This window comes from Rhodococcus sp. 21391 (genome assembly GCF_016772255.1).
GTDB lineage: Bacteria > Actinomycetota > Actinomycetes > Mycobacteriales > Mycobacteriaceae > Rhodococcus_F > Rhodococcus_F opacus.
The window spans coordinates 6371003-6486345 of the sequence record NZ_CP063781.1; the positions used below are offsets into that span (position 1 = coordinate 6371003).

The window sequence follows — 115343 nt, forward strand, 5'->3', positions numbered from 1 at the left end:
GTCGTGGACCGGCGGCGGCACCACGGTGTCCGTCAAACGCAGCGAGATCGCGTCCGGCTACGCCTGCCCGCACGTCCACCCCGCCGGGACCGTCGACTTCTACACCCCCGCCGACGCCGAGTACGCCGTCACCCGATTCCTGTCTCGGGAGTCGGGCGCGCCGGTGAACAGGGCCGACACCGAGACCGCCTACCCGCTGATCTGCCCCGGCTTCAGCCCCTGGGACCCGTCCGGCACGGGCACCGGCGGCAGGCCACCGCTCCAACTCGACCCCGACGTCCTCGCCGGGACGACGGCGTTCGCCGCCGACGCGATGACAGCCACGCCGGTCCGCGGCGACTACCTGGAAGTGTCCGTACCCGTCACCGACGTGTCCGGTGTGACGAACACCAGGCAGCTCACGCTGTCCATCGGCCCCGACGGCTACTGCCTGGGCGAAGTGACCTGACCGCACGTGAGTGGCATGGTGTGCTGGAGCGCGCATTGCCACTCACCTGGGGGGAACGCCTACTCTGGAACAGTCGCTCAGCTCCCAGGAGGCATACCAGTGCAGGTCACCAGCGTCGGACACGCCGGATTCCACATCCAGACCGAGGCAGGCTCGATCCTGTGCGACCCCTGGGTGAACCCCGCGTACTTCGGGTCCTGGTTCCCGTTCCCGGACAACACCCAGCTCGACTGGGACGCCCTGGGCAACTGCGACTACTTGTACGTGTCGCACCTGCACAAGGATCATTTCGACCCGGAGAACCTGAGCAAGCACGTCAACAAGGACGCGACGGTGCTGCTCCCCGACTACCCGGTGCCGGACCTCAAGCGTGAACTCGAGGCGCTGGGCTTCCACAAGTTCTTCGAGACCGAGGATTCGGTCAAGCACAAGGTCACCGGCCCCAAGGGTGGCCTCGACGTCATGATCATCGCGCTGCGCGCCCCTGCGGACGGTCCGATCGGCGACTCGGGTCTCGTGGTGTCCGACGGCGAGACCACGTGTTTCAACATGAACGACGCACGACCCGTCGACATGGACGTCCTGCACGACGAGTTCGGCAAGATCGACATCCATCTGCTGCAGTACTCGGGCGCCATCTGGTACCCGATGGTCTACGACATCCCCACCAAGACGAAGGCCAACTTCGGCAAGCAGAAGCGTCAGCGCGGCATGGACCGCTGCCGCAGCTACATCGAGCAGGTCGCGGCCACATGGGTGGTGCCGTCCGCCGGACCGCCGGTGTTCCTCGACGACGCCCTGCGCTACCTGAACGACGACCGGGGTGACGAGGGCAACATCTTCCCCGACCAGATCACGTTCCTCGAGCAGATGCGGATCCACGGCAACGACGGCGGCATCCTGATGATCCCGGGGTCCACCGCGGATCTGAAGGGCGGCGAGCTGACGCTCACGCACCCGATCCCGGACGCCGAGGTCGACAAGATCTTCTCCGACAAGGCCGCCTACATCGAGGACATGGCGAAGCGCATGGCGCCGGTCCTCGCCGCCGAGAAGGCCACGTGGGCCCCCGCCGAGGGCGAGCCGCTGCTGGAGGCGCTCAAGGCGAAGTTCGAGCCGATCATGAAGCAGTCCGACCTGATCTGCGACGGCATCGGCTACCCCGTCGGCCTGGTGATGGGCGACGAGACCGTCGTCCTCGACTTCCCTCAGCGCACCGTCCGTCCGCGCGGCGAGAAGGACGGCAAATACCGCTACGGCTTCCGCATCGCCCCCGAACTGGTGCGCACGGTGCTGCGCGACGACGAGCCCGACTGGGTGAACACCATCTTCCTGTCCACCCGCTTCGAGGCGTGGCGCGTCGGCGGATACAACGAATTCCTTTACACGTTCTTCAAGTGCCTCACCGACGAGCGCATCGCGTACGCCGACGGCTGGTTCGCCGAGGCCCACGACGACTCGGCGTCGATCGAACTCGGCGGGTACGAGATCCAGCGTCGCTGCCCGCACCTGAAGGCCGACCTGTCGAAGTTCGGCGTCGTCGACGGCACCAACCTCACCTGCAACCTGCACGGCTGGCAGTGGGACCTCGAGTCGGGCCGCTGCAAGACGTCCAAGGGTCACGAATTGCGGTCCACGAAGCTCTGATCCCGGCGGGCGAATGTACCCTTCGGCGCATCTGAGGCGTCGAAGGGTACGTTCACCCGGCAGTGGGGGCGTCGGCGCGGACCGGCGGCAGCCACCGACGCACCAGGACCGCCGACAGCAGCACGGGAACGGCCAGCGCCGCGACGAGCGTCGTGACCGACAGCAACAGGGACCCGACGGCGACGCCCGCGTAGATCAGCACCGCGGCCACCTCACCGAACAGTCCCGCCACCGACGTGACCGTGGCGCGCGCGGGACCGGTGATCGCATCCTGCACCCGCGCTTCCGACACGATCATCGCGTTGCCGAGGATGCCGTAGCCGACGCCGAGTGCGAGGAATCCGGGGACACCGCCGAGCAGCGCTCCCCCGCCGAGCAGGATCGCGGCAACGGCGACGGCCCGCCCCAACGTGACGGCACGCATCGACGCCGTGCGTCCGGCGAGGGCTGTGCCGACCACCTGACCGCTCACCGTGATCGCGACGAGCAGCGGTACGGACGCCGTCGCTGTGCCACCGTCGCGGGCGAGGAGCCCGAAGTACTCGTCGAAAGCCCGGAACGCGATCAGCACCGCCGAGAGCAGCACTCCGCGCCGGACCACCGCCTCCCGCGTCACCTCGCCGAGGCCGGCCCGCAGCATCGCGGCGTACCGGGCCGCGAGTCCCCGGCGTTCGTCCGCGACGTCGAGGGTCTCGTCGGCCTCCTCGACCTTGGGTGCCGCGGGCAGCAGCAGGGCGAAGCCCCCCGTGGACCACGGTCGCACCGACGCTGACCCATCCGACCAGCGGATATCCGCCGAGGACGTAGAGCGGCGCCGCCGTCAGGGTCGCGAGAAGGTTGCACACCATGGCGCCGGAGTTGGCGTAGCCGAGCAACCTCGCGAAGTCACCGGCGGCGCCTCGCGCCACGAGTTCGTCGTACAGCAACGCCTCGAACGTGCCCGACTGGATGGCGCCGCTGATGCCCCACAACACGAATCCGGCCGCGAATCCCGCGTACGACGGCACGAGGATCCACACGCTGAATCCGGCCGTGTACAGCACGGACGCGAACACCAGGAGGCCACGTCGAGACACGGTGTCGGCCCATGCGCCGGACGGCACCTCGGCGACGAAGGACACGACCGACCAGATGACGAACAGGGACGAGATCTGACCGACGCTCAGTCCGTGGTCGGCGAACAGCAGGTCGTACAGACCGTAGAGCGGGATGAGGTCGCGCGTGGACACGTAGCCGACCACGCGGACGGCGAGAGAACGCTGCGAACTGGGTCAAGGCTGGGCGGCGGGATATCTCACGCGCCCAGTTTCGCACTCCGCGCCGGGGGTGTCACCCCGTTTTCGACTATCCGACGGTCGGCGGCTGATCGACGAGCTGGGCCATGTAGAGCTGGTCGCCCATCTTGTCCATCAGTTCGATCTGCGTCTCCAGATAGTCGATGTGATCCTCTTCTTCCTTGAGGATCGTCTCGAGCAGTTTCGCCGACGTGGCATCGCCCTTGTCGCGACACATCTGGATTCCCGGACGCAGGCGCTCGACGACCTCGACTTCGATGGAGAGGTCGGAATGGAACTGCTCGCGCAGGTCCTGCCCGATGCGCAGCGGCAGCAGCTTCTGATAGTTCGGAAGCGCCTCGAGGAACAGGATCCGGTCGGTGAGGATCTCGGCGTGATTCATCTCCTCGATGGACTCCGCCCGAGTCTTGTCCGCCAGTTTGGTGAAGCCCCAATTGGCTTGCATCTTGGAGTGCAGAAAGTACTGGTTGATCGCAGTCAGCTCACTGGTCAACTGTTCGTTGAGAAGAGCAATTACTTCGTCGTCGCCGCGCATGACTTCTCCGTTCGCCCCGATTGAGGCGAACGTACCACCGGCAATATCCCGCGATGTAGAGAATCGCGGGATTCAGTTGTGCTGCGGTTTCGTCACGCGGCCACGCTGTCGGCGGCCGACCGCTCCAGAATCTCCTTCAACCGATCGACGCAGGTTCCGCATCCCCATCCGGCGCCGCAACGCTCACCGATGGCATCCGCACTGTCAGCTCCGGCAGCACAGTGCTCATGCACTTCGTCTTCCGTCACTGCCTTGCAGATGCACACGAACATGTGGAGCTCCTTACCAACTCGATTAGGTAAGGGTTACATCATTTCGGCGTTCGCGCAAGGGTAGCCTTCCCAAAAGCCCTGCGCCTGCGTTCATGGCTTCAGGACATCCGTCCCGACGAACGGCACGAGCGCCTCGGGCACCCGCACCGTGCCGTCGGACTGCTGGTGGTTCTCCAGGATGGCGACGATCCACCGGGTGGTGGCGAGGGTGCCGTTGAGGGTCGCGGCCGTCTGCGGCTTCCCGTTCTCGTCGCGGTACCGGACACCGAGACGACGCGCCTGGAACGTCGTGCAGTTGGACGTCGAGGTGAGCTCGCGATATGCCTGCTGCGTGGGCACCCAGGCCTCGCAGTCGAACTTGCGGGCGGCCGACGACCCCAGGTCGCCGCCGGCCACGTCGATCACGCGGTAGGGCACGTCGATGGCGGCGAGCATGTCGCGCTCCCACCCGAGCAGGCGCTGGTGCTCCGCGTCGGCGTCCTCGGGCTTGCAGTAGGTGAACATCTCCACCTTGTCGAACTGGTGGACCCGGATGATGCCGCGGGTGTCCTTGCCGTAGCTGCCGGCCTCGCGGCGGAAGCACGTCGACCAGCCGGCGTACCGCTTGGGGCCGTCGGCGAGGTCGAGGATCTCGCCCGAGTGGTACCCGGCCAACGGGACCTCGGACGTGCCGACGAGGTACAGGTCGTCGTCGGCGAGGTGGTAGATCTCGTCCGCGTGGGCGCCGAGGAACCCGGTTCCCGCCATGATCTCCGGTCGCACCAGCACCGGCGGGATCATCATCTGGAAGCCGTTGGCCATCGCCTTCTGCGCGGCCAGCTGCAGCATTCCCAGCTGCAGCATCGCGCCGAAGCCGGTGAGGAAGTAGAAGCGGGCACCGGAGACCTTCGCGCCGCGCTCCATGTCGATCAGCCCCAGCGACTCACCCAGCTCGAGGTGGTCCTTGGGTTCGAAGTCGAACGTGGGAATCTCGCCGACCGTCTCGAGGGTGACGAAGTCGTCCTCGCCGCCCGCGGGGGCGCCTTCCTGGACGACGTTGGAGATCGCCCGGTGCGCGGCGTCGAGCGCGGCCTGCGCCTCGTGCTGCTCGGCCTCGGCCTGCTTGACCTTGGCCGCGAGTTCCTTGGAGCCCTCGAGCAACGCCGGACGCTCCTCCGGGGACGCCTGCCCGACCTTCTTGCCGAACGCTTTCTGCTCGGCACGCAGATTGTCGCCGGCGAGAACGGCGGCGCGCCGGGACGCGTCGGCCTCGAGCAATGCGTCGACCAGGGCGGGATCTTCGCCACGGGTGCGCTGCGACTCGCGGACGGCGTCGGGGTTCTCGCGGAGGAACTTCAGGTCAATCACGGCTTCAAACCCTACCGGGCGCCGCGGAGCGGCTCACTCCGGTTTCGGTTCCAGCAGGCTCAGAAGGTCCTTGCGGCCGAACATGCGGGCGGCGTCGACGGCGGTCGGGTGGCCGGCCGTGGCGTCGGCACCACCGGCGACGAGGGTCCGAACCACGGCGTCCTCACCCTTGAACAGCGCCCCTGCCAGCGGGGACTGTCCCTTGTCATTGAGCCGGTCGACGTCGGCGCCGCGGTCGATCAGGACCTGAACGGCCACGGCGTGACCGTGGTAGGCGGCCAGCATCACCAGAGTGTCGCCGTTCTGATTGGCCAGGTTCACCGGGACGCCCGCATCGAGGTACGTGGCCAAGGACACGGCGTCGCCGGATCGTGCCGTGTCGAACACACGCCCGGCGAGCTCTTGCAGTTCAGGATCCACCGGCTCGGCGGAGTGCTGAGGATCGTCACTCATGGTCGTCGAAGTTACGCCAGGTTCCAGCCGATTGCGGGAGTTGTTCTGCTTCCACGAGCGGAACAGGCATTATGGAAATCGATGTCCTCAGATCAGTCGAACGGCGCCGACCCCCAGCCGAAGAATGCCGGGCAACCGGAGAAGGCTCCCCGCAGCATGTCCGCGACCACGACGCGTCGCGCGCTCGCGGCCGTCGCGGCAGGTGCCGTGGTGGCGGCGATCGCCACGTTCGCGATCGCCGGCGGTTTCAACCGCAGCGAGAACCTCCCCGCGCACTCCGCCGGCTCCGGACCGCAGGCGACGAGTTCGGTGGACGGCGACGCGTTCGCTTCGGCGGTGGCAGGCGACTGCCTCGACTGGACGCCGTCGAACGATCCGCAGGAAGACCGGAAGGACGTCGCGAAGGTCGACTGCTCGGAGGAACACCGGTTCGAGGTGGCGGCGCCGCTGGACCTCAGCGTGTATCCGGGTGCCGAGTTCGGTCCGGGTTCGCGTTACCCGGGTGCGCTGCGGTTCGCCGCGCTGCGCGACGAACACTGTGTGCCCGCCGTCGACTCCTACCTCGGCGCGAAGTTCGATCCGTACGGCAAGTTCAGCGTGGGTCTCATGTTCCCCAGCGATTCCGGTTGGGCGGCGGGCGAGCGCACTCTGCGGTGCGGCCTTCAATTCTCCAGCACCGCAGGGACGTTGCTGCCGTTCACCGGCAAGGTGGCCGAGCAGGACCAATCCAACATCTGGGATCCGGGCACCTGCATCGGCATCAACCAGAACGTGCCCACCGATCCCGTCGACTGCGCGCAACCCCACGCCTTCGAAGTGATCTCCGTCGTCGACCTGGCCACCCAGTTCCCTTCCTCGATGCCGGCCGTCGAAGACCAGGACAAGTATCTCGAAGGCGTGTGCACGCAGGCCGCCAACGAGTACCTCGGTTCCGCCGACGCGCTGCGCAACAAGACGCTCACGCTGTTCTGGGACAACCTGGAACTCGACAGTTGGCTCGCGGGCAGCAGGCGGGTGAACTGCTCGGTGGGCAAGGAGACCGACGCCGGCGGCTTCTCGACCATCACCGGTTCGGCGAAGGGCGAGATCCTCATCAACGGCGCGGCGCCCGTGCCGCCGCCGCCGGTTCCGGAGGGTAGGTCGATTCCGACACCGCTTCCCGGCGCAGCGCCGGTCCCCGGGAACTGATGTGGCGGTGAGCATGACGCCCGACCGATTCGAGGAATTGGTGGGTGACGCACTCGATCTGATCCCACCCCAGCTCGCGTCCGCGATCGACAACGTCGTCGTCCTCGTCGACGACCGCAACGACGAGGACCCGCATCTTCTGGGCCTCTACCACGGGATCGCGCTGACGGAACGGGACAGCCATTACGGCGGATCGCTGCCCGATACGATTACCGTCTACCGCGACGCCCTCCTCGAAATTTGCAGTTCGGAGGAGGAAGTCGTCCACGAGGTGGCCGTCACCGTGATACACGAGGTTGCGCACTACTTCGGGATAGAAGAAGATCGCTTGCACGAGCTCGGCTGGGGATGAACGGTTTTCCCGAGAAGAAATTTCTCGGGTCGGGGGGAACCGAAGAGCGCGTTGCAGCGTCCAAGTGTGTAGGGACAGCTGCACATGCAGTTCGTTTGCCGGGGGGCAACTGCCTTCCGCCTGCCTAGGTCAAGAAGGAGTTCGACGCCATGCCAGCTCTGCACGTCGCACCTGAAGCTCTTGTCGCCGCCGCCGTGGAACTCGACGCGCTCGCCGCGCGTCTCGAGACCGCGGTCGCTCTCAACTCCGGGGCCATCCGCGTGCTTCCCTCCGGGAGCGAAGAGGTCTCGCTGCACGCGGCTGGTTACTTCAATACCGTCGCCAACACGTTCACTCCCGCTGTCGCCCAGGGCATTCTCGAGATGCGCGAGACCGCGAACACACTCCGCACCCAGGCCGCGCTGTATGTCGCCGAGGACCTCGCGCTCGGCGCGTCGCTCGCTGCGGGCATGTGACGGCCGGCGCCTCGAGACCACCAGGAGATCAGATATGACCATGGGACTGACAGGTGTCATCTGGTTGCCCCGAGGGGCAACCGTCAACTCGACCACCCTCGCCGCCGGCGCGGGTCCGGTGCCGCTCAGCGTGGCGAGCGCGGCGTGGACGGCGCTGTCCACGAGCTTCGTCGACGCCAACCTCACACTCGTCCGCGTGATGGCCGAACTCGCGGCCGGCTGGCAGGGAGTGTCCGCGGTCGCGGCGCTCGCCAAGATCACGCCGTTCACGGTGTGGACCGCCGAATGTGCCGAACTCGCCGCGGACACCGCAGCGAAGGCCGGGCTCGAAGCGGGCGCCTACACCACCGCCGCACTCATCATGCCCAGCATCCCCGAGATCGTCGCAGTGAAAACCGCGAAGGCCACCGCGTACACGACGGGTGGGGCGCTCAACGGCACCGCCGCGGCCGCCGAAGCCGCGGACCGCGCGATGGACATTCGCGCCGGGCTCGTGATGGAGGGATACGAGGCCGCGTCGAACATCCTGGCACTCAAACGCACGTACAGGCGGCCCCCTCGTATCGTCACGAAGGCCGATTCGAAGGAGGTCGGGACCTTCGACGAAATCCCGTCCGACGGTGAATTCGATCCGACGCGTGCCGCCGCTGCCGCACTGATGGCCGCCGGCCAGAACCCGGCCGTCACCACGGCCGCGTCGCAGGTCGGGAGCATCGCGGGCACCACCGTCTCGACCGCCACGTCGGCGGCGAGCAACATCGGTGGCGCGGCATTGTCCGCGGTCACCGGTGGCAGCGTCACCCCGATGGTGGGCGGTGCGCCGATGATGTCCGGCGGCGCGTACGGCGGCGGCTCTGCCTCGACCAGCGCGGCGGCAGCCCGCACCTCGGTCGGTGCGATCGGTGCGGGCACCGCAGGCGGGGCGACCCTGCCCGAGGGCTGGGGCAAGACGGACGGCGGCCAGGGCGCACGGCCCGGCGCACCGGCAACCGCACCCGGCGGGGTGATCGGAGACATTCGCGCCGACGTGAACCCGGCTGCGGCGGCGCGCGGCGCCACCGGCAGCGGACCGATGACGGTCGGACGTGGAGCGGGCGCAGCCGGGGTGGGTTCGCAGGACGAGGACGAACGGGAGACCCCCGACTACCTGAAGAACTTCGAGCACTTCTCCGACGGACGCACCGTCATTCCGTCGGTGATCGGCGCGAACCCCGACCACCGGGAGTCCGGACGGTGATCGACCTGGGCACCCAGCCGGGCGTACCGACCCTCCCGGCGGTGACCCTGAGCCTCGACGAAATGGATTATCTCGTCGACACGCTCGCACTCGACGTGCTGCCGGTGGTGCTCGACGCCACCCCGCGGTACGACACATACGACGCCAGGGACGCAGCGTTCCGCGGCGCCGTCGACACCCTCGCCGCCCGGGACCTGCTCCCGGGCGGTGGGGTTCACCCCGAACTCGCCGACCGCCTACGGGTTCTCGCCCGGCCTCTGTGGGAGATCGCCCTTCGCTGGTACGTCGACGGCAGCATCTCGAGACTGTGCATCTCCCAGGGCGATGCCCTCTCGGTGCTGGCCCTGCGCGCCGACGACACGTACGTCGTCCAGGATGCGGGCGCCGACATCTTCGCCCCCGTGATCGGAGCGCTGGGGGCCGCAGAGCCGATGAACGTCGGCGTCGTCAACGCACCCACGGTCCAGCTCGGCGAAGCCTTCGATCAGGGCGGGGACGGCAAGACGTTCGCCGCCGCCCTCACCGCACTCGGGGTGAGCGCGGTCGACGCGACCGTCCTCGGCAACGCGATGGCCGGTTGCACCACCTACGCCGAGATCGTCGGAATCGTCTACGGCGACGGACGATACGACCCCGTGGGCGGGCCTGTCACAGTCTTCGACACGTCGGCGGGACGCATCGTCGGCACGTCCAGTGTCTCCGCGCACGGGGTGGGGTGGTCGTCGCTCAGTCCCGGCACCCCGCAGCGCCTGCGGCAGGCGCTGGAGTCGCTGGCCGACCGGCTCCGCTGACCTACACCGGTTGCCGCTTCCACCAGGCGCCGGTCTCGCGGCGCTCCTTCCAGGTTGTGAATTCGTACCGGTACATCCGCGCACGCACGTGTTTCGGCGGCTCCTCCGGGAACGGGTTGTACTGCAACAACTTCAGCGTGTCCCGATCGTTGCGCAGCAGCCTCTCGACGAAACCCCGGAACCACGGTTCGGCGTAGCCGGGCGAGATCGCCGTGAACCAGAACAACCAATCGAGCCGCAGGTGATACGGCGCGAACTGGCGCGGTCGCCGGTTGACGTCACCCGGCTTTCCCTTGAAGCCGTACTCCTTCCACACGGAGTGCACACTGGCATGCGCGTCCGACGTGCCCTCCACGATCACCTCGTAACGCACCCGGGTGATGCTGCCGAACGCGCCGTACGTGTTGACGAAGTGCCACTTGTTGAACGACGCATTCATGCGCTGGCCGTGGGAGATCATGTTGCGAATCGGCCAGTAGCTCAACACGACGACGAGTGCCGTCACCGCGATCACCAGCACGACGAAGGGCATCGGCGCCGAGTCGCCGGCGGCCGGGACGTCGAACGGCAGCACCTTCTCGTACACGTCGTCCGGGATGACGGACAGTCCCAGCACGATGGTCGTCCAGTTCAGCCACGAGAAGTTACCGCTCGCCACCAGCCACAGTTGGGTGACGATCATGATCGTCGCGGCGACGGCGGCGACCGGTTGCGGCGCGAACAGCCCGAACGGCACCACCAGCTGAGCGAAGTGGTTGCCGAGCACCTCCACCTTGTGCAGCGGCTTCGGCAGCCGGTGGAAGTACCAGCTGAACGGTCCGGGCATCGGCTGGGTTTCGTGGTGGTAGTACAGGCAGGTGAGGTCCTTCCAGCATCGGTCGCCGCGCATCTTGATCAACCCGGCCCCGAATTCGAGGCGGAACAGCAACCACCTCAGCACGAGCAGCACGAGTATCGGCGGACCGACCGAGGCGTTGCCCAGGAAGATCGCGAGGAAACCGGCCTCGAGCAGCAACGACTCCCAGCCGAAGCTGTACCAGATCTGGGAGACGTTGACGATCGAGAGGTACAGCACCCACAGGGCGAACCACACGAGCATGCACGCTGCGAGCGGGACGACCTGCGTCAGACCGAGCAGCGCGGCGAGAGATAGTGCGGCGCCGGTCCAGCAGACCGCCTCGAAGAATCGGTCCGAGTAGTGGAAATGGAAGATGCTCGGTGAACGTCCGAACGTGACGGCGCGGAGAAAGTTCGGGACGGGCAGCATACCGTTGCTGCCGACGAGCGGCCTGAACTGGTTTCTCGCGGCCACGAACGCGACGAGATAGATCGCGGCGAGCCCCTCGGTGACGAGCAGCCGACCGAGCGAATAGTCATCACCAACGAACCAATCCACCGCCGTCACTCCTCGAGGACGGTTTCCTCCATCGTCGCGCAACCCCACAGTGCGCGCAACGACGTCACCCCATCGGGTCGTCCGCGCCGGGGATCACCCGGTGCTCGAACGGTGGCTCGACGGTTCCCCAGCGCACGCACTCCCAGCCGCCGCCCGCGAGCGGTGTCAGCTCCACCGACTGGGTGTTGGCCAGATGATTGTTGGCGGCGAACAGCCCGGGCACCCCGGCGAGTTGCGCCGCCACGAGCCGGATGGCGGCGCCGTGGCTGACCAGCACGACGTCACCCGATTCCGCCGGGTCGTCGAGGTATTGCTCACGCAGGGCGTCCACGGCCGGCACATACCGTTCGAGGATGTCGTGGGCGGATTCCCCGCCGGGAACCCGGGCGTCCAACTCGCCGGTGTGCCACAGGTGGAACGTCTTCATGAACAGCTTGTGCGACTCCTCGTCGCTGCGGTCCTCGAGTTCACCGGCCTGGGCCTCGTGCAGGCCTTCCCTCACCTGGACGGCGATGCCCGACGCGAGTTCGACGAAGCGCGCCGTCTGCCGGGCGCGCAGTGCCTGCGAGGACACGAGGGCGGCCGTCGCCTTGGCGGCGAGGTCGGTGCCCAGTCGTTCGGCCTGGGAGAGCCCTTCGGGTGTCAGCCGGGCACCGGGCAGCCGGGTGTCGAGCCTGCGCTCGACGTTAGCCTCGGTCTGCCCGTGCCGGACCAGGATCAGCTTGCCGCTCACGATTCCCTCTCTCCCTGACGGATTCGTTCGATCCAGTCCGCTGCGTCTCCGTCGGACGGCGGCGGCGGGCCGCTGGGGTTCGCCGCGGGCCAGGACCCGAGGAACCGCACGTGCGACTTGCGGTGCAGCGCACGGAACGCCTCGGCGACGAGCGGGTCGTCGATGTGCCCGATGCAGTCGACGAAGAAGCGGTACAAGCCGGGGGTGGTGCGGACCGGGCGCGATTCGATCCGGATGAGATCGATTCCGCGGGTCGCGAACTCGGAGAGCACATCGACGAGGGAGCCGGGGGTGTTGTGGGGTTCGAGCACGGCCGAGGTGCGGTCACCGCCGGTGCGGGCGGGCACCCGGGTCGGGGCGGTGACGAGAACGAACCTGGTGCGGGCGCTCTTCTCGTCCGCCACCCCGTCGGCCAGGCTGCGCAGCCCGAGCCGTTCGCCCGCGAGCGCGGTGGACACGGCGGCGTCGGCGAGGCCGTTCGCCACGTCCTCGGCGGCGCCTGCGTTGGAGGACGCCGTCTGGAGTTCGGCGCCTGGGCAGTTCTCCTCCAGCCAGATTCGCACCTGACCGGCCGCCACCGGGTACGCCCGCACGGTGCGCACCTGATCGAGCCGCTCGATGCCTGCCCCGCCGAGGATCGTGAACGCCACGTCGAGCTCGGTCTCGGCCACGATCTGCAAGCGGTCGCCCAGCGCGAGCGAGTCGAGGGTGGGCACCACGGCCCCCTCGACCGAGCTCTCGATGGGAACGACAGCACCGTCGACGACGCCGTCGCGCACCTTGGCCAGGCTGGCGGGCGGACTCGTCGCAGCTACCCGCTCGACCGGGCCGTCGAAGGCACCCGCGGCCTCGAGCTGGGCGAGCGCCATCTCCGTGAAGGTTCCCGAGGGTCCGAAATACGCGATCTTTGGCACGCCTACGAGATTACGCACCGAGCCTTGACGGACCGGCGCATTGACGGTGAATGTTTACCGCAGACCCGCGTCCGCCAGCTCACGGGCCACGAGTGCCGGGTCGTGCACCTCGACCCCCAGCAGGACCTCGCGGACGGCCTCCGCGGCCTCGGGGATCAGCGAGGTGAGTCTCGTCGGATCCGGTGCCGCGAGCGCCGCCCGCACGTCGTCGCCGCGAAGGGACGCGACCGTCCCGGACAGCAGCGCGAGCACCTCCGCCGTGTCCCGGGCCCTCGCCACGTACCCGACGTCCGCGTGCGCGAGGACGGCCAGGAAGTCGGCGACCTCGCCGATGGCGTGCCCGTTCGCGAGGCCCGGGATGCGGCCGGCGTCCGCGAGTTGCTGCGCCGACTCGGCCAGACCGAGGTCGTCGCTGCCGTCGACCGTGACGAACACCGCGAGCGGAGACGGCAGCCGGAGCGCGACCGCGTCGCCGAGCTGGTCCGCGGGGCAGTCGAGGTGGAAGCGGACCGCCTCGTAGGAGGCCTGCTCGCTGGTGCGGAGAACGGCGGGATCGACGTCGAGACCCACGATGACGCGGCCGGCGTCGGTCCCGACGGCGTCGAGCAGTGCGGACGCCGGGACCACCCGCGGTCCGAGTGCGCCGCCGACGGCCGGGCCCGTGTCCCGGGATCCGCTGAGAAGTTCCGCGAGCAACGACTGCGGTCCGCGGGATCGCGGGACACCGAGGGTGAGAGGTATTGCCACCTCCCCACCGTAATGCCCACCTCGTGGACCGGAATCGTCTCGGGGTCTTGCCATCGCCGACTCGGCCACATTAGGTTAGGGTTACCTCAGTATCGCGGAACCTGAAGGAGGCTCCATGCCCGTCACGACCACCGGTCCGTCCACCGCCGAGCGTGTGCGTAGCTCGTGCGCACGGACCCAGGACGCGGTACTCGCCGTCGAAGGCAGCGCACCGACCGTCACGTCGGTACACCACCTGCGGTCCAGCGGCGACGTCGTCGTCGCGGTACCCACCGAATCGGCGGCCGCCACGTTGTCCTGGCTCGCCGGTGGCGGCGGAATCCCCGCCGTGCTGGAGCTGACCGACAACTCACCGCTCGCGCTGCGTGAGCCCGTGCGGTCGCTCGTCTGGCTGCGCGGCAACCTCCACGCCCTCTGCGAGGCACACACCCGGACGCTGGCCGACGAGGTGGCGTCCGAATATCCGCACCCCGGACTTCTCGACGTCGGGCACGATGCGACGCTGCTGCAGCTCCGCCTCGAATCGGCGGTGGTCGCCGATTCCAGTGGCGCCGAACCCGTCGCCCTCGACGACCTGCTCGCCGCCCGGCCCGACCCGTTCTGGGAAATGGAGACCGCCTGGCTCCAGCATCTCGACGAGGACCACCGCGACCTCATCGACATGCTGTCCCGCAAACTGCCGCCCCACATGCGACGCGGACGTGTCCGCCCCCTGGGCATCGACCGGTACGGGCTGCGACTGCGCGTCGAGAACGACCACGGCGATCGCGACATCTGGATGCCGTTCTCGGCGCCGGTCGACGACGCCGTCGCGCTGAGCAGGGCGATCCGGCTGCTGGTCGGATGCCCGTTCGTGAACGGACTCCGCGCGCGCGGCTGATCGGCATTCCGGTTCGGCGCACGCTAGCGTGTGCCGCGTGATCTCGCGTGCAACGCTCGCCTCCTGGATACGGCCTGCCCCACCCGAACCGGCGGCTCCGCCGGCCACCGGGAGCGAGCGGCGGGCCCTGTGGATCGAGATCACGATCGTCCTGCTCGTCACGTTCGGGACGAGCGGACTGTCGGGACTGCTGTCACTGTCCGAATCGCTCCTGACCCCCGGAAACCTCGCCGATCAGGCCGTCGCCCTCAATGTCTCCCGCGCGGAGAACCAGATCATCGACGTCGCCCGGCAATTGCTCGGCGTCGTGAAACTTCTCGCGTGGGCTGCGCTGGGTCTGTACCTCCTGTGGCGCAGCGGCCTCGGCCCGCGCGACGTCGGGCTCGGCCGATTCCGCTGGCGTCCCGACGCGACGCAGGGTGTCGGGCTCGCCGCGCTGATCGGTCTGCCCGGGCTCGGCTTCTACCTGCTGGCCCGCGCGGTCGGCGCCAACCTCACCGTCGTGCCCAGCACCATCGGGGATCACTGGTGGCGGCTGCCTGCTCTGATCCTGTGGGCGATCGCGAACTCCGGCGCGGAGGAAGTGCTCGTCGTCACATATCTGATCACCCGGCTGCGGCAACTCGGGTGGGGCGAGAATTCGTCGCTGCTCGCGTCGGCGGTGCTCCGCGGGACATACCACCTCTACCAGGGTTTCGGGGGCGGACTGGGCAACGTCGCCATGGGTCTGGTGTTCGGCCGGTACTGGCAGAAGACTGGACGGTTGTGGCCTCTCGTGATCGCCCACGCCACCATCGATTCGATCGCGTTCGTCGGCTACGCCGCCCTGCGCGGGCACGTCGGCTGGATTCCGTAATCCGGCCGGACCAGTAAAGTCGTGCGGGTGACCGGCGACGCCCCCTATCCTCCGCTGCCGCCCCGTCCGCCCCGGCGGACGCAGGGCGGGCAGCAGGTGCCGCCGCCCCCGAACCGCCGAATGCCACCACCTGACCAGCGAGTTCCTCCGCAGACGCGGCGGGTGCCACCGCAGGGTCCCCCGCAACAGGGACCTCCTGCGCCCCGCCCGCGACATCCTGCTCCCCGGCAGGGTCCCCCCGCGCCGCCGCCGGAGGGCACCCAGGTGATCCGCCGCGACGGACGCGGCGCCCCGCCGCCTCAGCAGGCGTGGTCGCAGGCCCCCGAACCGCAGTTGTCCCGGTCGGCGCCGCCGCAGGGACCGCGCGGCTACGCGCCCACCCAGACGCCGCAGCCCTACCGTGACGCGCCGCCACCGCCGCCTCGGGTGCCCGACCGGCGTCCCCCTCGCACGCCACCACCCCCGCCGCTCGCACCGCCGCGGACCCCGGAGCCCCCGGGGCAGCGACGCCCCAAGCGCAAGCGGAACTGGGGCCGGCGCATCGGCATCCTGTTCCTGGTGCTGGTCCTGGCGCTCGCGGGCATGACGTACTACCTCGACAGTTCGCTGAACCGGATCGACGCGCTGGCCGACTACCCCGGCCGGATCGACGACACCCCCGGCACGAACTGGCTGCTCGTCGGATCGGACAGCCGCACCGGGCTGACCCCCGAGCAGGAACAGCAGCTGTCGACCGGCGGCAACAGCGGCCCCGACCGCACCGACACCATCATCGTGGTGCACGTCCCCAGCGGCGGCGGCCCGGCGACGATGGTGAGCATTCCGCGCGACTCGTACGTGTCGATCCCCGGCTACGGCGAGGACAAGATCAACGCATCGTTCGCGTTCGGTGGTCCGCAACTGCTGACCCAGACGGTCGAGGAGGCCTCCGGTCTGCACATCGACCACTACGCCGAGATCGGGTTCGGTGGTTTCGCCGGCATCGTCGACGCGATCGGCGGCGTCGACATGTGCCTGGACACCGCCATCGACGATCCGCTCGCGGGGATCAACCTCGCGCCCGGCTGCCAAGAACTGACGGGGGCGCAGGCCCTCGGCTTCGTCCGCAGCCGTGCGACCGCGCTCGCCGACATCGACCGGATGAACCATCAGCGGATGTTCATGGCGGCGTTGATGTCGAAGGCCACCAGTCCCGCGACGTGGCTCAACCCGTTCCGCGTCTGGCCGCTCGTCACCGACACCGCCGCATCGCTGCGTGTCGACGAGAGCGACCACATCTGGCACCTCGCCGCACTCGCCTGGGCGGTGCGCGGCGACATGATCACCACCACCGTCCCCGTGGGCGGTTTCGAGGACGTCGACGGCGCCGGGAACGTGCTGCTCTGGGATCACGACCGGGCGTCGCAGTTCTTCGATGCGCTGGCGAACGACCGTCAGGTCCCGGCCGAACTGGTCACCACCGGACCGTGACCGACGCCCGTAAACTGACACCCATGTCTCAATCGGCGACGAAGACCCCCACCGAGTTCCACGCCCTCCTGCTGCAGCAGATCCGCAACGAGTTCACCGCATCCCAGCAGTACATCGCGGTAGCCGTCTATTTCGACTCGCACGATCTCCCGCAACTGGCTCGCCGGTTCTATTCGCAGGCCGCCGAGGAGCGTGGCCACGCGCTAATGATGATCCAGTACCTGATCGACAACAACCTCCACGTGACCGTCCCCGGCATCGACGACGTAGTCACCGATTTCGATTCGGTACGCGCCCCCGTCGCCTTGGCGGTGGAACGGGAACGCGTCGTCACGGAACAGATCACCAAGCTCGCCCGAACGGCCCGCGATACCGGCGACTACCTCGGCGAGCGGTTCATCCAGTGGTTCCTGGAGGAACAGGTCGAGGAGGTCGCGAGCATGCACACCCTGCTCACGATCGTCGAACGCGCCGGCGACAACCTGTTCGACATCGAGGATTTCATCGCCCGCGAGATGAGCGGGAACTCGCCGGTCCGGCCGGGTGCGCCGAAGAGGGCGGGCGGCGGGGTCTGACCCTTCCGGGTCAGCAGCGGGTGGGCGCCGGTTCGCCGCGGAACCGCGCGGCCACGTATTCGTACGCGTCCGGAAAGCCCACCACTGCCGTCGTCATGTGCTCGGATATCTCGTACGGGACGAACGTCAGTCTGGCGCCGGCAGCGCAATAGCGGTGCGCGGTCTCGGCAACCGAATCGAACGGTGTCAGCCCGTCGAGGGTGCCGTGCCATAGGTAGAGCGGCGCGGTCGGGACACCCTCGAAGTACCGCAGACTGTTGTCGCGCAACACCTGGTGCGCGCCCGAACTCGCCATGAGGCTGGTCGACGCGGCCAGCTGCCCGGCGCTGCGGAAGGCGCCGTGGAACAGGAGGAACCGGCGGCATTCGTTCGACATCCACTCGCGCAGCCACAGTCCGGTCGCGTTCAGCTGCGACGAAATCGGTAGCTGTTCCGGGTATTCGCGTTCCAAGCCGATCGCGGCAGCGAACGCGAGCCCGAACCCCGGGTGCGGATTGAATCCCAGGCCCTGGGCCATTTGCTCGAGGTCCGCGGGAATCCCGCCCGCCACCACCGCGTCGAGTTTCAGCTCCGGCGCATAACTCGGGGCCAGCGCCGCGGCCCACGCGCTGGCCATTCCCCCACCCGAATACCCGGCCAGCGCTACGGGGCTGTGCGACAACCCCAGTTCGGCCACCCGCTGCACCGCCCGGACACTGTCGAGGGTGATCATGCCGCCGAGTTTCGCGGCACCGTAGGCGCCGGTCGGGCCGAGATGGTCGGGCACCGAGACCGCCCAGCCGCGTTGCAGACCCAGATACAGGCCCGGCGACTCCTGCAGTTCCAGGTTGAACAACGACCGCGACGGAGCACATTTGGTTCCGAGCGAATTCACGATGGCCTGATACGACACGAGCGGAGGATTCGCGACACCGCGGGGAAGCAGAACCGTGGTGACGGCCAGGATCGGATGTCCCGTCGAATTCGTCGACCGGAACGCGATCTGCCACCCGTCCGAGTTCGCGTACATCCAGGTGTCGATCCGGCGCGTCCGCACGACGTCGCCGGGACGAAGGACCCCGAGGTCGGGCGGAGCGAGATAGAAGGGGTCGGGATCCGGCCACGGATACAGCGGTTCGGCCTGCGCCGGGGCCGGAATCGCCGCCCCCAGGAAAAGGGCACCGAGAATCAACGCTAGCCACGCACCGGATCGTCTCAACATGTGCCTGCCCCTCCGCACCGTCGGAACGCTATGAATTTTATACACGGGCGAGGCCCCGCCGACGTGGTTTGCCGCGTTCCCGTCGAGGATCCGCCGCCAGCTCAGGTTAGGAAAATGACATCGGAATGGTGCCGAAATTAGGTTGACTTTAGTTTGGGCAAGCTTTCCAAAATTAGGTCCAACTTGGATGACACCCGCTCTGACCAGCGATATTATCCATTTCATGACTTCCACTGACGCGCACAAGACGAAATTCCACGCTCTGCTCCACGATCAGATTCGCAACGAATTCAACGCGTCACACCAGTACATCGCGACTGCCATCTATTTCGACAATGCGGACCTGCCGCAGTTGGCCAAGCACTTTTACAAGCAGGCCGTCGAAGAGCGCAACCACGCCATGATGATCGTCCAGTACTTCCTCGACCGCGACATCTCCGTGGAACTGTCGGGTGTCGACGCGGCGAAGGGCCAGTTCGAGAACGCTCGCGAGCCGATCGCCCTCGCCCTGACGCAGGAGCAGACGGTCACCGAGCAGATCGTGCAATTGGCGAGCACCGCCCGCGAAGAGGGCGACTACCTCGGCGAGCAGTTCATGCAGTGGTTCCTCAAGGAGCAGGTCGAGGAGGTCGCCACCATGACGACGCTGCTGACCATCGCTGACCGCGCGGGCAGCAACCTGTTCGACCTGGAGGAGTTCGTCGCACGCGAGATGAGCGGCCCCGCAGACACGTCCGGGGCACCGCACGCAGCGGGCGGTTCCATCTAGGCGGCTCCGCCGCCCGTGCGCCTTTCTGGTTGTGGTTGCAACCAGAAAGGCGCACGAGCCCGAAGGGCCTAACGCAACGTGACCTGACGGCCACGCAGTCCGTCGCGGGCGCGTCGCTCCTCGGTGGTGAGCGGCGCGTCGACGGCGAGGGCTTCGGCCAGTCGCTGACCGAGTTCGACGGTCGCGGCGGCCCACTCGTTCGCGTGCTTTTCGCGGTCCAGGTCGAACACCGGGACCAGCAGACCATGCGTCCGGAACGACCCGGCGTAGCGCGAGCCCTCACCGAGGTGCAGGCCGCCGGTCGCGTGCACGCGCGCCAGGGCCAGCATCAGATCGTCCTCGTTCTCCGGGCGCACCCAGCGGATGTGCGCCTTCTCGCCCGCATCCACCCACCACGCCGCGACGACGCCTTCGGCCTCGACTCGCGCGGACGGCATGATCGCCGCATTCGCGTGCTGCACGGTGGTCGCGACCTCGGGGGCCGGCTCCACGCCTTCGGGGATCCACCAGTTGAAATCCTGGTGCACGGTGATGTCGAGCTGTGCGTCCGCGTCGATCACGTCGGCCAGTGCCGGGGTCTCGGATCCAGGGTTGGCGGAGGTCAGCGATTCGCCGGCTGCGGCGTCACGGACCCAGGCGACGGACGCGGCCAGATCGGCGCCGAGATCCGCGGAATGCGCCTGGACCTGCACACCGACGAACCCGGTGGCACTGTCTCCCTCGTCGCGCACCAGCGCCGCGACGGCACCGGGCAGCACGGTCGCAAGCGTCACCGGACGGGACGAATCCTTGACGGGCAGCGGGGCGGTCGCCGACGGGACGAACTCGCGCAGCGCCACCAGATCGCATTCGGCGGCGAGGCCTTCGAACGGCCGGGTCACGGCCGCTGCGGCGCTCTCCCGTTCCGCCTGCCGCTGCGCGAGCTTCTCGGCGCGGGCACTACCGGGCTTCGGACCACTGTTTCTCTTGCTCTTCTTTGCCACGACGCCAAAACCTACACGCCGACGCCGGTCCGGTCAGGACGCCAGCCACTTCTTGGTGCGGCCGGGGTGGTTGGTGGCCACCCAGCTGACCCCGAGTTCGCGGCACAGTTCGACGTCGCTGCGGTTGTCGACGGTCCAGCAGTACGTCGCCCGTCCCGCCGCGGCGGCCTTGTCGACCATGTCCGGGTGTTCGTGCAGCGTCTTCACCGACGGACCGACCGCGGTGGCGCCGACGGTGGTCGCGGCTCCCCCACCGAGGTACCGGGCGGATTCTCCGAGCAGCACGGTCGGGAGCATCGGCGCCGACCGGCGGATCCGCCACACCGCTCCGGCGGAGAACGACATCACGACCGCGCGGGAGTGGTCGGCGGACGGCGGTGCGGCGATGCCGAAGCGTTGCAGTTCGGCGAGCACCTTGCTCTCGACCAGGCCACCGAACCGCACGGGATGCTTGGTTTCGATGAAGAGTTTCACCGGGCGCGCCGACCAGTCCAGGGTGAGCGCGATCAGCGCGCTCAGCTCGAGGAGTTCGGCGGGCTCGTCTTCCGTGCCGTAATTGAACTCCGCCAGCTCCTCGAGGGTCATCTCGCTGACGACGCCGGCTCCGGTGGATGTCCGGTCGACGGTGCGGTCGTGGACGCACACGAGGTGGCCGTCCCGGGTGAGCCGCACGTCGCATTCGAGCCCCTCCGCGCCCTCTTCCAGCGCCAGCTCGTACGCGGCGAGTGTGTGTTCCGGCATGGCCGCGGATGCGCCGCGGTGCGCCACCACCAGGGGGCCGCGCCGGTCGGGGCTCACGGCGCGACGGCTTCCCGGTCGCCGGCCGCGGACGTCTTCTCCGCGGGCTTCTCGGCAGCCTTCTCCGCGTCCGTCTGCGGCGGCGGACCGGTGGCGATCACCCAGCGGGTGACGGGTTCCTTCGCCCCCTTCAGTGTCCGGCCCTCGAGCCGCCGGAGCACCATCAGTGCGAGTACGGCGGTCGCGGAGGCGACCAGCGCCGTGAAGGCGGCCAGCAGGACACCGTCCGCCATGGCCTGCAGACCCGGCCTGGAGCGCCAGAACCAGTTGAAGACGACGAGCACGGCCCCGAAGACCCATAGGCTCCACCAGGCACGGACGAGCAGGACCGCGCGGGGGTCGCGGCGGATCACCTCGAGCAGGTACACACCCGGCATCACCAGATTCAGGCCCGGCACCGCGCAACCGACGATCACCTCGGTGGGGGTGCGCGGGTCGGACGTCTTGGCCCGGGCGAACGTGCGGCGCCGCATCCGCAGCAACCAGCACACTCCGCCGATCCCCGACAGCAGTGCGAGAAGCATTCCGCCGGCCTGGCCGAGGAACACCGCGATGTCGGACACGGCGAGCAGGGTGGGATCGATCAGCCGGGTCCGGTTGCGGAGGAGGACGGCGTATCGGCCCAGTTCGGCGATCACGGCGAACGCGTACAGACCGGCGGTGAGGGTGAGGAAGGAGGCCGTCTTGCCGGCGAGCAGTTCCGGCCAGTCGCGGCGCGCGGAGGGTGATTCGACGTGATCGTGGAGTCCCCAGCGGGGGATCTCGGTGTAGTGCGGGGTGGGGCCGGCCGTCGGCGCCTCGGCCGCGAGACCGCTGCGCCGCAGCGGGGATCGCGCGATCCAGCGGAACCCCCGGCTCGCGGGTGGTTGGTGCTGGTCGGTGCGGACGGGGGCGAGCAGCACACCGTGGCAACGCGGGCACCACTGCGCCGGGGAGCCGAGGACCGGCCACCGAGCCGCGCATCGCGCGCACACCTGAACGACGACGCTCATGCCCTCCGCACCCACTTCACATTGCCGATTCTGTCACGACCCGCGAATGCGGGCAGCCCACGACCGAATCGTCCTTTTTGGGGAGAATGTGTGAGCTGCACCACGAGAAATGCCGAGTTATCCACAGTTTCCACAGGTTCATACACAGTTATGGACAGTGTGAGTAATGCTCATACACAGGTCAGAGCGCATGCTAATCCGCGATTGTTGACAGCTTCGGATGAACGGTCCACAACGGTGGATGAACTTGACATCGCAGCTCGGTGAACAATCGGACTCGGTGACCGACGGCTCGGCCCGGAATTACCCCTCCAGTTCGGATCGCCCGCGAAGCGACCCGAGAACTCCGGACCGGCCGTCGTCTCCCCCACCTGTGCCGGGCGAAAATGTCCCGACACTGGATCTGACGCAGCCCGGCGCGGTTTGGTTCCACCCGATCTGTAATCTCGGAAAACGATGACGGACGACGTCGGATCGCGGTGGCACCTCGGGCCCGCCCGTGTCCTCCAGGTGGCGGCCGCCCTCGTCGTGGTGCAACTGCTCATGCGGACGTGGGTGGCCGCCCGCAGCGACTTCTACTGGGACGATCTGATCCTCGCCGGACGCGGCGGAAGCCTCCCGCTGCTCTCCGCCGACCTGCTGCTCTACGACCACGACGGTCATCTCATGCCCGGGGCCTTCCTGGTGGCGGGTATCGCGACGCGGGTGGCGCCGTATCAGTGGATCCTGCCGATGCTGACGATGATCGCGTTGCAGGCGGTCGCGTCGTATGCGGTCTTCCGGTTACTTCGCACGATCCTCGGTCCACGACCCGTCCTGCTCGTTCCGCTGGCGATCTACCTGTTCTCTCCGCTGACCGTCCCGGCGTTCGCCTGGTGGGCGGCGGCACTCAACGCACTGCCCCTGCAGATCGCGCTGGCCTGGGTGGCGCGCGACGCCCTCGAACTGTGCCGCACCGGGCGGCGGCGGTACGCGGTGTCGGGCACGCTCGTGCTGATCGCGTCGCTGCTGTTCTTCGAGAAGTCCGTCGTGGTCCCGTTCGCGGCGTTCGCGACCGTGGCTGTGCTCGCGCACGTCGGCGAGCGGGAGCGGCCGGTGCGGTCGACGCTGCGGCGAGGCGCGGCCCTCTGGCTCCCGTCGGCGGCGGTGCTCGCGGTGTGGGCGGCGTTCTACTTCTCCACCGTCGCCTCACAGTGGGAATGGGCGGGTGCGTCGCGCGCGTTCGAACTGTTCCACCACGGCACGTCGCTCGGACTGCTGCCCACGTTCGTGGGTGGGCCGTGGACGTGGGATCGGTGGATTCCGAGTCCCCCGTGGGCCTCCCCGTCGACGGCGCTGGAGGTGGTCGGCTGGGTGGTCCTCGTCGCGGCGGTCGTCGCGACGGTCCGGTTGAAGCGCCGCATCGGCTGGGTGTGGGTCCTCACGGCCGCGTATTTCCTGCTGTCGGTGACCGCGATGGTCGTCACCCGTTGGGGCGCGGACACCACCTACGAACTCGCGCAGACGCTGCGCTACTACACGGACACCGCGGTGATCCTCGCGATCGCCGTCGCGGTGATCGCCCGTGCACCCCGCCGAAGCGCCGACCCGGTCCGGGTGCGGCCGCTGGTGGCCGTCGCCGCCGTGGTCGCGTTCGTCGCGAGCAGCCTGTGGTCGACGTACACGTTCACCCGCAGTTGGGAGGAGAACCCGACCACCGCGTACCTCGCGACCGCGCGTGCGTCGCTCGCCGAACGGGATGACGCGCCGATCCTCCAGCAGCCTGCGTCCATCTGGGTGCTGTTGCCGGTGGCGTACCCGAACAACCTGGTGAGCCGGGTCTTCGCCCCGCTGCGCGACCGCCCCGAGTTCTCCGACAGCACCCCCGACCTCCGGATGATCGACGACGCGGGTTCGGTGGTCGACGCCCAGGTCACGTGGGTGCGCGCGATCGATCCCGGACCGGTTCCGGACTGCGGGCACCTGGTCGACCAGCGCAGTTTCGTCCCGCTTCCCCTGGACGGACCGCTGACCGGCTGGGAGTGGACTGCGCAGCTGAATTACATGGCCACCGCGGACGGTGAGATCGCCGTCGCCATGGAGGTCGGCAGCCCGGTGCGGGTGCCGGTGCACCGCGGCCCGAATTCGGTGTTCGTGCGACTCACCGGCGGCGGGCAGAGCGTGCGGGTGAGCACCCTGACCCCGGACCTGTCGCTGTGTATCGGCGCGGGCCCGGTCGGGGTCGTCGTGCCGAAGTAGTTACCGCCCGTACCGCGACCAGGCGACGCGGGCACCGGCCGCGCCGACGATCGCGGCGGCCACGTCGTCCCAGCTGGCAGCGGGCAGCCCGAGCTTCGCGAAGAGGGAGCGGCGCGGCCCGGTCATCTCGAGGGTGGCGTCGGGGAACCGCTTCTCCACCACCTCGCGCAGTGTTCCGATCCCGTCCACGATGCCGAGTTCGACGGCGCGGCGTCCCAGCCAGACGTCGCCGTTGAACAGCTCGGCCCCGTCCGCCTTCAGCTTGTCCCCCCGGCGGCCGACCACCCAGTCGCGGAACTCGTCGTGGATGCCTTCCTGGATCTGTTCGAGCCACTGCACGTCCTCGGACTTCTCGGCGAAGAACGGGTCGAGGCGGGCCTTCGCCTCGCCGGCCGAGTGCAGCCGCCGTTCGATGCCCAGCCGGTCGATCAGTTCGGAGAACCCGAAGCCCGCCGAGATGACACCGACGGAGCCGACCACCGACGTGGCGGTCGCGTAGATCTCGTCGGCCGCGCAGGCCAGCCAGTAGCCGCCGGACGCGACGACGTCCTCGCAGAACGCGAGCACGGGCAGTTCGTGTTCGGTGGCGAGCTGACGGATGCGGGCGGCGATGTATTCGCTCTGCGTCGGCGACCCGCCGGGGCTGTTGATCAACAGCGCCACCGCTTTGGCACCGTGCGTGGTGAACGCGCGTCGCAACGGTTCCTCGACGGATTCCGCGCTCAGCGCCCGCCCGAACCCCGCTCCCCCGGACGCGATCATCCCCTGCAGTCGCACCACCGGCACCACGCCGGCGCCGGAGCCTCCGAACGCGTCGGGCAGCTTGTCGGCCAGCGGTTTCGGCAGGTTCAGTGGGATCTTGGCCATGAAATCAGCGTACCGATCACGGATCGGGCAGAGTGGTTCACATGGAGTTGCGAATCTTTACCGAACCCCAGCAGGGTGCCACCTACGACGATCTTCTGGCGGTGGCGCAGGCCGCCGAACGTTTCGGCTACGGCGCGTTCTTCCGGTCGGATCACTACCTCGCCATGAACACCGAGGGTCTTCCCGGACCGACCGATGCGTGGATCACGCTGGCGGGTCTCGCCCGCGAGACGTCCACGATCCGTCTCGGCACCCTCGTCACGTCCGCGACGTTCCGCTATCCCGGACCGCTGGCGATCTCGGTGGCGCAGGTCGATCAGATGAGCGGTGGCCGCGTCGACCTCGGCATCGGCGCCGGCTGGTACGAGGAGGAGCACCAGGCGTACGGCATTCCGTTCCCGCCGTTGAAGGAGCGGTTCGAGCGGCTCGAGGAGTCCCTCGCCGTGATCACGGGGCTGTGGCGCACTCCGCTCGGTGAGACGTTCTCCTACGACGGGACGCACGTGACGGTCAAGGATTCGCCCGCACTTCCGAAGCCGCGGCAGCCGCAGGGTCCGCCCGTCCTGATCGGCGGCACCGGCAAGAGGAAGACTCCCGCGCTGGCCGCGAAGTACGCGGACGAGTTCAACGTCCCGTTCCAGTCCGTCGACGAGACGCGGGACGTGATCGAACGGGTCCGGCTCGCGTGCAAGGCGATCGATCGCGACCCCACCGAGTTGGTGTACTCCAACGCGCTCGTCCTGTGCTGCGGGCGTACCGAGGAGGAGATCGCGAAACGCGCCACGAGCATTGGACGCGAGGTGAGCGAGCTGCGGGAGAACGGACTCGCCGGGTCGCCCGCCGAGCTCGTCGACAAGATCGGCCGCTATGCCGAGGCGGGGTCGCAGCGGATCTACCTGCAGACCCTCGATCTGAGCGACCTCGACCACCTGGAACTGGTCGCCAGTGAGGTCGTTCCGCAACTGAGCTAGGCAAGCTCGAGTTCGGCGGCCACGACGACCGGAAGATCGAGGGGCAGCGCGGCCACCCCGATCGCCGTCCGGGCGTGGCCGCCGATGTCCGGGCCGAACACGTCGAGCACCACCTCGGAGAACCCGTTGAGCACCGCGGTGGTCTGCTCGTAGCCCGGCTCGGCGTTGACGAATCCCGTGACGGTGAGCCACGCATCGATGCGGTTGAGATCGCCCACGGCACGACGGACCCCCGCCAGGACCGCGAGGGCGGTGAGCCGGGCGGAGTGCGTGGCGTCGGCGGCCGACACGTCGGCGGGAACGGACCCGAACGGTCCGGCGGGTGTGCCGTCTTCGGCAAGCGGCCCGTGACCGACCACCAGCGCTCTGCGGCCGTGCACGCGTACCCAGCTGAACGGCAACTCCACACCCGGTGGCAGCTGGACGGCGCGGGGCAGCACCAGCCCCAGATCACGTAGTCGGGACTCCGCGCCCATCACTCCTCCGTTCGACGACGTCATTCGGCGTGCTCAGCAACATTCCGTTCCCTTTCCACCGGTGGAATGCTCGAAGTACGACCGGAACGGCCGTGAATGGTGGGTTCGCCGCCGAGAACGAGGAAGCTGCGCGGCGGAGCCTGGAAGTGTTCGCGAGATGGACGCCGGCGGAAGGGGCGACCTTCCATCATTTCCTCGGTCGCCTGGACGGAACCGGGGGATTCGCCCTCGTCGAGGCGGACGACCCGAACGACGTCTTGGACGGCCCGTCGAAATTCGGACCTTTCTTCGAGTGCCTACCCTGTCGCCGACATCGCCGTCACCACGCAGGCTGCGCAGCAGGCGGTCGAGTTCAGGGGCTCGATCAGCTGAGCAGGCTCAGTGCCGGGTGGTCGAATCCAGGAACTGGCGGAGGTCGCGGTCCCACTGCGCGTCGCGCGCGCGGTTCAGCGAGGCCCGGCAGATGAGGAAGCCGGACAGCGCGATCATCATCACCGCGAACCAGGTGAACAGCCCGGCGATCACGCCGGCCACTCGTGCCGCGGACGGCGACATCGGTTCGGTGGTGAGGTTGCCGTCGGCGTTGACCCAGATGTCTTCCTTCGTTCCTGAAGGCGTCGCGGGGTCGACGGTGATGTCGGCGTGGCGGGTTTCGTTACCCCACGTCCACTTGGCGGGGGCGGTGTCGACGCCCGACGGTGCGACGTCGGAGGTGACGGACACGCCGGTGGAGTCGGCGAGCGTGGTGGCGGAGACGGTGCGGTAGTCCGCGACCTGCTTCTCCGCCAGCGTCAGCTGACTGTCGATGGTCCGGGCACCCACGAGGATGGCCAGGGGCAGCATCGCGAACGCGAGCACCACGACCGCGAGGGTGAGCATGTTCTCGATCCGGTCCGAGCGCCGGAGTAGCGGGTTGTGTCGCTGACGGGCCGACCGCTGACGCAGCCCCCGTGCTGGAGAGTTGTTCCACATTCCGGATCCGGTCCTCTCGCCGACAATTCCCTACCATCCAGGGTCGTACGCAAGGCAAACAAGATCAAGTCGATCCGGTGTGTCCTTGGGCACTGTGCCGTAATACACTCATCTGCTCCCCGCCATCTCACGATGCTGCTTGGGGCTCACTCCGCGCACGCGTTTGAACGCCGCACTCAGCGCGAATCCGCTCCCGTACCCGACGCGCTGGGCCACGGACGAGACCGTGGCGTCGGGTTCGCGGAGCAGATCCGCGGCCAGGGACAGCCGCCAGCCGGCGAGGAAAGTCATGGGCGGTTCGCCGACGAGGTCCGTGAACCGTCGCGCGAGGGCAGCCCGCGACAGGCCGGTTTCCGCGGCGAGCGACTCCACGGTCCACTGGCGGGAGGGGTTGTTCTGCAGGATGCGCATTGCCTTGCCGACCACCGGGTCGCTCTGCGCCCGCACCCACGACGGCGCCTCGGCCGCCGGCCGCGCGAACCAGGCGCGCAGCACCGCGATCAGCAGCAGGTCGAGCAAACGGTCGAGCACCGCTTCCTGTCCGGGTTCGTCCCGCACCACTTCGTCGTGCATGAGGGTGACCAGCCGCGAGTCCCAGTCGGCGCGGCGCTGCACGACGAGTTCCGGGAGCGCGGTCAGCAGTCGCATGCTGATCTCGCCCGGGGTCTGGTACGTCCCGGTCAGCATCACCGTGCGGCCGTCCGCACTGTTTCCCCAGGTGCGCACCCCGAGGTCCATCGCCTCGGCGAGCGGTTCCCCGCGGAGCGTCGTGCAGCTCTGGTCGGGGTTGATGATCACGTGCGGCGGGGTGTCCGGATGGTCGGCGACGACGTAGCGCTCGGGTCCGCGGACGATCGCGACGTCACCCTCGGTGAGCTGCACCGGCTCGCCGGTGTGCGGGAGGATCCATGCTTCACCCCGGCCCATCGCGACGAGGCTGAGCGGCGCGTGGTCGTCGATCTGCAGCGACCACGGCGGTTCCATGATCGAGCGGAGCACGAACGCGCCTGCGGCACGGGGACCACTGATGAGACCGGCGAGGGGATCCACACATCCAGCGTAGACGCTCGCGTATGGATCAGCGCGTTTCAACCATGGAAAGTCTCGACGTCGCCGTCTTGACTGAAAGACATGACAACGACACCGCACACACTCGTCCTCACCGGCACCGGCAAGGTCGGCAGCCGCGTCCTCACCCGGCTCGCCGCCGCGGACGTACCCGCTCGGGGCGGCTCCCGCTCCGGCCGTCCCCCGTTCGACTGGGAGAACAGGGACACGTGGCGGCCGGCGCTGGACGGAATCACCTCGGTGTACATCGCCTACTACCCGGATCTCGCGGTGCCGGGAGCGGCGGAGGTCGTCGAGGAGTTCGCGGGCCTGGCCGTCGCGAACGGCGCCCGGCGACTCGTCCTGCTCTCCGGTCGCGGCGAAACCGAGGCCGAGCGCAGCGAACTCGCGATCCGCAAGGCGGGAGCGGAGTGGACGATCCTCCGGTCCAGTTGGTTCAGCCAGAATTTCAGCGAGAGCTTCATGCTCGACTCACTGCTCGCGGGCGACCTCGCACTGCCCGTCGATGAGCGCGTGCTCGAACCCTTCGTCGACGCCGACGATCTCGCCGATATTGCCGTCGCCGCACTGACCGGGGAGGGCCACGCCGGCGAACTCTATGAACTGACCGGACCGCGGTTGTTGTCGTTCGGTGACGCCGTCGCCGAGATCGCGGAGGCAACGGGTCGCGAAATCCGGTACACACCAGTCACTTCGGAAGAGTATTCGACGGCCCTCGCCGGGCAGGGGGTACCGTCCGACGCGATCGGCCTGCTCACCTACGTGTTCGACGAAGTGCTGGACGGGCGCAACGCATCACTCACCGACGGGGTGGAACGCGCTCTGGGGCGCGCGCCCCGCGACTTCACCGACTATGTCCGCGCCGCAGCAGCGGCCGGTGTCTGGAGGGTCTGACCATGGAGCGTTATCTGACGATCATCACGGCGGTGGGCGCCGGCGTGGTGGGCGGCGTGATGTTCGCGTTCTCCACGTTCATCATGACCGGACTCGGTCGGCTGGAGCCGGCCCAGGGCATCGCGGCGATGCAGGCGATCAACCGCGAGGCGCCGAACTTCTGGTTCATGACCGCGTTGTTCGGCACCGCACTGACATCGATCGTGCTCGCGGTCGTCAGCGTGGTGCGGCACGACGGTTCGGCCGTCTACGCGGTAATCGCCTGCGTGCTGTATCTCGTGGGAATCGCCCTGACGGTCGTCTTCCACGTGCCGCACAACAACGCGCTGGACGCGATCGATCCCACCGCGGCCGACTCGGCGGCGTACTGGCGCGACTACGTGTCGGGATGGACCGGGTGGAACCACGTGCGCACCGTCAGCGCCATCGCGGCGTCCGCGGTGCTCACGTGGTCCGCGACCCGCGGTTGAGACCGGGGGCTACGAGGGCGGCAGGATGTCGGTCTGCGCCGGCACCTCGTGCTGCTTCAGCAGCCCGACCGGGCAGCTGACGCCGGTGGCGTGCACGGGGCAGTAACCGCCGGGGTTCTTCGCGAGGTACTGCTGGTGGTAGTCCTCGGCGTAGTAGAACTGCGTGAGCGGGGCGATCTCCGTGGTGATCGCCCCGTATCCGGCTTCGGCGAGCCTCTTCTCGAACGCCTCACCGGTGGCCTCGGCGATCTCCACCTGCTGTTCGTCGATCGTGTAGATGGCCGAACGGTACTGCGTTCCCTGGTCGTTGCCCTGACGCATGCCCTGCGTGGGGTCGTGGTTCTCCCAGAACTCCTTGAGGATCTCGGCGTACGAGATCACCTTCGGATCGAAGACCACGAGCACGACCTCGGTGTGTCCGGTGCGACCGGAGCACGTCTCCTCGTAGGTGGGGTTGGGCGTGTAGCCGCCGGCGTATCCCACCGCGGTGGTGTAGACGCCGTCGAGTTGCCAGAACTCCTTCTCCGCGCCCCAGAAACATCCCATGCCCAGCACCGCCGTTTGCATGCCCTCGGGGAACGGGGGTTGCAGGGGGTGACCGTTGACGAAGTGCGTCGCCGGAACGGGAATCGGCTGACTGCGACCGGGGAGGGCATCCTCGGCGGTGACCATCACGGATTTAGCGGCTGCTCGACCCAGAAGCTCGTCGTACCAAGACATGATTCGATGCTACGCGCGGTGCCGGAGTGGTCTCCTGGGCGAGCGCCGAGTGCGCCCGCATCCGCTCGACGCGCGCGGTCACCCACCCCGTGGCGGGGACCTCCACCCACCGGTACAGCGCCTCCGACACCAGCGCCGTCACCACGAGGAATGCGATCACCGCCCCGGTCTCGCCGAACGAGCCGACCGTGTGCTCGTACACGCGGTAGAGGATCAGCGTGTGGACGAGGTAGATCGCGTAACTGCGCGTCGCGGTCCAGCGCACGACGGCCCAGTGCGCCGCGGGACCGTCGTATCGGCCCACCAGCACGACGCACGCGGTGACGACGGCGAACGTCCAGAGGTAGTGATCGCCCGCCCAGTACACGCGGAAGTCGGTGGCGAGGCGGATGACCTCGACCTGGGCCAGACCGGCGACGACGACCCACCGGCAGTCCGCGAGCCGCGCCCAGCCGAGGTAGATGATCTGCCCGAGGAACACGGCGGGCAGCGTCGCGGCGATCTTGGACAGCATCGGGACCGTGTACGGCTGCGGCGCGTACAGGTTGTAGAGCAGGATCAGCGCGCAGAGCGCGGCACCGGCCATCGGCATCGCGATGGGCAGGGTGCGCAGAACGGGGCGCGCGGCCACGCAGGCGAAGTAGAAGAAGATCTGCACGGCGAGGGTCCACGTGACCCCGAGAACCGCCACCTCGGGTTTGAGGAAGAAACCGCCGAGCACGAAACTCAGGGCGGCGTCGACATTCGACACCCCGTCCTGGCCGCTGAACATGCCGTTGATGCCGAGGCGGACCAGCACGATCGCGGCGAGAACGGCCACCCAGAATGCGGGCAGGATTCGTCCGAGCCGGTTGACCAGAAATTGTCCGGGCTCGTGACGAATGGCCGAACGGGTGATCAACACCCCGGTCAGCATCATGAAGACGGCGACCCCGAGAAAGGACAGATGCTGGTTGAGACCGCCCCGCTCGATGAGGATTTGGTAGACGACGTCGATGAACCACCATCCGGTTCCGAGGTCGTCGATCAGATAGAACGAAATGTGCGAGTAGATCACGGCCAGAACTGCGAAAAATCGGAGCAGGTTCGCGCCCGTGAGCTCCACACGCGGCGCGGCCGCATGCGAATCTGCAACTATCAGCGAAGGCATCGCGTCAGCTTAAGGTTCCGTTCACCGCTCGGACGAATTCTCACGACATCCAGTGTCACCGCGACAGCCTTTTTTCGGGTGCCCGAACTTTCCTGTGCGGGAATTGCCCCCGGGAGACCCGGTGTTGCGGAGGGTGTACCAATGAGATTGGGTATATACCCGAGAACGGTTTAGAGAAGGCGGGTGTGTGACGCGTGATCACACGAAGTCTGCACCCGGAAGAATCAGGGCTCGCACGCCCACAAAGAAGGGACCCTCGTGTCTGAATACACGCTGCCGGAACTCCCCTACGACTACGCAGCTCTCGAGCCGCACATCTCCGGCAAGATCATGGAACTGCACCACGACAAGCACCACGCGACCTACGTGAAGGCCGCCAACACCGCCCTCGAGAAGATGGCCGAGGCCCGTGAGGACGGCACGATCGCCGACAAGGCGCTCCTTCTCTCCCGCAACCTCGCCTTCAACCTCGGTGGCCACACCAACCACTCCATCTTCTGGAAGAACCTGTCCCCGAACGGCGGCGACAAGCCCACCGGCGACCTGGCTGCCGCCATCGACGACCAGTTCGGGTCCTTCGACAAGTTCCAGGCCCACTTCACCGGTGTCGCTACCACCATCCAGGGCTCCGGATGGGCTCTGCTCGGCTACGACACCATCGGCCAGCGCCTGGTGATCGAGCAGATGACGGACCAGCACGGCAACATCACCGCCGCGATCATTCCCGTCGTCATGCTCGACATGTGGGAGCACGCCTTCTACCTCGACTACCAGAACGTGAAGCCGGACTACGTCAAGGCTTGGTGGAACATCGTGAACTGGGCGGACGCACAGGAGCGCTTCGACCGTGCCCGCACCCAGGGTGCCGGCCTCATCGGCTAGTCACACTCCTCGTTCCCGAGCGCACAGAACGCCGTCCTCGGCGCTTCTGTGCGCTCGTGCTCGTTTCGGGTCCGGAATTCCTTCCGAGCAGGCCGAGCGTCCAATAGGCTTCGGAAGTGACCGAGTTCAGCAATCCCGCCCGGGACGACACCGTCGTCCACGCCTTCCGTGACGACGCGCTCGGCGACCTCGACGCCACCGGCCTCGCGGCACGGATCGCCGCCGGGGAGGTGTCGGTCCGCGAGGTAACAGAGGCGGCGATCGCGCGCGCCGAGTCGGTCGGACCCGCCCTGAACGCCCTGGCGTTCGCCGACTTCGACCGTGCTCTGACGGAGGCGGACCGCCCGCACGAGGGTGTCTTCGCGGGAGTGCCGACCGTCGTCAAGGACAACGTCGACGTCGCCGGCCTGCCCACGCAGCACGGCAGCGTCGCCTTCGCCGCGCAGCCCGCCCGGGTCGACAGCGACTTCGTCACGCAGTACCTGTCCACAGGTGTTCTCTCGCTGGGGAAGAGCCGGCTCCCCGAGTTCGGGTTCAGCGCGTCCACCGAGTTCATGGACGCCGAGGCCGTGCACAATCCGTGGAATCTTGCGTTCTCGCCGGGCGCATCCTCGGGTGGTTCGGCCGCACTCGTCGCTTCGGGTGTCGTGCCGATCGCGCACGCCAACGACGGTGGCGGATCCATCCGCATACCCGCGGCCGCGTGTGGGCTCGTCGGCCTGAAACCGTCCCGCGGGCGGACGGTCCCCGACGCCATGGACAAGACGCTGCCGATCCGGATCATCGCGCAGGGCGCCGTCACCCGCTCGGTGCGGGACACCGCACGGTGGATGACGGCCGCCGAACGCTACTACCGTAATCCGGCACTGCCACCCATCCGGTTGGTCGAGGGGCCGAGCAGCACCCGGCTGAAGGTCGGGGTGGTGGTCGACTCGGTCACCGTGTCCCGCACGGACGACGAGACCCGCAAGTCGGTCCACGCGACCGCTGATCTGCTGGCGGACCTCGGGCATCACGTCGAGGAGTGCCCGATGCCGGTGAACTCCTCGTTCGTCGAGGACTTCTGCATCTACTGGGGGTTCCTGTCGTTCGTCATCTCCAGCAACGGCAAGCGGATGCTCGGACCGGACTTCGACCGCGACGCCACGGACAATCTGACGCGCGGACTCGCCGCGATGTACCGCAAGAACATCGCGAAGACTCCCCGGGTGCTCTACCGGTTGCGGCGCACGTACCGTGAATACGCGCAGATCTTCCAGAAGTACGACGTGATCCTGTCGCCCACCCTGGCCCACACGACGCCGGAGCTCGGATATCTTTCGCCGACACAGAGTTTCGAGGAGTTGTTCGACAAGCTGATCGCCTACACGGCGTTCACGCCGTTGAACAACGCGTCGGGCGGACCGGCCATCTCGCTGCCGATGCACGAGACGTCTCGCGGCCTGCCGCTGGCGTCGCACTTCTCCGCCGACCACGGCGACGAGCGGACTCTGCTCGAGCTGGCGTTCGAGCTCGAGCAGGCCACGCCGTGGCGTCGTATCCAGGACGCCCGCTGACGGTCAGGCCCTGCGCCGCAAGCCCATCCACACGATGGCGCCCGCCAGCAGCACGGTCGTGATCCCGAACCCGACGGCGAGGTGCTCGGCGGTGAGGATCGGCGACGACGCGGACAGTGTGCGGGTCACTGCGACCGGTTCGGCGAGCACCGTCGCCAACTGGTTCTGCTGAGCCGCCGTGCGCACCGGCATCGCCGCGACACCGTTGTTGAGGTCGGTGGACAGCTGCCCGGACAACGTCTTCAGCTTTGCGAACCCGTCGACGATCTGCGAGGTGGCGCCTTCGAGCATCTCCGGTGCCTGATCGGCGATCGGGACGATGCCGTCGTTCAGTTGCTGCGCCCCGCTGCTCAGCTGATTGCTGGCCTCGGTCAACTGACCCATCGCGACACGGACGAGTTCGCCCAGATCCGTGTCGGGGCCGACGCCTCCGCCCAGCAGACCGGGCACCGAACCCAGCTGCGAGGAGAAGAGACCGAGGTCGGCACTGACCTGACGGAGCGACGAGACCACGTCCGATTCAACGGGAGTGGCGTCGAGAACGCGGATCGCCTCGTCGATTCTGGTACGCATCCGGGTGGCGCTGTCGTTCGCCTCGCCCAGCGTCAGTCCCAGCGCGCTCAACCGGTCCGCGAGATCGTTGGCCGTCCCCGACGTCTGGTCGACCACGCCCGCCACCTGGTCGGCGACGCCCAGCAGCTGCACCGAGCCGGAACGCGCCGTCTCGAGATACGGGAGCAGAGTGTCGGCGCCCTCCGTGAGCTGTTGCGCCGCATCGTCCGCCGCGGCCGTCCCGGCTGCGAGGAACCCGGCCGTCATTCCCGCCTGCTGGAACCGCGTCCGTGACGAGGACATGTCCGCCAGCAGATCCGTGATGCCGTCCGCGCCGATCTGGGAGGACACCACTCCGGAGAGTTCCTCGGACGCACCGGTGTCGGAACCTGCGACGTCGAGGTCGAGGGTCGCCTGCCGCGGCTTCGCGCCCCACACCGAGGACACCGCCTCGCTGAAGTCCTCGGGCACGGTCACCGTGGCGAACCAGTCGCCGCCCGCCGCCGCGTCCGCGTCGACCACCTGCCAGTCGAAGGCCTCGTTCGCCTCGAGCTTGTCGATCAGGGTGTCGCTCGCACGCACCGGTTTTCCGTCCACGGTCGCGCCGGCGTCGGTGTTGACGATCGCCACGGTCCGGCTGTCTGCCGCGCTGTCACCGAGGAACAGGTAACCGAGTCCCGACGCGGACGCCAGCACCAAGCCGGCCAGGGCGGCCGCGGCGACGCGCCGCGAAGTGAGGACCTTTCGCGTCGACTCGGTTCGGGCGTGATTCGCGGAGTTCCGTGCGCGCTCAGAGGTCATTCCGGTGAGGATAGGTGGCATTCGTAGCGGCAGATTGTGACGATTCTGAGGATTCTCTGAGACCTCTACCCGGCGACGATCACCTCGTTCGCGGCAAGCGCGTCCGCGCGGGCCTGCAACCGCGCACGCAGGATCTCGACTCCCGATGTGAGTTTCTCGGCGCCGAGCCCGTCGGACAGCGGTACGGCCCGTGCGATCTCGTCGAGGATCTCGACCGCCCGGCCACTGCCGAACAGTTGCCGGTAGAGATCGCGGTACGCGTCCTCGTAGACGCTCGTAAACGCCTCCGAGGCCAGGAACCGCTCCTTCAGCGCGTTCCCGCCACCTCCGCCGGGCATGCCACCACCGGGCCCGGCGGCGCCTGGATCTGCACCGCCCGGCCTGGCTCCGCCGCCCATCCCGATCGAGTCGTGCGGGCCCGCATCACTGTTGCCGCTCAGCGCGAGGTTGAGATCCCAGGACACGACGGAGATCTTCTTCGTCTCGAGGTCGTACCAGAGGTAGTAGTTCTTGCCCGGGCCCGCCATGTCGTCGCTGTTGACCAGCAGATTCTGGGTCGCGACGTACCGGGCGAAGGATTCGACGTCCACCCGGTCGGCGAGTTCGGCGTCGAACTGCTCGTCGGACGCACCGTCCAGCCATTTCAGTAGCGAGATGATCGGCTGCAGATCCTGCGAGCCTTCCGCGTTGATCTGGTCGAACTGCTCCGCGTAGGTGGTCTGGTCGTCGCCCTGATACGTGAAACTCGAGTTGGCGTCGGCCTTGTAGAGGACGCCGTCGCTGTCGAACAACGAGTTCGCATACCCCTCGTCCGGGTGCTCGAGAACGAGCCGGGTCTGCGTCGGCGACCCGTTCACGGAGTACGTGGTGTAGGCATATCGCTGGGTGGGCTGGCCGGATTCGGCGGTCGACGACAGTGACACCGCCTCGTTCAGCACTGGCGAACCCGGCCGGACCGACAGCTGTGTCATCCCCTGGTACGCCCGCCCCGCCACGTACTTGTCGAAGTTGATCAGCAGCGGCAGCGACGCCGGGTCCTCGGCCGACAGCGTGACCATGCCGCCCGGCCCGCCTTCGCCCCTGCCCTCCGGCATCGCCGTTCCCACCGGAGGTTCCATCCCTTCCGGGATACCGCGTTTCCCGCCACCGGGACCGCCGATGCCGCGGAGCCCCATCAGGGTCGAGTTGCCCTTCAGCCGCACCCCGACGTCCGTGACGAGGGTGCCGTCGATCGTGATGTCGGCGGTGATCCACTTCTTCTCGCCCTCGTCCCGGTAGGCGGCGATCATGTCGTCGTAATCGGACTGCGAGAACTCGATGCTCACGTCGTGTGCCGTCCCCGCGTCGAAGAAATCGACCGACCCGGCGACGTTCTCGGTGATGCGGGAGGCGATCACCGTCGTGTCACCGGTGATGTACGGACGCACCCGGGCCTGACCGAACACGCCGACCGTCACCGCCACGAACGCGAGGAAGGCGGCGAGGATCTTCCAGTGCCGGCGGACCGGGATCGGCAGCCGGTGAACGAGTCTGCGGCGCATCAGATGTCGGTTTGGTCGTAACCGGTGAGAACGGTGACCCGCTGGCCGGTGTTGACCCCACTGAGCGCCGAGATGAGTTCCGCCGGTTTCCGGCCCGACTTCAGCTGCGCCGTGTAGTACAGCTCGGTGAGCGCACCCGACCGCACCGACTCCGTGCTCACCAACTCGAACTCCTTCGTGTAGTCGATCAGCACGTCCTCCACGAGGGCGGTGTAGCCCGACTCGGGCGGAACCTGCACCTTCACCACCTGCCGCTGCACGTCCAGCTTGAACATGTTGAACCGGCTCATCAGGACGAGCACGAGGCAGATCGCGACGGTGGCGGCGACGGCCAGCACGTAGAACCGGGTGCCCGTCGTCATGCCGATGGCCATCACCAGGAAGATGAACCCGACGTCGCGAGTTTCCTTGATCGCGTTGCGGAATCGCACCACCGACAGCGCGCCGACGAGCGCGAACGCGCGGGCGATGTTGGAACCCACCACCAGCATGATCAGGGTGATCACCATGCCGACCATCACGAGGGTCTGGACGTAGGACTGGCTGTAGGAGACGTTCTTGTGCGTCAGGCGATAGACGTATCCGATGATCGCCGACAACACGAACGACAACGCGAGCGAGACGACGATGTCGAACGTCGAGAACGTTCCACTGAGATCCTGGAGATCGAAATTCATGACAGGGTTCCTGTTTTCGCGAGGGTGCGGCCACGGTCGGCCGGGGCCGGGAAGAGCTCGTCGGGGATGTGCATGCGGGATCGGGGCGCAAGCCCGAAGGCCTCCACGCTCTGGCAGTACTTCGAAACCCGGACCACCGACATATCCAGTCGCGCAGTGAGATCGGTGACCCAGTAGGGCACCCGCTCGTTGGCCTTGATCTCGACGATGCACAGGTGCGGCGGAATGATGAAGCGGTTCTCGGCGGGCGCCGCGAAGTGGAAGTCGCGGTCGCGACCGTGCACCCGATGGTCGATCGTGACGCGCAGGCCCACATCGGCCCCCGTACCGATGAACGCTTCACGCAGGTACCCGGTGGTGACGGTCGGACATAGGTCGAGGTTGCCGACGAGCGTCGTCACCTCGTTCACGAACGGCCCGGCCGAGACGTCGTGGTCGATCGGCTGTCTTGCGTCGCACAACCGCATCGCATGCGAGTACGGCAGCTGGATCCGGCGTTTCTGGGTGACCCGATTGACGCGCTGCTTGATCTCCACGTAGACGGGGGTCACCCCGGTGGCCTCCGCGGGAGGCCCGTACAGCCGCACCCGCAGTTTGCGGCGAAACTTCAGGCCCTCGATCTTCTCCCAGTAGAAGCGCAGATTCTGGGTGTCGTAGTACAGGCTGGTCACAGGGTATCCGCCCACCGGCGAGAATTCGTCGGACGCCATGTGCCCCGAGAGCGCTTCGCGAAGGCGTGGAACGTCCGACTCGTGGGCGAGGTACTTGATCTCGTATCTGTTGAACGCGTGCAGCGCGCTGGCGGTCTTCAGGTATCCGGACGCTTCCGGTTCGGGCGCGGACGATCCCATACTTTCAGCCTTTCGTCGGTGGGCTCTCCCACCTCAGCCGCCGCACCTCGAGTAAACCTGCAGTAAAGCTGGCAGTTTTCTGTACGGCGGACCGTCAGATGCCGTTCATCCGCACCGACACCTGTGTTCACCTGCGGCAGTTAGCACTCCCCTGCTCTTGTGTGCCAGGCACTGTCGGGCGCATTCTTCAAGTACCCAACGAGGTGTGCAGAACCAGTCGTGTTCGCAGCGTGTCATCACACCGAGGAGGCAGAGATGAACAGGGACGGCTACATCGGCATCTCGCCCTTCCAGGCCGCGGGTACCTTGCGGGGATTCGTCATTTCCGGGCGCTGGCCCGACACCACCAAGGAATGGGCCCAATTGCTCGCGCTCGCCGTGCGGGTGGCGTGTGTTCCGGGGCTACTCCACACCACGACCGTCTTCGGCGCGCACGAGGACCTGCCCGAGGAGCCCGAGCCCGAGACCGTCGGCCTCGTGGTGGCCGAGGGCACAGTTCTCGGGGAGTTCGCGCTCGCTCCCGGTCGCTTTGCGGATCATCAGCCGCCGGCGCTGATGATGCTGCACCCGCCGTCCGAGACGACCCCGTCGCTGCCGGAGTGCGTGGGCGCCGCGTCGGGCTGCGTCCTGCTCCCCGGTCTCCCCCACCTGGGGTTGGAACACCGGGCGGCGTGGGTGGAGGCGGAGGCGGACGGGACGGTGACGTCCATGGTCAGCCGGGTGGGCATCGACCCGATCAGCGATCCCGACACTGCCGTTTTGGCCATGCTGCTGGCCTCGTGAGGGTACCCGAAGTTTCTGCGGTCGGTGTACCAAACTTATTGCCGCCTTTGCCTTTTCGAATAAGTCACGCTAGCGTTACGGACATCGAAGGGGAGTAGCCCCCAATCGCCTGTGTCGACATACTGGCTCGTTGCTTCACCGCACCGGACCCGGCCTGGCGAACCGCCGCCGGATCACCCGGCGCCGGTGGGCGAGACCTTCGGCCGGACAGACGTACCCGCGTCTGCCAGGCCGGAGGAATCCACCCGTCATCCTCCGACCGACCACTGGAGGAGGATGCCCGTGCTGACCGCCGCACTGCTGAGCTTCGGCGTGATCTTCGTCGCCGAACTGGGAGACAAATCCCAGCTGATGGCGATGACGTTCGCCCTGCGCTACCGCTGGTGGGTCGTGATCGCCGGCATCACCGTCGCGACCACCGTGGTCCATCTGGTGTCCGTCGCCGTCGGCCACTACCTCGGTGTCGCGCTCCCGACTGCGGCGATCAGCATCGTCGGTGGTGTGGCCTTCCTGATCTTCGGTGCGTGGACGCTGCGCGGCGACGATCTCAGCGACGACGAGCAACTCAAGGCGGGCCGAGCTACCCGCTCGGCGTTCCTGGCCGTCACGTCCGCCTTCTTCCTCGCCGAACTCGGCGACAAGACCATGCTCGCCACCATCACGCTCGCCACCGACCACGACACCATCGGGGTGTGGATCGGCTCAACCGTCGGCATGGTCGCGGCCGACGCCCTGGCCATCGTCGTCGGCGCCGTGCTGGGTAAGCATCTGCCCGAGAGTGTCATCCGCATCGGCGCGGCCGTTCTGTTCTTCGCGTTCGGCATCTGGTTGCTGCTCGAGGGTCTGCTCCCCGGCAACGTGGCGGGCCCGATCGCCGGCGCCGCCGTCGTCGTTCTGGCGCTGGCCGGTGCCGCCAGTCGTGCAGTGTGGTCACGGCGCCGCCGCGGGGCCGCGGCAGAGCCCGAACGGATGCAGCACCAGGACTGAGCCCGGTCGACAAAGACGCCCCCTCGGGCAATACTCGAAAGCCTTGGAGTACCTCGCAGTTCTCACGGACGAGAGGGCGTGTGTGAACCATCCCGTAGCGAGCGGCAAGCCTGCGATTCTCACCGTCGACGACGATCCCGGTGTGTCGCGCGCCGTCGCCCGCGATCTGCGGCGCCGATACGGCGAGAAGTACCGGATCATCCGCGCCGAATCCGGCGAATCCGCACTCGACGCGATGAAGCAGATGAAGCTGCGCGGGGATCCCGTCGCGGCGATCCTGGCGGACTACCGGATGCCGGCGATGAGCGGGATCGAGTTCCTCGAGAAGGCGATGGACCTGTATCCGGTCGCGCGGCGGGTGCTGCTCACGGCCTACGCCGACACGGACGCGGCCATCGAGGCGATCAACGTCATCGACCTCGACCACTACCTGCTCAAGCCGTGGGACCCGCCGGAGGAGAAGCTGTACCCGGTGGTCGACGCCCTGCTCGAGGCGTGGGCGTCATCGGATCATCACCCCGCCGAGGAGACGAAGGTCGTGGGTCATCGCTGGGCGGCGCGGTCCTCGGAGGTGCGCGAGTTCCTGGCCCGCAACCAGCTGTCGTACCGCTGGTACATGTCGGACGAGCCGGAGGGCGGGCGGCTGCTCAACGCCGCCGGCGAGGACGGCCGGCGACTGCCCGTGGTGATCTGCTCCGACGGCGAATGCCTGGTGGAGCCGTCGGACACCGAACTGGGGCGGCATCTCGGACTCCGGACCGACCCGTCGGAGAACTTCTACGACCTCGTCGTCGTCGGCGGCGGACCGGCAGGCCTGGGCGCAGCCGTGTACGGCGCCTCGGAGGGTCTGCGCACCGCCCTGGTCGAACGGACCGCGACCGGTGGGCAGGCGGGTCAGAGTTCCCGCATCGAGAACTACCTCGGTTTCCCCGACGGCGTGTCCGGCGCGCAGCTCGCCGAGCGGGCCCGCAGGCAGGCCACCCGGTTCGGGGCCGAACTGATCACCACCCGCGACGTCTTCGCTCTCGAGATCAACGGATCGGCACGGACCGTCCGTTTCGCGGACGGTGACACCATCGACGCGCACACGGTGATCCTGGCCACCGGTGTCTCCTACCGGCGTCATCCCGCGCCCGGAGTCGACGACCTCACCGGTCGCGGCGTCTACTACGGTTCCGCCGTCACCGAGGCCGCCCGCTGCACCGACCAGGACGTCTACATCGTCGGCGGCGCCAACTCCGCCGGACAGGCGGCGGTCTACCTGTCGCGGGGCGCCCGGTCGGTCACCATCGTCGTGCGGGCGCAGTCGCTCGAGGATTCGATGTCGTACTACCTCGTCCAGCAGATCGAACGGAACCCTCGCATCCGCGTCCGGCCGTGCACCGAGGTGATCGGCGTCGAGGGCGAGGGTCACCTCGAGAAGGTCCGGCTGCGCAACAACGCGACCGGCGACGAGGAGACCGTCGACGCCGGGTTCCTGTTCCTGTTCATCGGCGCGGCCCCGCGGACCGAGTGGCTCGACGGCGTCGTCGCGCGGGACGAGAACGGGTTCGTCGTGTCCGGACCCGACCTCGTCGTCGACGGGAAACCACCGAGCGGATGGCCCCTCGACCGTCTCCCCCACCACCTCGAGACGAGCGTCCCGGGGATTTTCGCGGCGGGTGACGTGCGCTCCGAATCGGCGAAGCGGGTGGCGTCGGCAGTCGGGGAAGGCGCCATGGCCGTGATGCTCGTCCACCGCTACATCGGCCAACCGTGACCAGGGGCAGACCATGACGCAACTCCCGTGCAATCCCCCCGAGCTGAGGACGTTGTTCCTCTTCGAGAAGCTCACCGACCACCAGCTCGAGCAGCTGTGCGAGAAGGGGCACGTCGAGCTGATCGAACCCGGCCCGGTGTTCGCGGAGGGTGAGATCGCGACGTGCTTCTACGTGCTGATCGAAGGCGAGCTCGTGCTGAGCAAGCTGTCGGGCGGCGAGGAGATCGAGTTCAGCCGGACGTCCCAGCGCGGCGTGTACTCCGGGGCCTGGCAGTCGTACCTCGGTGACCGCGCTCCCCAGACGTACACCGCGTCGATGCGCGTCACCGCCCCGTCGAGGTTCTTCGTCCTCGACGCCGACCGTTTCGGGCAGCTGATGCGCGAGTGGTTCCCGATGGCCGTGCACCTGCTGGAGGGGCTGTTCTTCGGCAACCAGAACGCGAAGCAGGTCGTCGATCAGCGGGAACGCCTCCTCGCGCTGGGGTCGCTGTCGGCGGGGCTCACGCACGAACTCAACAACCCGGCGGCCGCCGCGGTCCGGGCGACGGCGTCGCTGCGCGACCGGGTGTCGCACATGCGGCAGAAGCTGAGCGTGATCGCCTCGGGCGTGTACGACCGGCAGGCGCTGGCCACGTTGATCCGGTTGCAGGAGGAGACCGCCGAACTGGTCGCGAAGGCGCCGACGCTGACCCCGCTCGAAGCGTCCGACCGCGAGGACGAACTCGGCGACTGGTTCGACGACCACGGCGTCTCCGGGGGCTGGGACCTGGCGCCCACGTTCGTGCAGGCGGGTCTCGACGTGCCGTGGCTCGAGCGGATCGTCGCCAGTGTCGACGACGAATCGATGGTCGAGAGCGCGATCCGCTGGCTCAACTACACCATCGAGACCGAATTGCTGATGAACGAGATCGCCGACTCGACCGCCCGGGTCTCCACGCTCGTGAACGCCGCGAAGCAGTACTCGCAGATGGACCGCGCCCCGTACCAGCGCGTCGATCTGCGGGAACTGCTCGACAGCTCGCTGGTGATGCTCGGCCGCAAGATCGGCGACTCCGTCACGGTGGTGAAGGAGTACGACCCGACCTTGCCGCAGATCCCGGCGTACGCCGCGGAACTCAACCAGGTGTGGACGAACCTCATCGACAACGCCGTCGCCGCCATGGACGGCCACGGCACCCTCACCGTCCGCACCCGGCGCGACGGCGACATGGCCCTGATCGAGATCGCCGACACCGGACCGGGTGTGCCCGAAGAGATCCGGTCGCGCATCTTCGAGCCGTTCTTCACCACGAAACCGGTGGGCGAGGGAACCGGGCTCGGCCTCGACATCTCGTGGCGCATCGTCGTGAAGAAGCACCGCGGCGACCTGCGTGTGGAGTCCGAGCCGGGCGACACCCGGTTCCAGGTCCGTATTCCGATCGAACCCGAAGTCGCAGCAGCAGAAGGAGCCTCAGATGGGTGAGCTGGAGGGAATCGACCCGAGCGTGCCGCCGAGTGGAGACGGATGCGCCGAGTGCGACAGCGCCGGCGGGTGGTGGGTGCACCTGCGCCGCTGCGCGCAGTGCGGCCACATCGGTTGCTGCGACTCCTCCCCCGAACAGCACGCCACCAAGCACGCCGCCGATACCGGCCACCCCGTCGTGCGGAGCTTCGAACCGGGCGAGAACTGGTTCTGGAACTACGCCACCGAGACGGCCTTCGAAGGCCCCGAACTCGCCCCGCCGCACCATCGTCCGATCGACCAGACCGTCCCCGGCCCCGGCTCCCGGGTTCCGCCGAACTGGCAGGCGTACATTCACTGACTCGAGCAGTCAGAGTTGCTCGAGGCGGTGTGCCGTCGCCGCGTCCTGCTCGTCGTACCGGGCGAGCGCCGCTTCGAACGTCGCCTTCAGGTCCAGCGCGTAACGCTCGTGCGCTGCGAACGTCCCGGCCGCCGAGTTCTCGACCGCGACACCCGGGCCGCCGATCGCCGTCGCCCGGAACCGCGCAGCCAGTTCCGCCGCCGACCGCAGATGGGTTTCGCCGAGACCGAAGCTCTCGGGCGCGAGTTCACGATGCGCTCGTTCTCGCAGGTCCTGCATGTCGGCCGCCAACACCTCGCACGCGGCGATGCACCGCACCAACGCGTCGCGGTCCACTTCGAGCCGGTCCTCGCTCATCCGTCCCCCTACGGTCCTGCGCGTCCCCTGATCCGCGCGAGAAGACAAACTACCCGCTCCCCGGCCCGTGACGTTTCCCTCGCCTCTGCCGTCACACCGAGCGGGCGTTATGGTGCAGGTCACCAGGGTCGGCCAACGGAGGTCGCCGGGAAAGTAAGGATGCGAACTGTGGAAATTCAGGGAACCGCCGCACTGGTCACCGGAGCGGCCTCGGGCCTCGGCGCCGCCACTGCCAAGCGTCTCGCCGACGCCGGAGCTACCGTGTTCGGACTCGACCTGCAGCAGTCCATCGAGCGCGCCGGCGACAACGTCCCCGACGGCGTGACCCTCCTCGCCACCGACGTCACCAGCGGCGACGAGGTCCAGGCCGCGATCGAGAAGATCGTCGAGTCGGGTCTGCCGCTGCGCATCGTCGTCAACTGCGCCGGCGTCGGCTGGGCCGGCCGCATCCTGTCGAAGAAGGGCCCGCACGACCTCGAACTGTTCCGCACCGTCATCACGGTCAACCTGCTCGGCACGTTCAATGTGATGCGCCTCGCCGCGGACGCCATCGCCAAGACCGACACCGTCGACGAGTCCGGGCAGCGCGGCGTCATCATCAACACCGCGTCCGTCGCCGCGTTCGAGGGCCAGATCGGCCAGATCGCGTACTCCGCATCCAAGGGCGGCGTGCACGGCATGACCGTCCCGGCCGCCCGCGACCTCGCGCAGTTCGGCATCCGCGTCAACACCATCGCCCCCGGCATCATCGACACCCCGATGCTCGCCGGCGTCACCGACGAATACCGCAAGGGCCTCGAAGCCGGCGTCCCGTTCCCCTCGCGCCTCGGTCAGCCCGCCGAATACGCCCAGCTCGCTCAGATGATCATCGAACACGACTACCTCAACGGTGAGACCATTCGTATGGACGGCGCTCTGCGCATGGCGCCGCGGTAGGCGGCTCCGCCGCCCGTGCGCCTTTCTGGTTGCTCCAGCTACCACAAAGGCGCACGGGGGCGCGAAGCGCCCTTCCCTGGGAGGTGGCATGGGTTTCTACTCGGACCGGATCGTTCCGCGGCTCGTCGACATCAGTTGCGGGATGAAGTTCACGGAGCCGACGCGGCGACGCGTCTGCGCCGGTCTGCACGGACGGGTGGTGGAAATCGGATTCGGGTCGGGTCTCAACGTCCCGTTCTACCCGGCCGCCGTCGACTCGGTGAGCGCCGTCGACCCCGCCGACCTCGGCTGGAAGCTGGCGCGCAAGCGGCTGGCGGCGTCGACGACACCGGTCGAGCGGTCCGGCCTGGACGGCCAGTCACTCCCCTTCCCGGACAACAGTTTCGACACCGCACTGTCCACTTGGACGATGTGCACCATCCCGGACGCCGACGCCGCACTCCGGGAGGTCCGGCGTGTCCTGAAACCGGGCGGCACACTGCATTTCGTCGAGCACGGTCTCGCCCCGGACGCAAACGTCCAGCGGTGGCAGCGCCGGCTCGAACCGATCCAGAAGGCCGTCGCCGGTGGTTGCCACCTCACCCGCGACATTCCCACCCTGGTGACGAACGCCGGATTCGACGTCCAGGACCTCGACCGGTTCTACGAGACGTCCGCGCCGAAGATCGTCGGCGCCTATTTCCTCGGCGTCGCGGCTTCGCCGCCCGTTCGTGCCTGACGAGTCCAGGGACTCGTCAACCGCTCACAGGCGGCGGCGCCGCCTGTCGTCGATGTAGAACAGCACGAGGGCTCCGCACAGGAGGGCGGCGGGGATCCAGGCGGCGGATCCGCCGAAGTAGCGAGTGGCGAACGCTCCGACGACGGCCCCACCGGCGAAGCTGCTGACGATGGCGGCGTACACGCGGGTGTGCTGGCGCGATTCGGGGACCTTCTCGATGAATCCGGCGTACGCCGATTCGGTGAAACGCATGAGGTTGCCGGTGGTGGCGACAGCGATGTACGACAGCGACCCGATGGTGCGGAACAGTCCGAACTGCATCGCCGCGACGAACGCGATCGGAACGGTGACCAGTGCGTTGGGCACGTTTGCGGGGACGAACGCGACCGCGACGAGGACGACGATCTGCGCGACCATGGCGATCCGGATCGGGTGGTCGAAGACGCTGTGGGCGAGTTCGCCCTTGAGCAGATGCGCGAACGCGACACCGACGATGAACGCGAGGATCGGCCACAGGTGGGCCCGTGCGGCGTGGAAGTGACGCTCCGACAGGTCGATGGCCATGAGGATGACGTTGCCGGTCTGGGCGTTCGCGAAGACGCCGCCGCGACTGATGTAGGTGTAGGCGTCGAGGAAGCCGCCCGCGGCGGTGAGGAGCAGAGCGAACCGCAGCGTCGTGGATGTCTTCGGCACCTCCACCTGACCACCCCTACCGAATCGGGCCCTGCCTTGCAGCCTAGAGGTCGGACGCGAGCGGGATCTCCTTCTCGGCCCGATCCGACATCCATTCGCGCAGTACTTTCGTCGCGATTACGTCGTCCTCGTTGTATTGCAGCAGTCGTTCGCGCTGGGTGAGGTCGGGTTCGCCGTCGTAGCCGACGGCTTCGCGGTACCAGCTCATCGACGCTTCACCGCTGGCGTCGGCGTCGCGCCACCGGAATCCGGCGACCGGGGCGATCTTCTTGAGTCCCTTGCCACCCGGGCAGATGAACTGGTCGCTGATCGCCTGGTAGATGTCGACCCATTGTGGGCTGTCGATGAATTCCCGGATCTCGGCCTCGGTGGGGATGCCCGGCCCCCCGGCGAACCGGCGGGCGGAGTCCAGCAACCACTTGTCCTCCGCGGACCGCGAATAGCAGTACGCGGCGAAGGTTCTGCCGCTCAGCGCCGCCGCTTCCCGCTCGGCCATCAGCCACGTCCAGAATTCGGCGAACGACCGCGCCTCGTCCTGCGTCGGCACCGGGTCCCAGCTGACGAACGGCCGGTACGCCGACACCCCGTCCACGTTGAGCAGCGTGCCCCACAGGTAAGCGCCGTGTTCCTGGTAGCTCTCCATGTCGACGTCGACCTCGACGTCCGCGCGCGTCACCCGGATCTCGGGGAACCGTCGCACCAGCGGCGCTCCCGCGAGCCACGCCTTGGCAGTGACGACGGCGTCCTCGAACGCGCCGTGCGGCCAGTCCTCGAGCGGTTCGCGGTCCCACGCCGCGAGATCGTCGATGGTGTGGCAGCCCGCGTCGCGCAGCATGTCGGCGCGCGAACCGGTGGCCACCAGGCTCACGTCGTGTGTCTGGGTCAGCTGCTCCTCGCACCCGGGCCACCACGGGCAGGAACGGCATTCACCGATCCTCGACGGCACGGTCGCCGATTCCCCGCGGGCGACGGCGAGCCGGTCGGCGAAGCGTTCGTCGTAGTCGTCGAGGATCGTGGTGAGGTCGTGCACGAAGATGACGTCGGAGCCGTAGCCGATCGCGCCCGCCACCAGCGCCGGACTCGCGAGCCCGTACCGTTCGAGCATCCGGTACACCTGCGCGACGCGCATCTGGTCGCGGACCTGACCGCGCGGCTTCCGCGACGCGTCCTCCCGCGGTTGCCACTCGAACATGTCCGACGTCACCGCGCCGCCGCCGGGATCGGTGACCTTGTGATTGACGACGATCACGGGGATGTACCCGCCGTGGTCCTCGTCACGGATGAGGATCTCGCAGCGCGCCCGCCGGCCGGCGTCCCGGTCGAGCGGGAGCACGGCTCCCCAGATGCGGTCCGCGCCTGCCTCGCACGCGGCCACCGTGTCCTCGGCTCGCCGGCGCAGGCTCTGCTCGGTGTCGATCTGCACCCACCGTTGCGGTGCATGCTCGGTGAGGATCCGCCGGACGTCTTCACGCTTGGCGGCGGCGGCGTCCTGACGCTGGCGGACACCCGGGTCCTCGGGCGCGGCCGCCAGTTGTTCGGGGAACGCCGCATCGAGGTGCACCCGGTGGCGGCACCGCGTCAGTGCGCTGGCATCGATCACCGTCCCCGACGCCTTTCCGGGAGAGGCGTCGGGTTCTGATTGCTGACCGATATGGGAACACACGATGACGAAGATTATGTGCTCCCCTAGGCTGATCCCGAAGCACCGGATGCAGTTGGTAGCGTGGGCTGCGCTGAAACACCAGGAAAAGGGGTCTTTTCGATGGGGTTGTTGAAGAAACGTAAGTCCCGAGCCACCCGCAAGGCGGAAGCCAAGGCACTCAAGCACAAGGCTGGAGTGGAGGCGAAGCTGAGCGCGAAGAACGAACGGAAGCGCGACAAGCAGGCCGCCAGTGCCGGTCGCAAGCTCGAGGCTGCCGAACTGAAGTCGCTGAAGAAGGTCGAGAAGGCTCAGATCGCTGCATTGAAGGCCGAAGAGAAGGCCGCCGCCCAGAAGGGTTTCACGGTCGCCGCCGTCCGCAAGTACCTCGGCGTCGCACGCCTGCTGACGCCGGTGCTGCTGCCGATCGCCTACCGCGGCGCAACGGTCGTGCGCGGGCAGATCGATGCCCGCCGTGCCGACCGCCTGGGCGTCGACATCGATCAGCTCGCGAACTTCACCGGGCACGGCGCCAAGCTCAGCGCCCGCATCGCCGGCGCCGAAAGCTCCACCACGGAGATCCTCGGGCAGAAGCCGGACGACGCGGAGACGCAGCAGTTCGCCGCCGCCATCCGCGACCGCCTCGGCGACCTCAACACCGCGGTCCGCGCGGCCGAGCAGATGCCGCAGGCCCGCCGCAAGGCCGCCCATCACGCCATCTCAGCCGAACTCGACGGAGTCGAAGCCGATCTCCTCGCCCGCCTCGGCGTGCGCTGAACCGCCCGACCCACCGCAATGTCCCCCGCCCGCCCCGCCGCGACCGCCACCCTTCGGGGCTCGGCGGTCGGTGCGCTCGTGGCCGCTCTCGCGGTCGCCGCGCACGGCATCGGCGGGGGTGGCCTTCCCGAATCCGCGGCGCTGACCCTGCTGTTCGTCACGTGTAGCGGGGTCGGCGCGGTCACCGCGCAACTGCCCGCACGCGTCCACGGCCCGCTCACGCTGGTGGGCGCCCTCGGTGTCGGCCAGGTGGCCGGACACTTCGCTCTCACACTCACCTCGCACGTGCACTCGGTGGTCCCTGCCGTGCCGATGCTGGCCGCGCACGCGGCCGCCACCGTGATCTGCGCGCTGCTGATCGCGAACGCCGAGCGTCTGTACGGCCCCCTCGTCCACGTCTGGCGGGTGGTACTCCGCGGCGAACCGCAGCCCGTCTCGGCGGCGCCTACGGCGCACGTCCCCGCGCGTCCCGCGAATCCCGTGGACGCCCTGCTGCGCGCGAGCATTTCGCGTCGCGGACCCCCGGTCCCGGTCTGACTCCCACCTCTTCTCGCTTCAGACCCTCAAAAGGACCTTCGATGAATTCCCTCTTTTCCCGTGCCCTTTTCACGGCCGGTGCGGCCGGCGGCGCCATGCTGCTCGCGGCCGGTGTCGCCGCCGCCCACGTCACCGTCGTCGCCCCCGGCGCCGAACAGGGCGGCTACTCCGTCCTGACCTTCCGAGTTCCCACCGAATCCGAGACGGCGTCCACCACCAAGCTGACCGTCACGCTCCCCGACCTGAAATCGGCCCGCACCACCCCACTGCCGGGGTGGACGTCCGTCGTCGAGAAGGACCCGACGTCCAAGCTCGCGAAGTCCGTGACGTGGACCGCCGATCCCGGTGTCGGTGTCGCGCCCGGCCAGTTCCAGCAGTTCGAGCTGTCCGCCGGACCGCTGCCGGAGCAGGACGAGGTGTCGTTCGCGGCCGCCCAGACGTACAGCGACGGCGAGGTCGTCAACTGGGATCAGGCGGTCGGCGCCGACGGTGCGGAGCCCGACAAGCCGGCACCCACGCTCACGCTGGCCGCGGCGAGCGGTGAAGACCACAGCCACGACGCGGGCGGCGCCACGACGTCCGAGGAGACCGAGACGACGGCGTCCGGCACCGACGACACCGCCCGCTGGCTGGGCGGCATCGGCCTGATCCTGGGCGCACTCGGCGCGGCCCTCGGTCTCGGCGCCATGGTCCGGAGCCGTCGCTCATGAGAAGACGCACCACCTTCACGTCGGTGAAGGTGATCGCGGTCGGACTGCTGACCATGCTCGCGAGCATGCTCGGGGCAGGCACCGCGCTCGCCCATTCCGTCGTGATCAGCTCCACCCCCGAGAACGGCGCGGAGATCGCGGCCGGCCCGGAACGGGTGAGCGTCACGTTCAACGAGGCGCTGCAGGAATCGTTCGCGTCCCTCACCGTGGTGGGACCCGACGGCAACCTGTGGACCAAAGGTGACCCGGCCGTCGAGGGGCCCACGGTCAGCGCCGAACTCGGCGAACTGGGACCGGCCGGTGTGTACACCATCGCGTTTCGCGTCACGTCCGCCGACGGGCATCCGGTGAGCGGAACCCGCACGTTCACCCTCACCCAGGAGGGGTCGGGCACGCCCGGCGCCGCGGCCGACAGCTCGGGCGAAACCGGCAGCGGCGGAGTTCCGCTGTGGCCGTTCATCGTTGCCGGTGTGCTCATGTTCGGCGGCGGGCTGTGGTTCGCGCTCCGCAAGCCTCGCGGCGAGAACTGAGCACGGTGGGTACGGCGCGACAGTCCTGGCTACTGTTCGCCGTACCCACATCGCTCGTCGGGGTCGCGTGCGGTTGGGCGTTGGCGCAACCGGAAGACCCGTCCCCGTCGAGCGCCGTCCGGGCGCTGTGCCTGGTGCTCGGTTCGGCGGTGCTCGGACTCGCCGCGCTGGGCTGGTGGAGTCGCGCGGACAGCCGTCCCCTCGTGCGGGACCAACGGCTGTGGCGGTTGTCGACCGCGGTCGCCGGTGCGTGGATGCTCGCCGAGGCGGTGCTGCTGTCGATGACGGCGGCGGAGGCCGACGCCCTGGGGTTGTCCGAGCTGTCGGTCGGACGGTTCGGCGCGTACGTGACCGAGATCAGCGCGGGACGCGTCGACCTCGCCGTTCTCGTGTGCACGGCCGCGGCCACCGCGTGGTCGGCCGTCGCGTTCCGCCGCACCGACGCCCGGCTCCCCGTGCCCGTTCTGGTGCTCGCGGCCCTCGCCCTGGTGGCCCGGCCGATCACCGGACACATGTCGCAACAGGTTCTCGGCTCGGTCCTCGACGTCGTCCACGCACTGGCCGCCGCGGTGTGGTTCGGGCTCCTCGCAGCCCTCGGCCTGATGCTCCGGTCGCGCGGTGACTGGTCGTCGTGGCTGCCGCGGTATTCCGTCGTCGCGTGGCGGTGCGTGTGGCTGCTGACCGCGACCGGGATCGTCGATGCCGCGGTCCGGCTGGGTGGGGTGACGCCGCTGTTCGACACCGGTTACGGCCGCATCGTGCTCGCGAAGGCGGTGGCGTTGGCGGCGCTCCTCGGGCTCGGCTGGTGGTGGCGGCGAACGTGGGTCGGGCAGGCCGCCGCACACCGGATCAGCGCCGAAGGGTCCCTGCGGCGCGCGATCGTGGAGGTGGTGGTGATGGCCGTTCCGTTCGGTCTCGCCGCCGCCCTCGCCACCACCGCCTGACCCGTGAGTACTGATTAACGTCCGGCGGTTAATAAGTACTCACGGGCGCGTCAGCGCAAGAGGATCTTCCCGCGGCTGCCGCCCTTCTCGCCGGCGCGCTGAGCGTCGGCCGCGTCGGTCAGGGGGAACGTGCGGGCCGGCGGGAGGGCCAGCTTCCCGTCCGCGGCGAGGGCGCCCAGCCGGCGCAGCGTCTCCGCGCTCCGGTCGCCGGCGTTGCCGGACGAGAAGGTGATTCCCAGCCCGAACGCGGCACCGTCCGACAGCGTCACGATCCGGTCGGTGCCCCCGCGCAGGTCCATCGCCGCCTCGAGTCCGCCGAAGCCGACGTCGAGGACGGCGTCGACACCGTTCGGCGCGAGTTCGCGGACCCGGTCCGCCAGCCCCTCACCGTATGTCGTGGGGGTCACGCCCAGCTCCCGCAACGCATCGTGGTGTTTCTCGCTCGCGGTACCGATCACGGTGACACCCGAATCCAGCGCCAATTGCGCCGCAATGGTTCCCACCGCACCCGACGCGCCGTTCACCAGTAACGTCTCCCCGGACTTCGGCTTCAGGAGCCGCAGTCCACGCGTGGCGGCTTCGCCGGCGACCGGAATAGTGGCGGCGTCCGTCCAGCTCAACCCTTTCGGCTTGGGCACGACGATCGAGGCGAGCGCGTATTCGGCGTAGCCGCCGGTGTCGGACCAGCCGAACACCTCGTCGCCGACCACCACACCGGTCGCCTCCGGACCGACCGCGTCGACCACGCCGGCCACTTCGCTGCCCGGGATCTTCGGGAACTGCACCGACATCACCTCGGCCATCGACCCCGACCGCAGCTTCCAGTCGATCGGGTTCACGCCGGCCGCCCGGATGACGAGGCGCACCTGGTTGCCGGTGGGCTCGGGCACCGGCACGTCGTGGGTCTCGAGCACTTCGGGACCACCGTAGGACGAGTAGGAGACTGCCTTCATGGTCTGTTTCGCGTGGGAATTCGTCATGAAGACAATCTCGTCCTCGGCGGTCCGTCGCGCCAGACATTCGGCTGGTTGATCACAGGGCGGCGGCGGCCTTCGTCAGATCGGCGACGAGGGCGTCGAACGCGTCGTCCCGATCCTCCGACGGTCCGCGGAGCACGGCGGACGGGTGGATCGTCGCGAAGACGTCCGGATCCGCGTCGACGTCCACCTCGCCGTCGAGGTGCAGTAACTCTCCGCGGTGTTCGGTGAGCCGGAACGACGGGCCGAGCAACGCCTGCGCGGCGGTGGCCCCGAGGCACACGAGGACGTCGGGCTGCACCGCCGCCAGTTCGGCGATCAGCCACGGCCGGCACGCGACGATCTCGGTGCGGTTCGGCTTCTTGTGGATTCGGCGCTTGCCGCGTTCGGCGGGGACGAACTTGAAGTGTTTGACCGCGTTGGTGACATACGTGAGGTTCCGGTCGATGCCCGCCGCGTCGAGCGCCTTGTTCAGAAGCTTTCCCGCCGGGCCGACGAACGGTTCACCGGCGCGGTCTTCTTGATCGCCCGGCTGTTCGCCGACGAGCATCATCCGCGCGGATCGCCTGCCCGCGCCGAAGACGGTGTGCTCGGCGTCGCGGTACAGATCGCAGCCGTGGCACCCGTCCGCCGCGTGGGACAACGCGTCGAGGTCGACGGTGTCCGGCACGAACGGTGCGGCCGAGGGCTTCGTGGCGCGTGACATGTGCGTCGAGTACCCGTCGGGCGGAGCTTCATTCGCACAATACTGTCAATTAGTTTAGCGCTAAGATATAATCACCGGAGAAGCCCACCGAGAAAGCGAGCCTCCATGTCCCTCACCGAAGTCACCGCCCACCACCCCTACAGCCCGGCCGTGGTCGCAGGCGGACTCGCGTTCGTCTCCGGCGCACTGTCCGTCGATGCCGAGGGCACCGCCGTCCCCGGCCGCACCGAGGCGCTCGACGCCGCCGTCGACCGCATGGTCGATCGCCTCGCCACCGTCGGCGGACAGCTGAAGGACGTCGTCAAGCTCACCTACTATGTCACCGACCTGTCGTTGCGCGAGGAAGCGAACCGCCAGTTCGAGCGCATCTTCGACGAACCGCGCCCCGCGCGCACGTTCCTCGAGGTCAGCAGCCTCCCCTACGGCGCGATCGCCGAGATCGACGCCGTCGCGGCGGTCGGGGGACGCTGACAGCGCACCTGTCCGGCAGCGCCGCGGGTCCCCGTTCCGAGAAATGGACGGGGACCCGCGGCGCGTCACCGTCACTTATGCTCGTTCGATACCTTGGTACTAAACAGATGAGACCCTCGAGGATTCAGGAGGTGCGCCCGGTGACGCAACGCCCCGTTCCAGATCGCGATGCCGTCGACGACATCGTCGACCAGTGGGCCCACCAGTGGCCCGACCTGGATGTGAGTCCGCTGAAAGTGCTGGGCCGCCTGCACCGTTCGTATCTGCGCTATCAGTCGTCCCTCGCCGCAGTGTTCGAGGAGCACGGTATCAACATGGCGTCCTTCGACGTCCTGGCCGCCCTCCGACGTTCGGGTCCGCCGTACCGGATGACGTCCGGACAGCTGGCGGAATCCGCCCTCGTCACCACGGGCGGTGTCACGCTGCGCGTCGACCGACTCGAGAAGGCGGGACTCGTGCAGCGCGAGCGCGACGCCGAGGACCGCCGCATCGTGCACGCGCAACTCACCGACGAGGGCCTGCGGGTGATCGAGAAGGTCGCGGAGGCCCACTTCGCCAACGAGTCGCAGATCCTCAGCGGGATGTCGAAGGACGATCAGGCGGCGTTGGCCGAATTGCTCCGCAAGCTCGAGCACTCGATCGTCGAGAACCAGGCCCCCACCGCCTGAGCGGATAGATCAGCTGGCCGCGCGGGAGGTCAGATCGGCGACCTCACCGAATCCGATGAACCGTTCGGATGCCGCCGTCATCTCCACGATGAAGCGTCGCTGCTCGTCCTGCGATGCACCGATCAGGCGCGCCGCACCCGTCCACTGCGCCTCGGACAGTTTGCGGGCGAGTTGGGCGGGTTCGGCGCACGGCGTCGCGATTCCGGCCTGGTTGAGCCGTTCGATGAATCGGATGTACCGGCCGAGGATCCGGTTGTGTGCCGCCTCGAGCTGTTCCCCGATCACGGGGTCGACGGCGGCGCGGTCCTCGATCATCGTGAACAGGCGTCCGCTGCTGTAGACGGTCTCGATGAACGCCGCGGTGGCCGCGCGCAGGACGGTGCGCGGGTCCGCGTCCGGCGGGACCGGGATGCGCTGAGCCTCGACGAACGTGTCGAAGACCGCGGCGGCGACGGCACGGAACGCGTCGTCCCGGGACGCGAACCGGGCGGAGAATTCGGCCTGCGACACCCCGGCGGCAGCGGCGATGACCGCCTCGGAGGTGCGCTCGTATCCCAGTTCGGCGAAGCACCGCCCCGCCGCTTCGACCAACGCGAGCCGACCTCGATCGTCACCGTTCGTAAGCACCGCTCGCGCCTCCTCGTACCCCGGCCGGCGCCCGACGTGTCGGCCGTCACACATTCTTGGTTGACATTTCATTCACGTCAGCCCGCGCGACCCTACGCCTGCTGAAGTGCCTTCGCCTGGGCCTCGGCCTGCGCCCGGTAGAGCCGGCGGAGCCGGATGACGCCGAGGTCGTGCTGGTACAGGTTCTCCGCTTGGTCCGCGTCGAATGCCATCGCCTCGAGCATGGTGCGGTCCTGCTCGAGCACCACCCAGTGCCGCTCCTCGAGCTTGGTGCGGTACAGGAACCGCCAGACGTCGCGTTCCCAGCCCTCGACGCGGCGGTACCGCCAGAAGAACACCGCGGTGGTCTCGGCGTCGATCGGCGTTCCCATGCCGACGATGCCGAACGAGCCACCCGGGCCCGCGGTCGGCGGGTACGGGATCTCGAGGTCCACCCAGTCGATGCCGGTCCGGCAGAATTCGACCCAGTCGAAGTTCACACCCCGCTGGTCGGTCTTCTCGAAGAAGAACCCGCGATCGGTTTCGCGGATCCGGAACTTCGCGGACGTCTCGCCGCCGAACATCGAATGCGATTCGCGGTGCAGGAACGCTCCGTGCATCGGGTCGAGCAGGTTCTCCAGCGTGAACCGCCACGGCGCCTTCCACTCCGCGTAGCAGAGGAAGTGCGAGATGCCGTCGTCGGTGAGACGCTCGGGCAGTTCGAGTGGCGCGGGTTCGGCGTCGGGGTCGGTGCCGAACCAGGCGAGCACGGCGCCGGCCACTTCCTGCACGGGGAGGCTGGTGACGAGCCGCTTGCCTTCTAGGTTGCAGCCGGGCATTCCGGGGACGGAGACGACGGTGCCGCCGCCGTCCACCTGCACGCCGTGGTACTGGCAGGCGACGCGATCGCCGAGGTGCTGGCCCTGCGACAGCGGGGCGCCGCGGTGCGGGCAGCGGTCGGCGAGCATGCGGAGGGTGCCGTCGGACTGACGGAACAGCAGCCAGTCCTCGCCGAGGCGGCGCACCTTCTTCATGTCGCCGCGCGCGACGAAGTCGGACGGGCACACCGCGTGCCACTGGTCGCGCATCCCGGTCGCGAAGATCTCGTCGCCGGTGAGTGCCGCCTTGTGCAGTCGGTTCACCATGTCAGGCCCCCATCCGTCGGATCTCGTCCGTGAAAGTGTCGGTGGTCCAGGCGTCGCCGCCGGGACTGTGGATGCCGAGGGCGTTCAACCCCTTCACCAGGCCTTCGAGGTGGTGCACACCGGTGCCGAAGACCTCTTCGATCGCACCGGCCAGCTTCCGTTCGTACGGGGTGGGTGCCGTGCCGGACTGGCGTGGTTGCAGATACAGGCTCATGGTTCTTCCCTTCTAGAGATCCAGCACGAGCTCGTCGGAGCGGGCGCGGGAAACGCAGATCATGATGGTGGTGCCGGACTCCTGCTCGGAGCTGGAGAGCAGGGAGTCGCGGTGGTCGGGGGTGCCGGCGAGGACGCGGGTTTCGCACGTCCCGCAGATGCCTTCGCGGCAGGAGTTGGGGACGTCGACGCCGGATTCCTCGAGGGTGTCGAGGATGGTCCGGCCCGGGGTGACGGTGGCCGAGATGCCGGATCGTTCGCAGATCACGCGGACGGGGCGATCACCGGCGAGGGTGTCGGCGGGGATCTCCTTCGCCTTGAACCGCTCGAGCCGGATCGTGCCGTCCGGCCAGGAGCCGGCGAACCCCTCGACCGCGCCGAGCAGTCCCTCGGGGCCGCAGGCGTAGACGAGCGTCTCCTCGCGGGCGGTACCGAGGATGTCAGCCAAGTCGAGGATGCCCTCGGTTTCCTCGGTGACGACGTGCACGCGGTCGCCGTATCCGGACAGTTCGTCGAGGAACGCCATCGACGCGCGGGCGCGGCCGCCGTAGTGCAGTTCCCATTCGGCGCCCATGCGTTCGGCTTCACCGATCATCGCGAGGATCGGCGTGATGCCGATGCCGCCGGCGATGAACACGTAGCGCGGCGACGGCAGGAGTTCGAAGTTGTTGCGAGGCGCGCTCACCGACAGGCTGTCGCCGGGCCGCAGCGTCTCGTGGACGTGCCGGGAGCCGCCTCGGCCGGTCACCTCGTGGAGGATCGCGACGCGGTACCCGGTCTTGTCGTCCGGGTCTCCGCAGAGGGAGTACTGGCGGACGGTCCCGCGGTTCAGGTGCAGATCCAGGTGGGCGCCGGGCGTCCACTGGTCGACCGCGCCGCCGTCCTGTCGTTCGAGGCGAAGCGAGACCACGCCCGCGGACTCGACCCGCATCTGACGCACCATCATGGGGACGGTGTCTGCGTCTGTTGTCATCGCTCACTCCCAGGCTCAACCGAAGGCTTAGTTCCTTAGTGCTCAATAATTTAGCACTAAGATGTATCGTGCGCCACAGTTGAGGGGAAATCTGTCGAACACAGGCCGAGCTACTCCGCTTCGCGGTACCGCACGGTCTCGGCCGCGAGCCGCTCCTCGTACGCCTGTGCGAGGTCGTGCAGACTCTGCACGCAGTCACCGGTGAACACCGGCGCATGCATCGGCGCCAGCAGAAGTGGTTCCAGATCGGCGAGTCCCCGGATCGTGGGCCCGAGCGCCGGTGACAGGCACGTCGCGTTCCCCATGTCCTCCGCCGCGATGGCCGGGCCGACGATCTCCTCCTCCGTGGCAGGCGGATGATGCCCGAATGCGGTGAACAGGTCACCGCAGAACAGCGTCTGCGTCGTCTCCTCGAAAACCAGCCCGGCATCCCACCCGTGTGGAACATGCGGAGTGTCGAGGTGACGGACCCGCCTGGTGCCCGTCTCCATCACGTCGCCGTACTGCAGGGGACGCGGCATGCGATCGGCGAGGTCGTTGACCTGCACGAAGCAACCCATCGCCCCGTGCGCGACCTCGGCGTTCGGCGCGGCCGCCAGCCACGAGTTCATCGCACCGCACTCGTCGGCCTCCACGTGCCCGAACGTGATCCACCGCAGTCTGTCGAGAGGAATCAGCCGACCGACCGCCGCGGACACGGACGGGAACAGCGCACGCTGACCGGTGTGGAACAGCAGCGGTTCCTCACCGTCGACGAGGAACTGGTTCATGATCAGGTTGGGCTCGTCCAGATACGTGGACAGCCGGTAGATGTCGGGAGCGATCTCGGTAATCGTGGTGTCCATCCCTGGCTCCGATCACGTCACGGTGTCGTGAGGACAAGCCTTCTCGGGACAGCGGCGGCGCGCAAGATCCTGCGGGTACGCGATGGCGCTACCGGCGTTGCCCGACGCCGATCCGGACGAGGTCGTGCCCGACGGTCACGGTGCCGGCGAACGTGGACTTCACGCCTCGTTCCCACTGGTCGTCGGTGACCTGCCGGGGGTCGCCCGGCCCGATGTGGGAGAGAACCACCTGACGGACATCCGCATCCGTGGCGACGCGCCCGACATCCTGCGCGGTGGTGTGCGCCTGGATCATGTGCTCGACCAGTGCGGAACCCGAAGTCTGAGCGTAGAAGTCGACGTCGATCACCTCGTGGACGAGGATGTCGGATCCCCGGGCGAGTCGAACCACGTTCGGCGACTTCGCGGTGTCGCCGGAGAACGTGACCGCACCGTCCTCCGTGTCGAACCGGTACGCCAGCGAGGGGTAGACCGGGCCGTGCGGAACCAGTGTCGCGGTGACCCGGACCCGGTCGTCTTCGAACACCGGGAACGGCTCCATCTCCGGCGCCGTGTTGTCGGCGGACGCACCCGCCGACTCCGGTGGCAGTACATCGTGCAGCGACAGCCGCTGCCCGTAATCGGAGTGGGCGCCCTTTTCGACGTTGCGGATGTTGATGTCGTAGGCGAATGCGTCGAGTACGCCCGCGAACAGATCGGTGAGTCCGGGTGCCGGCGACGCCGGACTCTGGATCGGAATACTCTGGCCGCCACGCGGTGCCGACAGTCTGCCCGCCGAGCCCGGGCCGTACACCGGCACCACGTTACGGAATGTGTAGGACGGTGTCCCGCCGGGCAGCCAGAAGACGTTGAACAGATCGGCGATGTGATCGCTGTGCATGTGCGTGACGAAGACGCCACCGAGCGAATCCGCGGCGATACCGGCCTGGATCAGCTTTCGGCTCGACCACGGACCCGCGTCGACCAGATACGGTCGGTCGCCGACGACGAGCACACTGGACGTGCCGCTCCGCCCCGGCACGGCGATGGGTCCGGCCGCCGTGCCGAGCAGGATCAGCGTGGTTGCGTAGCCGTCGACGTCACCGGTCAACTCGTAGGCGTCCGGTGGCGTCGCACCACTCGGCTGCGCGTCCGAGGTGTGGGACGCGCAGCTCGTCGCGGCGACGGCAGTGGCGGCGGAACCCAGCAGGGCCAGCGCCCGCCGCCTCGACAGCGGATGTCGGCCGACAGGTTCCATTCACGCGTCCGTTCGGGCCGCGGCCAACTCCAGCGGCACGTGCCAGGCGTCGTATTCGTAGACCCAGTCGCCGTTGCCTGCGACCTTCAGCCACTCGTTGGACCGGGAGCCGCGCTGGATACGCGAGGTCCGCTGCAGTCGCGTCTCCTGGTAAGCCTGCAGCGCGACCGCGGGGTCGTCGAACAGGCTCAGGCAGCGGGACAGGACGACGGCGTCTTCGATGGCCATGCCGGCGCCCTGCGCCATGAACGGCATCATCGGATGTGCCGCGTCGCCGAGGAGCACGGCGCGCCCGTCGGTCCACGATGCCAGCGGGTCACGAACGTAGAGAGCCGATTTCAGGACGTCGTCGCAGGCGTCGAGCAGGGCTCGTGCCTCGGGGTGGAAGTCGCGGTACAGCTCACGCAGTTCGGTAACGGAACCGGGTGTGGTCCACGATTCCTCGGTCCACTCCTCCTGGCCGCAGGTGGCGAAGACGAAAATGTCCTTGCCCTGGTTGAGGGGGAACGTCACGATCTGCGTCGACGGATTCGGCCCCCACCACTTGGTGAAGCAGTCGAGGTTCGGCAACTCGCCGACGCGTTCGGTGGGGACGACGGCGCGGAACGCCACGACCCCGGTGAACGTCGGCTGTTCCCGCCCGAGGAGAGCGGTCCGGACCGCGGAGTGAATGCCGTCGGCGCCGACGATCACGTCGGCGGAAACCGTACTGCCGTCGGTGAACTCGATGCGGCCGTCGGCGACGCCGCTGACCCGGCGACCCATTTCGACGACACCCGACGGCAGCCGGTTCTCGAGCGCGGTCATGAGGTCGCCCCGGTGCATGGTCAACTGCGGTGCGCCGTATTGTTGTTCCGCGCTCTCCCCCATCGGCAGCCGGGACGTTTCGGCTCCCGTGTCCCACGTGCGGCTGATCCGGAACTGCGGGCGGGCGGCCGATTCGCGGATCGCCGGGCCGATGCCGAGTCCGTCGAGAGCCCGGACCGCGTTGGGGGTGAGGTTGATGTCGGCGCCGACGCGGGCGAACTGCCTCGTCTGCTCGTAGACCGTGACGTCGAGACCGAACTTACGGAGGGCGATCGCCGTGGCGAGTCCGCCGATGCCGCCGCCGCAGACGGCGACCGTGGTCACTGTGCAGCCTTTCCGGGGACCGTGACGGGCGGCGTGAACGGTGCCGGCATGTCGCCGTAGGCGGCGAGATCGACCTCGACGATCACCGGCGCCTGCCGCGACACGGCGTCGGCGAGCACCTCGTGGGCCTCGGCGGCGCCACCGATCCGCAGGTACGGCACGCCGATGGACTGTGCCAGCAGCGGGAAGTCGGGGGTGACGAGGTCGACGGCGTAGGTGTCTTCGCCGCCGCCCTTCTGCATGTTGCGCAGCACACCGTAGCCGCCGTCGTTGAACACGAGCAGCACCAGCCACGGCTTCTCCTGCGCCATTGTCAGGATCTCGCCGAAGTGGACGGCCAGGCCGCCGTCGCCGACGAGCGCCAGGGTGGGCCGGGTCTCGTCGGCCAGTGCGGAACCGATGGCCATGCCCAGGCCCTGCCCGATGCCGCCGCCGCGGGGGAAGACGTTGGACTTGGGGTCGAACATCGGCAGCAGCCGGTTGCCCCAGGAACTCGACGCAATGGTGACGTCGCGGGCGATCACGGAATCCTGTGGGAACGCGGCACGCACGGCGTCGCACAGCACGGCGTGATCGCCGAGTCCGGCGCGCTGCTTGCTGCGGACGAGTTCGCGGGTGGTGCGGGCACGTTCGGTCCAGGCGACGTCGACGGGCGCCAGGCCCGACAGCTGCCGGAGGAACATCGCGATGTCGGTGGTGACTCCGGCCTGCGCGGGGTAGACGCGTCCGACCGCGGCCGCATCGATGTCCACCTGCACGTGTGCAGCGGGGACGGGCATGGAGTAGTCGCCGGTCTCGTTGGACCGGAAATGGGTGCCCAGCGACAGCAGCAGGTCGGCGTCCCGGAGGAGCTCGCGCCCCGCGGGGGTGTTGCCGTAGTTGCCGATGCACAGCGGATGGTCCTCGGGCACGGCGCCGCGCCCGGAGTTGCTGGTGAGCAACGGGACTCCCCACTGCTCCACCAGTTCGGTCAGCTCGGCGCCGGCCGTGGCGACACCGCCGCCCGCCCAGATCACCGGGCGTTTCGCCGACTGCAGCAGGGCGAAGGCGACGGCCAATTCGTCGACGTCCGGCGTGCGCGGCGACTCCGACACCGGCTCGACGACGTCGATGACGTGCTCCGCGTACTGGAGGTCGATCGGCCATTCGATGCTCGACGGTCCGCCGGGCGCGGCGAGCGCGGCGGCGACGCCTTCCCGCAACACCTTTCCGGCGCTGTCGGTGTCGAGGATGGTGGCGGCATGCTTCGACGTCGCCGTCAGCATCCCCAGCTGATCCTTGGTCTCGTGGATGAATCCGCGACCCGAGCCGAGGTACCGGCTCTCGACGTTGCCCGTCACGTGCAGCACCGACGTTCCGGCACTGAGCGATTCGATCAGCGAGCCGGCCGCGTTGCCGGCACCGGTGCCGGTGCTCGTGAGAGCGCAACCGAGGCCGCCGGTGGCCCGGGCGTACCCGTCCGCCGCGCTGACCGCGGTGGCCTCGTGCCGGACCGGCACGAACCGCAGGTGCGTGCTGACCGCCTGCACCAGGGGCTGGTTGTGGACGCTCACGATGCCGAAGACGGTGTCGACACCGGCCTCGCGCAGCACCTGGACGAGCAGGTCGCCCCCATTACCCACAGACATGGTGTTCCTCTCAGACATAGCGCGCGACGCCTCCGCAGACGTCGAGGCTGGTGCCCGTCACGTAGGACGAGCGGGGGGACAGCAGGGTCACGATCATGGTGGCCACCTCGTCGGCGCGGCCGAACCGGCCGAGGCCGATGCCGCGGTCCTGGGCGATCTCCGCCTCCCATTCGGCGAATGTGGCGTCGGTGCCGGATTCCTCGTAACGGCGCCGCCACTGGCCGGTGTCGACCAGTCCGAGCGACACCGAGTTGACGCGGATGCCGTCGGCGGCGAGTTCGAGCGACAGCGACTTGCTGAGGTTCAGCAGCCCGGCCCGGGCGGCGCTGGTGGTGACCAGCCGCGGCTCGGGCTGACGTGCGAGCACCGCCGAGATGTTGACGATGGACGCGGCGCCGGACTTGCGCAACAGTGGCAGGGCTGCCTCGACGGTGTTGAGGACGCTGGAGAACTTGAGGTCGAGTTCGTCGCGCCAGTCGTCGAGGGTCGCCTCGCCGCGCGGGACCATGCGGGACTTGCCTGCGTTGTTGACCAGACCGTCGAGGCCGCCGAATCGGTCGACACCGGCGTCGACCAACGCGGCGACCGCGGCCGGGTCCCGGACGTCGCAGGACGCGGTGAGGACGCGGTCGCTGCCGGGCAGCGGTGCGATGACGGAGTCGAGCCGGTCGCGGTCGCGCGCGCAGGTGACGACGTTGGCACCCTCCTCGAGCAGCATCGCGACGGTGGCGAGCCCGACTCCCGAGCTTCCGCCGGTCACCAGGTGGGTGCGGTCTTTCAGTTGCAGGTCCACGACGTGGTCCCCTTCTCTAGTGCAGGACGAATCCGCCGTTGACGACGAGTTGCTGGCCGGTGATGTACGACGCCTCGGGTCCCATCAGGAACGCGACGGCGCCGACGAGATCCGACGGCTGCTGTGGCCGCTCGAGTGCGCGATTGAGGCGGTACAGCTCGTGCCGATGCTCCGGAACCTTCTGCGCCGATTCGCTTTCGGTCAGACCGGGCGAGACGGTGTTGACGGTGATGCCGTGCGGGCCGAGGTCGCGGGACATGGCGCGGGTCAGCGCGGCCACCCCACCCTTGGAGGCGATGTAGTGCGCGAGACGCGGCGAACCGTACAGGGCGGCGTCGGAGCCGATCGTGACGACTCGTCCGCCTCCGTTCCCGATGATGGAGGGAACGATCGCCCTGCTCACGAGGAACGTGCCGCGCAGGTTGACGCCCAGCACCCGGTCCCACTCGTCGATGTCGAGTTCGTGAATCGGTTTGCCGCCCACGCCGTCCGCGAGGGCCGCATTGTTGACGAGGCCGTACAGCGGGCCGCCGGCGGTGACGGTGGCCGCCATCGCGTCGACGGACTCCGCGTCGCGGAGATCGACCCGGACGAACTGCGCCTTGACGCCGTCGGCGCGCAGGCTTGCCGCCGCGTCCTCGCCCCAGTCCTCGCGGATGTCGGCGAGCCACAGGGTGGCGCCGTCCTCGCCGAGCCGGCGGGCCAGGGCGAGGCCGAGACCCCGCCCCGCCCCGGTGACGAGAATGCTGCGGCCGTCGAGACTCATGGTCAGTCCCGCGTCACGCCGTGCATGGCCGACGTCTCGGGGTACGTCGGGATCTGAGGCTTCTGCGCGCCGATGATGACGCAGAACAGAGCGTCCTTGTCGCCGTTGTTCTTCAGGCTGCGCGGAACTCCGGCCGGGACGACGATCATGTCGCGGTAACCGAGGGTGCGCTTCTCCACCTGGCCGTCGCGGTGGACGCCGACCTCCACCTCGCCCTCGAGGACGAAGAAGGCTTCCTCGGCGTCGTGGTGGGTGTGCTCCGGGCCCTCGGCGCCGGGGGGAAGCAGCATGTTGGAGAACGTGAATCCGCGCGAGGAGATGGTGCGGTTGTCGTTCTCGTGGTTACCCGTCGCGCCGGAGCCGACGTAGCGGATCTGCGCGCGCTTGAACTGGTCGCCGGCCTTGGCCTGGAAGCCCAGGGTGTCCCAGTCCTCGTGGCGGGAGCCACGGGTGAGGATCAGCGAGTCGGTGAATTCCTTCAGATCGGCGGTGCCGTATTCGAGTGTCATGTCGTGCTCCTTCTCTAGAGGTGGTTGCGTAGGCGTTCGGTGATGTGGATGAAGGATTCGACCCAGGCGTTGAAGGCCTCCGGGCGCTCCTGGTTCGCGAGGTGTCCGGCACCCCGGATGGTGACGAACACGGCGCCCGGAATTCCCCCGGCGAGAACCTGACTCGCGGGAACGCCGGTCACCCTGTCCTCGTCTCCGCCGAGGACGAGTGTGGGGATGTCGATCTTCGGCAGATCGGCCGTGTGATCGGTGGCCGCCATCGACTCGGCGGCGTACCCGTAGCCGGGCAGCCGGATCGACGACGCCATGATCGCCGTGGCCTTCGCGGTCAGCTCGTCGCCCGCGGTCCCGGACAGCAGCCGCGGGGACCGTTCGGCGGCAAAGACTTCCGCACCGTCCTGCTCGAGCGTCGCGGCCCGGGCGCGCATCCGGCCGGCGGCGTCGCCGTCCGCTCCCGAGCCGACGGTGGAACTGCCGAGCAGCAGACTCCGCACGAGCCCGGGGTGGCGCAGCGCCAGCCGGGTGGCGATCACGCCGCCCCACGACATTCCCAGGACGTGCGCTCCCGCGTCACCGCAACGGTCGCGGATCACGTCGGCAGCGGCGTCGGCGTAGTCGTCGAGGTCGAACGGACGGCCCGGGTCTTCGCTGCGGCCGTAGCCGGGAGCGTCCCAGGCCAGCAGTCGCAGCGACGACGACAGTTCGTCGAACTGTGGAACGAAACTGTCTGCGCTGCCACCGATCCCGTGCAGCATAAGCAGCGCGGGGCCGGAACCGGATTCGACGACGTGCGTCACGACGCCCGCCCGAGGTCGAACCGCTCGAACGCTCCGGGGTCGGGGATGCCGGCCATGTGGTCGCGGACCTGCTTGGACGGCGGGCCCGCGGTGCCCCACAGGTCGGAGAGTTCGGGAACCCGGCGCCAGACCTTGCACAGCCACCGGTCCTCGTCGACCTGTGCGATGCCGGACGTGTACTCGCACACCAGCCCTGCCGGGTCGGCGAAGTAGGAGAACGTGTTGTCGCCGGGGCCGTGCTTGCCCGGACCCCACAGCGGCACGGTGCCGTGGTGACGCAGCCGGCCGATGCCGCGCATGAAGTGGTCGACGGTGGGCATCTCGTAGGCGACGTGATTCACCGACGTCCACTCGGCCTGGTTGAACGCGATGCTGTGATGGTCCGTGTTGCAGCGCAGGAATGCCATCTGGTGCTCGGACCAGTCGGAGACCCGCATGCCCAGGACGTCGCAGTAGAACGTCACCGCGGCGTCGATGTCGACGGTGTTGAGGACGACGTGCGTGACGCCCACCGGGACGGCGTCCTCGCGGCCGAGCTTCGGGACCGCCAGCGCGTCGGCGAGCAGTTCGACGACGCGGCCCTCGGGGTCGACCAGGCTGACGCCGTAGCCGCCGCCGAGATCGTCGACCGGTCCCGGGCCGCTGACGATCGGGACGCCGCGGACTTCGAGTCGGCGGGCGGCTTCGTCGACCTCGGCCGGCGTGGCGACGGCGAACGTGATGCGGCCGAGGCCGTTCCGCTCGGCCTGGGTGAGTTGCAGCGCGTGGTGGTGCTCACCGGTTCCCCGCAGCCAGGCACCGTCCGCGCCCTGCTCGACCACGCGCAGTCCCCACACCTCCGAGTAGAAGTCGGTGGATTCGATGCTGGCCTGTGTGCGCAGTTCGACGGAGCGCAGGCACCGCAGCCGGGCTATGGGTTGGTTCATCGCATGCCTCCAGTTGCTTAGGTCTCAATATCTTAGCGCTAAAGTAATAGGTCGTACAGAGCTGATGGGAATTTCTTTCCGGACGACCTACTACGTCAGCTTGCCCGTGGGCCGATGTGACAGCGGGTCAGTCAGACGGAACCCGTGTGACATTCGGCGAGCAAGCTTCAGTCAGCCCACGAGCGGGTCGCTCAATGTGCCCACGAGCGGGTCGCTCAATGTGCCCACGAGCGGGTCGCTCAATGTGCCCACGAGCGGGTCGCCCAATGTGCCCACGAGCGGGTCGCTCAGTCAGCCCACGGGTTGGGTTCCTCGTCGAGGCCCCAGTAGATGCTCTTCTGCCGCGAGTAGGCGGCGATACCGCTGCGCCCCTTCTCCACCCCGAGCCCGCTCTCCTTGACGCCACCGAACGGCGTCGAGATGCTGAACTGCTTGTAGGTGTTGATCCACACGGTGCCGGCCTGGAGTCGGCGGGCGAGTTTCCAGGCACGACGGTAGTCGCCCGTCCAGATTCCCGACGCCAGACCGAACACCGAATCATTGGCCTGTGCAACCAGATCCGCGTCCCCGTCGAACGGCAGGACCACGAGGACGGGTCCGAAGATCTCCTCCTGGCAGGTGCGCGAATTGTTGGGGAGCCCGTCGATGATCGTCGGCAGGTAGTACGCGCCGTCGCGGAGCCGTTCGTCGTCGGGGATCGCCCCGCCGCACAGCACTCGTCCGCCCTCTTCGCGAGCGAGGTCGACGTATGCGGCGACGCTGTCGCGGTGCTTGCGGTGGACCATCGGCCCGACCTGGGTGTCGGGGTCGCGGCCGGGCCCGAGTCGCAGTCGCTGCGTCTTGGCCACCAGCTTCTCGAGGAATTCGTCGTAGATGCGGCGGTCGACGAACAACCGGGATCCGGCGATGCAGCTCTGCCCGGTGGACGAGAAGATCCCGTACATCACGCCGTTCACGGCGGCGTCGAGGTCGGCGTCGTCCAGCACGATCGTCGGCGACTTGCCGCCGAGTTCGAGCGACACGGGCATCAGCTTGTCGGCTGCCGCGTGGGCGATGGACCGTCCGGTGTTGGTGCCGCCGGTGAACGTCACCTTTCCGACGCCGGGGTGGGTGACGATGGCGTCGCCGACCACCGAGCCCTTGCCCGGCAGCACCGACAGCAGGCCCTTCGGCAATCCCGATTCGTCGATGAGCCGCGCCAGTTCCAGCGACACCAGCGGCGTCCACTCGGCGGGCTTGAGGACGACGGCGTTGCCTGCCGCCAGGGCGGGGGCGATCTTCTGCGCGTCGCTGGCCACCGGCGAGTTCCACGGTGCGATGGCGCCGACCACGCCGATGGGCTCGAGAACGCTCATCGTGAGGAAGTTGCCGCGCGGGGTGGTGAGGTCGTCGTCCGCGGTTTCGAGGACGGCGGCGAAGTAGCGGAACGTGCCGGCCGCGCTGCCGACGAGTGCGGTGGTCTCGGCGACCGTCTTGCCGGTGTTGTAGCTCTGCAGCAGCGCGAGCCGGGTCGTGTTCGCCTCGATGGCGTCGGCGATGCGGTGCAGGTACTTCGCCCGCTGGTGCGGGAGCAGCGCGCGCCACGCCGGGTCGTCGGCGGCGGCGCGGCCCCTCCGGACCGCCTCGTCCGCGTCGTCGGCGGTGGCCTGGTGGATCACCTGCAGGGTTTCGCCGTTCGACGGGTCCGTGACCGCGAACGCGAGGCCGTTCGCCTGCCGCCACTGCCCGGCGACGAGGATCCGGTCGGCGACCGGGACGAACGGCAGTGTCTGTGGCGCGGTGTCGAGGATGGTCACTGGGAGATCTCCTCGAGGGTCTTTTCGCGGGTTTCGACGGCGAAGAAGCCGACCACGAGGGCACCGATCATTGCGACCGCGGCGAACATTCCGAAGACGACAGTGAGTGTGCCGCCCCCGTCGAGGATGGCGCCGACGGCGAGGGGGCCGACGATGATGCCCAGGCGTCCGCTCGCTCCGCCGATCGCGCAGCCGATGGCTCGCATCCGGGTCGGGTACAGCTCCGCGGTGTAGACGTAGAGCGCCATGTTGACGGCGAAGACGAACAGCGCGGATCCGGCCGACCAGAACAGGACCTTCGTCGCGGTGTCGGCGCCGGAGGCGGCGAGCAGGAACAGCAGCGACGAGCACAGGACCATCGATGCGGTGATGCAGATGCGGCGTCCGAGATTGTCGATGAGGAACGCGACGAGGATGCAGCCGATCAGGCCGGCGACGCTGGTGACGATGCTGTAGTGCAGGGCGGTGTCGACGCTGACGTCGAATGCGGATCGGTACAGCGTCGGCAGCCAGGACGCGATGCCGTAGTTGACGAAGTAGGCGCAGCCCCAGATCGCCGCGAGCATGAGGGTTCGACGCAGGTAGATACCCCGGAAGGCCTCCGCGAAGGTGCCGCGGCGGTTGTCGACGGTGACGGCGGGCAGCGGCTGCGGAGCCGGAAGCGTCTTGCCGTACTTCTCGGTGATCTCGTTCTCGATGCGGGTCATGGCATTGTGCGCGTCTTCGTAGCGGCCGCGGGACGCGAGCCAGCGCGGCGACTCGGGCAGCTTCCACAGCAGCGGCAGGAGCACGACGGGCAGCGCACCGAGCGCGAACAGGATCTTGTAGCCGTAGTTCGGGACCACCCACGCTGACACGATCGCGGACATCACGAGCCCGATCGGGAAGATCACCTCGTAGAGCAGCACGAATCGTCCGCGCTTGTGGGCTTTGGTGATCTCGCCGATGTAGCTCGCCGCGACCGGGACCTCGGCGCCGAGGCCGATGCCCTGCACGAATCGGAAGACGAGGAAGAGCATCAGGCTGTCGGTGAACGCCATGCCGAGGCTCATCACGGCGTAGAGCGCGAGCGAGAAAATGATGACGTTGAGCCGGCCGACGCGGTCGGCGAACCAGCCGCCGGCGAGGGCGCCGACGAGCATGCCGATGCCGCCGATGGCGATCACCCAGGCGATGTCGCCGGGGGTCAGACCCCACTTGGGGATGAGAACGGGGAGAGAGTACGCGATCATCAGCTGGTCGAAGCCGTCGAAGAACGTGACGGCGCCGACGATGACGCGGGCCTTGATGTGCCACCTGCTCATCGGCAGGCGTTCGAGTCGGGCGCTGATCATCTCAGCTGTGGCAGCCATGGCGGGCGATACCGTCGTCATGAGCATCCTCAGGGTCGGGTCGAGGCATTTACTTAAGCCCTCAAAGGCTTACCACTAAGATGTAATCTCACGCACATGAGAAACGTCAACCCTTGACTTTGGAAGAAACATGTTATTCACACCTGTGCGTACTTCTTAACCTTCCGCGGTTAACAAGTGCTCACGGGTGAGGGAGCCGTCGACGACGCGGTGGACTGCATCCATTCTGCACAGATGCGTGTGGTCGTGTGTCACCAGCAGCGTTGCGACCTCGCGCTCTCGCACCACACCGAGGATCAGATCCATGATCGCGGCACCCCGTTCCTGGTCGAGCGCGCTGGTCGGCTCGTCGACGACCAGCAGCGACGGATCGTTCATCAGCGCCCGGGCCAGGTTGACCCGCTGCCGCTGCCCACCCGACAACTGTGCGGGCTTTTTCCCGGCGTGGTCTGCGAGGCCGACGGCGTCGAGCAGGTCGCGAGCCTTCGCGCGCCCGGCCCGCCGCGGCACGAACATCCGCTGCCCGAGATGCGCCATCACCTCCAATTGTTCGAGGGCCGTCAACGACGACACCAGATTGGACTGCTGGAACACGATGCCGATCCGGTCGCGGCGCAGCGTGGACGCCTCCCGCCGGCTCAACGCGGTGAGTTCGGTGGTGCCCAGCCGGACGGAGCCCGAGTCGGGCCGGATCAGCGTCGACGCCACCGCGAGGAGCGTCGACTTTCCGGAACCGGACGGACCGGTGATCGCGGCGATTTCACCCCGGCCGAGGGTCAGCGACACCGAGTCGAGGGCGGTGACGCGTCCCGCGCCGTCGGGGTAGGTGAGGGTGACGGCGTCGAGGGTGAGGGCGGGGGTGGTCATCGTGTGCTCCCGAGGGCGGTGAGGGGGTCGGTGGTGAACAGGAAGCGGAGCGCGAACGCTGCGCCGAGGAGGCCCAGCCCGACGAGGGCGGCGGCGGGCAGGACAGTGGTGGAGATGTCGAGCACGAACGGCACGGCGTCGCCGATCATCGACCCGGCCACCGCCGCCGTCCCGGCACCGACACCCACGCCGGCGAGCAGGACGACGAGCGCCTGCCCGAGCGCATCCCGCACGAGCGACCCGGTGGACGCGCCGAGCGCCTTCAACGTCGCGACATCGGGGGTGCGCTGCAGGGTCCAGACCGTGAAGAACGCGCCGATCACCAGCGCGGAGATCGCGAACAGCATCACCGTCATCAACGTCAGCGACCCGTTCTCGGAGGTATAGGAGCCGATGGCGGAGAAGGAGTCGGCCACACTTCGTGAGCTCGTCCCCGCGAAGGCGTTCGTGGCGTCGTCCCCGCCGAACACCGCGAGCACCGTCGCCGTGCCCCCACGTGGGTTCGCGTGCTGCCAGTCGGCGAGCGTCATCCACACGGCCGGGCTGTGGCCGTACCAGTCGTCGCCGCGGACCGCGGTCACGGCGAACGTGACATCGCCGACGGTGAGACTGTCGCCGGCGCCGACACCGAGGGATCGCGCCGCGCCGGCCCCGAGGATCACGGTCCCCGGCGCGGACGGTGCACGGTCGCCCACACCGCTGTCCGCGCCGACCAGTGCCACCCCCTTCGCCGCACCTCCGACTGCCGACGCCGAGCCTCGTCCGACGCCGATCGGCTGCACCGAGTCGGCACTCCGCCGCCAGACGGCCACCTGCTCGGACGTCAGCGCGGACTCGTCGAACGACGGACCGTCGTCGGAGGCGGCGAAGACCACCGACTCGGCGTCGATGCGTTCCACGACGGACACGTTCTGGTGACGCAGTCCGGCCGTGAGACCGCTGAGAAACGTGACGAGCAGCGCAATCAGCACCACGACGACGGATATCAGCGCGAAGCGACCACGCGCGGCACGCAGGTCTCTCGATGCGACGAACACAGATGGTCCTCTCCAGATCACGACCGACGCCGCAGTCGATGCGGGCCGGGGCGGCGCTCACGGCCTCCGAACTCACCGTGCCCCGGGCACGACACGGTTCCATCGCACGTGGGGTGGAATTCTCGGGTGGTCGAAGGTCGGGTGCGCGTTCCGACTTTCGATGGATGCTTGGTGCGCTCGCGTCGATAAGCTGGGCGGGGTGCACCGCTCCCCTCTCACTCCCGTGTTCGCGGGACTCCAACTGGGACTGCATGCGCTGATCGCGGCGCTCACTGCAGTCGTGATCTTGCGCGCCGTCCTTCTGGACGCACCGCAGGCACCGGCGATCGTGGTGCTGTCGGTGGCGTTTCTCGCGGTGTACGCGGCGGGAGCGACCCGTCGTCTGCGCGGGCCGTGGTGGCTCGCAGCGCTGACGGCTCTGTGGGTGGCGCTGATGGTCCTCGTCCCCGACGCCGCCTATCTCGCGTTCGGGTTGTTCTTCCTGTACCTGCATCTGCTGCCGCGACGCTGGGGAGTCCTGGCGGTCGCAGCCGCGACCGTCGTTGCGGTCGTGGGTACCGGAATGCACCGCGGCTGGAGCGTCGCCGGTGTCGTCGGTCCGGTGATCGGTGCGTGCGTCGCGGTGGCGATCGGCCTCGGCTACCGGGCGTTGTACCGGGAGGCTGTCGAGCGCGATCGCCTCATCGACGAATTGACCCGAACCCGAGCCGAACTCGCCGAGCAGGAACGTACCGCCGGCTCCCTGGCCGAACGTGAGCGGCTCGCACGCGAGATCCACGACACCGTCGCGCAGGATCTGTCGAGCATTCAGATGCTGCTCCACGCCGTCGAACGTGCCGCCCCCGACCACCCCGCCCGGGACCGCATCCGGTTGGCGCGGGAGACGGCCGCCGACAGCCTCGCCGAAACCCGTCAGCTCATCGGCGATCTCACACCCGCCGTCCTCGACGGGCAGTCACTCGCGGAGGCGCTCGCGCGGATCTGCACGCAGGCGAGGAGCGACACGTTCGACACCATTGCCGTGGTCGAGGGGGAGCCGGTGCGGTTGCCGATGCCCGTCGAGGCGGCGTTGGTGCGGATTGCACAGGGCGCGGTGTCGAACGTGGTCCGGCACGCACACGCATCCCGGATGGCGATCACGCTCACCTACTACGAGGACGCGGTCCGATTGGACGTGGTCGACGACGGCGTCGGCTTCGATGTCGAACTCCTCGACCGTGAACCGTCGAAAGCTTTCGGGCTGAATTCGATTCGCCGACGCGTCGAGCTGCTCGACGGGTCGATGTCGGTGGAGTCGGAACCGGGACTGACCGCGGTCGCGGTGTCGTTCCCGCTCGAGGTCGGCGCATGATCCGACTGCTGCTCGCCGACGACCACGCGATCGTTCGCGCGGGCCTGCGCGCCCTCCTCGAGCACGAGGACGACATCGAGGTGGTCGGCGAGGCTGCCACCGCCGACGCCGCCGTGGCGTTGTGCGCGACGACTCCGGTCGACCTGGTGCTCATGGACCTCCGGTTCGGCGCCGGCGCCTCGGGTGTGGACGCCACCCGGAACCTGCGGTCCCTGCCGAGCCCACCGCACGTGCTGGTCGTCACCAACTACGACACGGACGCCGACATCCTCGACGCGGTCGCGGCCGGCGCCGCCGGGTATCTCCTGAAGGACACTCCCCCGCCCGAACTCCTCGCCGCCGTCCGCGCGGCGTCGGCCGGCGACAGCGTCCTCTCCCCGGCCGTGGCGTCGAAACTGATGACCCGCGTACGCCGACCTGCCACCAGCCTCAGCCCACGGGAGATCCAGGTGCTGACGTTGGTGGCTGCCGGACGGTCGAATCGGGAGATCGGTAAGGAACTCTTTCTCTCCGAGACCACCGTGAAGTCCCATCTCGTCCACATCTTCGGCAAACTCGGCGTCAAGTCCCGGACCTCCGCAATCGCGCGGGCCCGAGAGCTGGGCACCATCCCCAGGTGAGTGGCAATGTGTGCGGACGCACACTTTGCCACTCACATGCGTTTACGCTGGGGAAATGGACCCACCTGCCGTCCGTTACGTGCAGCGGGACGGGCATGCGCTGGCGTACCAGGTGGTGGGCGCGGGTGAACGCGACGTGGTGTGGCTGTTCGAGATCAACATGCACCTCGACCTCATGTGGACGGACCCGCAGATCCACTACCTGATGGAACGGGGCAGCACGTTCGCCCGCACGGTGTACTTCCAGCAGCGGGGACTGGGGCTGTCCGACCCGGTCGAGCACCTGCCCACACTCGAGCAGCAGGCCGACGACATCGTCGCGATCATGGACGAGGTCGGGATGCGGCAGGCCGTGCTGGTCGGGGTGGCCAGCGGGAGCGGTGCCGTCGCACTCGTCGCCGCCCGCTCACCGGAACGGGTCACCGGCGTCGTCCTGATCCAGCCGTTCGCGGAACGCCTCGTGGGCGGTGACCACGACCCCTCCGGCTGGACCGGCGCCGAACGCGACAACTTCGTCGACGAGTGGCGAGGGGCCGCCCGGAACTGGGGGTCGGGCAGCACGGTTCCCCTGTGGGATCCCCAGGAGGACTCGGCGTTCAACCGTCGGCTGATGGCGATGCTCGAGCGCAGTTCCGCGACACCTGCGGTCGCACAGGCCCATCTCGAGTGGATCTTCCGGCTCGACTACTCCGACACGTTGCCGTCCATCCAATGCCCGGCGCGGGCGCTGCTGGTCCCCGGCAGTCCGGTGCCGGTGGCCGCCTCGCAGTACGTCGCCGACCGCATCCCGGGCGGCAGCTTCCACCTGTTGCCGCCGTCGCCGCCCGGCGCGTCGCTCGGGGAGGCTTGGAAGCCGATCATCGACCATGTCGAGCAGTTGGCCACCGGTGGGCACCCGGCATCCGACGCGGGCCGGTACCTGGCCTCCGTACTGTTCACGGACGTCGTCGGGTCCACCGAAGTGCTCGCGCGGATCGGCGACGCCGCTTACCGCGACCTCCGGGCCGCGCACGAGTGGCAGGTCCGCGACGACGTCGAGCAGGCGGGCGGTCGGCTCCTCAACGTCGCCGGCGACGGCACCTTCAGCATCTTCGACGGTCCCGCGTCCGCGGTCCGGTGCGCGCGGGCGGTCGTCGACGGCGCCGCCGAGCTCGGGCTCGAGGTGCGGGCCGGCGTCCACACGGGGCAGGTCGAGCGCAACGGTCCCGACGTCAGCGGGATGACCGTCCACATCGGCGCGCGCATCGGAGCGACGGCCCGCGCCGGGGAAGTGCTGGTGTCCCGTACCGTGCGCGATCTCGTGGTGGGTTCGGGACTGCGGTTCGCCGACGCCGGGGAACACGACCTCAAGGGCGTTCCCGACCGCTGGCCCCTCTACTCCCTCACCGACGCGGACCACGCGCCCCGGACCGTTCCGCGACTCGCGCCGAAGCTGGGCATGATCGACCAGGCCATCCTGCGCACCGCGAAGCGGGCACCGCAGGCACTGCGCGCGCTCGTCGGCGCCGCCAACGCGAGGCAGCGCCGACTGTCCCGCTGACCCCAGGTGAGTGGCAAAGCGTGCGTCAGCACACTTTGCCACTCACGTCACCTCACACCGCCACGGTGGACTGGCGAGCAGTCGCCTGCTGGACGTCGGGTGACGAGTATTTCCGGACGATCGCGACGAGGCAGAGCAGCCCGATCGCTCCGGCGACGGCGAGGAAGGCGCCGACCCGCCAGGCGTTGGACGCGTCGCCGTTGATGAGCAGCACCATGACCATCGGTGAGAAGCCACCGATGATGGCGGAGATCTGGTAGCCGAGGGAGGCACCGGAAAATCGGATCTCGGGCGGGAACAGTTCCGCGAACAGCGTTCCCTGCGTTCCGGTTTGGAACGACATGACGATCACGGCGCCGAAGACGGCGAGCGCGAACGGCCACAGCGTGCCCTGGCTCGACTGTCCGATCATGAGCCACATGGGGATTCCCCACAGCAGCATTCCGGCGGTGCCGATTCCGAAGATCAGCTTCCGGCCGTAGATGTCGGAGAGGTATCCGGCCAGCGGGACGAGCGGAATCATCAGAACGCAGGCGGCGAGGATGAAGCCGAGCACGGTCGAGCGTTCGATCCCGAGGTACGTGGTGGCGAACTGCACGGACCCCGTGATCATCGTGTAGAAGAAGATGACGCCGATGGCGTTCGCGCCGGCCGCGGTGAGCACGGTACCGGGATTGTTGCGCAGCACCTGCAGGATCGGCGACTTCCGCGCCACTGGAGCCTCGGCGAGCTTCTTCGCCAGTTCCCGGAATTCGGGTGTCTCCTCCAGGTAGCGGTGGATGACGAAGGCGACCGGGAGCATCACGAGGCTGATCCAGAACGGGATGCGCCACGCCCACGCGAGGAACGACTCGGAGTCGAATACCGCTGTGATGACCAGGAACACGACGTTTCCCAGCACGACGCCGATGGGCACGCCGAGCTGCGCGAAGCTGCCGTAGAACCCGCGGCGTCCGGCGGGTGCGTTCTCGGTGGCGAGGAGGACGGCACCGCCCCATTGCGCTCCGACGGCGAGGCCCTGGCAGATCCGCAGGGTCACGAGAATCGTGGGTGCGAGCCAGACGAGCTGGGTGTTGGGCACGAGGCCGATCAGCGACGTCGCGACGGCCATCATGACAATCGCCGCGACGAGTACCGGTTTGCGCCCCACCTTGTCGCCGAAGTGGCCTGCGAGGACCCCGCCGATGGGCCGGGCGATGAAGCCGACCGCCACGGTGGCGAACGAGTTGAGGGCGGCGACGACCTGGCTGTCGGTCGCGAAGAACGTGGCGTTGAAGACGAGTGCGGCTGCGGTCGCGTAGATGAAGAAGTCGTACCACTCGAGTGAGGTCGAGATGGCGGCCGCGAACGAGGCGCGCGCGGCTCGGGGCTTGCCGGCGCGCCGTGTGTCGGAATCGGTGGGCATGGTGGTCTCCTGCTCAGTCTTGGGCGATGGAACCGAATGTGTCTCTGAGGACGCGTTTGAGGATCTTTCCGCTCGGGTTCTTCGGCAGGGAATCGGCGACGATCACGTACTTGGGCACCTTGTATCCGGCGAGTCGTCCGCGGCAGTGCTCCACGACGTCCTTCTCGTCGAGTTCGACGCCGGCGGCGGGGACCACCACTGCGGCGACCGCTTCGATCCACCGTGGATGCGGCACCGCGAACACGGCGGTCTCACCGACACCGTCGAGTTCGTAGAGCGTTTCCTCGACCTCCCGGGTCGCGACGTTCTCCCCGCCGGTCTTGATCATGTCCTTCTTGCGGTCGACCACCCACAGGTACCCGTCCTCGTCGAGGTAGCCGAGGTCGCCGGAGTGGAACCACCCGCCCGCGAACGCTTCCGCGGTCTTCTCCGGTTGTCCGAGATAGCCGACGGTGGCGTGCGGGCTGCGGTGCACGATCTCGCCGACCTCGCCCGCCGGAAGCGGCAGGTCCCGGTCGTCCACGATGCGTGTCTCCACGTTGAGGGCGGGTTTGCCCGCCGAACCACCGTGCGTCTCTTGATCCTCCGGCCCGAGGGCTGTCGCGAGTGACGCCATTTCCGTCTGCCCGTAGAAGTTCCACAGCCGGATACCCGGCAACCGGCGGTTCATTTCGCGCAGGACCTCCACCGGCAACGGCGACGCCCCGTAATAGCCCTTGCGCAGCGAACGCAGATCGGTGCCCTCGAATGCGGGCGACTGCAGCAACGAGATCCACACCGTCGGCGGGCAGAACAGGTTGGTCACCCGCTCCGCCTCGATGGTGCGGAGCAGTACCTGCGGGTCGGGTCCGTCGACGATGATGCTCGTCGCGCCGAGATAGATGTCGGTGCTGAGGAAGTTGTCGAGCTGCGCGCAGTGGTACAGCGGCAGCGCGTGCACCTCCACGTCGTCGCTGCTCATGCCGCCGGTGACGATGCAGCTAATGTACTGCCACATCAGCGACCGACTGGTGAGCATCGCACCCTTGGGCCGTGATTCGGTGCCGGACGTGTACATGATGCGGACCACGTCGTCGTCCGCCACGAGCACCTCGGGCGGCGAACCGAATTCGCCGTCCGCCCAATCCGCCATAGAACGCCAGCCGTCCGGTGTGGCCGCATCGCCGAGCGGGATCGTCGCCCGCACCCGGACGCTTCCCTTCGATTCCGCGAGGGCCTTCTCGGCAACCGGCACCAGGGCGTCCTCGACGACGAACGCGTCGGCTGCGCAGTCGTCGAGGATGTATCCGATCTCCCCGCCGGTCAGCATGAAGTTGACCGGCACGAGGACCACACCGAGCCGGGCGGTCGCGAAGTTCAGCACCGGGTACTGCCAGCAGTTGTGGGACAACAGCGCGAGCCGGTCGCCCCGCGTCAGCCCCTCGGAGTGCAGGGCAGCCGCGACCCTGTCGATCAGGGTGTCGAGTTCGGCGAACGTGAGCCGGACGTCGCGGTGCACTACGGCGAGCTTGTCCGGGTAACGCGCCGCGGACCGCCGCGGAATGTCCCCGATGCTCTGCTGCCGGGCGCGCGTGCTGTCCTCGTTCACCCGCGGACTTCTTTCAGTGCCGGGGTGGCCGCGAACTCGGCGCGGGCCAGGGAGCGGCGGTGTACCTGGTCGGGACCGTCGGCGATCTGCAGGAACCGGGCCTGCGCGTACAGCACCGGCAGGATCGTGTCCTGCGACAAGCCGGCGCCGCCGAAGACCTGCATCGCATCGTCGACGGTCTGCTTGACCGTCAGCGGGACCATCACCTTGGCGGCGGCGATGTCGTGGCGGGCCACCTTCGTGCCCTCGACGTCCATCCGCCAGGCGGCCCGCAGCACCAGCAGCCGGGCGGAGTCGAGGCTGATCCGCGCGTCCGCGACGGTCGCCTGCACGACCCCCTCGTCGGCGAGGGGCCTGCCGAACGCCACACGGGTGCGGGCGCGTTCGGTCATCAGCGCAATCGCCCGCTCGCCCATGCCGATCAACCGCATGCAGTGGTGGATGCGCCCCGGACCGAGGCGCGCCTGCGCGACGGCGAAGCCCTTGCCGCGGGGTCCGAGCAGGTTCGCCTTGGGGACGCGGACCTTGTCGAAGACGATCTCGCCGTGCCCGCCCTCGTGGCGGTCGGTGAAGCCGAGCACCGTGGTGGACCGGACGACGGTCAGACCGGGGGTGTCCATGGGAACGAGGACGATGCTGTGCCGGTTGCCGACCGGGGCACCGGGGTCGGTGACGCCCATGACCATCACCACCCGGCAGTCGTCGCGCAGGGCCGCGGTGGACCACCACTTGCGGCCGGTCAGCACCCAGTCGTCGCCGTCCTCGGCGATCTCGAGGCGGACGTTGTTGGCGTCCGAGCTTGCGACGTCGGGTTCGGTCATCGAGAAGCACGACCGGAACTCGCCCGCGAGCAGGGGTTCGAGCCATTCATGCTTCTGTTCGACGGTGCCGTACAGGTGCAGCAGTTCCATGTTGCCGGTGTCCGGCGGGTTGCAGTTGAACGCCTCGGGTGCGATCAACGGGCTCCAGCCGGTGAGTTCCGCGAGGGGAGCGTACTCGAGGTTCGTCAGCCCGGCACCCTCGCGCGCGGGCAGGAAGAGATTCCACAGGCCTTCGCGCTTCGCGGCCGCCTTCAGGTCGGCCACGATCGGCGGCGCACCCCAATGGTCCGGCTTCGACGCCAGTTGCTCTTCGGCGATCGTCTCGGCAGGCAGTACCCGCTCCTGCATGAACTTCGTCAGCTTCGCTTGCAGTTCCAGCACTTTCGGGCTGTAGTCGAAATCCACTTCGGTGGCTCCAATCTCTTCGGTGGTGCCGCGGTCAGCGGCGGAGTTCGGACACGGGCGACACGGCGGCGAGGTCGAGTGCACGCTGCAACAGCGGGCCGACCATGTCGCCGACGTCGTCGAAGCCCCCACCGACGGTGTCGCCCTGCGCATGCCGGGCGTTGATGCCCTCGAGGATGACGGCGATCTTGAAGTCGGCGAACACCGTGTACCAGTCGATGTCGGGGATCTCGATGCCGCGCCGCGTGGCGTAACGGTCGAGAAGTTCGGTACGGGTGGGGAACCCGTCGAGTCGGGCGAGCCCCTTGGTCACCGGGTTGTCGACGGCGCCGGGCTGGTCCCAGAAGCTCAGCATGATCCCGACGTCGGCGAGCGTGTCGCCGAGCGTGGCCATTTCCCAGTCCAGAACGGCGACGATCTTCCCGGCGTCGTCGCGGGACGCGAGCACGTTGTCGAGTTTGACGTCGCCGTGGACGATGCCCGGGAAGTGCGAGGTGGGCAGCGCCCGGCGCAGCTTGTCGAGCAGCACGGACACCTCGGGCCGATCTGTGGTGCGCGAGGCCTCCCACTGCCGGGCCCAACGGTCGAGCTGACGTCCGAGGTATCCGCCGGGGCGGCCGAACGAGCCGAGCCCGACCGCGTCGGGGTCGACGCCGTGCAGCGCGGCGAGGGTGTCGGCGAGATCGAGCCCGAGCCGGCGGCGGTCGTCCGGGGTGAGCGCCGACGCCTGCTCGACCGTTCCGACGGGCGTTCCGTCCACCAGTTCCATGAGGTAGAACGCGGCTCCGAGCACGTTCTTGTCCTCGCACAGCAGCACCGCGTCGGGCACCGGGACGGCTGTTCCGGCCAGTCCCCTGATCACGGTGAACTCGCGCTTCATGTCGTGCGCGCTGGGCAGGACGTGCCCGTACGGGGGCCGCCGCAGAACCCATGTCCGGTCGGCGTCGGCGACGCGGTAGGTGGGGTTCGATCGGCCACCGCTGATGAGCGAGACGGCGAGGTCTCCGCGCACACCGCCGTCGAGTGCGCTGTCGAGGTAGTGGGCGAGAGCGGTGAGGTCGACGCCTGCCGAATCCTCCCGGTCCTCGTGGGTGTCCGCTTCGGCGTGGGACGTCGTCATCCGCTGCGTCCTTTCGAGTACTTCGACCTTTAGCCAAACGCTCGTTCGGCCGGTTCTCATCATCAATCGAGGGAGCGCCGAAAGTCAATAGCCCAATATCCAGCACGTATGGACGGTGCAGCGTTGGGCACGGTGATCAAGCCGAACACCTTGCCAATCGATCGTTCGCTTGGCATGATCCACGGGAAGTGATGCACGTCTCATCCGCCTCCGAAAGGTCAGGACACCAATGACGGACCAGTTGACCGGGTCTGCTGCCACCACCGAATGGCGGACCGAAGACCGCATCCGAGCGCGCCGCGCCGCGATCGCGGGCGGGGTGGGCACCCTGATCGAGTACTACGACTTCAGCCTGTACGGCTACCTCGCGATCGTGATGGCCCCGCTCTTCTTCCCGAGCAGCGACCCGGCTATCGCGCTGCTGTCCGCACTCGCCGTGTTCGGCACCGCCTACCTCATGCGTCCACTCGGTGGCATCGTGTTTGGGCACATCGGCGACCGGCTCGGGCGGAAGAAGGCCCTCCTCGCGACGCTCGTCTGCATGGGCCTCGGCAGCATGGCCATGGGATTCCTGCCCACCCACGCGCAAGCGGGGATCTGGGCCACCGTGCTGCTCGTCGTCGTGCGGATGGTCCAGGGATTCTCGGCAGGCGGCGAGGTCGGCGGCTCGGCCACGTTCATCTCCGAGTCCGCGCCGCGGCATCTCGAGGCCACCTACGGGGCGTTCACCCCGCTCGGATCCACGCTGGGATTCGCGATGGCCGCAGCGGTCGCGGGCACGGTGTCGGCGCTGACCACCGACGCGCAACTCGAGAGCTGGGGATGGCGGGTTCCGTTCCTGCTCGCGTTGCCGCTGACGCTCCTCTGCCTGTGGGCCCGCACCCGGGTCGAGGAGACGCATGGTGAGGACGCTGATTCCGGACCGGTCCAGGCGCCCGTCGTCGCCGTCTTTCGGCGGCAGCCGCTCGCCCTCCTGCAGTCGGTCGGAATCAGTTTGGCGTGCAACGGAACCGCGTACATCGGCCTCACGTACATGAGCATCCATCTCATGAAGAGCCTCGGTTACGAACGCACCCCGGTCTATTGGATCGCGACCGGCGTCATCGGTGTCGTCGCGCTGGCGATGCCGCTCGGGGGCATGCTCGCCGACCGCATCGGGCGGTTGCGGTTCACCGTGATCAGCCTCGCGGGTTTCGCGATCATCACCTACCCCGCCATGGCCGTCATGCACCACAGCCTGTGGATCGCCGCGATCGCCTACCTGCTGATCATGGTCAACACCATCGGAACCCAGGTCGGCTCGTACACGCTGATGCCGCTGCTGTTCGACAAGGACGTCCGCTTCACCGGTGTCGCCATGGGCTGGAACCTCGGCGTCGTCATCGCCGGTGGCACCGCCCCCTTCGTCGCCGTCTGGCTGGTGGAGAAGACCGGAAACGTACTCTCCCCTGCCGTTTTCGTGATCGTGGCTGCGGTGATCGGACTGATCTCGGTGGCCGGTATGGCCCGCCGGTCGAAGGTCGCGCAGGAGCAACTCGGCTGACGGCCGGACAGTGTCCCCTCGAGATCCATCACGAATTGGAGTAACCATGTATCCCGGCGCTCATGCTGCCACCACCCCCGACAAGCCGGCCGTGATCATGGCAGGCACCGGGCAGACGGTCACCTTCGCCGAACTCGAGTCCCGCTCGATCCGGATCGCCCGCCACCTGCACGCACTCGGTCTGCGCCGCGGAGATCACGTCGCGGTGCTGGCTACGAACACTCCCGCGATCTTCGACATCTATTGGGCGGCCATGCGTTCCGGTCTCTACCTCACGATGGCGAACTGGCACCTCACGCCGCCCGAGATCGCCTACATCGTCGAGGATTGCGGTGCCAAGGCATTGATCGTCGACGCCGCACTCGACGCGGTTGCGCGTGAACTCCCCGCCCTCACCCCGGTCACCGAGCACCGGCTCGCGTTCGCGGGAACGATCCCCGGCTACGACTCCCTCGACACCGCCGCGGCCGCGGAGTCGGACGTCCCACTCCCCGACCAGCCCCGCGGGGCGGACATGCTGTATTCCTCCGGCACGACCGGTCGCCCGAAGGGCATCAAACCGGAACTGCCCGCACGGCAGATCCAGGAACCCGGCGACACCATGACCGGCATGAACGCGACGGTATGGGGAGTCACGCCGGACACCGTCTACCTCTCACCCGCCCCGCTGTATCACGCCGCACCGCTCCGCACCTGCGCGTCGGTGCAGGCCCTCGGCGGCACCGTCGTCGTGATGGACCGCTTCGACGCCGAGCAGGCGCTCGCGTACATCGAGCAGTACCGCGTCACCTACAGCCAATGGGTACCCACGATGTTCGTCCGCATGCTGAAGCTGCCCGCCGAGACCCGGAAGAAGTACGACGTCTCCAGCCTCCGCGTCGCCGTGCACGCCGCAGCCCCGTGCCCGGTGGAGGTGAAGCGGCAGATGATCGAGTGGTGGGGTCCGATCCTGTCGGAGTACTACTCGTCCACCGAACTCAACGGCATGACCCTCGTGAATTCGGACGAATGGCTCCGTAAGCCCGGAACCGTCGGCCGCGCCGCGCTCGGCGTCGCCCACATCTGCGGCGACGACGGTGCCGACCTCGCACCGCGCGAGATCGGCACCCTCTACTTCGAGCGGAACACCCTGCCGTTCGAATATCACAACGCCCCCGCGAAGACCCGCGACGCCCAGCACCCACAGCACCCGACGTGGACCACCACCGGCGACGTCGGCTACCTCGACGAGGACGGGTATCTGTTCCTCACCGACCGGAAGTCGTTCATGATCATCTCCGGCGGCGTCAACATCTATCCGCAGGAGATCGAGAACACCCTCACCGATCACCCCGCCGTCCTCGACGTCGCAGTGATCGGGATCCCCGACGAGGAGATGGGTGAGTCGGTGCTGGCCGTGGTCCAGACCGTTCCGGGTGTGACCGGGGACGACGCGCTGGCCGGCGAACTCCTCGACCACGTGCGGGGCCGGCTCGCCCGGTTCAAGGTCCCACGGAACGTCGTCTTCAGCGACGACCTCCCCCGCACCCCCACCGGGAAACTCGTCAAAGGCACGCTGCGAGAGCGCTACTCAGCCCAGGTTCCCGCCCGAGCCCTTCCCGCCTGAACCGTCAGCCGTCGGCGGCCGGTTCGTCCCGGCGCCGGCGGTCGAGGAGGACCGCGATCGTGAGGACGATCAGTCCGGCGACGCCGAGGAGGGCGCCGACGGCGGCCGGGGCGGTGTAGCCGTATCCGGCCGCGATCACGACACCACCGATCCACGCACCACCCGCGTTGGCGAGGTTGAACGCGCCGTGGATCAGCGTCGACGCGAGCGTCTTCGCGTCACCCGCCGCGTCCATCAGCCGCGACTGGACGGCCGGGAAGATCGCCGTCACCGCCATCCCGATGAAGAACAGCACGATCAGCGCCGTCACCGGGTTGTGGGCGGCGACGATGAACAGCGCGAGAACGCAGATCAGGGCGATCATGCACCCGAACAGCCCGGGCACCACCGCGTTGTCGGCGATGCGGCCACCCACGACGTTGCCGAGGATCATCCCCGAACCGAACAGCATCAACGCCACCGGAACCATCGCGTGCGGCAACCCGGACACGTCGGTGAGCGTCGAACTGATGTACGTGTACACCGCGAACGAACCGCCGAACCCGACCGTCGCGAAGATCAGCGTCATCCACACCTGCACCCGGCTCAGCGCCCCGAGTTCGGCCACCGGGTTGCTCACGTGCACCCCCGCCAGCGGCGGGACGAGACGTGCCAACGCCACCAGCGTCACGATTCCGATGATCACCACGAGCACGAACGCGGACCGCCAGCCAAGCATCTGACCGAAGAACGCCGTCGCAGGCACCCCGACCACGTTCGCCACCGACAGACCCATCATCACGGTCGCGACCGCCTTGGCGCGCTTGCCCGGTTCCGCCAGGTGCGCGGCGACCAGCGCTGCGACCCCGAAGTAGGCACCGTGGGGCAGTCCGGCGAGGAACCGGGCCACCAGCAGCGACTCGTACCCGGGGGCGACCGCGGTCGCGAGATTGCCGACGACGAACGTGGCCATCAACGCGATGAGCAGCGTGCGCCGCTCGACGCGGGCGGCCAGCGCCGCGATCGTGGGCGCCCCGACGACGACGCCGAGCGCGTACGCGGAGACGAAGTGCCCGGCAACCGGCTCCGACACCCCGGTCCCCGCAGCCATCGCGGGCAACAGACCCATGGACGCGAATTCCGTTGTGCCGATACCGAACCCGCCGAGGGCAAGCGCCAGCATCGCGCCCCGCCGACTCGGCGACGGAATCCGCGGACGCAGAGACGGACGAGCGGTGACCGCAGGTTCGGTGAGGTGAACTGCAGGCGGCGTCATGGCAGCGAGACTCCCGTCGGGCTGATCGTAGGATCGGCGAGCACGTCCAATGGACTCGCCTGAGGATGAACCGGGCCGAGATAGTGGCACACCGGCTCGTACCAGTATGGGCGAGGCCGCAAGCGAATTGATAATCCGCGCAGGCGTGATTCCACTCACCGGCGCAGCGTGTGGGTGTGTCGCCGTGACCTGGCGCGACGCACCGGAGCAGAGCGACCTACGTCACGTGATGTGTTCGAGGATCACCGTGTGCACGTGGTGGGCCTTGTCCATGCCGCGGAAGTCGGCCTCGTACGTGGTGTCGGCGACGTTGACGGCGATGCTGCTGGAGGAGAAGAACTGGCCGGCCCACGACTTGTTGCTGAGGAACGAGACCGAGCGGATGTTCTTGTACGGGATGGACGTGATCGCGGTGCGCTTGCCGACGAAGCTCTTGTCCTGGATCACGACGCGGAGGTTCGTGATCCCGAGGAAGCCGGTGCCCGCGCCGATGCAGTCGTACACGGCGATGATCGACTCGCCGGGAAGGATGCCCTGCTGGACCTGCTTCAACTGTTCCGACTTGTCGAAGATCGGGTCGGTCATGGTTCCTCCTTCGACGGCGGTCCAGGCCTGTCCATCTTCGCAGAAACTTCGTCGAACGTGACGTGGATGCCCTCGTGCGGTACCGCCCGCTGCGCCTTCGCCTGGTCGGTGAACGTCCGCCTGTCCCCCTCCACGAGGTCGGCCTTGTCCGTGAACGGCCCGAGCAACGCCCGCGGGTGCAGCCTGTCGACGCGGACGACGTTGATCTCCACACACACCACGATCGCCGCGGCGGCGAGGAACAGGAACGCCAGCAACCCCAGCACGACGGCGAACACCCCGTTCGTCACGGACGCCGTGCTCACCACCTTGCTCACGTAGTAGGCACCGAACGATTGGAGCACCTGCCACACCACGGCTGCCGCGACTGCGCCGGGCGCGACGTCGGCGACGGACAGCGGCCGGGCAGTGGCGAGCCGGAAGGCGAGGATGAAGATCGCGGAGTTGATCGTGATCGCGGCGAGCATGAGAAGCACGGTGAACGATCCGGACAGGTGCGTCGCGGCGCCGACCGCCGCCACCGCGGCGGTGCCGAGGACGGCGAGACCGATCGTGCCGAGCAACAGCAGACCCCGCAACCGGCCTCGGATCGGGTCGGGCCGCATGTGGCGGGGCACCGACCACGCCGTGTTCATCGCGTTCTGGCTGGCCAGCGCGACCCCGAGTCCGCCGTAGAGGGCACCGACGAGTCCGATCACCAGACCCGTCACCCCGCCGCCGATCCGGTGCGGGTCGGCCAGGTCGGCGCCGATGACCGGGAACTGGCTCAGCGCCGAGTCGATGATGTCCTGCTGCAGTTCGGGGTGACCCGACAGCACGAACCCGAGCACCGTCGACAGCAGAAGCAGGAGGGGAAACAGCGAGATGAACCCGTAGTAGGCGATCAACGCCGCGAGGTACACGCCCTGGTCGTCGAGAAATTTGTACGTGACGGCGATCGGGAAGCCCATCGCCGGGTACCTCTGTTGGAGAGCGTCGAGCCGTCTGGCGAACTTCATCTCACGCTCCGTTTCCGCGCCCACCCGTCACCCCGATTCTGCCCGGCACGCGGCCACGGCGATCAAACGGTCGGTTTCACCATCGCGAGGGCGAGGTCGGCGTAGCGCTCGGCGAGTTCCTCGGGCTTCAGCGGACCGTCGGCGCGCCACCACGTGCACACCGACTGGCCCATGTTGATGATGCCGCGGACGGCGTCCCGCGGGTATTCGGTCGCGAAGTCGCCCTCCTCGACACCGCGCTCGACGACGTCGCGGAAGAGGTGTTCCTGTTCGTCGCGGAGGGCCACGACGAGCCGGCGGCCGGCGTCGTCGAGGCTGCGTATCTCGGTGGCGCCGACCATCGCGTCCAGTTGCCGGGTGGTGTGGAACATGACCCACGCCCGCATCAGCGCCTGCAACTGGTCGGCGGGGGCGCCACCCGAGCGCAGCAGCGCACCGCGGGTCATCGCGATGGCGTCGTGAAGTGCACGCACCATGATGTCCTGCAGGATCTCCTGCTTCGACGCGAAGTGGTGGTAGATCGAGGCGACCGTGATGTCGGCGCCGCGGGCGATGTCCCGCATCGACGTGCCGTGATAGCCGCGTTCGTTCATGTTGGCCACCGCGGAGTCGAGGATCACCTGCCGCCCGGTACCCGTGCTCACGGCTGCCACCTTTGCAGCGCACATTCCTCGGTCTCCGTCCCCGCTCCGATCGTCACACGACCACTCCAGGGTAGTGGGTCCCGTCACAGAACCCGCTCTAGCGATCGTTCGGTAACAATGTCATGCTGGGGCGGTGGATCACATCGGACTCGCCGTCGCGGACGGCATCGCGACGATCACCCTGAACCGGCCCGACCAGCTCAACGCGTTCACCACCACCATGGAGAACGAGCTGATCGCCGCCTACGACCAGCTCGACGCGGACGATTCCGTCCGGGCGATCGTGCTCACCGGAGCCGGACGAGCGTTCTGCGCGGGCGCAGACCTGTCGGCCGGTGCCGCCACGTTCGATCACTGGCAGGACGAGGACGAGGGCGCCGACGCCCGCCGCGACGGTGGCGGCCGCGTAGTGCTCCGGATGTTCGAATCCCGCAAACCGATCATCGCCGCGATCAACGGACCGGCCGTGGGAGTGGGCATCACGATGACCCTCGCCGCCGACTTCCGCCTCGCCGCCGACGACGCCCGCATCGGATTCGTCTTCAACCGCCGCGGCATCGTCCCCGAATCCTGCTCGACCTGGTTCCTGCCGCGCCTCGTCCCCCTGCAGACGGCCCTCGACTGGGTGTATTCCGGCCGGGTGTTCCCCGCCACGGAGGCCTTCGACGCCGGCCTCGTGTACAAGCTGTACCCGCGGGAATCCTTGCTCGACGAGGCGTACGCGCTGGCACGGAGCCTGACCGAGCACTCCGCCCCCGTATCGGTGGCGCTGTCGCGCCAGATGATGTGGCGGGCACTGGGCGCCGAGCACCCGATGATCGCGCACCGCGTCGAGACACGCGGGATCAACATCCGCGGCATCGGACCGGACGCGCGCGAAGGCATCTCCGCGTTCCTCGAGAAACGGCCCGCCGTGTTCCCCGACAGCGTCCGCGACGACCTGCCGGACGTGTTCGGCGAAGACCTTCCGACCCCGGCGTTCCGCGGATGACCGCCGCACTGCCGGCCCGCCCCCGCGTCGTCGAGCGCTGGCACCACGTCGTCGAACATCGCGACCTCGCCGCCCTCGATGCCCTGATCGCCGACGACGCCGTGTTCTCCTCCCCCGCGGTGTTCACTCCGCAGGAAGGGAAGGCGAAGGTCCTGGCGTATCTCGGCGCCGCTCTGACCGTGTTCGACGGCACCGGTTTCCACTACGTCGAGGAGTGGTACGGCGACCGTTCGGCAGTCCTCGAGTTCGCCACCGAACTCGACGGCATCCACGTCAACGGCATCGACCTCATTCACTGGAACGACCGCGACCAGATCACGTCGTTCAAGGTGATGGTCCGTCCCGTGAAAGGCCTGCAGGCGCTCATCCCGCTGATGGCCGCCCAGCTCTCCCAGTCGTAACCCACTGCATCAAGGAGAAATTCATGAGCCTGCCCCCCATCCTGCAAGACCGGCTTCGCCTGCCCGTCGTCGCGTCGCCGATGTTCATCGTCTCGGGTCCCGACCTGGTGATCGCCCAGTCGATTTCGGGCATCGTCGGATCGTTCCCGTCGCTCAACGCCCGCCCGCAGCCCGTCCTGCGTGAATGGCTCACCCGCATCACCGAAGCCCTCGCCAAGCACGACGCCAACAACCCCGAGACACCGTCCGCGCCGTACGCGGTCAACCTGATCGTCCACAAGAGCAACGACCGCCTCGACGAGGACCTCGCCACCATCGTCGAGTTCGAGGTCCCGATCGTCATCACGTCCCTCGGCGCCCGCGCCGACGTCAACGAGGCCATCCACAGCTACGGCGGCATCGTCCTCCACGACGTCATCAACAACAAATTCGCGAAGAAGGCCGTGGAGAAGGGCGCCGACGGCCTCATCGCCGTCGCGGCCGGCGCCGGCGGACACGCGGGCACCCTGTCGCCGTTCGCGTTGATCCAGGAGATCCGCGAATGGTTCGACGGGCCGGTCCTGTTGTCGGGCTCCATCGCTCACGGCCGCTCGGTCCTCGCCGCGCAGGCCGCCGGCGCCGACCTCGCCTACGTCGGCTCCGCGTTCATCGCCACCGAGGAGGCCAACGCAGACCAGGGCTACAAGCAGATGATCGTCGACTCCACCGCGTCCGACATCGTCTACTCCAACCTGTTCACCGGGGTGCACGGCAACTACCTGCGCGGCAGCATCGAGGCCGCCGGACTCGACCCGAACAACCTCGCCGTGTCGGACCCGTCCGCCATGGACTTCGGTGTCGGCGAGGAGGCGGACAACGCCGCGAAGTCGGAAGCCAAGCCCTGGCGCGACATCTGGGGCGCCGGACAGGGCATCGGCGCCGTCGACGCCGTCGTCCCGGCGGCGGAGATCGTCGAACGCCTCACCCGCGAGTACGCGGACGCGCGGGCCCGCCTGTTCTAGGCGCTTCGCGCCCGTGCGCCTTTCTGGTAGCTGGAACAACCAAAAAGGGGCACGGGCGGCGGAGCCGCCTATCCTGCCGCGATGTCGCGCCCGATGATTTCCTTCATGATTTCGGTGGTTCCGCCGTAGATCGTCTGGATCCGGCTGTCGACGTATGCGCGGCCGATGGGGTACTCCATCATGTAGCCGTAGCCGCCGTGCAATTGGACGCAGCGGTCGACGACACGCTTCTGCAACTCACTGGCCCACCACTTGCCCTTCGACGCGTCGACGGCGGTGAGTTCGCCTGCGTTCAAGGCGAGTACGCACCGATCGATGTGCGATTCGGTCACCTCGATCTCGGTGAGCATCTCCGCCAGCGCGAACCGGGTGTTCTGCAGATCGCCGATCGGCTTCCCGAACGCCTTACGCTCGAACACGTAGTCCCTCGTCCACTGGTAGGCGGCCTTCGCGGCGGTGATGGCGCTGACCGCAATCGAAATGCGTTCGAGGGGAAGGTTTTCCATGAGGTGAACGAAGCCGCGGCCCTCGGTGCCGAGCAGGTTGGTGGCGGGCACCCGCACGTCCTCGAACACGAGCTCGGCCGTGTCCTGACCGGCCAGGCCGACCTTGTGCAGCTTGCGGCCCCGGCTGAAACCGGGCATGCCCCGCTCCACGACGAGGAGTGAGAAGCCCTTGGAACCGGCGCTCGGGTCGGTACGGGCGACGACGATGACCAGGTCCGAGTGAATGCCGTTGGTGATGAACGTCTTCTGGCCGTTGATCACCCACTCGTCGCCGTCGCGCACCGCGGTGGTCTTCACGCCCTGCAGATCGCTGCCGGCGCCGGGCTCGGTCATCGCGATGGCGCCGATCAGCTCGCCCGCGGCCATGCCCGGCAGCAACCGCTGCTTCTGCTCGTCCGTGCCGAGGTTCACGATGTACGGGATGGCGATGTCGTCCTGGAGGGACAGTCCCGAACCGAACGACGTCGTCGCGGTGCGGGCGATCTCCTCGGCGACGACGTACCGGAAGCGGTAGTCGGTGACGCCGGAACCGCCGAGCTCCTCGGGCACGCCGAGCCCGACGATCCCTGACTTGCCGGCCGCCAGCCACGCCGAGCGGTCGATGAGCCGGTCCGACTCCCACCGTTCGTAATTCGGCTCGATCTCGCGGGCGAGGAACTCGCGCACGGTCTCCCGGTACGCTTCGTGATCCCTGCCGAAGAGGGTGCGCTGCATGGTCTCTCCTTGTCGCCGGGACGAGCTCGTCCGGCTCGGTGGACCCGGCGCGATGTCAGTGGGTAGGTAGATACCCGACGGTGTGTAGGGCGATGTCGACGTAGCGGCCGGCGACCTGCTCGGGGGTCAGTGCCCCGCCCGGCTGGTACCAGCGCGGAATGGACTGGCACATCCCGAGAAGGGCGCGCACGGTCTCGGGGACGTCCCCGCTGTGGAACACGTCGCGGGCGACGCAATCGGCGACGAGGTCGACCAACATCAGTTCGAGCCGCTTGCGGGACGCGGCGTAGCGGCTGCGGCTGTCGGCCGAGACGTGCCGCAACTCGGTGTCGAGGGACACGTGCCGCACTCGGTACGTCATGTACAGGACGATCGCCTCGACGACGTTGGAGAATTGCGCCACCACGTCGTCGCCGGCCTCGCGGGCGGCTGCCTCGGCGCGGTCGTTCAGTTCGCGCATCTGCATTTCGAACAGGGCCACGAGAACGGCTTCCTTGCTCTCGTGGTGGTAGTAGAGGGCGGGGACGGTCACCCCGACACGACGGGCGATCTGCCGCACCGTCGTGCCGTGGTAACCGTTCTCGTTGAACAGATCCAGTGCCTGCTCGAGGATGGGCGTCAGCGGCAGGGCCTCGAACGTCCGCCAGTCGGCGTACACCGGCTCCGTCGCGGTCGGCCCGTCCTCGTGCAGAGTCACAGGTCGCCGATCAGCGCGGTGCCATGCGGATGGCGCCGTCGAGACGGATGGTCTCACCGTTGAGCATCGGGTTGCTGACGATGTGCGCGGCGAGCGCGCCGTACTCGGACGGGTCGCCGAGACGCGAGGGGTGCGGAACCTGACCGCCGAGCGACTGCTGCGCGGCCTCGGGCAGCGATCCGAGCAGCGGCGTCTTGAACAGGCCGGGAGCGATCGTGTTGACGCGGATCAGCAGCGACGCGAGGTCGCGGGCGATCGGCAGGGTCATGCCGACGACGCCGCCCTTGGACGCGGAGTACGCGGCCTGACCGATCTGGCCCTCGTATGCGGCGACGGAGGCGGTGTTGATGATGACGCCGCGCTCGCCGTCGATCGGCTCGTTCTTCGAGATGCGCTCGGCGGCAAGGCGGATCACGTTGAACGTGCCGATGAGGTTGACGGTGACGATCTTGGTGAAGTCGGCCAGCGGGAACGCGCCGTTCTTGCTCACGGTCTTGATGGCGTTGCCGATGCCGGCGCAGTTCACGGCGACACGCAGCGGCCCGAGCGACTCCGCGACATCGAGTGCGGCGGACACGTCGGCCTCGCTGGTGACGTCGCCGGCGGCGAAGCGCACGCGGTCGCCGAGTTCCTTGGCGACGGTCTCACCGTTGGACGAGGGCAGGTCGATGATGACGACGCTGGCGCCGTCGGCGAGGAGGGCTTTGGTGGTGGCCAGGCCGAGGCCCGAGGCACCGCCGGTGACGAGTGCGACGCTGTCGTTGACGATCATGTCTATACCTTTCGGAAGCAGGGTTTTTCGAGCGGGTTGTTCAGATGCGTTCGATGATGGTGGCGTTGGCCATGCCCGCGCCCTCGCACATGGTCTGCAGGCCGTAGCGTCCGCCGGTGGCCTCGAGGTTGTTGACCAGGGTGCTCAGCAGGCGGGTGCCCGACGAGCCGAGTGCGTGCCCGAGCGCGATCGCGCCGCCCCACGGGTTGAGCTTGGCCGGGTCGGCCCCGAATTCGTGCGCCCACGCCAGCGGCACCGGCGCGAACGCCTCGTTGACCTCGTACGCGTCGATGTCGTCGATGCTCAGCCCCGACTTCGCGAGGATCTTCTTGGTCGCCGGGATCGGTGCGGTGAGCATGAAGACCGGGTCGTCACCGGCAACTGCGAACGAATGGAACCGGGCCCGCGGGGTCAGCCCCAGCTTCGACGCCATTTCCTCGCTCATGATCAGCGCCGCGGACGCGCCGTCGGTCAGCGGCGACGAGTTGCCCGGGGTGATGTGCCACTGCGCCTCGGGGAACCGGGCCGCGTACTTCTCGGAGTAGAACGACGACTTCAGCCCGGACAGTCCCTCGGCGGTGGTGGAGGCGCGCACGGTCTCGTCCGCGGTGTGCGTCACCGTCTCACCGGCGGCGTTGGTGACCGAGATCGGGACGATCTCCTTGTCGAACAAGCCCTTCGACAAGGCCTCGGCGGCACGCCGATGCGACTGCGCGGAGAACGCGTCGAGGGTGTCCCGGTCGAACTTCCACTTGGCGGCGATCAGTTCGGCGGAGATGCCCTGGTTGACCAGGCCCTCGGGGTAGCGGGCGGCGATGCCCGGGCCGGACGCGTCCTGACCGATGGTCGTAGTGCCCATCGGAACGCGGGACATCGACTCCACACCGCACGCGATCACGATGTCGTAGGCGCCGGCGATCACGCCCTGCGCGGCGAAGTGCGCCGCCTGCTGGCTCGAGCCGCACTGGCGGTCGACGGTGGTTGCCGGAACCGAATCCGGGAATCCGGCCGACAGCACCGCCGTCCGGGAGATGTTGAGGGCCTGCTCGCCGGCCTGTCCGACGCAGCCGCCGATGACGTCGTCGACCTGTGCGGGGTCGATGCCGTTGCGTTCGACGATGCTGCGCAGCACGTGCGCCAGCAGTTCGACCGGGTGTGTGCCGGACAGCGCACCGCCCGGCTTGCCCTTACCGGAGGCGAGGCGGACGACGTCCACGATGACAGCGTTGGTCATGAAGTTCCCTTTCGATAGTGTGCGGCTGCGCCGCCCGTGAGTACTTATTAACCGCGGGGCGTTAACAAGTACTCACGGGTCAGCGGCCCTGCCAGACGGGCTGACGCTTCTCCGCGAACGCGGTCGGCCCTTCCTTCGCGTCGGCGCTGGTGAAGATGGTCGCGATGGCGGCGTTGTTCGCCTCCCATGCCCGGTCGCCCCAGTCGGGTTCGGTTGCGGTGCGGTGGATCATGGCCTTCGATTCGCGCACCGACAGCGGCGCGTTCGCGGCGATCTGCTCGGCGAGTTCGAGCGCGACGTCGAGGGCGGTGCCTGCCGGGGCGACACGGTTGACCAGGCCCAGCTCCTTGCCCTGCGCCGCGCTGATCGGTTCGCCGGTGAGCGCGATCTCCAGCGCGACCTTCTTCGGGATCTGCTGCTGCAGGCGTATCACGCCGCCGGCGGCGGCGAACAGTCCACGCTTGACCTCGGGAAGCCCGAGCTTCGCCTCCTCATCGACGACCGCGAGGTCACTGGCGAGGACCAGTTCGGTGCCGCCGCCGAGGGCGAAGCCGTTGACCGCGGCGATGGTCGGCTTGCTGATCCAGTGTTGCGCGTATCCGGCGAAGCCCCATTCGGGGTGCCCCTCCGCAGCGATGTTCCCGCCCGTGGAGAGGGCCTTGAGGTCGGCGCCGGCGCAGAACGCGCGGCCGGCCCCGGTCACGACGACCACCCGCACCTCGGGGTCGTTCTCGGCCTGCTCGAGCAGACTGCCCACTGCGGTCGACAACGCGCCGTTCACCGCATTGAGCGCCTTGGGGCGGTTCAGCGTGATGATGCCGATGCCTCCGCGCCGCTCCCACAGTGCGGCTGCCTCCGTCGTCTCCGTCTGTTCTGGCACGTCTCGTCCTCCGCCTCGGCATGATTACTGATCGCTCGTTAAAGTTAGTACCACGGCGTCATCGGCAGGGTCAATGGTCGAATTTATCTAGCGCCCGTTCAGTTGCGTCTGGTATGGATAGTCAGGGACCGACGGAGGAGATCACCACGTGTATGCCCAGCAATTGACCACCGCTTCCGGCCCTGCCGGAGTCCAGCTCGTCGAGATCGACGAACCCGACGGAACCGGCCGCGTCGTCGTGGATCTGCACGCCGCCGGAGTGTCGTTTCCCGACCTTCTGCAGACCACGGGCAGCTACCAGCTCGTCCGGGAACTGCCGTTCGTGCTCGGTGTCGAGGGCGCGGGCGTGGTCCGCAGCGCACCCACGGACAGCGGTATCCGTGCCGGGCAGCGGGTGGCCGTCCTCGCGTCGGACGGAGCATGGCAGCAGACCGTCGCGGTGGAGCCGGACTCGGTGTTCCCCCTGCCCGATTCGGTGTCGCTCGAGGCCGGGGCGGGCTTCCTGATGAACTACCTCACCGTGCACTTCGCTCTCGACGAGCGCGCCCGCTACCGCTCCGGAGAGACCGTGCTGGTGCACGGCGCCGCAGGCGGTGTCGGGGTCGCGGCCCTGCAGGTCGCGGCCGCGCTGGGGCTCGAGACGATCGCCGTGGTCAGCACCGAGGAGAAGGCCGGCATCGCGAAGGCCAACCGCGCCGATCACGTCGTTCTCCTGGACGGCTGGAAGGACCGGGTCCGCGACCTCACCGGAGGCCGCGGAGTCGACATCATTCTCGACCCGGTCGGCGGCGACCGTTTCACCGACAGCCTGCGCAGCCTCGCGCCCAACGGGCGACTGGTTGTCCTCGGCTTCACCGGCGGCGAGATTCCCACCGTCAAGGTCAATCGCCTTCTCCTGCGTAACATCTCCGTTCTCGGGGCCGGCTGGGGCGAATACGTGCGCACCAACCCCGGCTACACGGGCAGGCAGTGGGCGACCCTGGGTCCGCTCCTCGAATCCGGTGCGCTGCAGATCGCCGAGCCCACCACCTACTCGTTCGAACACGCCGGCGACGCACTGCGGACGCTCGAAACCCGTTCCGCCACCGGCAAGATCGCCCTCTCCGTCCGCCCTTCCTGACAAGGATCCCCATGAGCTCCGACATTCCCGGCGTGGACACGACCGTCGACGACGGCGTCCTCCGCGTCACCCTCGACCGCCCCGCCCGCATGAACGCGGTCACCACCGAAACCCTCGACGCCGTCGCCGACGCATTCGACAAGTACGCGGGCGACGCGGAGGTCCGGACCGCCGTCCTCACCGGTGCCGGTCGTGCGTTCTGCACGGGTGCGGACCTGGGCGGCGAGAACGTCTCCGGCCCGCCGTCGTCCGCGACGATCGACGCCGCGAACCGCACGGCGGCCACGATTCGCGCGTTCCCCCGGCCCGTGATCGGCGCGGTCAACGGGCCCGCCGCCGGCGTCGGGGTGTCCCTCGCTCTGGCCTGCGACCTCACGATCGCCACCGCGTCGAGTTATTTCCTGCTCGCGTTCACGAAGGTCGGCCTGATGCCGGACAGTGGTGCCACCGCACTCGTCGCCGCGTCGGTCGGTCGCGCCCGCGCACTGAAGATGGCGCTGCTGGCCGAACGACTGCCCGCTGCTGAGGCTCTCGCGGCCGGATTGATCGCCGACGTGTACCCCGACGACGAGTTCGCCGTGACCGTCGACGCCCTCGCGCGACGTCTCGCCGACGGACCGTCTGAGGCGTTCCACTTCACCAAGGACGCGGTCAACGACGCCACCCTCTTCGAACTCGACAACGCGTTCGCCCGTGAGCGCACGGGTCAGCTCGACCTCCTCGCCGCCCCCGACTTCCGGGAAGGTGTCGCGGCGTTCCTGGAGAAGCGACCCGCAGTGTTCGGCCGCGGCTGACGGCATCACGATGACAGCGACGTCGAACGCTCAGCCCTTCGCCTCCCGGCGCACGCACTGGGCCAATCATGTTGCCCGGCATGCGTTCGCGAAACCCGATGCGGTGGCGCTCCGGTTCCGGGGTACCTCGACCACCTGGCGTGAGCTCGAGGACCGCAGCGCGCGGACGGCGGCGGTCCTCGCCGCCCACGGTGTCGGCCGCGGTGACCGCGTCGTGCTGCTGCTGACCAACCGCCCCGAGTTCCTCGAGGTGATGCTGGCCGCGACTCGCCTGGGTGCGATCGCGGTTCCGGTGAACTTCCGGCTCAGTCCCGGCGAGGTGCGGTTCATCGTCGCCGACAGCGACGCCACCGTCGTGGTCGTGGAGGATTCACTCACCGGTCTCGCCGCGGAGGTCGACGAGAGCGTGCCGGTTCTCGTGGTCGGCGACGCCCCCGACGACGTCTCGCTCGAGACGCAGTTGCGCGCAGCCGATCCCGACGTCCCGATCGCGGACGTGGCGGAAGACTCCCCCGCCGCCATCATGTACACGTCCGGCACCACCGGTCGTCCGAAGGGCGCGGTGCTGTCGCACCTCAATCTGCAGGCACAGGCGCTGACCTTGATCCGCGGATGGCGACTGTTCGACACCGAGTCCGAGGTCAACCTGGTCTCGTCCCCGCTGTTCCACATCGCCGCCCTCGGCAGCGTGGGGCCGTTCCTGCTGATCGGCGCCACGATCGTGATCCACCCGACCGGTGCGTTCGATGCGGCCGAGCTACTCGACGCGCTCGAGCGCGAGCGGGTGACCAGTGTGTTCATGGTGCCCACCCAGTGGCAGGCCATCCTCGACGACGCCGGCCCCGACGGCCGGGATCTCGCCCTGCGGGTGCTGGGCTGGGGAGCCGCGCCGGCCACTCCGACACTCCTCGACCGCCTGTACGCCGCCTTCCCGGACGCCGCGATCGTCGCCTTCTTCGGGCAGACCGAGATGTCTCCGGTGACGTGCATGCTCGACGGCAAGGACGCCGTGCGCAAGATCGGGTCGGTCGGGAAACCGATCGACACCGTGGCGATGCGCGTGGTCGACGAGGCGATGAACGACGTGGCGCAGGGCGAGATCGGTGAGATCGTCTACCGCGGCCCGGGACTCATGGAGGGGTACTGGCGGAACCCCGCGGCGACCGCGGACGCGTTCGACGGCGGCTGGTTCCACTCCGGCGACCTCGTGCGGGTGGACTCGGACGGGTTCGTGTACGTGGTGGACCGCAAGAAGGACATGATCATCTCGGGTGGGGAGAACATCTACTGCGCCGAGGTCGAGAATGCCCTGGCCGCCCACCCGGACATCGTGGATGTCGCCGTGATCGGGCGGGCCGACGAGCGCTGGGGTGAGGTTCCCGTCGCGGTCGTCGTCCCGCGGGCCGGGGCGGCGCTCGAGGTCGACGCCCTCGCGGACTGGCTCGACGGCCGGGTCGCCCGCTACAAGCGGCCCAAATTCGTCGAGGTCCTCCCCCAACTGCCCCGCAACGCCAGCGGGAAGGTCGTCAAAGGCGTTCTGCGCGAACAGTTCGGCACGGTCAGCGGCTAGCCGGGGAACGGAGATGGCGGACGAGGAAGTCGGTCTCGTCCGCGACCACCCGCTCGAAGAGCTCGCCGAAGTAGGGGTCGAAATGACCGCCCGGGTACACGTGCACCTCGGCGCCCAGGGTCTTGGCGGCGGCCTTCTGCGCGCTGCGGGTGAACGTGACGACGTCGTGGTCGGCGATGGCGAAGAAGACCGGGCAGGCGATCTTCGCGACCGTTTTCGTCGGCCGGTACAGCGCTGCCTGCAACGCCACCCGCCCCGGTGTCTCGTTGCGCCATGTCGAACCGGGCGGATCCATCCCGTGATATCCCGCCTCCGCGTCGGGTGTGGTCATGGCCGCGAACGAGCCCGGCGGCCCGACGACGGGGAACATGTACGGCGGCCGGTGCCGCAGCTGGGCGTACCGGTCCCGCAGGTAGGCGACCGCCATGCGGCCGAGGCCGACCACGCCCAGTCGCGGAAGATTCGTCAGACCGTCGACGTACGGAACCTGCGACACGACCGCGGCCACCCGGCGGTCCCGCGCGGCCGCCGTCAGGACGAGTCCGCCGGACAGTGACGTTCCCCAGAGCGCGACCCGGCTGGGGTCGATGTCCTGGCGGCTGCGCACGAACGCGACGGCGCTGTCCCAGTCGTCGAGTTGGCTGTCGATGTCGAGCAGTTGGCGGGGTTCGCCCTCGCTGGCGCCGAAGTAGCGGTAGTCGAACACCAGCGCCGTGACTCCCGCGGCCGCGAACCGTTCCGCGAACGCGTCGAGTCTCTGTTCGCGTACCCCGCTCCAGCCGTGCGCGAGCACCACACAGGGTGCTGCCGTGTGGGTTTCGGAATGGCGCCGGTACAGCCAGGCCGCGCAGCGTTGTCCCCGCGAGGAGAACCACACGTCCTCACGGCGGACGTCAGGGCACGACCGACCAGCTTCGACGGGTGACGGCCGAGGATTCATGGGAGGCGCCTCCGAGAGGTGTGGACATGGTCCAGTCTCGGGCCCTGCGCGCGGCGGCGACAGCCACCCTAGGGTGAAGAATCGGCACCCCAGGGTGGAAGATCAGCTCTCGAGGGCGACTTTCATGCGCTCGAGCGTCTGCCGCATCCCGTCCTGCATCAGCTGGTCGCGGTTGCTGCCCAGCACCTTCGACTTCTGCACCAGCCGTACCCACCATACGGGCGTCGCGTAGATCTCCCGGGTCTCGGTGACGAGTGTGCCCGCGCCGGAGGGTTCGAGATGATACGTCCAGCGCGCCTTCGGCTCGTCCGCCTCGAAGGAGAACTTCTGGCCCGGAACGATATCCACGACGGTGCAGTGCGTCTTCCACCGCACCGGCCCGTGCCGGTTGGCGCCGACGAACCGCGCACCCACGGTCATCGGGGTGCCGGACGTCCAGCGCGCCCCGGTGTTCTCGGGGCTGAACCGGCCCATGCCCTCCACGTCGGTCACCACGTCCCACACCTCGCCGGGCGGGACGTCGATCAGGATGCTCGCGCTGTCCACGTCTAGCGGCCCGGAATCCACTGCAGCGCCTTCACGAAAGGCGGCATGATCTTGGCCCACACCTTCGGCGACAGTCCGCGCGGACCACCGAGGTTGAGGATGCGGGTGGTGGCGATGGTCTGCGGTTCGGTGTACTTGAGAAGCCCGTCGTCGCCGTGGCGGCGGCCGACACCGGACACTCCCATTCCGCCCATCGGCGCACCGGTGCTGCCCCATGCGGGGGCGTAGCCCTCGTCGACGTTGACGGTCCCGGCGTGGATCCGGGCGGCGATGGCCTCGCCCTCCGCCTTGGTTCCCGCCCACACGCTGGCGTTCAGGCCGTACTCGGTGTCGTTGGCGCGTTCGATCGCCTCGTCCACGTCGGCGACGGGGTAGATCGAGACCAGCGGCCCGAACGTCTCGTCGCGGTAGCACTCGGCGTCCTCGGGAACACCGGTCAGGACGGTCGGCTCGTAGAACAGAGGGCCGAGGTCGGGGCGCGCCTTGCCGCCGGCGACCACGGTGGCGCCCTTGACGACGGCATCGTCGACGTGGCTGGACACTGCCTTGACCTGAGCCTCGGACACGAGGCTGCCCATTTCGATGCCGAAGTCGTAGCCGGCGCCGAGCTTCATGTTGCGGACGCGTTCCCCGAACATCCGGGTGAACTCGGGTGCGATGGACTCCTCGACGTAGATCCGCTCGATCGAGATGCACAGCTGCCCGGAGTTGGAGTAGCAGGCGCGGACGGCGGCGTCGGTGACCTCACGGAGGTTCGCGCCGGCGGTGACGATCATCGGGTTCTTGCCGCCGAGTTCGGCGGAGAAGCCGATGAGACGGCGCCCGGCCTGCTCGGCGAGGAGCTGACCCGTGGCCGAGGACCCGGTGAACATCAGGTACTCGGTGTTCTCGACGAGGGCGGTGCCGACCACCGAGCCCGGTCCGGGGACGACGGCGAACAGGTCGCGCGGCAGCCCGGCCTGGTACAGCAGGTCGACGCAGGCCAGCGCGCAGTACGGGGTCTGGCTGTCGGGCTTGAGGACGACGGCGTTGCCGGCGAGGAGCGCGGCGACGGCGTCGGACACCGCGAGGGTCATGGGGTAGTTCCACGGCGAGATGACGCCGACGACGCCCTTCGGCTGGTACCGCACGACCGTCTTGGTGAGGCCGGGCAGCATGCCCGAGATGCGCCGGGGACGCAGCAGCTTGGGGGCGACGCGCGCGTAGTAGCGGGCGGTCATCGAGATGTCGAGGACCTCCTCCTGCGCGGCGGCGCGGGACTTGCCCGTCTCGGCCTGAGCCATGTCCATCAGGGCGTCGCGGTTCTCGAGGACCAGGTCGCGGTACCGGTGGAAGATCGCGGCTCGCTCGGTGACGGGACGCTTGGCCCATTCCTTCTGCGCCACCCGGGCGCGTGCGATCGCGTCCTTGGCGTCCTGAGCGGTACCGACCGGGACGGTGGCCAGTTCCTTACCTGTGAACGCCTCGACGACGGACCGCGTCGGACGATCCGCCGCATCCGGGATGGCGATGAGGTCGGCGAGCCGCGCGAACGTGGCGGCGGATGGAACAGGCATTTCGTACCCCTACTGGTTAGTAGTTTTTGCGGTTACACATAACTTACCTGCTTGGTGTGCCAAGTCACAGGGGCGGGTGGCTAGTGCCGGTCTTCGAGCCCGACGGCCTCCCGCAACTTCTCCTCCGCCTTCCTCAGCTCGGGGTTGTCCTGAGCGGAGGAATCGAGCAGGGCGGCGAGCGCCTCGGCGATGACGTTCAGTTTCTCCTGCAGAGCCTCCGTGGCGCGGCGGCTGGCATTCTCGAGCAGAACCACGAGGAGCAGTGTGAAGACGGCGCCGACGGTGTGGATGGCGATCTGCCACTCGTGAAGGTCCTTCCAGAGCGGAATGCTGACGACCCACAGCGCGACCACTCCTGCGCAGATCCCGAAGAACGGCGCCTGGCTGACCCGGAGTTCGATCTGCTCCACGAACCTGTCGAACGCCGAACGCTGATCGGTGGGCTGTTGACGTGCAGCTTTCGCGTTGCGCACCATCTTCGGAGTCTAGGCGCAGCCACCACTCCAGATATGCCCGTTTCCCCCGAGTCGCCTCGATGACGGTGTCGAGGGAGACGACTCAGCTGCCGTCGCAGTAGAGCGCCATCCGGGCCGCGCTCGGCGCGGTCTCCGCCGCGACCCCGTTCCGCCGAGTACCAAGCCCCGGCCGCTATCGCGCTGCCGATCCGACCTCACCCTGGCAGCCCGCCTCCGCGCCCGAGATGGACGCGTTCACCTCCATTAGCGATCCGATTACCGTGGCGGTTCGTCGGCACCCGTCCTGGCTAGCTTCCTGCTGTTGACGGCGATCGCGGGGTTCGTGACCGGCGCCCCGTGGATCGGCTTGTTCATGCTCGTCCTCGGCGGGGTGCGCCTCTAATGGGCTTCCTGCGTCGGAAGGTGGTTGTCGGTCGCGGCGATTCTCGTGGCGTGCGTCCCCATCAGCGCGACGACCGAGCGGACATCGACAGGGCCACCAGCGGCCAAGTCCGAGAATGCGACGACCACTCGCGTCGATCGGCCCCAAAGCAAGGGGATGGTCCGGCTCGCGGCCAGCGGCCGAGCGGTGTCGCGCTCGGCCGGCAGCCGTCGAGGGAGGCGGCGGGGTCGGCGTACACGTCGACCCGACGCTCGACGTCGAGGTTGCCTGCCGGCGCGACTTCGCCTCTACGTCGAGTCGAACCTCACAGATCCCTCGCTGACGCCAGCCGGCGCCTCGACTATGGACTCCGAACGCAGTTCACGCGTCGGTTCCGCGACGCGTCGGCATGACTTCACGCGATTGGCGGTGGCTGCCGGAAATCGACCGACCGATTGACCGTCTGCCGGCGGTGCGCCGCGGTGAAAAGACAGGCGCGGCATGGGTGTTCGTGCCCGGGAATGCCGAAAGCCCCCCAACATGGTTGGGGGGCTTTCGGTAACGGATGTTCGGCGGTGTCCTACTCTCCCACACCCTGTCGGGTGCAGTACCATCGGCGCTGGAGGGCTTAGCTTCCGGGTTCGGAATGGGACCGGGCGTTTCCCCTCCGCTATGGCCGCCGTAACTCTATGAAACTGTCACACGGAACATCAGCGAAGACACACACAACAAACGTTGGTGGTGTTCTTCTTTCTTCTGTTCTGAAACGTGTGTGTTGTTTCAGATACTGCACAGTGGACGCGTAGCTTCTTTGTGGTAAGTCCTCGGCCTATTAGTACCAGTCACCTGCACCAGTTACCTGGCTTCCAGTTCTGGCCTATCAACCCGGTGGTCTGCCGGGGGCCTTACCACCTCGAGGGGGTGAGAAACCTCATCTTGGAACAGGCTTCCCGCTTAGATGCTTTCAGCGGTTATCCCTTCCGAACGTAGCTAACCAGCGGTGCTCCTGGTGGAACAACTGGCACACCAGAGGTTCGTCCGTCCCGGTCCTCTCGTACTAGGGACAGCCTTCCTCAAGTTTCTAACGCGCGCGGCGGATAGAGACCGAACTGTCTCACGACGTTCTAAACCCAGCTCGCGTGCCGCTTTAATGGGCGAACAGCCCAACCCTTGGGACCTACTCCAGCCCCAGGATGCGACGAGCCGACATCGAGGTGCCAAACCATCCCGTCGATATGGACTCTTGGGGAAGATCAGCCTGTTATCCCCGGGGTACCTTTTATCCGTTGAGCGACACCGCTTCCACTTGCCGGTGCCGGATCACTAGTCCCGACTTTCGTCCCTGCTCGACCTGTCAGTCTCACAGTCAAGCTCCCTTGTGCACTTGCACTCGACACCTGATTGCCAACCAGGCTGAGGGAACCTTTGGGCGCCTCCGTTACATTTTGGGAGGCAACCGCCCCAGTTAAACTACCCACCAGGCACTGTCCCTGAACCAGATCATGGTCCGAGGTTAGAGGTCCAATACGATCAGAGTGGTATTTCAACAACGACTCCACACTCACTGGCGTGAGCGCTTCACAGTCTCCCACCTATCCTACACAAACCGAACCGAACACCAATACCAAGCTGTAGTGAAGGTCCCGGGGTCTTTTCGTCCTGCCGCGCGTAACGAGCATCTTTACTCGTAATGCAATTTCGCCGAGTCTATGGTTGAGACAGCTGAGAAGTCGTTACGCCATTCGTGCAGGTCGGAACTTACCCGACAAGGAATTTCGCTACCTTAGGATGGTTATAGTTACCACCGCCGTTTACTGGGGCTTAAATTCTCAGCTTCGCCATTGCTGGCTAACCGGTCCTCTTAACCTTCCAGCACCGGGCAGGCGTCAGTCCGTATACATCGTCTTACGACTTCGCACGGACCTGTGTTTTTAGTAAACAGTCGCTTCTCACTGGTCTCTGCGGCCCCACCCAGCTCACACTGCAAGAGTGATCACCGGACGAGGCCCCCCTTCTCCCGAAGTTACGGGGGCATTTTGCCGAGTTCCTTAACCATAGTTATCTCGATCGCCTTAGTATTCTCTACCTGACCACCTGTGTCGGTTTGGGGTACGGGCCGTGTGAAAGCTCGCTAGAGGCTTTTCTCGGCAGCATAGGATCACTGAATTCGCCTCATTCGGCTATGCGTCACCTCTCAGGCTGTGTGAATGGCGGATTTGCCTACCATTCGCCCTACAGGCTTACACCAGTATTACCACTGACTGGCTCAGCTACCTTCCTGCGTCACCCCATCGCTTGGCTACTACCAGATCAGGTCCCATGCATCCACATCCAGGGCCCCCGAAGGGGCGTAAGGACGCTTCAGGATGGTTAGTATCACTGATTCACCAGGGGCGCGTTCACACGGGTACGGGAATATCAACCCGTTGTCCATCGGCTACGCCTGTCGGCCTCGTCTTAGGTCCCGACTCACCCTGGGCGGATTAACCTGGCCCAGGAACCCTTGGTCATTCGGCGGACGAGTTTCTCACTCGTCTTTCGCTACTCATGCCTGCATTCTCACTCGTGTGGCCTCCACGGCTAGGTCACCCTGCCGCTTCCATGGCCACACGACGCTCCCCTACCCATCCACACCACTGCCCAAGACTCCGCAGAATCAAGGGGGTGCATTGTGTGAATGCCGCAGCTTCGGTGGTGTACTTGAGCCCCGCTACATTGTCGGCGCAGGATCACTTGACCAGTGAGCTATTACGCACTCTTTCAAGGGTGGCTGCTTCTAAGCCAACCTCCTGGTTGTCTTCGCGACCCCACATCCTTTTCCACTTAGTACACGCTTAGGGACCTTAGCTGGCGATCTGGGCTGTTTCCCTCTCGACTACGAACCTTATCGCCCGCAGTCTCACTGCCGCGCTCTCACTCACCGGCATTCGGAGTTTGGCTGATTTCGGTAAGCTTGTGGGCCCCCTAGACCATCCAGTAGCTCTACCTCCGGTGAGAAACACGCGACGCTGCACCTAAATGCATTTCGGGGAGAACCAGCTATCACGGAGTTTGATTGGCCTTTCACCCCTACCCACAGCTCATCCCCTCAGTTTTCAACCTAAGTGGGTTCGGTCCTCCACGACGTCTTACCGTCGCTTCAACCTGGCCATGGGTAGATCACTCCGCTTCGGGTCTAGAACATGCCACTACGGACGCCCTATTCGGACTCGCTTTCGCTACGGCTACCCCACACGGGTTAACCTCGCGACATGCCACTAACTCGCAGGCTCATTCTTCAAAAGGCACGCCATCACCCCCCACACCGAAGTGTGCAAAGGCTTTGACGGATTGTAAGCGCACGGTTTCAGGTACTATTTCACTCCCCTCCCGGGGTACTTTTCACCTTTCCCTCACGGTACTAGTCCGCTATCGGTCACCAGGGAGTATTCAGGCTTATCGGGTGGTCCCGACAGATTCACACCAGATTTCACGGGCCCGGTGCTACTTGGGTTTCCATCACGACAGTCATCATGTTTTCGTGTACGGGACTCTCACCCTCTACGACAGGCCGTTCCAGACCACTTCCACTAACACAATGATTTCTTACTGTCGGCCAACACGGCAGCATTGACAAGATGAACCCCACAACCCCACGAATGCAACACCTGCCGGCTATCACACATCCATGGTTTAGCCTCTTCCGCTTTCGCTCGCCACTACTCACGGAATCACTATTGTTTTCTCTTCCTGTGGGTACTGAGATGTTTCACTTCCCCACGTTCCCTCCACACACCCTATATATTCAGGTGCGGGTAACACGACATCACTCGTGCTGGGTTTCCCCATTCGGACATCCTCGGATCTCAGCTCGGTTGACAGCTCCCCGAGGCTTATCGCAGCCTCCTACGTCCTTCATCGGCTCCTGGTGCCAAGGCATCCACCGTACGCTCTTCATTACTTACAACAAAGATGCTCGCGTCCACTGTGCAGTTCTCAAACAACACACAACCAACCATGTCCTCGTCGCCACCGAACACCAGAAAAACCCGGCCGGTATGACCACCATGATCACTTGTAAGTTCTTGCCTAGAAAAAACACTCACGTGTTCCCTCAGGACCCAACAGTGCATCGATATATCACCCGCCGGCCGATCATCAGATCGGCCGTGACGCGGGAAAGTTTGTCAGTGTTCCACCCATGAGCGTCTGCCGTTCCACATGTGGGAACGAAACAGTCTCTGCCAGAACATCATCCACTGACTGTTCAGTGGTACACGTCTGGAGATGTGCTCCTTAGAAAGGAGGTGATCCAGCCGCACCTTCCGGTACGGCTACCTTGTTACGACTTCGTCCCAATCGCCGATCCCACCTTCGACGGCTCCCTCCCACAAGGGGTTAGGCCACCGGCTTCGGGTGTTACCGACTTTCATGACGTGACGGGCGGTGTGTACAAGGCCCGGGAACGTATTCACCGCAGCGTTGCTGATCTGCGATTACTAGCGACTCCGACTTCACGGGGTCGAGTTGCAGACCCCGATCCGAACTGAGACCAGCTTTAAGGGATTCGCTCCACCTCACGGTCTCGCAGCCCTCTGTACTGGCCATTGTAGCATGTGTGAAGCCCTGGACATAAGGGGCATGATGACTTGACGTCGTCCCCACCTTCCTCCGAGTTGACCCCGGCAGTCTCTTACGAGTCCCCACCATTACGTGCTGGCAACATAAGACAAGGGTTGCGCTCGTTGCGGGACTTAACCCAACATCTCACGACACGAGCTGACGACAGCCATGCACCACCTGTATACCGACCACAAGGGGGGCCGTATCTCTACGGCTTTCCGGTATATGTCAAACCCAGGTAAGGTTCTTCGCGTTGCATCGAATTAATCCACATGCTCCGCCGCTTGTGCGGGCCCCCGTCAATTCCTTTGAGTTTTAGCCTTGCGGCCGTACTCCCCAGGCGGGGCGCTTAATGCGTTAGCTACGGCACGGATCCCGTGGAAGGAAACCCACACCTAGCGCCCACCGTTTACGGCGTGGACTACCAGGGTATCTAATCCTGTTCGCTACCCACGCTTTCGCTCCTCAGCGTCAGTTACTGCCCAGAGACCCGCCTTCGCCACCGGTGTTCCTCCTGATATCTGCGCATTTCACCGCTACACCAGGAATTCCAGTCTCCCCTGCAGTACTCAAGTCTGCCCGTATCGCCTGCAAGCTCGAGGTTGAGCCTCGAGTTTTCACAGACGACGCGACAAACCGCCTACGAGCTCTTTACGCCCAGTAATTCCGGACAACGCTTGCACCCTACGTATTACCGCGGCTGCTGGCACGTAGTTGGCCGGTGCTTCTTCTGCAGGTACCGTCACTTTCGCTTCGTCCCTGCTGAAAGAGGTTTACAACCCGAAGGCCGTCATCCCTCACGCGGCGTCGCTGCATCAGGCTTTCGCCCATTGTGCAATATTCCCCACTGCTGCCTCCCGTAGGAGTCTGGGCCGTGTCTCAGTCCCAGTGTGGCCGGTCACCCTCTCAGGTCGGCTACCCGTCGTCGCCTTGGTAGGCCATTACCCCACCAACAAGCTGATAGGCCGCGGGCCCATCCTGCACCAGTAAACCTTTCCACCCTCAGCCATGCAGCCGAAGGTCATATCCGGTATTAGACCCAGTTTCCCAGGCTTATCCCGAAGTGCAGGGCAGATCACCCACGTGTTACTCACCCGTTCGCCGCTCGTGTACCCCGAAGGGCCTTACCGCTCGACTTGCATGTGTTAAGCACGCCGCCAGCGTTCGTCCTGAGCCAGGATCAAACTCTCCGTTGAAGACTCTAGATTTCGAAACCCCCAAAAGGAGTCTCTAATCAGTCATAGACATCGAGTCAAATCACTAGCAATCAAAAACTCAAACTAGCATTTCAAACACTGACCCCCTCCGACGGAAGAAGGAGAAGAGCCAGCAAATACCCACACCACAACTCACAACCAAACCACAAGGGCCAGTTGATCATCCGCGATGCGGAGTATCAAAAACATTTGGCACTGACATTCATCGACACACTGTTGAGTTCTCAAAGAACACGCACACACCATCACTACCGAAGTCACAACTTCGGCCGCTCCGGGGCAACTTTTCCAGCTTATCTCATCGGACTGACCGGCGCAAACCGGCACCCGCTGAAGACATTCCGGGGTTGAAGCACAACCATACACGATGGTGAACTTCGGATTGGTCAGGCACTTCGTACAACCTCGTTGCATCACCAGGTGGTGAATGTCGGTGTCCGTGTCGCTCTGACTTGGAATAAGTTACGCGAACCGCACGCGATATTCCAAATCGCCTGGTCGCGGGGATTCGCACGCTGGACTCCGCCGGATCTGCCATTCCTGCCGGCGTGCACCGTCAGACCAAGCGTGCACGCTGAGCCGGTTTCACAGGTCCGAAAGCTCGACGGTGGGACCGTCGCTCCCATTACCACTCACTCTTCATCGGGGAGTCCTCATCGAGAAGTACGGCATACCGGCAGTCACCACTCTCGGCGGCACCGAGATCCCCTACAAGGACCGGGGTGCCGGCCGCCCGTAGTCCTGAGCCACGGGTGGCCGCTCAATGCGGACAGCTGGGAAGCGCAGGACCGACCTCGCGGCGCTACTCGAGCACCTCGACCTTCACGACACCACGCTGGTCGGTTTCTCGACCGGCGGTGGTGAGGTGAGTAGATACGGTCGGACGGCACGGGACCGGCCGGGTCGCCCAGATCGTGCTCGTCTCGGCGGTGCCGCCGTTCATGCTGCAGACCGCCGACAACCCGACGGCATCCCGGTCGAAGCCTTCGATTCTTCGGCGGCAACCGACCTGACAGTCACCCGTCCCAGGGTGTACGCGACTCGTTCTGGTCGCAGGCACATCAGGGGGTCACCACGACGCCTACGAAGGCATCGCCGCGTACCCGGCGATGGACTTCCGAGCTGACCTCGACAAGGTCGAGCTCGGCAAGGACCTGCTCACCCTTCCTCGATACCTACACCTCGTGGCATCCCCTCACCCGAGACAAAAGGATCACAGTCATGAACAGTCACACTGCAGCACCCGACACCCTCGACCTCGTCCACGGGCTGTGGATGACCCACACAGCTGGAAGGGCGCCTGGCTGACCCCGAGTTCGATCTGCTCCACGAACCTGTCGAACGCCGAACGCTGATCGGTGGGCTGCTGACGTGCAGCCTTCGCGTTGCGCACCATCTTCGGAGTCCAGTTCGCCGCACCAATTCTCAGACGGTCCTCAGAAAGGTCACAATTCGGGCCCCTATCGTTGCCCAGGCCAACCAACCGACATGGGGAGACTCGTCATGAACGTTTCACGAGCACGTCTGCAATTCGGTATCGCCGCCGTCGGCGCGATCTCCGCCGCCCTCGTGGTCCCGGGCATCGCTTCCGCCGAACCGGTCGACTCCGACTCCGCCCGCCTCGTGAACTCCACCTGCAGCTTCGCGCAGATCGATGCGGCGATGCACGACGTGACTCCGCAGCTCGCCGCACGCCTCGACCAGGCACCCGAGCGCAAGGCTCAGCTGGCGGACTTCTTCTCGAAGTCCCCGGCCGACCGCCAGGCCGTCCTCGACGCGCACCCGCAGCTGAAGAGCCGACTGGACACCGTGCCCACCGAAGGACCGGCCGTCGAGTGGCGCGCGAAGGCGCTGACGATCGCCGAGACCTGCGGTAACTACTGACGCACGCTAGCCGGGGCGGACGGTGCGCAGGACCGTCTGCCCCGTGTCCAGCCTGCGGATGTTGTCGGTGATGTCGCCGACGCGGCCGACGAACGTGTGGTCGGTGACGCCGGACGAGTGCGGGGTCATCAGGATGTTCGGCAGGTCGCGGAACGGCAGCGCGCTCGGGGCGCCTTGACCGCCGGCGTCGGGGTAGGAGTACCAGACGTCGATCGCCGCGGCCGCGATCCGGTGCGATGCCAGCGCGTCGTACAGCGGTTGTTCCCGAACGAGGGGGCCGCGCCCGACGTTGATCAGGATGCCGTCGGGGCCGAGCGCGTCGAGTTCCGCGCCGCCGATCATGCCGCGGGTGTGATCGTTCAGCGGCGCGGACACCACCACCACGTCGGACTCCGTCAGGAGCCGGAGCAGCGACGTGTTGTCTCCCGCCCATGCGAGGCCTTCCGCGGGGGCGTCGGGATCGCCCCGGCCGGTCACCGCGCAGCCCTCGGAACCGAACGCGCGCAGCAGGTTCCACGACCGCCGTCCGATGTGACCGAAACCGACGAATCCGACCCGCGCGCCCCGCATCGACCGGGACTGCGCGATCGCGTCGTCGTAGACCGATGTGGCCCAGACGTCGCCGCGGAGGGCGCGATCGTGCCGGAGGAATCCGCGTCGCAGCATCAGCGCCGCCGACACGATGTACTCGGCGATCGAGCCCTCGTGGTGGAAGGTGTTGGCCACCAGGGTGTCCGCCGGGAGCGCGGCGAACGCCACGTTGTCGGTGCCCGCGCCGGCGACGTGCAGCAGGCGCAGCTTCGGCGCTGCGGCCGCCATCGCGGCGGTGAACCGGCCACCCACGTACACGTCGGCGTCGGCAAGGTCGGCGACGATCGCCGACTCGTCGAACGTCCTATGCCACGACGCCGTCGCACCGGACGGCAGCCCCGACTCGAACAGCTCGCGATGCGGCAGCAGGTTCCGGTCGCCGACGACGACCTTCATCAGGCGCGCACCAACGCCGGGCGCTTGCTGTCGAACGTCCAGTTCGGCACGAGGAACTGCATGCCGATCGAGTCGTCGCGCGCGCCGAGCCCCTTCTGCAGGTACAGCTCGTGGGCCGCCTCGACGCGGTCCATGTCGAGTTCGACACCGAGTCCGGGGGTCGAAGGCACGGTGAGATAGCCGTCTTCGATCTCGAACGGGTCCTTGGTGATCCGCTGACCGTCCTGCCAGATCCAGTGGGTGTCGATGGCGGTGATTTCGCCCGGAGCCGCGGCCGCGACATGGGTGAACATCGCGAGCGACACGTCGAAGTGGTTGTTGGAATGCGAACCCCACGTGAGGCCCCACGCATCGCAGAGCTGGGCGACGCGGACGGATCCGTTCATCGTCCAGAAGTGCGGGTCGGCGAGCGGGATGTCGACGGCGCCGGAGCGGATGGTGTGCCCCATCTCGCGCCAGTCGGTGGCGATCATGTTGGTGGCCGTCGGCAGTCCGGTGGCACGCTTGAATTCGCTCATCACCTCACGACCGGAGAAGCCGCCCTCGGGGCCGACCGGGTCCTCGGCATACGCGAGAACGTCTTTCAGCCCGCGGCAGGTCTCGATCGCCTCCGACAGCAGCCAGCCGCCGTTGGGGTCGAGGGTGATCCGGGCGTCGGGGAACCGCTCGGCCAGCGCCGTCACGGCCGCCGCCTCCTCGCGGGGCGCCAGGACGCCGCCCTTGAGCTTGAAGTCGGCGAAGCCGTACCGCGCCTGGGCCGCCTCGGCGAGCAGCACGACCGCGTCCGGTGTCAGCGCCTCCTCGTGCCGCAGGCGCAGCCAGTCGTCGGACTCCGCCGCACCCGACTGGTACTCGAGGTCGGTCTTGTTGCGGTCGCCGACGAAGAAGAGATAGCCGAGCGCCTGCACCTTCTCGCGCTGCTGACCCTCGCCGAGCAGGGCCGCGACGGGAACACCGAGGTGCTGCCCGAGAACGTCGAGGAGTGCCGACTCGACGGCGGTGACGGCGTGGATCGCGACACGGAGGTCGAACGTCTGGTTGCCGCGGCCCGCCGCGTCCCGGTCGGCGAACGTGCGCCGCAGATCGGCGAGAACGCCGTTGTACTCGCCGATGCTGCGCCCCGTCACGATCGCGCGGGCGTCTTCGAGAGTACGGCGGATCGGTTCACCGCCGGGCACCTCGCCGACACCGGTGTTGCCGTCGGAATCGGTGAGGATCACCAGGTTCCGGGTGAAGTACGGGGCATGCGCGCCGGACAGGTTCAGGAGCATGCTGTCGTGTCCCGCTATCGGGACCACTCGCATGTCGGTGACGACCGGGGTGGTGCTCGTTGTACTCATCTCCGAAAACCTTCCTTCACAGCGCAGCGCCGCCCGTGGGGCGCCTCACAACCAAAACTCTAAGTGGCCCGATCAATACATGTCCAAGACTTGTTGAGCATCGAACGATGCAGACACTGCATCACAAAAGTTGCTGTCCGATCAGCATCAACGCACCCACACAGGACACCGTGATCGACGCCCGGCGCAGGCGTGCCGCGTCCAGGTGGCGATTCACGAACCGCGACGCCACGTAGCCGAGCACCGTCGCCGGGATCAGCAGCAGGAACATCACCGCCGACTCGCGGTGCACCGACCCCGTCGCGGCGAGAACGGCCACCGACAGTGTGGAACCGACCAGGAAGAACGCGCTCATGTTGCCGCGCAGCTGCGCCCCCTTCGACCCCTGCATCACCAGGGCCATCGGCGGTCCGCCGATGGAGGTGGCCGTGCCGAGCAGCCCCGACGCGGCGCCGGCGACGGCGAGGTTCCGGCGCCGCGGCGGCGGTGCCCAGCCCAGCGTCGCGAAGACGACCCCTGCCAGCACCACGGCCGCGAGCAGCAGCGACAGCCCCCGTTCCGGCAGCACCACCAGCAGCAACGCACCCGCGATCGTGCCCGGCACCCGGCCGGCCAGCGCCCACCCGGTGCCCGACAGATCGAGGGCGTCGCGTTCCCGCCACACCACCATCACCGTGACGACCGTCGCCGTCATGATCAGCGTCCCGGGCAGCAGGCCCGGATCGACGAGCGCGACGACGGGTGCCGCGAGCATGCCCATCCCGAATCCGATCGACGCCTGCATGCACGAGGCGAGGAAGACGGCGAACGCGATGATCGCGAACTCCGCCCCGCTCACCCGACCGCGACGGGAACGCCGAGTTCGATCGGCCGCCGGGGATGGTGGCATTCGGCGACGTGACCGCTCTCGCGCTCGTCGACCGCGGCGGGCGGCGCAGTGCTCGCGCAGATGTCGGTCGCGTGGGCGCAGCGGGTGCGGAACCGGCAGCCCGACGGCGGGTTCAGCGGCGACGGCACTTCACCGTCGAGGATGATCCGCTTGCCGCGGGAAGCGGCGTCCAGCTTCGGTGCCGCCGACATCAGGGCTTCGGTGTACGGGTGGGCGGGACGGTCGAAGACGGCGTCCGTCGCACCGGTCTCCACGATCCGCCCGAGGTACATCACGGCGACGCGGTCGGCGACGTGCCGGACCACCGACAGGTCGTGCGAGATGAACACGTACGAGATGCCGAGCTGCTTCTGCAGGTCGTTCAGCAGGTTGAGAACCTGGGCCTGCACCGACAGGTCGAGCGCCGACACGGGTTCGTCGCAGATGACGACGCTCGGGTTCAGTGCCAGGGCTCGGGCGGTCCCGAGTCGCTGCCGCTGACCGCCGGAGAACTCCTGCGGGTACCGGTGCTCGTCGCTCGGCCGCAGACCCACCAGGTGCAGCAGTTCCCGCACCCGTGCCGCCCGGTCGCGGCTCGTCTTGTACATCGCCTTGTGGGTGCGCCACGGCTCGGCGATGATGTCGGCCGCCGACATCCGAGAGTTCAGCGACGCATACGGGTCCTGGAACACCATCTGCACCCGGCGGCGCAGCGCGAGCAGATCTTTGCCCTTCAGCGAGAACGGGTCGACGCCGTCCCACGTCACCGAACCGGATTCCGGCCGCTCGAGCATCATCAGCGTGCGGGCGAGAGTGGACTTGCCACAGCCCGATTCGCCGACGAGCCCGAGCGTTTCGCCGCGGGCGAGGTCGAGGTCGATGCCGTCGAGCGCACGCAACTGATTCTTGCCCGCCGCGTTGGCAGGCACCTTGAACGTCTTGGTGAGGCCCCGCACCTTCAGAATCGACTCAGACATGCGAGATCTCCTCGGGGAAATGGCACGCCGAGCGGCGGCCCTGGTGCGGACGAAGTCCGTCCGAAGCTGCCGAGCCGGCGACGTCGGCGAGCGGGGGGCGGGTGGTGCGGCACAGGTCGCGGGCCAGCGGGCAGCGCGCTTGGTAGACGCAGCCGGACGGAATGGAAGGCAGGTCGGGCGGGGTGCCGCCGATGGATTTCAGGTCCTCGCCGCGGACCGCGTGCACGGGGACCGAATCGAGCAGGCCCTTGGTGTACGGGTGCTGCGGCGAGGAGAAGACCTCGGCGACCGGACCGGTCTCGACGACGTTGCCCGCGTACATGATCGCGACGCGATCGGCCTCCTCCGCGACCAAGGCGAGGTCGTGGGTGATGAGGATGACGGCCATGTCGTGCTCGGTGCGCAGGTCCCGCAGCAGCGACATGATCTGTGCCTGCACCGTGACGTCGAGTGCCGTCGTCGGCTCGTCGGCCAGCAGGACCGTCGGGCTCAGTGCGACGGCCATCGCGATCAGCAGGCGCTGCCGCATGCCGCCGGAGAACTGGTGCGGGTAGGAGTCGACGCGCGATTCGGGCTCGGGAATCCCCACCCTCTCCATCAGCGAGATCGCCTCCCGTCGCGCCTCTTTCGAGGACAGCCCGCGATGAATGCGGAACGGTTCGGCCAACTGCTTGCCGACCGTGTACACCGGGTTGAGCGCGGTCAGCGCGTCCTGGAACACGATGGCCAATTCGGTGGCGGCGAGGGTGCGGCGGGTCCTGGCCTTCGCCGTCACCAGGTCGACGTCGCCCAGACGGACCGAGCCGTCGGTGATGTCGGCGATCGGTTCGAGCAGGCCGACGAGCGCCTGCGCGGTCATCGACTTGCCGCACCCCGACTCACCGAGCAACGCGAGGGTCTCCCCGCGCCGCGCGGTGAACGACACGTGGTCGACGGCCCGGACCGTGCCCGAGGGGGTACGCAGGTCGACGGTCAGATCCGCGACCTCGAGGGCGACGCGGTCCGTGTCTGCGACGTCGGGCGATTCGACAGCCGGTGCGGGTGCACTCATGAGACGACCTTTCGGGTGGGGAACAGCCGGGAGTGGCGTGACCGCGGGACGGTCAGACGCCAGCGCTGGGCGGGGTCGGTGGCGATCCGGGCCCACGCCGCGAGCACGGTCGCCGACACGGTGGTGATCACGATGGCGAGACCGGGGAAGAACGACAGCCACCAGGCCGTCTGCAGGTACGTCCGGCCCTGGGACACCATCAGGCCCCAGCTGATGTCCGGCGGCTGGATGCCGATGCCGAGGAAGCTCAGCGACGACTCGGCGAGCATCACGTAGCAGAAGTCGAGGGTGGCGACGGTGAGCAGCGTCGGCAGCAGGATGGGGAACACGTGCCGGCGGATGACGGCCCCGCTGCGGGCGCCGAACGTGCGCGCGGCGTCCACGAACAACCGGCTCTGCAGTTCCGCCGACTCCGCGCGGGCGGTGCGGAGGTAGATCGGGATGCGGGTGATGGCCAGGACCAGGACGATGTTCGCGGCACTGGGCGAGAACACGTAGAGGACGACGACGGCCATCAGCAGCGACGGGAAGCTCATGATGACGTCGGCGACGCGCATCGCCGTCGTCTCCCGCCAGCCGCGGTGGTAGCCCGCCCACATGCCGACGAGGGACCCGACGATGCAGGACAGCGCGACCGCGGGCAGCGCCACCAGGAGGGTGGTGCGGCACGCGACGATCAACCGGGCCAGCATGCTGCGTCCGAGCGGGTCGGTGCCGAGGATGTTCATCCACCCGTTCGCCA

Annotated in this window: 112 protein-coding genes, 3 rRNA genes and 2 pseudogenes (2 of these 117 running past the window's edge); 45 read left to right on the forward strand and 72 right to left on the reverse strand. The window is 67.7% G+C overall.

The window, feature by feature from the left end; translation table 11 throughout:
- Both GO592_RS29385 and GO592_RS29390 read left to right on the forward strand, forming a co-directional pair.
- On the forward strand, positions 1-448 hold the 3' portion of the coding sequence (locus GO592_RS29385) for a hypothetical protein (protein ID WP_007298313.1). It extends 380 nt beyond the left edge of the window; only the last 448 of its 828 coding nucleotides appear in the window; the start codon falls outside the window, past its left edge; the stop codon is at positions 446-448.
- Between the two features lie 99 nt (positions 449-547).
- On the forward strand, positions 548-2095 hold the full coding sequence (locus GO592_RS29390; protein WP_007298312.1) for a Rieske 2Fe-2S domain-containing protein: 1548 nt from the start codon (positions 548-550) through the stop codon (positions 2093-2095).
- Positions 2096-2147: 52 nt separating this feature from the next.
- Here GO592_RS29390 and GO592_RS29395 read toward each other — a convergent pair.
- The 5 genes and pseudogenes from GO592_RS29395 to GO592_RS29415 form a co-directional block, all read right to left on the reverse strand.
- Positions 2148-3336: pseudogene (locus GO592_RS29395) on the reverse strand (MFS transporter).
- A gap of 103 nt (positions 3337-3439) precedes the next feature.
- Entirely contained in the window at positions 3440-3925 is a 486-nt protein-coding gene (gene bfr / locus GO592_RS29400) for a bacterioferritin (protein ID WP_005260453.1), read from the reverse strand.
- A gap of 92 nt (positions 3926-4017) precedes the next feature.
- Positions 4018-4197 carry a (2Fe-2S)-binding protein gene (locus tag GO592_RS29405; protein ID WP_005248857.1) on the reverse strand — a complete coding sequence of 60 codons (180 nt, stop codon included), beginning with the start codon at positions 4195-4197 and terminating at the stop codon, positions 4018-4020.
- 90 nt (positions 4198-4287) lie between these two features.
- Positions 4288-5544, reverse strand: coding sequence for a serine--tRNA ligase (gene serS / locus GO592_RS29410; protein WP_005260454.1), 1257 nt, complete (start codon positions 5542-5544; stop codon positions 4288-4290).
- A gap of 33 nt (positions 5545-5577) precedes the next feature.
- A complete protein-coding gene (locus GO592_RS29415) occupies positions 5578-5997 on the reverse strand; it encodes an ankyrin repeat domain-containing protein (protein WP_007298310.1) in 420 nt (139 codons plus the stop codon).
- 81 nt (positions 5998-6078) lie between these two features.
- Between GO592_RS29415 and GO592_RS29420 the strand changes: the two genes are divergently transcribed.
- The 5 genes from GO592_RS29420 (at position 6079) to GO592_RS29440 (ending at position 10020) form a co-directional block, all read left to right on the forward strand.
- Positions 6079-7185, forward strand: coding sequence for a septum formation family protein (locus GO592_RS29420; protein WP_007298309.1), 1107 nt, complete (start codon positions 6079-6081; stop codon positions 7183-7185).
- 1 nt (position 7186) lies between these two features.
- Positions 7187-7537, forward strand: coding sequence for a metallopeptidase family protein (locus GO592_RS29425; protein ID WP_007298308.1), 351 nt, complete (start codon positions 7187-7189; stop codon positions 7535-7537).
- Positions 7538-7686: 149 nt separating this feature from the next.
- Positions 7687-7992, forward strand: a complete 306-nt coding sequence (locus tag GO592_RS29430) for a PE family protein (protein WP_007298307.1) — start codon at positions 7687-7689, stop codon at positions 7990-7992.
- A gap of 34 nt (positions 7993-8026) precedes the next feature.
- Positions 8027-9229 carry a PPE family protein gene (locus GO592_RS29435; protein ID WP_007298306.1) on the forward strand — a complete coding sequence of 401 codons (1203 nt, stop codon included), beginning with the start codon at positions 8027-8029 and terminating at the stop codon, positions 9227-9229.
- Complete coding sequence (locus tag GO592_RS29440; RefSeq protein ID WP_007298305.1) at positions 9226-10020, forward strand: ESX secretion-associated protein EspG; 795 nt, start codon at positions 9226-9228, stop codon at positions 10018-10020. The genes GO592_RS29435 and GO592_RS29440 overlap by 4 nt, the downstream gene beginning before the upstream one ends.
- A gap of 1 nt (position 10021) precedes the next feature.
- Here GO592_RS29440 and GO592_RS29445 read toward each other — a convergent pair whose 3' ends face one another.
- The 4 genes from GO592_RS29445 to GO592_RS29460 all read right to left on the reverse strand — a co-directional run bounded on the left by GO592_RS29445 (position 10022) and on the right by GO592_RS29460 (position 13810).
- Positions 10022-11416 (reverse strand): lipase maturation factor family protein, encoded by a 1395-nt coding sequence (locus GO592_RS29445; protein ID WP_373418907.1) that lies wholly within the window; start codon positions 11414-11416, stop codon positions 10022-10024.
- Positions 11417-11480: 64 nt separating this feature from the next.
- Entirely contained in the window at positions 11481-12149 is a 669-nt protein-coding gene (locus GO592_RS29450; protein ID WP_007298303.1) for a histidine phosphatase family protein, read from the reverse strand.
- A complete protein-coding gene (gene pheA / locus GO592_RS29455) occupies positions 12146-13063 on the reverse strand; it encodes a prephenate dehydratase (protein WP_005573465.1) in 918 nt (305 codons plus the stop codon). The genes GO592_RS29450 and pheA overlap by 4 nt, the downstream gene beginning before the upstream one ends.
- A gap of 54 nt (positions 13064-13117) precedes the next feature.
- Entirely contained in the window at positions 13118-13810 is a 693-nt protein-coding gene (locus GO592_RS29460; protein WP_007298302.1) for a hypothetical protein, read from the reverse strand.
- A gap of 115 nt (positions 13811-13925) precedes the next feature.
- Here GO592_RS29460 and GO592_RS29465 point away from each other — a divergent pair, with 115 nt between their 5' ends.
- From GO592_RS29465 to GO592_RS29480, 4 genes are all read left to right on the forward strand, one after another.
- Positions 13926-14690: a DUF2470 domain-containing protein gene (locus GO592_RS29465; protein ID WP_007298301.1), complete on the forward strand. Its 765-nt coding sequence runs from the start codon at positions 13926-13928 to the stop codon at positions 14688-14690.
- 37 nt (positions 14691-14727) lie between these two features.
- Positions 14728-15546, forward strand: coding sequence for a CPBP family intramembrane glutamic endopeptidase (locus tag GO592_RS29470; protein WP_007298300.1), 819 nt, complete (start codon positions 14728-14730; stop codon positions 15544-15546).
- A gap of 264 nt (positions 15547-15810) precedes the next feature.
- Positions 15811-17016, forward strand: coding sequence for an LCP family protein (locus GO592_RS29475; RefSeq protein ID WP_237720469.1), 1206 nt, complete (start codon positions 15811-15813; stop codon positions 17014-17016).
- A gap of 23 nt (positions 17017-17039) precedes the next feature.
- Positions 17040-17591 (forward strand): ferritin, encoded by a 552-nt coding sequence (locus tag GO592_RS29480; protein ID WP_037204959.1) that lies wholly within the window; start codon positions 17040-17042, stop codon positions 17589-17591.
- A 10-nt stretch (positions 17592-17601) separates the two neighbouring features.
- Here the strand turns inward: GO592_RS29480 and GO592_RS29485 are convergent, their stop codons facing one another.
- Positions 17602-18792, reverse strand: a complete 1191-nt coding sequence (locus GO592_RS29485) for a lipase family protein (RefSeq protein ID WP_039951725.1) — start codon at positions 18790-18792, stop codon at positions 17602-17604.
- A gap of 223 nt (positions 18793-19015) precedes the next feature.
- Here GO592_RS29485 and GO592_RS29490 point away from each other — a divergent pair, with 223 nt between their 5' ends.
- Positions 19016-19561, forward strand: a complete 546-nt coding sequence (locus GO592_RS29490; protein ID WP_007298298.1) for a ferritin — start codon at positions 19016-19018, stop codon at positions 19559-19561.
- A 68-nt stretch (positions 19562-19629) separates the two neighbouring features.
- On the opposite strand, the gene GO592_RS29495 is transcribed toward GO592_RS29490, so the two are convergent.
- Genes GO592_RS29495 through GO592_RS29505 form a run of 3 tightly spaced genes read right to left on the reverse strand, consistent with a single transcriptional unit; the run spans position 19630 to position 22334 of the window.
- Positions 19630-20544: a DUF5926 family protein gene (locus GO592_RS29495; protein WP_007298297.1), complete on the reverse strand. Its 915-nt coding sequence runs from the start codon at positions 20542-20544 to the stop codon at positions 19630-19632.
- 33 nt (positions 20545-20577) lie between these two features.
- Positions 20578-21342: a glycerophosphodiester phosphodiesterase gene (locus GO592_RS29500; RefSeq protein WP_005260472.1), complete on the reverse strand. Its 765-nt coding sequence runs from the start codon at positions 21340-21342 to the stop codon at positions 20578-20580.
- On the reverse strand, positions 21339-22334 hold the full coding sequence (locus tag GO592_RS29505) for a DUF4328 domain-containing protein (protein WP_039951806.1): 996 nt from the start codon (positions 22332-22334) through the stop codon (positions 21339-21341). Before GO592_RS29505 ends, GO592_RS29500 begins: the two co-directional genes overlap by 4 nt.
- A 456-nt stretch (positions 22335-22790) precedes the next feature.
- Here GO592_RS29505 and GO592_RS29510 point away from each other — a divergent pair, with 456 nt between their 5' ends.
- Entirely contained in the window at positions 22791-24572 is a 1782-nt protein-coding gene (locus GO592_RS29510) for a hypothetical protein (protein WP_007298295.1), read from the forward strand.
- Here GO592_RS29510 and GO592_RS29515 read toward each other — a convergent pair whose 3' ends face one another.
- Positions 24573-25439 carry a S49 family peptidase gene (locus tag GO592_RS29515; protein ID WP_005248879.1) on the reverse strand — a complete coding sequence of 289 codons (867 nt, stop codon included), beginning with the start codon at positions 25437-25439 and terminating at the stop codon, positions 24573-24575.
- Between the two features lie 41 nt (positions 25440-25480).
- On the opposite strand from GO592_RS29515, the gene GO592_RS29520 reads away from it, so the two are divergent.
- Entirely contained in the window at positions 25481-26410 is a 930-nt protein-coding gene (locus GO592_RS29520) for an LLM class F420-dependent oxidoreductase (RefSeq protein ID WP_005562550.1), read from the forward strand.
- On the opposite strand, the gene GO592_RS29525 is transcribed toward GO592_RS29520, so the two are convergent.
- Positions 26407-26886, reverse strand: coding sequence for a RidA family protein (locus GO592_RS29525; protein ID WP_039951805.1), 480 nt, complete (start codon positions 26884-26886; stop codon positions 26407-26409). The genes GO592_RS29520 and GO592_RS29525 overlap by 4 nt on opposite strands.
- 146 nt (positions 26887-27032) lie before the next feature.
- Between GO592_RS29525 and GO592_RS29530 the strand changes: the two genes are divergently transcribed.
- A complete protein-coding gene (locus GO592_RS29530) occupies positions 27033-27353 on the forward strand; it encodes a DUF3303 domain-containing protein (RefSeq protein WP_237720481.1) in 321 nt (106 codons plus the stop codon).
- Here the strand turns inward: GO592_RS29530 and GO592_RS29535 are convergent.
- Entirely contained in the window at positions 27265-27858 is a 594-nt protein-coding gene (locus tag GO592_RS29535) for an Rv1733c family protein (RefSeq protein ID WP_007298293.1), read from the reverse strand. The two genes, GO592_RS29530 and GO592_RS29535, sit on opposite strands and share 89 nt — an antisense overlap.
- Before the next feature lie 108 nt (positions 27859-27966).
- A complete protein-coding gene (locus GO592_RS29540; RefSeq protein ID WP_007298292.1) occupies positions 27967-28908 on the reverse strand; it encodes an AraC family transcriptional regulator in 942 nt (313 codons plus the stop codon).
- Positions 28909-28989: 81 nt separating this feature from the next.
- On the opposite strand from GO592_RS29540, the gene GO592_RS29545 reads away from it, so the two are divergent.
- Both GO592_RS29545 and GO592_RS29550 read left to right on the forward strand, forming a co-directional pair.
- Positions 28990-29820, forward strand: coding sequence for a hypothetical protein (locus GO592_RS29545; protein ID WP_007298291.1), 831 nt, complete (start codon positions 28990-28992; stop codon positions 29818-29820).
- A gap of 2 nt (positions 29821-29822) precedes the next feature.
- Positions 29823-30290: an anthrone oxygenase family protein gene (locus GO592_RS29550; protein ID WP_007298290.1), complete on the forward strand. Its 468-nt coding sequence runs from the start codon at positions 29823-29825 to the stop codon at positions 30288-30290.
- Between the two features lie 9 nt (positions 30291-30299).
- Here the strand turns inward: GO592_RS29550 and msrA are convergent, their stop codons facing one another.
- On the reverse strand, positions 30300-31010 hold the full coding sequence (gene msrA, locus GO592_RS29555) for a peptide-methionine (S)-S-oxide reductase MsrA (RefSeq protein WP_039951722.1): 711 nt from the start codon (positions 31008-31010) through the stop codon (positions 30300-30302).
- Entirely contained in the window at positions 30970-32160 is a 1191-nt protein-coding gene (locus tag GO592_RS29560; protein ID WP_050998639.1) for an acyltransferase family protein, read from the reverse strand. Before GO592_RS29560 ends, msrA begins: the two co-directional genes overlap by 41 nt.
- Before the next feature lie 258 nt (positions 32161-32418).
- Here GO592_RS29560 and GO592_RS29565 point away from each other — a divergent pair, with 258 nt between their 5' ends.
- Both GO592_RS29565 and GO592_RS29570 read left to right on the forward strand, forming a co-directional pair.
- Positions 32419-33042 (forward strand): superoxide dismutase, encoded by a 624-nt coding sequence (locus GO592_RS29565; RefSeq protein ID WP_005260485.1) that lies wholly within the window; start codon positions 32419-32421, stop codon positions 33040-33042.
- Positions 33043-33158: 116 nt separating this feature from the next.
- Positions 33159-34598, forward strand: coding sequence for an amidase (locus tag GO592_RS29570; RefSeq protein WP_007298287.1), 1440 nt, complete (start codon positions 33159-33161; stop codon positions 34596-34598).
- A gap of 3 nt (positions 34599-34601) precedes the next feature.
- Here the strand turns inward: GO592_RS29570 and GO592_RS29575 are convergent, their stop codons facing one another.
- The 4 genes from GO592_RS29575 to GO592_RS29590 form a co-directional block, all read right to left on the reverse strand.
- Positions 34602-35951, reverse strand: coding sequence for a membrane protein (locus GO592_RS29575; protein ID WP_007298286.1), 1350 nt, complete (start codon positions 35949-35951; stop codon positions 34602-34604).
- Positions 35952-36016: 65 nt separating this feature from the next.
- The gene (locus tag GO592_RS29580; RefSeq protein WP_007298285.1) at positions 36017-37492 is read right to left on the reverse strand and encodes a CotH kinase family protein; all 1476 of its coding nucleotides are present in this window, start codon (positions 37490-37492) and stop codon (positions 36017-36019) included.
- Positions 37492-38169: a DUF4956 domain-containing protein gene (locus GO592_RS29585; RefSeq protein ID WP_005562572.1), complete on the reverse strand. Its 678-nt coding sequence runs from the start codon at positions 38167-38169 to the stop codon at positions 37492-37494. The genes GO592_RS29580 and GO592_RS29585 overlap by 1 nt, the downstream gene beginning before the upstream one ends.
- Positions 38166-39020, reverse strand: a complete 855-nt coding sequence (locus tag GO592_RS29590; protein WP_007298284.1) for a polyphosphate polymerase domain-containing protein — start codon at positions 39018-39020, stop codon at positions 38166-38168. Before GO592_RS29590 ends, GO592_RS29585 begins: the two co-directional genes overlap by 4 nt.
- Positions 39021-39275: 255 nt before the next feature.
- Here GO592_RS29590 and GO592_RS29595 point away from each other — a divergent pair, with 255 nt between their 5' ends.
- The 5 genes from GO592_RS29595 to GO592_RS29615 all read left to right on the forward strand — a co-directional run bounded on the left by GO592_RS29595 (position 39276) and on the right by GO592_RS29615 (position 44351).
- Positions 39276-39803, forward strand: coding sequence for a hypothetical protein (locus tag GO592_RS29595; protein WP_007298283.1), 528 nt, complete (start codon positions 39276-39278; stop codon positions 39801-39803).
- A 276-nt stretch (positions 39804-40079) separates the two neighbouring features.
- Entirely contained in the window at positions 40080-40790 is a 711-nt protein-coding gene (locus tag GO592_RS29600; RefSeq protein ID WP_007298282.1) for a TMEM165/GDT1 family protein, read from the forward strand.
- An 82-nt stretch (positions 40791-40872) separates the two neighbouring features.
- A complete protein-coding gene (locus tag GO592_RS29605) occupies positions 40873-42549 on the forward strand; it encodes an FAD-dependent oxidoreductase (RefSeq protein WP_007298281.1) in 1677 nt (558 codons plus the stop codon).
- Positions 42550-42562: 13 nt separating this feature from the next.
- Entirely contained in the window at positions 42563-44011 is a 1449-nt protein-coding gene (locus GO592_RS29610; protein ID WP_007298280.1) for an ATP-binding protein, read from the forward strand.
- Positions 44004-44351, forward strand: a complete 348-nt coding sequence (locus GO592_RS29615) for a UBP-type zinc finger domain-containing protein (protein ID WP_005562580.1) — start codon at positions 44004-44006, stop codon at positions 44349-44351. Before GO592_RS29610 ends, GO592_RS29615 begins: the two co-directional genes overlap by 8 nt.
- Before the next feature lie 9 nt (positions 44352-44360).
- Here GO592_RS29615 and GO592_RS29620 read toward each other — a convergent pair whose 3' ends face one another.
- On the reverse strand, positions 44361-44708 hold the full coding sequence (locus GO592_RS29620) for a hypothetical protein (RefSeq protein WP_007298279.1): 348 nt from the start codon (positions 44706-44708) through the stop codon (positions 44361-44363).
- A gap of 168 nt (positions 44709-44876) precedes the next feature.
- Between GO592_RS29620 and GO592_RS29625 the strand changes: the two genes are divergently transcribed.
- Together GO592_RS29625 and GO592_RS29630 are read left to right on the forward strand one after the other, a co-directional pair.
- On the forward strand, positions 44877-45644 hold the full coding sequence (locus GO592_RS29625; RefSeq protein WP_007298278.1) for an SDR family NAD(P)-dependent oxidoreductase: 768 nt from the start codon (positions 44877-44879) through the stop codon (positions 45642-45644).
- A gap of 88 nt (positions 45645-45732) precedes the next feature.
- Complete coding sequence (locus tag GO592_RS29630; RefSeq protein ID WP_007298277.1) at positions 45733-46362, forward strand: class I SAM-dependent methyltransferase; 630 nt, start codon at positions 45733-45735, stop codon at positions 46360-46362.
- 24 nt (positions 46363-46386) lie between these two features.
- On the opposite strand, the gene GO592_RS29635 is transcribed toward GO592_RS29630, so the two are convergent.
- Together GO592_RS29635 and GO592_RS29640 are read right to left on the reverse strand one after the other, a co-directional pair.
- The gene (locus GO592_RS29635) at positions 46387-47061 is read right to left on the reverse strand and encodes a YoaK family protein (RefSeq protein ID WP_005248905.1); all 675 of its coding nucleotides are present in this window, start codon (positions 47059-47061) and stop codon (positions 46387-46389) included.
- Positions 47062-47098: 37 nt separating this feature from the next.
- The gene (locus tag GO592_RS29640) at positions 47099-48655 is read right to left on the reverse strand and encodes a TM0106 family RecB-like putative nuclease (protein WP_007298276.1); all 1557 of its coding nucleotides are present in this window, start codon (positions 48653-48655) and stop codon (positions 47099-47101) included.
- A gap of 162 nt (positions 48656-48817) precedes the next feature.
- On the opposite strand from GO592_RS29640, the gene GO592_RS29645 reads away from it, so the two are divergent.
- Genes GO592_RS29645 through GO592_RS29665 form a run of 5 tightly spaced genes read left to right on the forward strand, consistent with a single transcriptional unit; the run spans position 48818 to position 52192 of the window.
- Complete coding sequence (locus GO592_RS29645) at positions 48818-49471, forward strand: DUF6474 family protein (RefSeq protein WP_007298275.1); 654 nt, start codon at positions 48818-48820, stop codon at positions 49469-49471.
- Positions 49472-49489: 18 nt separating this feature from the next.
- Complete coding sequence (locus tag GO592_RS29650) at positions 49490-50008, forward strand: hypothetical protein (protein WP_007298274.1); 519 nt, start codon at positions 49490-49492, stop codon at positions 50006-50008.
- Positions 50009-50049: 41 nt separating this feature from the next.
- On the forward strand, positions 50050-50718 hold the full coding sequence (locus tag GO592_RS29655; protein ID WP_007298273.1) for a YcnI family copper-binding membrane protein: 669 nt from the start codon (positions 50050-50052) through the stop codon (positions 50716-50718).
- Complete coding sequence (locus tag GO592_RS29660) at positions 50715-51248, forward strand: copper resistance CopC family protein (RefSeq protein ID WP_039951718.1); 534 nt, start codon at positions 50715-50717, stop codon at positions 51246-51248. Before GO592_RS29655 ends, GO592_RS29660 begins: the two co-directional genes overlap by 4 nt.
- A gap of 5 nt (positions 51249-51253) precedes the next feature.
- Positions 51254-52192 carry a CopD family protein gene (locus tag GO592_RS29665; protein WP_007298271.1) on the forward strand — a complete coding sequence of 313 codons (939 nt, stop codon included), beginning with the start codon at positions 51254-51256 and terminating at the stop codon, positions 52190-52192.
- Between the two features lie 50 nt (positions 52193-52242).
- On the opposite strand, the gene GO592_RS29670 is transcribed toward GO592_RS29665, so the two are convergent.
- Positions 52243-53172 carry an NADP-dependent oxidoreductase gene (locus tag GO592_RS29670; protein WP_005254751.1) on the reverse strand — a complete coding sequence of 310 codons (930 nt, stop codon included), beginning with the start codon at positions 53170-53172 and terminating at the stop codon, positions 52243-52245.
- A gap of 52 nt (positions 53173-53224) precedes the next feature.
- Positions 53225-53875, reverse strand: coding sequence for a UdgX family uracil-DNA binding protein (locus GO592_RS29675; RefSeq protein ID WP_007298270.1), 651 nt, complete (start codon positions 53873-53875; stop codon positions 53225-53227).
- 105 nt (positions 53876-53980) lie between these two features.
- Here GO592_RS29675 and GO592_RS29680 point away from each other — a divergent pair, with 105 nt between their 5' ends.
- On the forward strand, positions 53981-54346 hold the full coding sequence (locus tag GO592_RS29680) for a RidA family protein (RefSeq protein WP_005248914.1): 366 nt from the start codon (positions 53981-53983) through the stop codon (positions 54344-54346).
- Positions 54347-54453: 107 nt separating this feature from the next.
- Positions 54454-55014: a MarR family winged helix-turn-helix transcriptional regulator gene (locus GO592_RS29685; RefSeq protein ID WP_005248915.1), complete on the forward strand. Its 561-nt coding sequence runs from the start codon at positions 54454-54456 to the stop codon at positions 55012-55014.
- A gap of 9 nt (positions 55015-55023) precedes the next feature.
- Here the strand turns inward: GO592_RS29685 and GO592_RS29690 are convergent, their stop codons facing one another.
- The 17 genes from GO592_RS29690 to GO592_RS29770 all read right to left on the reverse strand — a co-directional run bounded on the left by GO592_RS29690 (position 55024) and on the right by GO592_RS29770 (position 71635).
- Positions 55024-55713: a TetR/AcrR family transcriptional regulator gene (locus GO592_RS29690; protein WP_037203371.1), complete on the reverse strand. Its 690-nt coding sequence runs from the start codon at positions 55711-55713 to the stop codon at positions 55024-55026.
- A 20-nt stretch (positions 55714-55733) separates the two neighbouring features.
- A complete protein-coding gene (locus GO592_RS29695; RefSeq protein ID WP_007298268.1) occupies positions 55734-56765 on the reverse strand; it encodes an aromatic ring-hydroxylating oxygenase subunit alpha in 1032 nt (343 codons plus the stop codon).
- A gap of 1 nt (position 56766) precedes the next feature.
- Positions 56767-56979 (reverse strand): recombinase-like helix-turn-helix domain-containing protein, encoded by a 213-nt coding sequence (locus GO592_RS29700; protein WP_005248918.1) that lies wholly within the window; start codon positions 56977-56979, stop codon positions 56767-56769.
- Positions 56980-56991: 12 nt separating this feature from the next.
- Positions 56992-57951, reverse strand: coding sequence for a PDR/VanB family oxidoreductase (locus GO592_RS29705; RefSeq protein WP_063709733.1), 960 nt, complete (start codon positions 57949-57951; stop codon positions 56992-56994).
- A gap of 110 nt (positions 57952-58061) precedes the next feature.
- Complete coding sequence (locus GO592_RS29710; protein WP_005254757.1) at positions 58062-58796, reverse strand: MBL fold metallo-hydrolase; 735 nt, start codon at positions 58794-58796, stop codon at positions 58062-58064.
- 88 nt (positions 58797-58884) lie between these two features.
- Positions 58885-60033 (reverse strand): MBL fold metallo-hydrolase, encoded by a 1149-nt coding sequence (locus GO592_RS29715; protein ID WP_007298266.1) that lies wholly within the window; start codon positions 60031-60033, stop codon positions 58885-58887.
- Positions 60034-61164, reverse strand: a complete 1131-nt coding sequence (locus GO592_RS29720; protein ID WP_007298265.1) for an FAD-dependent monooxygenase — start codon at positions 61162-61164, stop codon at positions 60034-60036.
- A complete protein-coding gene (locus GO592_RS29725; RefSeq protein WP_082324942.1) occupies positions 61161-62810 on the reverse strand; it encodes a thiamine pyrophosphate-binding protein in 1650 nt (549 codons plus the stop codon). Before GO592_RS29725 ends, GO592_RS29720 begins: the two co-directional genes overlap by 4 nt.
- Positions 62803-63585 (reverse strand): SDR family oxidoreductase, encoded by a 783-nt coding sequence (locus tag GO592_RS29730; RefSeq protein ID WP_007298263.1) that lies wholly within the window; start codon positions 63583-63585, stop codon positions 62803-62805. Before GO592_RS29730 ends, GO592_RS29725 begins: the two co-directional genes overlap by 8 nt.
- A gap of 16 nt (positions 63586-63601) precedes the next feature.
- The gene (locus tag GO592_RS29735; protein WP_005254761.1) at positions 63602-64351 is read right to left on the reverse strand and encodes a 3-oxoacyl-ACP reductase family protein; all 750 of its coding nucleotides are present in this window, start codon (positions 64349-64351) and stop codon (positions 63602-63604) included.
- 2 nt (positions 64352-64353) lie between these two features.
- Positions 64354-64860 (reverse strand): cupin domain-containing protein, encoded by a 507-nt coding sequence (locus GO592_RS29740; protein ID WP_005254762.1) that lies wholly within the window; start codon positions 64858-64860, stop codon positions 64354-64356.
- Positions 64861-64874: 14 nt separating this feature from the next.
- On the reverse strand, positions 64875-65657 hold the full coding sequence (locus GO592_RS29745; protein WP_007298262.1) for an alpha/beta fold hydrolase: 783 nt from the start codon (positions 65655-65657) through the stop codon (positions 64875-64877).
- Entirely contained in the window at positions 65654-66583 is a 930-nt protein-coding gene (locus GO592_RS29750) for a VOC family protein (protein ID WP_007298261.1), read from the reverse strand. The genes GO592_RS29745 and GO592_RS29750 overlap by 4 nt, the downstream gene beginning before the upstream one ends.
- A 287-nt stretch (positions 66584-66870) precedes the next feature.
- Positions 66871-68379: an aldehyde dehydrogenase gene (locus GO592_RS29755; RefSeq protein WP_007298260.1), complete on the reverse strand. Its 1509-nt coding sequence runs from the start codon at positions 68377-68379 to the stop codon at positions 66871-66873.
- Positions 68376-69758: an MFS transporter gene (locus tag GO592_RS29760; protein ID WP_037203374.1), complete on the reverse strand. Its 1383-nt coding sequence runs from the start codon at positions 69756-69758 to the stop codon at positions 68376-68378. The genes GO592_RS29755 and GO592_RS29760 overlap by 4 nt, the downstream gene beginning before the upstream one ends.
- A gap of 129 nt (positions 69759-69887) precedes the next feature.
- The gene (locus GO592_RS29765; protein ID WP_007298258.1) at positions 69888-70598 is read right to left on the reverse strand and encodes an ABC transporter ATP-binding protein; all 711 of its coding nucleotides are present in this window, start codon (positions 70596-70598) and stop codon (positions 69888-69890) included.
- Positions 70595-71635, reverse strand: a complete 1041-nt coding sequence (locus GO592_RS29770; RefSeq protein ID WP_007298257.1) for an ABC transporter permease — start codon at positions 71633-71635, stop codon at positions 70595-70597. The genes GO592_RS29765 and GO592_RS29770 overlap by 4 nt, the downstream gene beginning before the upstream one ends.
- 199 nt (positions 71636-71834) lie before the next feature.
- Between GO592_RS29770 and GO592_RS29775 the strand changes: the two genes are divergently transcribed.
- Genes GO592_RS29775 through GO592_RS29785 form a run of 3 tightly spaced genes read left to right on the forward strand, consistent with a single transcriptional unit; the run spans position 71835 to position 75146 of the window.
- Positions 71835-72986: a sensor histidine kinase gene (locus GO592_RS29775; RefSeq protein WP_007298256.1), complete on the forward strand. Its 1152-nt coding sequence runs from the start codon at positions 71835-71837 to the stop codon at positions 72984-72986.
- Positions 72983-73606 (forward strand): response regulator, encoded by a 624-nt coding sequence (locus GO592_RS29780; RefSeq protein ID WP_007298255.1) that lies wholly within the window; start codon positions 72983-72985, stop codon positions 73604-73606. The genes GO592_RS29775 and GO592_RS29780 overlap by 4 nt, the downstream gene beginning before the upstream one ends.
- Positions 73607-73661: 55 nt before the next feature.
- The gene (locus tag GO592_RS29785; RefSeq protein ID WP_039951707.1) at positions 73662-75146 is read left to right on the forward strand and encodes an adenylate/guanylate cyclase domain-containing protein; all 1485 of its coding nucleotides are present in this window, start codon (positions 73662-73664) and stop codon (positions 75144-75146) included.
- 52 nt (positions 75147-75198) lie between these two features.
- Here the strand turns inward: GO592_RS29785 and GO592_RS29790 are convergent, their stop codons facing one another.
- The 4 genes from GO592_RS29790 to GO592_RS29805 are packed head-to-tail and all read right to left on the reverse strand — an operon-like array spanning position 75199 to position 80485.
- On the reverse strand, positions 75199-76551 hold the full coding sequence (locus GO592_RS29790) for an MFS transporter (RefSeq protein ID WP_007298253.1): 1353 nt from the start codon (positions 76549-76551) through the stop codon (positions 75199-75201).
- Positions 76552-76564: 13 nt separating this feature from the next.
- Positions 76565-78139, reverse strand: a complete 1575-nt coding sequence (locus GO592_RS29795) for an acyl-CoA synthetase (RefSeq protein WP_007298252.1) — start codon at positions 78137-78139, stop codon at positions 76565-76567.
- Positions 78136-79365 (reverse strand): acyl-CoA dehydrogenase family protein, encoded by a 1230-nt coding sequence (locus tag GO592_RS29800; RefSeq protein ID WP_007298251.1) that lies wholly within the window; start codon positions 79363-79365, stop codon positions 78136-78138. The genes GO592_RS29795 and GO592_RS29800 overlap by 4 nt, the downstream gene beginning before the upstream one ends.
- Positions 79366-79399: 34 nt before the next feature.
- On the reverse strand, positions 79400-80485 hold the full coding sequence (locus GO592_RS29805; RefSeq protein ID WP_007298250.1) for a phosphotransferase family protein: 1086 nt from the start codon (positions 80483-80485) through the stop codon (positions 79400-79402).
- A 229-nt stretch (positions 80486-80714) separates the two neighbouring features.
- On the opposite strand from GO592_RS29805, the gene GO592_RS29810 reads away from it, so the two are divergent.
- Both GO592_RS29810 and GO592_RS29815 read left to right on the forward strand, forming a co-directional pair.
- Positions 80715-82028, forward strand: a complete 1314-nt coding sequence (locus GO592_RS29810; protein ID WP_007298249.1) for an MFS transporter — start codon at positions 80715-80717, stop codon at positions 82026-82028.
- A 46-nt stretch (positions 82029-82074) separates the two neighbouring features.
- Positions 82075-83634 (forward strand): acyl-CoA synthetase, encoded by a 1560-nt coding sequence (locus GO592_RS29815; RefSeq protein ID WP_007298248.1) that lies wholly within the window; start codon positions 82075-82077, stop codon positions 83632-83634.
- Between the two features lie 4 nt (positions 83635-83638).
- Here GO592_RS29815 and GO592_RS29820 read toward each other — a convergent pair whose 3' ends face one another.
- The 4 genes from GO592_RS29820 to GO592_RS29835 all read right to left on the reverse strand — a co-directional run bounded on the left by GO592_RS29820 (position 83639) and on the right by GO592_RS29835 (position 87140).
- Complete coding sequence (locus tag GO592_RS29820) at positions 83639-84889, reverse strand: MFS transporter (protein WP_082324941.1); 1251 nt, start codon at positions 84887-84889, stop codon at positions 83639-83641.
- Between the two features lie 222 nt (positions 84890-85111).
- Positions 85112-85474, reverse strand: coding sequence for a PH domain-containing protein (locus tag GO592_RS29825; RefSeq protein ID WP_007298246.1), 363 nt, complete (start codon positions 85472-85474; stop codon positions 85112-85114).
- Positions 85471-86472 (reverse strand): YihY/virulence factor BrkB family protein, encoded by a 1002-nt coding sequence (locus GO592_RS29830; RefSeq protein ID WP_005573568.1) that lies wholly within the window; start codon positions 86470-86472, stop codon positions 85471-85473. The genes GO592_RS29825 and GO592_RS29830 overlap by 4 nt, the downstream gene beginning before the upstream one ends.
- Positions 86473-86534: 62 nt before the next feature.
- Positions 86535-87140, reverse strand: a complete 606-nt coding sequence (locus GO592_RS29835; RefSeq protein WP_039951704.1) for a TetR/AcrR family transcriptional regulator — start codon at positions 87138-87140, stop codon at positions 86535-86537.
- A 109-nt stretch (positions 87141-87249) separates the two neighbouring features.
- Here GO592_RS29835 and GO592_RS29840 point away from each other — a divergent pair, with 109 nt between their 5' ends.
- From GO592_RS29840 to GO592_RS29850, 3 genes are read left to right on the forward strand one after another with little or no spacing between them, the layout of a single operon-like run.
- Entirely contained in the window at positions 87250-88107 is an 858-nt protein-coding gene (locus GO592_RS29840) for a crotonase/enoyl-CoA hydratase family protein (RefSeq protein ID WP_007298244.1), read from the forward strand.
- Positions 88104-88508, forward strand: a complete 405-nt coding sequence (locus tag GO592_RS29845; protein WP_007298243.1) for a nuclear transport factor 2 family protein — start codon at positions 88104-88106, stop codon at positions 88506-88508. The genes GO592_RS29840 and GO592_RS29845 overlap by 4 nt, the downstream gene beginning before the upstream one ends.
- Before the next feature lie 23 nt (positions 88509-88531).
- On the forward strand, positions 88532-89509 hold the full coding sequence (locus tag GO592_RS29850) for an NAD(P)H-dependent flavin oxidoreductase (RefSeq protein ID WP_007298242.1): 978 nt from the start codon (positions 88532-88534) through the stop codon (positions 89507-89509).
- Positions 89510-89577: 68 nt separating this feature from the next.
- On the opposite strand, the gene GO592_RS29855 is transcribed toward GO592_RS29850, so the two are convergent.
- From GO592_RS29855 to GO592_RS29875, 5 genes are all read right to left on the reverse strand, one after another.
- A complete protein-coding gene (locus GO592_RS29855; protein WP_007298241.1) occupies positions 89578-90729 on the reverse strand; it encodes an acyl-CoA dehydrogenase family protein in 1152 nt (383 codons plus the stop codon).
- 55 nt (positions 90730-90784) lie between these two features.
- Positions 90785-91426, reverse strand: a complete 642-nt coding sequence (locus GO592_RS29860) for a TetR/AcrR family transcriptional regulator (RefSeq protein ID WP_007298240.1) — start codon at positions 91424-91426, stop codon at positions 90785-90787.
- A gap of 10 nt (positions 91427-91436) precedes the next feature.
- On the reverse strand, positions 91437-92198 hold the full coding sequence (locus GO592_RS29865) for a 3-hydroxyacyl-CoA dehydrogenase (RefSeq protein ID WP_005264856.1): 762 nt from the start codon (positions 92196-92198) through the stop codon (positions 91437-91439).
- A gap of 40 nt (positions 92199-92238) precedes the next feature.
- Positions 92239-93432, reverse strand: a complete 1194-nt coding sequence (locus GO592_RS29870) for a thiolase family protein (protein WP_007298239.1) — start codon at positions 93430-93432, stop codon at positions 92239-92241.
- Positions 93433-93511: 79 nt separating this feature from the next.
- Positions 93512-94312 carry a crotonase/enoyl-CoA hydratase family protein gene (locus tag GO592_RS29875; protein WP_007298238.1) on the reverse strand — a complete coding sequence of 267 codons (801 nt, stop codon included), beginning with the start codon at positions 94310-94312 and terminating at the stop codon, positions 93512-93514.
- 148 nt (positions 94313-94460) lie between these two features.
- On the opposite strand from GO592_RS29875, the gene GO592_RS29880 reads away from it, so the two are divergent.
- From GO592_RS29880 to GO592_RS29890, 3 genes are read left to right on the forward strand one after another with little or no spacing between them, the layout of a single operon-like run.
- Positions 94461-95432, forward strand: coding sequence for an NADPH:quinone oxidoreductase family protein (locus tag GO592_RS29880; protein ID WP_007298237.1), 972 nt, complete (start codon positions 94461-94463; stop codon positions 95430-95432).
- An 11-nt stretch (positions 95433-95443) separates the two neighbouring features.
- Positions 95444-96226 (forward strand): enoyl-CoA hydratase, encoded by a 783-nt coding sequence (locus GO592_RS29885; protein ID WP_007298236.1) that lies wholly within the window; start codon positions 95444-95446, stop codon positions 96224-96226.
- Between the two features lie 10 nt (positions 96227-96236).
- Complete coding sequence (locus GO592_RS29890) at positions 96237-97796, forward strand: long-chain-fatty-acid--CoA ligase (RefSeq protein WP_007298235.1); 1560 nt, start codon at positions 96237-96239, stop codon at positions 97794-97796.
- Here GO592_RS29890 and GO592_RS29895 read toward each other — a convergent pair.
- From GO592_RS29895 to GO592_RS29930, 8 genes and pseudogenes are all read right to left on the reverse strand, one after another.
- The gene (locus GO592_RS29895; protein ID WP_039951700.1) at positions 97786-98736 is read right to left on the reverse strand and encodes an alpha/beta hydrolase; all 951 of its coding nucleotides are present in this window, start codon (positions 98734-98736) and stop codon (positions 97786-97788) included. The two genes, GO592_RS29890 and GO592_RS29895, sit on opposite strands and share 11 nt — an antisense overlap.
- Positions 98737-98838: 102 nt before the next feature.
- Positions 98839-99282, reverse strand: coding sequence for an SRPBCC family protein (locus tag GO592_RS29900; RefSeq protein WP_007298233.1), 444 nt, complete (start codon positions 99280-99282; stop codon positions 98839-98841).
- A gap of 2 nt (positions 99283-99284) precedes the next feature.
- The gene (locus tag GO592_RS29905; RefSeq protein WP_007298232.1) at positions 99285-100838 is read right to left on the reverse strand and encodes a succinic semialdehyde dehydrogenase; all 1554 of its coding nucleotides are present in this window, start codon (positions 100836-100838) and stop codon (positions 99285-99287) included.
- An 80-nt stretch (positions 100839-100918) separates the two neighbouring features.
- Entirely contained in the window at positions 100919-101314 is a 396-nt protein-coding gene (locus GO592_RS29910) for a low affinity iron permease family protein (RefSeq protein WP_007298231.1), read from the reverse strand.
- Positions 101315-101495: 181 nt separating this feature from the next.
- A pseudogene (locus GO592_RS46625) lies at positions 101496-101582 on the reverse strand (L-serine ammonia-lyase, iron-sulfur-dependent, subunit alpha); the annotation flags it as partial.
- Positions 101583-102242: 660 nt separating this feature from the next.
- Positions 102243-102359: ribosomal RNA gene (gene rrf / locus GO592_RS29920) — 5S ribosomal RNA — on the reverse strand.
- Between the two features lie 128 nt (positions 102360-102487).
- A 23S ribosomal RNA gene (locus GO592_RS29925) occupies positions 102488-105621 on the reverse strand.
- 333 nt (positions 105622-105954) lie between these two features.
- A 16S ribosomal RNA gene (locus GO592_RS29930) occupies positions 105955-107473 on the reverse strand.
- Together the 16S, 23S and 5S rRNA genes form the textbook arrangement of a ribosomal RNA operon.
- Before the next feature lie 1524 nt (positions 107474-108997).
- On the opposite strand from GO592_RS29930, the gene GO592_RS29935 reads away from it, so the two are divergent.
- Entirely contained in the window at positions 108998-109378 is a 381-nt protein-coding gene (locus tag GO592_RS29935) for a hemophore-related protein (RefSeq protein ID WP_007296165.1), read from the forward strand.
- A gap of 6 nt (positions 109379-109384) precedes the next feature.
- On the opposite strand, the gene GO592_RS29940 is transcribed toward GO592_RS29935, so the two are convergent.
- The 6 genes from GO592_RS29940 to GO592_RS29965 form a co-directional block, all read right to left on the reverse strand.
- On the reverse strand, positions 109385-110365 hold the full coding sequence (locus tag GO592_RS29940; RefSeq protein ID WP_007296166.1) for a 2-hydroxyacid dehydrogenase: 981 nt from the start codon (positions 110363-110365) through the stop codon (positions 109385-109387).
- Positions 110365-111705, reverse strand: a complete 1341-nt coding sequence (gene gudD / locus GO592_RS29945) for a glucarate dehydratase (RefSeq protein WP_007296167.1) — start codon at positions 111703-111705, stop codon at positions 110365-110367. Before gudD ends, GO592_RS29940 begins: the two co-directional genes overlap by 1 nt.
- Before the next feature lie 121 nt (positions 111706-111826).
- Positions 111827-112543 (reverse strand): sulfite exporter TauE/SafE family protein, encoded by a 717-nt coding sequence (locus tag GO592_RS29950; RefSeq protein ID WP_005256537.1) that lies wholly within the window; start codon positions 112541-112543, stop codon positions 111827-111829.
- Positions 112540-113550: an ABC transporter ATP-binding protein gene (locus tag GO592_RS29955; RefSeq protein ID WP_007296168.1), complete on the reverse strand. Its 1011-nt coding sequence runs from the start codon at positions 113548-113550 to the stop codon at positions 112540-112542. The genes GO592_RS29950 and GO592_RS29955 overlap by 4 nt, the downstream gene beginning before the upstream one ends.
- Positions 113543-114601 (reverse strand): ABC transporter ATP-binding protein, encoded by a 1059-nt coding sequence (locus GO592_RS29960; RefSeq protein WP_007296169.1) that lies wholly within the window; start codon positions 114599-114601, stop codon positions 113543-113545. The genes GO592_RS29955 and GO592_RS29960 overlap by 8 nt, the downstream gene beginning before the upstream one ends.
- Positions 114598-115343 carry the 3' portion of an ABC transporter permease gene (locus GO592_RS29965; protein WP_007296170.1) on the reverse strand. 283 nt of this gene lie beyond the right edge of the window, so the window shows 746 of its 1029 coding nt (coding positions 284-1029); the start codon falls outside the window, past its right edge — the gene reads right to left on this strand; the stop codon is at positions 114598-114600. Before GO592_RS29965 ends, GO592_RS29960 begins: the two co-directional genes overlap by 4 nt.

Bases quoted from the DNA above. Each gene is read 5' to 3' on its own strand.
- GO592_RS29650 (WP_007298274.1), top strand. From the start codon at position 49,490: ATGTCCCCCGCCCGCCCCGCCGCGACCGCCACCCTTCGGGGCTCGGCG.
- GO592_RS29750 (WP_007298261.1), bottom strand. From the start codon at position 66,583: ATGAACCAACCCATAGCCCGGCTGCGGTGCCTGCGCTCCGTCGAACTG.
- GO592_RS29905 (WP_007298232.1), bottom strand. From the start codon at position 100,838: ATGCCTGTTCCATCCGCCGCCACGTTCGCGCGGCTCGCCGACCTCATC.
- GO592_RS29765 (WP_007298258.1), bottom strand. From the start codon at position 70,598: ATGACCACCCCCGCCCTCACCCTCGACGCCGTCACCCTCACCTACCCC.
- GO592_RS29485 (WP_039951725.1), bottom strand. From the start codon at position 18,792: ATGTTGAGACGATCCGGTGCGTGGCTAGCGTTGATTCTCGGTGCCCTT.
- GO592_RS29490 (WP_007298298.1), top strand. From the start codon at position 19,016: ATGACTTCCACTGACGCGCACAAGACGAAATTCCACGCTCTGCTCCAC.
- GO592_RS29405 (WP_005248857.1), bottom strand. From the start codon at position 4,197: ATGTTCGTGTGCATCTGCAAGGCAGTGACGGAAGACGAAGTGCATGAG.
- GO592_RS29695 (WP_007298268.1), bottom strand. From the start codon at position 56,765: ATGGTGAACCGACTGCACAAGGCGGCACTCACCGGCGACGAGATCTTC.
- GO592_RS29865 (WP_005264856.1), bottom strand. From the start codon at position 92,198: ATGATCGTCAACGACAGCGTCGCACTCGTCACCGGCGGTGCCTCGGGC.
- GO592_RS29515 (WP_005248879.1), bottom strand. From the start codon at position 25,439: ATGGCCAAGATCCCACTGAACCTGCCGAAACCGCTGGCCGACAAGCTG.
- GO592_RS29575 (WP_007298286.1), bottom strand. From the start codon at position 35,951: ATGACCTCTGAGCGCGCACGGAACTCCGCGAATCACGCCCGAACCGAG.
- GO592_RS29505 (WP_039951806.1), bottom strand. From the start codon at position 22,334: ATGAGCGTCGTCGTTCAGGTGTGCGCGCGATGCGCGGCTCGGTGGCCG.
- GO592_RS29740 (WP_005254762.1), bottom strand. From the start codon at position 64,860: ATGACACTCGAATACGGCACCGCCGATCTGAAGGAATTCACCGACTCG.
- GO592_RS29525 (WP_039951805.1), bottom strand. From the start codon at position 26,886: ATGGGCGCGGAGTCCCGACTACGTGATCTGGGGCTGGTGCTGCCCCGC.
- GO592_RS29710 (WP_005254757.1), bottom strand. From the start codon at position 58,796: ATGGACACCACGATTACCGAGATCGCTCCCGACATCTACCGGCTGTCC.
- bfr (WP_005260453.1), bottom strand. From the start codon at position 3,925: ATGCGCGGCGACGACGAAGTAATTGCTCTTCTCAACGAACAGTTGACC.
- GO592_RS29815 (WP_007298248.1), top strand. From the start codon at position 82,075: ATGTATCCCGGCGCTCATGCTGCCACCACCCCCGACAAGCCGGCCGTG.
- GO592_RS29430 (WP_007298307.1), top strand. From the start codon at position 7,687: ATGCCAGCTCTGCACGTCGCACCTGAAGCTCTTGTCGCCGCCGCCGTG.
- GO592_RS29670 (WP_005254751.1), bottom strand. From the start codon at position 53,172: ATGACGAATTCCCACGCGAAACAGACCATGAAGGCAGTCTCCTACTCG.
- GO592_RS29610 (WP_007298280.1), top strand. From the start codon at position 42,563: ATGACGCAACTCCCGTGCAATCCCCCCGAGCTGAGGACGTTGTTCCTC.
- gudD (WP_007296167.1), bottom strand. From the start codon at position 111,705: ATGAGTACAACGAGCACCACCCCGGTCGTCACCGACATGCGAGTGGTC.
- GO592_RS29960 (WP_007296169.1), bottom strand. From the start codon at position 114,601: ATGAGTGCACCCGCACCGGCTGTCGAATCGCCCGACGTCGCAGACACG.
- GO592_RS29725 (WP_082324942.1), bottom strand. From the start codon at position 62,810: ATGTCTGAGAGGAACACCATGTCTGTGGGTAATGGGGGCGACCTGCTC.
- GO592_RS29615 (WP_005562580.1), top strand. From the start codon at position 44,004: ATGGGTGAGCTGGAGGGAATCGACCCGAGCGTGCCGCCGAGTGGAGAC.
- GO592_RS29955 (WP_007296168.1), bottom strand. From the start codon at position 113,550: ATGTCTGAGTCGATTCTGAAGGTGCGGGGCCTCACCAAGACGTTCAAG.
- GO592_RS29940 (WP_007296166.1), bottom strand. From the start codon at position 110,365: ATGAAGGTCGTCGTCGGCGACCGGAACCTGCTGCCGCATCGCGAGCTG.
- GO592_RS29510 (WP_007298295.1), top strand. From the start codon at position 22,791: ATGACGGACGACGTCGGATCGCGGTGGCACCTCGGGCCCGCCCGTGTC.
- GO592_RS29550 (WP_007298290.1), top strand. From the start codon at position 29,823: ATGGAGCGTTATCTGACGATCATCACGGCGGTGGGCGCCGGCGTGGTG.
- GO592_RS29910 (WP_007298231.1), bottom strand. From the start codon at position 101,314: ATGGTGCGCAACGCGAAAGCTGCACGTCAACAGCCCACCGATCAGCGT.
- GO592_RS29620 (WP_007298279.1), bottom strand. From the start codon at position 44,708: ATGAGCGAGGACCGGCTCGAAGTGGACCGCGACGCGTTGGTGCGGTGC.
- GO592_RS29735 (WP_005254761.1), bottom strand. From the start codon at position 64,351: ATGAGTCTCGACGGCCGCAGCATTCTCGTCACCGGGGCGGGGCGGGGT.
- GO592_RS29715 (WP_007298266.1), bottom strand. From the start codon at position 60,033: ATGGAACCTGTCGGCCGACATCCGCTGTCGAGGCGGCGGGCGCTGGCC.
- GO592_RS29790 (WP_007298253.1), bottom strand. From the start codon at position 76,551: ATGCCCACCGATTCCGACACACGGCGCGCCGGCAAGCCCCGAGCCGCG.
- GO592_RS29480 (WP_037204959.1), top strand. From the start codon at position 17,040: ATGTCTCAATCGGCGACGAAGACCCCCACCGAGTTCCACGCCCTCCTG.
- GO592_RS29435 (WP_007298306.1), top strand. From the start codon at position 8,027: ATGACCATGGGACTGACAGGTGTCATCTGGTTGCCCCGAGGGGCAACC.
- GO592_RS29845 (WP_007298243.1), top strand. From the start codon at position 88,104: ATGACCGCCGCACTGCCGGCCCGCCCCCGCGTCGTCGAGCGCTGGCAC.
- GO592_RS29855 (WP_007298241.1), bottom strand. From the start codon at position 90,729: ATGCAGCGCACCCTCTTCGGCAGGGATCACGAAGCGTACCGGGAGACC.
- GO592_RS29415 (WP_007298310.1), bottom strand. From the start codon at position 5,997: ATGAGTGACGATCCTCAGCACTCCGCCGAGCCGGTGGATCCTGAACTG.
- GO592_RS29705 (WP_063709733.1), bottom strand. From the start codon at position 57,951: ATGACAACAGACGCAGACACCGTCCCCATGATGGTGCGTCAGATGCGG.
- GO592_RS29545 (WP_007298291.1), top strand. From the start codon at position 28,990: ATGACAACGACACCGCACACACTCGTCCTCACCGGCACCGGCAAGGTC.
- GO592_RS29935 (WP_007296165.1), top strand. From the start codon at position 108,998: ATGAACGTTTCACGAGCACGTCTGCAATTCGGTATCGCCGCCGTCGGC.
- GO592_RS29645 (WP_007298275.1), top strand. From the start codon at position 48,818: ATGGGGTTGTTGAAGAAACGTAAGTCCCGAGCCACCCGCAAGGCGGAA.
- GO592_RS29890 (WP_007298235.1), top strand. From the start codon at position 96,237: ATGACAGCGACGTCGAACGCTCAGCCCTTCGCCTCCCGGCGCACGCAC.
- GO592_RS29655 (WP_007298273.1), top strand. From the start codon at position 50,050: ATGAATTCCCTCTTTTCCCGTGCCCTTTTCACGGCCGGTGCGGCCGGC.
- GO592_RS29895 (WP_039951700.1), bottom strand. From the start codon at position 98,736: ATGAATCCTCGGCCGTCACCCGTCGAAGCTGGTCGGTCGTGCCCTGAC.
- GO592_RS29520 (WP_005562550.1), top strand. From the start codon at position 25,481: ATGGAGTTGCGAATCTTTACCGAACCCCAGCAGGGTGCCACCTACGAC.
- GO592_RS29850 (WP_007298242.1), top strand. From the start codon at position 88,532: ATGAGCCTGCCCCCCATCCTGCAAGACCGGCTTCGCCTGCCCGTCGTC.
- GO592_RS29535 (WP_007298293.1), bottom strand. From the start codon at position 27,858: ATGTGGAACAACTCTCCAGCACGGGGGCTGCGTCAGCGGTCGGCCCGT.
- GO592_RS29675 (WP_007298270.1), bottom strand. From the start codon at position 53,875: ATGTCACGCGCCACGAAGCCCTCGGCCGCACCGTTCGTGCCGGACACC.
- GO592_RS29690 (WP_037203371.1), bottom strand. From the start codon at position 55,713: ATGAAATGTCAACCAAGAATGTGTGACGGCCGACACGTCGGGCGCCGG.
- GO592_RS29870 (WP_007298239.1), bottom strand. From the start codon at position 93,432: ATGACCAACGCTGTCATCGTGGACGTCGTCCGCCTCGCCTCCGGTAAG.
- GO592_RS29820 (WP_082324941.1), bottom strand. From the start codon at position 84,889: ATGACGCCGCCTGCAGTTCACCTCACCGAACCTGCGGTCACCGCTCGT.
- GO592_RS29590 (WP_007298284.1), bottom strand. From the start codon at position 39,020: ATGGGATCGTCCGCGCCCGAACCGGAAGCGTCCGGATACCTGAAGACC.
- GO592_RS29685 (WP_005248915.1), top strand. From the start codon at position 54,454: ATGAGACCCTCGAGGATTCAGGAGGTGCGCCCGGTGACGCAACGCCCC.
- GO592_RS29595 (WP_007298283.1), top strand. From the start codon at position 39,276: ATGAACAGGGACGGCTACATCGGCATCTCGCCCTTCCAGGCCGCGGGT.
- GO592_RS29600 (WP_007298282.1), top strand. From the start codon at position 40,080: ATGCCCGTGCTGACCGCCGCACTGCTGAGCTTCGGCGTGATCTTCGTC.
- GO592_RS29420 (WP_007298309.1), top strand. From the start codon at position 6,079: ATGTCCTCAGATCAGTCGAACGGCGCCGACCCCCAGCCGAAGAATGCC.
- GO592_RS29785 (WP_039951707.1), top strand. From the start codon at position 73,662: ATGGACCCACCTGCCGTCCGTTACGTGCAGCGGGACGGGCATGCGCTG.
- GO592_RS29810 (WP_007298249.1), top strand. From the start codon at position 80,715: ATGACGGACCAGTTGACCGGGTCTGCTGCCACCACCGAATGGCGGACC.
- GO592_RS29825 (WP_007298246.1), bottom strand. From the start codon at position 85,474: ATGACCGACCCGATCTTCGACAAGTCGGAACAGTTGAAGCAGGTCCAG.
- GO592_RS29805 (WP_007298250.1), bottom strand. From the start codon at position 80,485: ATGACGACGTCCCACGCCGAAGCGGACACCCACGAGGACCGGGAGGAT.
- GO592_RS29560 (WP_050998639.1), bottom strand. From the start codon at position 32,160: ATGCCTTCGCTGATAGTTGCAGATTCGCATGCGGCCGCGCCGCGTGTG.
- GO592_RS29660 (WP_039951718.1), top strand. From the start codon at position 50,715: ATGAGAAGACGCACCACCTTCACGTCGGTGAAGGTGATCGCGGTCGGA.
- GO592_RS29760 (WP_037203374.1), bottom strand. From the start codon at position 69,758: ATGCTCATGACGACGGTATCGCCCGCCATGGCTGCCACAGCTGAGATG.
- GO592_RS29780 (WP_007298255.1), top strand. From the start codon at position 72,983: ATGATCCGACTGCTGCTCGCCGACGACCACGCGATCGTTCGCGCGGGC.
- GO592_RS29585 (WP_005562572.1), bottom strand. From the start codon at position 38,169: ATGAATTTCGATCTCCAGGATCTCAGTGGAACGTTCTCGACGTTCGAC.
- GO592_RS29465 (WP_007298301.1), top strand. From the start codon at position 13,926: ATGCCCGTCACGACCACCGGTCCGTCCACCGCCGAGCGTGTGCGTAGC.
- GO592_RS29885 (WP_007298236.1), top strand. From the start codon at position 95,444: ATGAGCTCCGACATTCCCGGCGTGGACACGACCGTCGACGACGGCGTC.
- GO592_RS29580 (WP_007298285.1), bottom strand. From the start codon at position 37,492: ATGCGCCGCAGACTCGTTCACCGGCTGCCGATCCCGGTCCGCCGGCAC.
- GO592_RS29680 (WP_005248914.1), top strand. From the start codon at position 53,981: ATGTCCCTCACCGAAGTCACCGCCCACCACCCCTACAGCCCGGCCGTG.
- GO592_RS29630 (WP_007298277.1), top strand. From the start codon at position 45,733: ATGGGTTTCTACTCGGACCGGATCGTTCCGCGGCTCGTCGACATCAGT.
- msrA (WP_039951722.1), bottom strand. From the start codon at position 31,010: ATGTCTTGGTACGACGAGCTTCTGGGTCGAGCAGCCGCTAAATCCGTG.
- GO592_RS29830 (WP_005573568.1), bottom strand. From the start codon at position 86,472: ATGAAGTTCGCCAGACGGCTCGACGCTCTCCAACAGAGGTACCCGGCG.
- GO592_RS29835 (WP_039951704.1), bottom strand. From the start codon at position 87,140: ATGTGCGCTGCAAAGGTGGCAGCCGTGAGCACGGGTACCGGGCGGCAG.
- GO592_RS29700 (WP_005248918.1), bottom strand. From the start codon at position 56,979: ATGAGCCTGTATCTGCAACCACGCCAGTCCGGCACGGCACCCACCCCG.